At 67.2% G+C, this 113,911-nt stretch carries 104 protein-coding genes, 1 tRNA gene, 1 other RNA gene and 2 pseudogenes (2 of these 108 cut by a window edge); 54 read left to right on the forward strand and 54 right to left on the reverse strand.

What is annotated here, in order from left to right:
- The 5 genes from MTAB308_RS27440 to istA form a co-directional block, all read right to left on the reverse strand.
- On the reverse strand, positions 1-932 hold the 5' end (the start) of the coding sequence (locus tag MTAB308_RS27440; RefSeq protein ID WP_077103929.1) for a UvrD-helicase domain-containing protein. 940 nt of this gene lie to the left of the window's left edge; the window shows 932 of its 1,872 coding nt (coding positions 1-932); it begins with the start codon at positions 930-932; its stop codon lies beyond the left edge, outside the window.
- Positions 929-3,130, reverse strand: a complete 2,202-nt coding sequence (locus MTAB308_RS27445) for an ATP-dependent nuclease (RefSeq protein WP_077103931.1) — start codon at positions 3,128-3,130, stop codon at positions 929-931. The genes MTAB308_RS27440 and MTAB308_RS27445 overlap by 4 nt, the downstream gene beginning before the upstream one ends.
- Positions 3,120-3,470 (reverse strand): hypothetical protein, encoded by a 351-nt coding sequence (locus MTAB308_RS27450; protein WP_077103933.1) that lies wholly within the window; start codon positions 3,468-3,470, stop codon positions 3,120-3,122. The genes MTAB308_RS27445 and MTAB308_RS27450 overlap by 11 nt, the downstream gene beginning before the upstream one ends.
- A 138-nt stretch (positions 3,471-3,608) precedes the next feature.
- On the reverse strand, positions 3,609-4,322 hold the full coding sequence (locus MTAB308_RS27455; RefSeq protein ID WP_083746431.1) for an ATP-binding protein: 714 nt from the start codon (positions 4,320-4,322) through the stop codon (positions 3,609-3,611).
- Positions 4,323-4,420: 98 nt separating this feature from the next.
- A complete protein-coding gene (istA, locus tag MTAB308_RS27460; RefSeq protein ID WP_077103935.1) occupies positions 4,421-5,938 on the reverse strand; it encodes an IS21 family transposase in 1,518 nt (505 codons plus the stop codon).
- Positions 5,939-6,232: 294 nt separating this feature from the next.
- On the opposite strand from istA, the gene MTAB308_RS27465 reads away from it, so the two are divergent.
- From MTAB308_RS27465 to MTAB308_RS27485, 5 genes are all read left to right on the forward strand, one after another.
- Positions 6,233-8,047, forward strand: a complete 1,815-nt coding sequence (locus MTAB308_RS27465) for an N-6 DNA methylase (RefSeq protein WP_077103937.1) — start codon at positions 6,233-6,235, stop codon at positions 8,045-8,047.
- A complete protein-coding gene (locus MTAB308_RS27470; protein WP_077103940.1) occupies positions 8,044-9,327 on the forward strand; it encodes a restriction endonuclease subunit S in 1,284 nt (427 codons plus the stop codon). Before MTAB308_RS27465 ends, MTAB308_RS27470 begins: the two co-directional genes overlap by 4 nt.
- Complete coding sequence (locus MTAB308_RS27475; protein ID WP_077103942.1) at positions 9,324-12,269, forward strand: type I restriction endonuclease subunit R; 2,946 nt, start codon at positions 9,324-9,326, stop codon at positions 12,267-12,269. Before MTAB308_RS27470 ends, MTAB308_RS27475 begins: the two co-directional genes overlap by 4 nt.
- Entirely contained in the window at positions 12,269-12,598 is a 330-nt protein-coding gene (locus MTAB308_RS27480; protein ID WP_077103944.1) for a M48 metallopeptidase family protein, read from the forward strand. Before MTAB308_RS27475 ends, MTAB308_RS27480 begins: the two co-directional genes overlap by 1 nt.
- A gap of 188 nt (positions 12,599-12,786) precedes the next feature.
- Complete coding sequence (locus MTAB308_RS27485) at positions 12,787-13,746, forward strand: SMP-30/gluconolactonase/LRE family protein (protein WP_083746671.1); 960 nt, start codon at positions 12,787-12,789, stop codon at positions 13,744-13,746.
- Here MTAB308_RS27485 and MTAB308_RS27490 read toward each other — a convergent pair.
- From MTAB308_RS27490 to MTAB308_RS27500, 3 genes are read right to left on the reverse strand one after another with little or no spacing between them, the layout of a single operon-like run.
- Complete coding sequence (locus MTAB308_RS27490; RefSeq protein WP_077103948.1) at positions 13,743-14,588, reverse strand: SDR family NAD(P)-dependent oxidoreductase; 846 nt, start codon at positions 14,586-14,588, stop codon at positions 13,743-13,745. The two genes, MTAB308_RS27485 and MTAB308_RS27490, sit on opposite strands and share 4 nt — an antisense overlap.
- Before the next feature lie 49 nt (positions 14,589-14,637).
- Positions 14,638-15,228, reverse strand: a complete 591-nt coding sequence (locus MTAB308_RS27495) for a TetR/AcrR family transcriptional regulator (protein WP_077103950.1) — start codon at positions 15,226-15,228, stop codon at positions 14,638-14,640.
- Positions 15,229-15,234: 6 nt separating this feature from the next.
- The gene (locus MTAB308_RS27500) at positions 15,235-15,933 is read right to left on the reverse strand and encodes a crotonase/enoyl-CoA hydratase family protein (protein ID WP_077103951.1); all 699 of its coding nucleotides are present in this window, start codon (positions 15,931-15,933) and stop codon (positions 15,235-15,237) included.
- 156 nt (positions 15,934-16,089) lie between these two features.
- Between MTAB308_RS27500 and MTAB308_RS27505 the strand changes: the two genes are divergently transcribed.
- Together MTAB308_RS27505 and MTAB308_RS27510 are read left to right on the forward strand one after the other, a co-directional pair.
- Complete coding sequence (locus tag MTAB308_RS27505; protein WP_173842233.1) at positions 16,090-16,902, forward strand: DUF3060 domain-containing protein; 813 nt, start codon at positions 16,090-16,092, stop codon at positions 16,900-16,902.
- 23 nt (positions 16,903-16,925) lie between these two features.
- The gene (locus MTAB308_RS27510) at positions 16,926-17,477 is read left to right on the forward strand and encodes a TetR/AcrR family transcriptional regulator (protein WP_077103955.1); all 552 of its coding nucleotides are present in this window, start codon (positions 16,926-16,928) and stop codon (positions 17,475-17,477) included.
- On the opposite strand, the gene MTAB308_RS27515 is transcribed toward MTAB308_RS27510, so the two are convergent.
- Entirely contained in the window at positions 17,474-18,619 is a 1,146-nt protein-coding gene (locus tag MTAB308_RS27515; RefSeq protein WP_077103957.1) for an acyl-CoA dehydrogenase family protein, read from the reverse strand. The two genes, MTAB308_RS27510 and MTAB308_RS27515, sit on opposite strands and share 4 nt — an antisense overlap.
- A gap of 65 nt (positions 18,620-18,684) precedes the next feature.
- Here MTAB308_RS27515 and MTAB308_RS27520 point away from each other — a divergent pair, with 65 nt between their 5' ends.
- Together MTAB308_RS27520 and MTAB308_RS27525 are read left to right on the forward strand one after the other, a co-directional pair.
- Positions 18,685-19,317, forward strand: coding sequence for a TetR/AcrR family transcriptional regulator (locus tag MTAB308_RS27520; RefSeq protein ID WP_077103959.1), 633 nt, complete (start codon positions 18,685-18,687; stop codon positions 19,315-19,317).
- Positions 19,314-19,970 (forward strand): enoyl-CoA hydratase-related protein, encoded by a 657-nt coding sequence (locus tag MTAB308_RS27525; protein WP_077103961.1) that lies wholly within the window; start codon positions 19,314-19,316, stop codon positions 19,968-19,970. The genes MTAB308_RS27520 and MTAB308_RS27525 overlap by 4 nt, the downstream gene beginning before the upstream one ends.
- Positions 19,971-20,023: 53 nt before the next feature.
- On the opposite strand, the gene MTAB308_RS27530 is transcribed toward MTAB308_RS27525, so the two are convergent.
- On the reverse strand, positions 20,024-20,455 hold the full coding sequence (locus MTAB308_RS27530) for a DUF6636 domain-containing protein (protein ID WP_083746672.1): 432 nt from the start codon (positions 20,453-20,455) through the stop codon (positions 20,024-20,026).
- 167 nt (positions 20,456-20,622) lie between these two features.
- On the opposite strand from MTAB308_RS27530, the gene MTAB308_RS27535 reads away from it, so the two are divergent.
- The 3 genes from MTAB308_RS27535 to MTAB308_RS27545 are packed head-to-tail and all read left to right on the forward strand — an operon-like array spanning position 20,623 to position 22,966.
- Positions 20,623-21,825 carry a condensation domain-containing protein gene (locus MTAB308_RS27535; protein WP_245831511.1) on the forward strand — a complete coding sequence of 401 codons (1,203 nt, stop codon included), beginning with the start codon at positions 20,623-20,625 and terminating at the stop codon, positions 21,823-21,825.
- Positions 21,826-21,854: 29 nt separating this feature from the next.
- Positions 21,855-22,193, forward strand: coding sequence for a hypothetical protein (locus tag MTAB308_RS27540; RefSeq protein ID WP_157901029.1), 339 nt, complete (start codon positions 21,855-21,857; stop codon positions 22,191-22,193).
- Positions 22,172-22,966, forward strand: coding sequence for an Rv3717 family N-acetylmuramoyl-L-alanine amidase (locus MTAB308_RS27545; RefSeq protein ID WP_425436361.1), 795 nt, complete (start codon positions 22,172-22,174; stop codon positions 22,964-22,966). Before MTAB308_RS27540 ends, MTAB308_RS27545 begins: the two co-directional genes overlap by 22 nt.
- A gap of 16 nt (positions 22,967-22,982) precedes the next feature.
- Here MTAB308_RS27545 and MTAB308_RS27550 read toward each other — a convergent pair whose 3' ends face one another.
- The 3 genes from MTAB308_RS27550 to MTAB308_RS27560 all read right to left on the reverse strand — a co-directional run bounded on the left by MTAB308_RS27550 (position 22,983) and on the right by MTAB308_RS27560 (position 25,252).
- Positions 22,983-23,798 (reverse strand): alpha/beta fold hydrolase, encoded by an 816-nt coding sequence (locus MTAB308_RS27550; RefSeq protein WP_077103967.1) that lies wholly within the window; start codon positions 23,796-23,798, stop codon positions 22,983-22,985.
- Between the two features lie 71 nt (positions 23,799-23,869).
- Complete coding sequence (locus MTAB308_RS27555; RefSeq protein WP_157901030.1) at positions 23,870-24,403, reverse strand: nitroreductase family deazaflavin-dependent oxidoreductase; 534 nt, start codon at positions 24,401-24,403, stop codon at positions 23,870-23,872.
- Positions 24,404-24,505: 102 nt separating this feature from the next.
- Complete coding sequence (locus MTAB308_RS27560; protein WP_173842234.1) at positions 24,506-25,252, reverse strand: cutinase family protein; 747 nt, start codon at positions 25,250-25,252, stop codon at positions 24,506-24,508.
- 507 nt (positions 25,253-25,759) lie between these two features.
- On the opposite strand from MTAB308_RS27560, the gene MTAB308_RS27565 reads away from it, so the two are divergent.
- Entirely contained in the window at positions 25,760-27,238 is a 1,479-nt protein-coding gene (locus tag MTAB308_RS27565; protein WP_077103971.1) for a flavin-containing monooxygenase, read from the forward strand.
- On the opposite strand, the gene MTAB308_RS27570 is transcribed toward MTAB308_RS27565, so the two are convergent.
- Positions 27,235-27,534: a DUF202 domain-containing protein gene (locus MTAB308_RS27570; RefSeq protein WP_077103973.1), complete on the reverse strand. Its 300-nt coding sequence runs from the start codon at positions 27,532-27,534 to the stop codon at positions 27,235-27,237. The genes MTAB308_RS27565 and MTAB308_RS27570 overlap by 4 nt on opposite strands.
- On the reverse strand, positions 27,531-27,884 hold the full coding sequence (locus tag MTAB308_RS27575) for a YidH family protein (protein WP_077104886.1): 354 nt from the start codon (positions 27,882-27,884) through the stop codon (positions 27,531-27,533). Before MTAB308_RS27575 ends, MTAB308_RS27570 begins: the two co-directional genes overlap by 4 nt.
- A 59-nt stretch (positions 27,885-27,943) precedes the next feature.
- Here MTAB308_RS27575 and MTAB308_RS27580 point away from each other — a divergent pair, with 59 nt between their 5' ends.
- Complete coding sequence (locus MTAB308_RS27580; RefSeq protein ID WP_083746676.1) at positions 27,944-28,651, forward strand: haloacid dehalogenase type II; 708 nt, start codon at positions 27,944-27,946, stop codon at positions 28,649-28,651.
- Here MTAB308_RS27580 and MTAB308_RS27585 read toward each other — a convergent pair.
- The 5 genes from MTAB308_RS27585 to MTAB308_RS27605 form a co-directional block, all read right to left on the reverse strand.
- The gene (locus tag MTAB308_RS27585; RefSeq protein WP_077103975.1) at positions 28,648-29,097 is read right to left on the reverse strand and encodes a hypothetical protein; all 450 of its coding nucleotides are present in this window, start codon (positions 29,095-29,097) and stop codon (positions 28,648-28,650) included. The two genes, MTAB308_RS27580 and MTAB308_RS27585, sit on opposite strands and share 4 nt — an antisense overlap.
- 9 nt (positions 29,098-29,106) lie before the next feature.
- A complete protein-coding gene (locus MTAB308_RS27590) occupies positions 29,107-29,646 on the reverse strand; it encodes an ester cyclase (RefSeq protein ID WP_077104890.1) in 540 nt (179 codons plus the stop codon).
- A 121-nt stretch (positions 29,647-29,767) separates the two neighbouring features.
- Entirely contained in the window at positions 29,768-30,163 is a 396-nt protein-coding gene (locus tag MTAB308_RS27595) for a hypothetical protein (RefSeq protein ID WP_077103977.1), read from the reverse strand.
- 37 nt (positions 30,164-30,200) lie between these two features.
- Positions 30,201-31,496 carry a cytochrome P450 gene (locus MTAB308_RS27600; protein ID WP_077103979.1) on the reverse strand — a complete coding sequence of 432 codons (1,296 nt, stop codon included), beginning with the start codon at positions 31,494-31,496 and terminating at the stop codon, positions 30,201-30,203.
- A 13-nt stretch (positions 31,497-31,509) separates the two neighbouring features.
- A complete protein-coding gene (locus MTAB308_RS27605) occupies positions 31,510-31,869 on the reverse strand; it encodes an MmpS family transport accessory protein (protein ID WP_077103982.1) in 360 nt (119 codons plus the stop codon).
- A gap of 106 nt (positions 31,870-31,975) precedes the next feature.
- On the opposite strand from MTAB308_RS27605, the gene MTAB308_RS27610 reads away from it, so the two are divergent.
- Together MTAB308_RS27610 and MTAB308_RS27615 are read left to right on the forward strand one after the other, a co-directional pair.
- Positions 31,976-33,061 carry an NAD(P)H-dependent amine dehydrogenase family protein gene (locus tag MTAB308_RS27610; RefSeq protein WP_077103984.1) on the forward strand — a complete coding sequence of 362 codons (1,086 nt, stop codon included), beginning with the start codon at positions 31,976-31,978 and terminating at the stop codon, positions 33,059-33,061.
- A 115-nt stretch (positions 33,062-33,176) separates the two neighbouring features.
- Entirely contained in the window at positions 33,177-34,970 is a 1,794-nt protein-coding gene (locus MTAB308_RS27615; protein WP_077103986.1) for an Hsp70 family protein, read from the forward strand.
- A gap of 13 nt (positions 34,971-34,983) precedes the next feature.
- Here MTAB308_RS27615 and MTAB308_RS30705 read toward each other — a convergent pair whose 3' ends face one another.
- The 3 genes from MTAB308_RS30705 to MTAB308_RS27630 form a co-directional block, all read right to left on the reverse strand.
- Positions 34,984-35,469 (reverse strand): hypothetical protein, encoded by a 486-nt coding sequence (locus tag MTAB308_RS30705; RefSeq protein ID WP_245831512.1) that lies wholly within the window; start codon positions 35,467-35,469, stop codon positions 34,984-34,986.
- Between the two features lie 76 nt (positions 35,470-35,545).
- A complete protein-coding gene (locus tag MTAB308_RS27625; protein WP_077103988.1) occupies positions 35,546-36,652 on the reverse strand; it encodes a class I SAM-dependent methyltransferase in 1,107 nt (368 codons plus the stop codon).
- Positions 36,653-36,665: 13 nt separating this feature from the next.
- Complete coding sequence (locus MTAB308_RS27630; RefSeq protein ID WP_077103990.1) at positions 36,666-37,622, reverse strand: SDR family oxidoreductase; 957 nt, start codon at positions 37,620-37,622, stop codon at positions 36,666-36,668.
- 114 nt (positions 37,623-37,736) lie between these two features.
- On the opposite strand from MTAB308_RS27630, the gene MTAB308_RS27635 reads away from it, so the two are divergent.
- On the forward strand, positions 37,737-38,531 hold the full coding sequence (locus MTAB308_RS27635; RefSeq protein WP_077103992.1) for an SHOCT domain-containing protein: 795 nt from the start codon (positions 37,737-37,739) through the stop codon (positions 38,529-38,531).
- Between the two features lie 309 nt (positions 38,532-38,840).
- Here MTAB308_RS27635 and MTAB308_RS27640 read toward each other — a convergent pair whose 3' ends face one another.
- Positions 38,841-39,464, reverse strand: coding sequence for an MBL fold metallo-hydrolase (locus tag MTAB308_RS27640; RefSeq protein ID WP_077103994.1), 624 nt, complete (start codon positions 39,462-39,464; stop codon positions 38,841-38,843).
- Positions 39,464-40,549 carry an S-(hydroxymethyl)mycothiol dehydrogenase gene (locus tag MTAB308_RS27645; RefSeq protein WP_077103996.1) on the reverse strand — a complete coding sequence of 362 codons (1,086 nt, stop codon included), beginning with the start codon at positions 40,547-40,549 and terminating at the stop codon, positions 39,464-39,466. Before MTAB308_RS27645 ends, MTAB308_RS27640 begins: the two co-directional genes overlap by 1 nt.
- A gap of 84 nt (positions 40,550-40,633) precedes the next feature.
- On the opposite strand from MTAB308_RS27645, the gene MTAB308_RS27650 reads away from it, so the two are divergent.
- The 3 genes from MTAB308_RS27650 (at position 40,634) to MTAB308_RS27660 (ending at position 43,133) form a co-directional block, all read left to right on the forward strand.
- Positions 40,634-41,662 carry a class I SAM-dependent methyltransferase gene (locus MTAB308_RS27650; RefSeq protein WP_077103998.1) on the forward strand — a complete coding sequence of 343 codons (1,029 nt, stop codon included), beginning with the start codon at positions 40,634-40,636 and terminating at the stop codon, positions 41,660-41,662.
- Positions 41,662-42,474 (forward strand): serine hydrolase domain-containing protein, encoded by an 813-nt coding sequence (locus MTAB308_RS27655; protein WP_077104000.1) that lies wholly within the window; start codon positions 41,662-41,664, stop codon positions 42,472-42,474. Before MTAB308_RS27650 ends, MTAB308_RS27655 begins: the two co-directional genes overlap by 1 nt.
- 146 nt (positions 42,475-42,620) lie before the next feature.
- Positions 42,621-43,133: a DUF3145 domain-containing protein gene (locus MTAB308_RS27660; protein ID WP_077104894.1), complete on the forward strand. Its 513-nt coding sequence runs from the start codon at positions 42,621-42,623 to the stop codon at positions 43,131-43,133.
- A gap of 65 nt (positions 43,134-43,198) precedes the next feature.
- Here MTAB308_RS27660 and MTAB308_RS27665 read toward each other — a convergent pair whose 3' ends face one another.
- Both MTAB308_RS27665 and MTAB308_RS27670 read right to left on the reverse strand, forming a co-directional pair.
- Positions 43,199-44,119 carry a diacylglycerol kinase gene (locus MTAB308_RS27665; RefSeq protein ID WP_077104002.1) on the reverse strand — a complete coding sequence of 307 codons (921 nt, stop codon included), beginning with the start codon at positions 44,117-44,119 and terminating at the stop codon, positions 43,199-43,201.
- Entirely contained in the window at positions 44,116-45,696 is a 1,581-nt protein-coding gene (locus MTAB308_RS27670) for an FAD-binding oxidoreductase (RefSeq protein WP_077104896.1), read from the reverse strand. The genes MTAB308_RS27665 and MTAB308_RS27670 overlap by 4 nt, the downstream gene beginning before the upstream one ends.
- Before the next feature lie 47 nt (positions 45,697-45,743).
- Between MTAB308_RS27670 and MTAB308_RS27675 the strand changes: the two genes are divergently transcribed.
- Genes MTAB308_RS27675 through MTAB308_RS27690 form a run of 4 tightly spaced genes read left to right on the forward strand, consistent with a single transcriptional unit; the run spans position 45,744 to position 50,221 of the window.
- Positions 45,744-46,313 (forward strand): TetR/AcrR family transcriptional regulator, encoded by a 570-nt coding sequence (locus tag MTAB308_RS27675; RefSeq protein ID WP_077104004.1) that lies wholly within the window; start codon positions 45,744-45,746, stop codon positions 46,311-46,313.
- Positions 46,310-47,848, forward strand: coding sequence for a glycerol-3-phosphate dehydrogenase/oxidase (locus tag MTAB308_RS27680; protein ID WP_425436340.1), 1,539 nt, complete (start codon positions 46,310-46,312; stop codon positions 47,846-47,848). Before MTAB308_RS27675 ends, MTAB308_RS27680 begins: the two co-directional genes overlap by 4 nt.
- Before the next feature lie 19 nt (positions 47,849-47,867).
- A complete protein-coding gene (locus MTAB308_RS27685; RefSeq protein WP_077104009.1) occupies positions 47,868-49,481 on the forward strand; it encodes an FAD-dependent monooxygenase in 1,614 nt (537 codons plus the stop codon).
- Positions 49,478-50,221: an SGNH/GDSL hydrolase family protein gene (locus MTAB308_RS27690; protein WP_077104011.1), complete on the forward strand. Its 744-nt coding sequence runs from the start codon at positions 49,478-49,480 to the stop codon at positions 50,219-50,221. The genes MTAB308_RS27685 and MTAB308_RS27690 overlap by 4 nt, the downstream gene beginning before the upstream one ends.
- Before the next feature lie 50 nt (positions 50,222-50,271).
- Here the strand turns inward: MTAB308_RS27690 and MTAB308_RS27695 are convergent, their stop codons facing one another.
- The 7 genes from MTAB308_RS27695 to aceE all read right to left on the reverse strand — a co-directional run bounded on the left by MTAB308_RS27695 (position 50,272) and on the right by aceE (position 60,001).
- A complete protein-coding gene (locus tag MTAB308_RS27695) occupies positions 50,272-51,693 on the reverse strand; it encodes an acyl-CoA carboxylase subunit beta (RefSeq protein WP_077104013.1) in 1,422 nt (473 codons plus the stop codon).
- A gap of 43 nt (positions 51,694-51,736) precedes the next feature.
- Positions 51,737-52,990, reverse strand: coding sequence for a 3-oxoacyl-ACP synthase KasB (gene kasB, locus MTAB308_RS27700; protein WP_077104016.1), 1,254 nt, complete (start codon positions 52,988-52,990; stop codon positions 51,737-51,739).
- Positions 52,991-53,025: 35 nt separating this feature from the next.
- A complete protein-coding gene (gene kasA, locus MTAB308_RS27705; RefSeq protein WP_077104018.1) occupies positions 53,026-54,276 on the reverse strand; it encodes a 3-oxoacyl-ACP synthase KasA in 1,251 nt (416 codons plus the stop codon).
- Positions 54,273-54,620, reverse strand: coding sequence for a meromycolate extension acyl carrier protein AcpM (acpM, locus tag MTAB308_RS27710; protein ID WP_003872368.1), 348 nt, complete (start codon positions 54,618-54,620; stop codon positions 54,273-54,275). The genes kasA and acpM overlap by 4 nt, the downstream gene beginning before the upstream one ends.
- Positions 54,621-54,702: 82 nt before the next feature.
- A complete protein-coding gene (locus MTAB308_RS27715) occupies positions 54,703-55,611 on the reverse strand; it encodes an ACP S-malonyltransferase (RefSeq protein ID WP_077104020.1) in 909 nt (302 codons plus the stop codon).
- A gap of 152 nt (positions 55,612-55,763) precedes the next feature.
- Positions 55,764-57,080 (reverse strand): PucR family transcriptional regulator, encoded by a 1,317-nt coding sequence (locus MTAB308_RS27720; RefSeq protein ID WP_077104023.1) that lies wholly within the window; start codon positions 57,078-57,080, stop codon positions 55,764-55,766.
- 131 nt (positions 57,081-57,211) lie between these two features.
- Positions 57,212-60,001, reverse strand: coding sequence for a pyruvate dehydrogenase (acetyl-transferring), homodimeric type (gene aceE, locus MTAB308_RS27725; protein ID WP_077104025.1), 2,790 nt, complete (start codon positions 59,999-60,001; stop codon positions 57,212-57,214).
- 104 nt (positions 60,002-60,105) lie between these two features.
- Here aceE and MTAB308_RS27730 point away from each other — a divergent pair, with 104 nt between their 5' ends.
- The 6 genes from MTAB308_RS27730 to MTAB308_RS27755 all read left to right on the forward strand — a co-directional run bounded on the left by MTAB308_RS27730 (position 60,106) and on the right by MTAB308_RS27755 (position 64,224).
- Positions 60,106-60,696, forward strand: coding sequence for a hypothetical protein (locus MTAB308_RS27730; protein ID WP_077104027.1), 591 nt, complete (start codon positions 60,106-60,108; stop codon positions 60,694-60,696).
- 80 nt (positions 60,697-60,776) lie between these two features.
- Positions 60,777-61,202 carry a DUF3052 domain-containing protein gene (locus MTAB308_RS27735; RefSeq protein ID WP_077104029.1) on the forward strand — a complete coding sequence of 142 codons (426 nt, stop codon included), beginning with the start codon at positions 60,777-60,779 and terminating at the stop codon, positions 61,200-61,202.
- Complete coding sequence (locus tag MTAB308_RS27740; RefSeq protein WP_077104032.1) at positions 61,202-61,663, forward strand: peroxiredoxin; 462 nt, start codon at positions 61,202-61,204, stop codon at positions 61,661-61,663. Before MTAB308_RS27735 ends, MTAB308_RS27740 begins: the two co-directional genes overlap by 1 nt.
- 55 nt (positions 61,664-61,718) lie before the next feature.
- Positions 61,719-61,790: transfer RNA gene (locus MTAB308_RS27745), tRNA-Val, on the forward strand.
- A gap of 275 nt (positions 61,791-62,065) precedes the next feature.
- Positions 62,066-63,409: a triacylglycerol lipase LipY gene (gene lipY, locus MTAB308_RS27750; RefSeq protein ID WP_077104034.1), complete on the forward strand. Its 1,344-nt coding sequence runs from the start codon at positions 62,066-62,068 to the stop codon at positions 63,407-63,409.
- Between the two features lie 29 nt (positions 63,410-63,438).
- Positions 63,439-64,224, forward strand: a complete 786-nt coding sequence (locus tag MTAB308_RS27755; RefSeq protein ID WP_077104037.1) for an alpha/beta hydrolase — start codon at positions 63,439-63,441, stop codon at positions 64,222-64,224.
- A gap of 13 nt (positions 64,225-64,237) precedes the next feature.
- Here the strand turns inward: MTAB308_RS27755 and MTAB308_RS27760 are convergent, their stop codons facing one another.
- On the reverse strand, positions 64,238-67,393 hold the full coding sequence (locus MTAB308_RS27760) for an ATP-binding protein (protein WP_077104039.1): 3,156 nt from the start codon (positions 67,391-67,393) through the stop codon (positions 64,238-64,240).
- Positions 67,394-67,547: 154 nt separating this feature from the next.
- On the opposite strand from MTAB308_RS27760, the gene MTAB308_RS27765 reads away from it, so the two are divergent.
- Positions 67,548-70,166: a LuxR C-terminal-related transcriptional regulator gene (locus tag MTAB308_RS27765; RefSeq protein WP_077104041.1), complete on the forward strand. Its 2,619-nt coding sequence runs from the start codon at positions 67,548-67,550 to the stop codon at positions 70,164-70,166.
- 37 nt (positions 70,167-70,203) lie between these two features.
- On the opposite strand, the pseudogene MTAB308_RS27770 reads toward MTAB308_RS27765, so the two are convergent.
- Positions 70,204-71,339: pseudogene (locus tag MTAB308_RS27770) on the reverse strand (PE family protein); the annotation flags it as partial.
- Between the two features lie 779 nt (positions 71,340-72,118).
- On the opposite strand from MTAB308_RS27770, the gene MTAB308_RS27775 reads away from it, so the two are divergent.
- From MTAB308_RS27775 to MTAB308_RS27790, 4 genes are all read left to right on the forward strand, one after another.
- Complete coding sequence (locus tag MTAB308_RS27775; RefSeq protein ID WP_077104043.1) at positions 72,119-72,664, forward strand: MmpS family transport accessory protein; 546 nt, start codon at positions 72,119-72,121, stop codon at positions 72,662-72,664.
- Positions 72,661-75,591: an MMPL/RND family transporter gene (locus tag MTAB308_RS27780; protein WP_077104045.1), complete on the forward strand. Its 2,931-nt coding sequence runs from the start codon at positions 72,661-72,663 to the stop codon at positions 75,589-75,591. The genes MTAB308_RS27775 and MTAB308_RS27780 overlap by 4 nt, the downstream gene beginning before the upstream one ends.
- Before the next feature lie 219 nt (positions 75,592-75,810).
- Positions 75,811-77,952, forward strand: coding sequence for a PPE family protein (locus MTAB308_RS27785; RefSeq protein ID WP_077104047.1), 2,142 nt, complete (start codon positions 75,811-75,813; stop codon positions 77,950-77,952).
- Between the two features lie 75 nt (positions 77,953-78,027).
- A complete protein-coding gene (locus tag MTAB308_RS27790; protein WP_077104898.1) occupies positions 78,028-79,146 on the forward strand; it encodes an epoxide hydrolase family protein in 1,119 nt (372 codons plus the stop codon).
- Between the two features lie 20 nt (positions 79,147-79,166).
- Here MTAB308_RS27790 and MTAB308_RS27795 read toward each other — a convergent pair whose 3' ends face one another.
- Complete coding sequence (locus MTAB308_RS27795; protein WP_077104049.1) at positions 79,167-79,562, reverse strand: VOC family protein; 396 nt, start codon at positions 79,560-79,562, stop codon at positions 79,167-79,169.
- A 15-nt stretch (positions 79,563-79,577) separates the two neighbouring features.
- Complete coding sequence (locus MTAB308_RS27800; RefSeq protein ID WP_077104051.1) at positions 79,578-80,393, reverse strand: oxygenase MpaB family protein; 816 nt, start codon at positions 80,391-80,393, stop codon at positions 79,578-79,580.
- Between the two features lie 75 nt (positions 80,394-80,468).
- On the opposite strand from MTAB308_RS27800, the gene MTAB308_RS29140 reads away from it, so the two are divergent.
- Together MTAB308_RS29140 and MTAB308_RS30120 are read left to right on the forward strand one after the other, a co-directional pair.
- Positions 80,469-80,612 carry a hypothetical protein gene (locus tag MTAB308_RS29140; protein ID WP_157901031.1) on the forward strand — a complete coding sequence of 48 codons (144 nt, stop codon included), beginning with the start codon at positions 80,469-80,471 and terminating at the stop codon, positions 80,610-80,612.
- Positions 80,613-80,648: 36 nt separating this feature from the next.
- Positions 80,649-81,572, forward strand: a pseudogene (locus MTAB308_RS30120) (cobalamin biosynthesis protein); the annotation flags it as partial.
- A 23-nt stretch (positions 81,573-81,595) separates the two neighbouring features.
- Here the strand turns inward: MTAB308_RS30120 and MTAB308_RS27810 are convergent.
- The 4 genes from MTAB308_RS27810 to MTAB308_RS27825 all read right to left on the reverse strand — a co-directional run bounded on the left by MTAB308_RS27810 (position 81,596) and on the right by MTAB308_RS27825 (position 84,957).
- Complete coding sequence (locus MTAB308_RS27810) at positions 81,596-82,864, reverse strand: IS30 family transposase (protein WP_077099686.1); 1,269 nt, start codon at positions 82,862-82,864, stop codon at positions 81,596-81,598.
- 125 nt (positions 82,865-82,989) lie between these two features.
- Complete coding sequence (locus MTAB308_RS27815; protein WP_077104053.1) at positions 82,990-83,799, reverse strand: SURF1 family cytochrome oxidase biogenesis protein; 810 nt, start codon at positions 83,797-83,799, stop codon at positions 82,990-82,992.
- Entirely contained in the window at positions 83,799-84,290 is a 492-nt protein-coding gene (locus MTAB308_RS27820; protein ID WP_077104055.1) for a low molecular weight protein-tyrosine-phosphatase, read from the reverse strand. The genes MTAB308_RS27815 and MTAB308_RS27820 overlap by 1 nt, the downstream gene beginning before the upstream one ends.
- The gene (locus MTAB308_RS27825) at positions 84,283-84,957 is read right to left on the reverse strand and encodes an HAD-IA family hydrolase (protein ID WP_077104058.1); all 675 of its coding nucleotides are present in this window, start codon (positions 84,955-84,957) and stop codon (positions 84,283-84,285) included. Before MTAB308_RS27825 ends, MTAB308_RS27820 begins: the two co-directional genes overlap by 8 nt.
- 127 nt (positions 84,958-85,084) lie before the next feature.
- Here MTAB308_RS27825 and cobC point away from each other — a divergent pair, with 127 nt between their 5' ends.
- Genes cobC through MTAB308_RS27850 form a run of 5 tightly spaced genes read left to right on the forward strand, consistent with a single transcriptional unit; the run spans position 85,085 to position 89,711 of the window.
- A complete protein-coding gene (cobC, locus tag MTAB308_RS27830; protein ID WP_245831513.1) occupies positions 85,085-86,116 on the forward strand; it encodes an Rv2231c family histidinol phosphate aminotransferase CobC in 1,032 nt (343 codons plus the stop codon).
- Entirely contained in the window at positions 86,113-87,261 is a 1,149-nt protein-coding gene (locus tag MTAB308_RS27835; RefSeq protein ID WP_077104063.1) for a Nif3-like dinuclear metal center hexameric protein, read from the forward strand. The genes cobC and MTAB308_RS27835 overlap by 4 nt, the downstream gene beginning before the upstream one ends.
- On the forward strand, positions 87,258-87,995 hold the full coding sequence (locus MTAB308_RS27840; RefSeq protein WP_077104065.1) for a zinc ribbon domain-containing protein: 738 nt from the start codon (positions 87,258-87,260) through the stop codon (positions 87,993-87,995). The genes MTAB308_RS27835 and MTAB308_RS27840 overlap by 4 nt, the downstream gene beginning before the upstream one ends.
- Complete coding sequence (locus MTAB308_RS27845; RefSeq protein ID WP_077104067.1) at positions 87,992-89,107, forward strand: bifunctional RNase H/acid phosphatase; 1,116 nt, start codon at positions 87,992-87,994, stop codon at positions 89,105-89,107. Before MTAB308_RS27840 ends, MTAB308_RS27845 begins: the two co-directional genes overlap by 4 nt.
- A gap of 22 nt (positions 89,108-89,129) precedes the next feature.
- Complete coding sequence (locus tag MTAB308_RS27850) at positions 89,130-89,711, forward strand: TetR-like C-terminal domain-containing protein (RefSeq protein WP_077104069.1); 582 nt, start codon at positions 89,130-89,132, stop codon at positions 89,709-89,711.
- A 5-nt stretch (positions 89,712-89,716) separates the two neighbouring features.
- Here MTAB308_RS27850 and MTAB308_RS27855 read toward each other — a convergent pair whose 3' ends face one another.
- From MTAB308_RS27855 to MTAB308_RS27865, 3 genes are read right to left on the reverse strand one after another with little or no spacing between them, the layout of a single operon-like run.
- Complete coding sequence (locus MTAB308_RS27855) at positions 89,717-90,925, reverse strand: cytochrome P450 (RefSeq protein ID WP_245831514.1); 1,209 nt, start codon at positions 90,923-90,925, stop codon at positions 89,717-89,719.
- Entirely contained in the window at positions 90,922-92,643 is a 1,722-nt protein-coding gene (locus MTAB308_RS27860) for an N-acyl-D-amino-acid deacylase family protein (protein WP_077104071.1), read from the reverse strand. Before MTAB308_RS27860 ends, MTAB308_RS27855 begins: the two co-directional genes overlap by 4 nt.
- A gap of 20 nt (positions 92,644-92,663) precedes the next feature.
- Complete coding sequence (locus MTAB308_RS27865) at positions 92,664-93,863, reverse strand: amidohydrolase family protein (protein ID WP_077104073.1); 1,200 nt, start codon at positions 93,861-93,863, stop codon at positions 92,664-92,666.
- Between the two features lie 342 nt (positions 93,864-94,205).
- Between MTAB308_RS27865 and MTAB308_RS27870 the strand changes: the two genes are divergently transcribed.
- The 9 genes from MTAB308_RS27870 to MTAB308_RS27915 all read left to right on the forward strand — a co-directional run bounded on the left by MTAB308_RS27870 (position 94,206) and on the right by MTAB308_RS27915 (position 102,462).
- Positions 94,206-94,454: a hypothetical protein gene (locus MTAB308_RS27870; protein WP_077104075.1), complete on the forward strand. Its 249-nt coding sequence runs from the start codon at positions 94,206-94,208 to the stop codon at positions 94,452-94,454.
- Positions 94,455-95,509: 1,055 nt separating this feature from the next.
- Positions 95,510-95,830 (forward strand): hypothetical protein, encoded by a 321-nt coding sequence (locus MTAB308_RS27880; RefSeq protein ID WP_157901032.1) that lies wholly within the window; start codon positions 95,510-95,512, stop codon positions 95,828-95,830.
- Positions 95,831-96,055: a hypothetical protein gene (locus MTAB308_RS27885; RefSeq protein ID WP_077104081.1), complete on the forward strand. Its 225-nt coding sequence runs from the start codon at positions 95,831-95,833 to the stop codon at positions 96,053-96,055.
- A gap of 7 nt (positions 96,056-96,062) precedes the next feature.
- Positions 96,063-96,821: a hypothetical protein gene (locus tag MTAB308_RS27890; protein WP_077104083.1), complete on the forward strand. Its 759-nt coding sequence runs from the start codon at positions 96,063-96,065 to the stop codon at positions 96,819-96,821.
- A gap of 119 nt (positions 96,822-96,940) precedes the next feature.
- Positions 96,941-97,525, forward strand: coding sequence for a hypothetical protein (locus MTAB308_RS27895; protein ID WP_157901033.1), 585 nt, complete (start codon positions 96,941-96,943; stop codon positions 97,523-97,525).
- A gap of 235 nt (positions 97,526-97,760) precedes the next feature.
- Positions 97,761-98,255, forward strand: coding sequence for a P27 family phage terminase small subunit (locus MTAB308_RS27900; protein WP_077104087.1), 495 nt, complete (start codon positions 97,761-97,763; stop codon positions 98,253-98,255).
- Positions 98,256-98,485: 230 nt separating this feature from the next.
- Positions 98,486-99,694 (forward strand): phage major capsid protein, encoded by a 1,209-nt coding sequence (locus MTAB308_RS27905; protein ID WP_083746680.1) that lies wholly within the window; start codon positions 98,486-98,488, stop codon positions 99,692-99,694.
- Positions 99,694-100,056, forward strand: coding sequence for a hypothetical protein (locus MTAB308_RS27910; RefSeq protein ID WP_077104092.1), 363 nt, complete (start codon positions 99,694-99,696; stop codon positions 100,054-100,056). Before MTAB308_RS27905 ends, MTAB308_RS27910 begins: the two co-directional genes overlap by 1 nt.
- 660 nt (positions 100,057-100,716) lie before the next feature.
- Complete coding sequence (locus MTAB308_RS27915; RefSeq protein ID WP_077104094.1) at positions 100,717-102,462, forward strand: hypothetical protein; 1,746 nt, start codon at positions 100,717-100,719, stop codon at positions 102,460-102,462.
- A 35-nt stretch (positions 102,463-102,497) separates the two neighbouring features.
- Here MTAB308_RS27915 and MTAB308_RS27920 read toward each other — a convergent pair whose 3' ends face one another.
- From MTAB308_RS27920 to MTAB308_RS27940, 5 genes are all read right to left on the reverse strand, one after another.
- On the reverse strand, positions 102,498-102,881 hold the full coding sequence (locus MTAB308_RS27920) for a hypothetical protein (protein WP_077104096.1): 384 nt from the start codon (positions 102,879-102,881) through the stop codon (positions 102,498-102,500).
- A gap of 797 nt (positions 102,882-103,678) precedes the next feature.
- Positions 103,679-103,963 (reverse strand): hypothetical protein, encoded by a 285-nt coding sequence (locus MTAB308_RS27925; protein ID WP_077104098.1) that lies wholly within the window; start codon positions 103,961-103,963, stop codon positions 103,679-103,681.
- Complete coding sequence (locus MTAB308_RS29390) at positions 103,960-104,325, reverse strand: hypothetical protein (RefSeq protein ID WP_173842236.1); 366 nt, start codon at positions 104,323-104,325, stop codon at positions 103,960-103,962. The genes MTAB308_RS27925 and MTAB308_RS29390 overlap by 4 nt, the downstream gene beginning before the upstream one ends.
- Before the next feature lie 199 nt (positions 104,326-104,524).
- On the reverse strand, positions 104,525-105,898 hold the full coding sequence (locus MTAB308_RS27935; RefSeq protein ID WP_077104102.1) for a recombinase family protein: 1,374 nt from the start codon (positions 105,896-105,898) through the stop codon (positions 104,525-104,527).
- 158 nt (positions 105,899-106,056) lie between these two features.
- Positions 106,057-107,595 carry a molybdopterin-dependent oxidoreductase gene (locus MTAB308_RS27940; RefSeq protein WP_077104104.1) on the reverse strand — a complete coding sequence of 513 codons (1,539 nt, stop codon included), beginning with the start codon at positions 107,593-107,595 and terminating at the stop codon, positions 106,057-106,059.
- Between the two features lie 121 nt (positions 107,596-107,716).
- Here MTAB308_RS27940 and MTAB308_RS30405 point away from each other — a divergent pair, with 121 nt between their 5' ends.
- Positions 107,717-108,490 carry a PE family protein gene (locus MTAB308_RS30405; RefSeq protein WP_108637483.1) on the forward strand — a complete coding sequence of 258 codons (774 nt, stop codon included), beginning with the start codon at positions 107,717-107,719 and terminating at the stop codon, positions 108,488-108,490.
- Between the two features lie 121 nt (positions 108,491-108,611).
- On the opposite strand, the gene MTAB308_RS27950 is transcribed toward MTAB308_RS30405, so the two are convergent.
- Positions 108,612-110,111, reverse strand: a complete 1,500-nt coding sequence (locus MTAB308_RS27950; protein WP_077104108.1) for an aldehyde dehydrogenase family protein — start codon at positions 110,109-110,111, stop codon at positions 108,612-108,614.
- Positions 110,112-110,185: 74 nt separating this feature from the next.
- Here MTAB308_RS27950 and MTAB308_RS27955 point away from each other — a divergent pair, with 74 nt between their 5' ends.
- Positions 110,186-111,268, forward strand: a complete 1,083-nt coding sequence (locus tag MTAB308_RS27955) for a Zn-dependent alcohol dehydrogenase (RefSeq protein ID WP_077104110.1) — start codon at positions 110,186-110,188, stop codon at positions 111,266-111,268.
- A 3-nt stretch (positions 111,269-111,271) separates the two neighbouring features.
- On the opposite strand, the gene MTAB308_RS27960 is transcribed toward MTAB308_RS27955, so the two are convergent.
- Together MTAB308_RS27960 and MTAB308_RS27965 are read right to left on the reverse strand one after the other, a co-directional pair.
- Positions 111,272-111,466, reverse strand: a complete 195-nt coding sequence (locus MTAB308_RS27960; RefSeq protein WP_077104112.1) for a ferredoxin — start codon at positions 111,464-111,466, stop codon at positions 111,272-111,274.
- Positions 111,463-112,632 carry a cytochrome P450 gene (locus tag MTAB308_RS27965; protein ID WP_077104114.1) on the reverse strand — a complete coding sequence of 390 codons (1,170 nt, stop codon included), beginning with the start codon at positions 112,630-112,632 and terminating at the stop codon, positions 111,463-111,465. Before MTAB308_RS27965 ends, MTAB308_RS27960 begins: the two co-directional genes overlap by 4 nt.
- A gap of 120 nt (positions 112,633-112,752) precedes the next feature.
- Between MTAB308_RS27965 and rnpB the strand changes: the two genes are divergently transcribed.
- Positions 112,753-113,162: RNase P RNA component class A (rnpB, locus tag MTAB308_RS27970), an RNA gene on the forward strand.
- A 62-nt stretch (positions 113,163-113,224) separates the two neighbouring features.
- On the opposite strand, the gene MTAB308_RS27975 is transcribed toward rnpB, so the two are convergent.
- Positions 113,225-113,911, reverse strand: the 3' end of a protein-coding gene (locus tag MTAB308_RS27975) for a CYTH and CHAD domain-containing protein (protein ID WP_077104116.1). The gene runs 813 nt beyond the window's last position; 687 of the gene's 1,500 nt are visible here — the last part of the coding sequence; the start codon falls outside the window, past its right edge; its stop codon occupies positions 113,225-113,227.

The following is a 113,911-nucleotide window of genomic DNA, read 5'->3' on the forward strand; positions in this document are numbered from 1 at the left end:
TGGTCGTCGGCGGGCAGGACGAAGAAGTACGCCTCACCCTCTAGTTGAGCATCGCCGAGCCCACTGACCTGTTGCATGGTGTCGCCCTCCGCGCGAATCGCGTTGATGCAGGCGAGTACGCGCTTAGACGATCGGAAGTTCTCGGGCTTGTCGACGTTTCGCCATCCGGGTTCTGCAGCGATGCTGCCCACACCCTGCATGTAGATCTGCTGCATGGGGTCTCCGAAGAACCCGAGGCACATCTTGCCGTCGGCCACTGACCGCACGTGTTTGAGGGCCTCGACGACCTCGGTGAACGTATCCTGACTTTCATCAACGAATATGAATGGAAATCGCCGCGCGACTAGCCGGGCGAACAGTCCCCGCGTGAGGATCATCTGCGGCACCATTTTTAGGATGTCGGCGTGTCCGAGAACACCTTGGCCGTAATCACTTCCGATGCCGTATTGCCACCGCGTCACGTTGTCGACCGCTAGTTTGCGTCGCTCCCACTTCTCGAGTTCGGCGGCGTCTTTGGCTTTCGTCGCCGCTTTGGTACCCGACAAATAGCCTTGTTGCTTGTTGACCAGCGCCCCGATCCGATCATCAATGCTGGTAGCGACCCACGCGCCGATGTCTTTCTGAAAGGGCTGGACCAGCGACCAGAGGAAACTGTGTATCGTCGATACCGATGCCAGCGGGTCGTTGCCGAGATCGGCGTGAATTTCTTGCGCGGCGACTTCGGTGTAGGTAATGCACGCGACCTGTTGGGTTTTGGCGAGCAGGGCGCTTCCCCGCGTCCTGGTGATGTGCGCCAGGGCCTTCACCAACGAGGTGGTCTTTCCTGACCCGGCTCCGGCGTTGACGGTGAAGCCGGTCAAGCGGTCGAAATCGAGGATCGCGCGGATTTCACGGTCGGCGTCGGTGTCTGGAGCTTCGGTCCGGGAAGTCATTGGTCACCAGCCGGCTGCGCTGCAGTGCGTGCGGCGAGGCCGGGGTCGACCAGTTCGAGCTTGTCCCGCAGCCATTCGAGACCTTCGACGATGTAGCGTGGCGCCGTCCACGTCCGGTCGACGGCCGCGATGACACCCAGCGCGAACCGGGTCTTGTCGAAGGTCTTGATCCGTGCGAACAGCCTGTCGTGCAGGTCTTCGATCGACATGTCCGCCGCCTTCGCGATCTTCAAACCGAGCGGTCTGCCCTCGACGCTCTGTGTCCAGTCGAGGTTCTGTAGCGCGAACGCCTCCTCCAGTGTTCGGCCCGCCCGGACCGCGGTCTCGCCTCGCCACGTCACCGGCTCGCCCGTCTGATATGCGACGCGCACGCGGCCGGGTGATCCGTCGGCTTCGGCGGGCGCCTTGAGATCCTCCCCGCCGGCGAGGAGTTCAGCGATGTCGCTCAGCTTAGGCAGCCATTGTTTCAACGTCTCGTTCGACGTCACCGCACCCGCGGTGGTGACCGTGCACGCCGCAAGCTTCGACGCGTTCTCGTCACCTTCGGCCTCGCCTTCGGCGTCATCTTCGGTGCCTGCCGGCGCGGGGCAGACGCTGTCGAGGTCGGTGATAACGAGTGTCGGCAAGCCCAGGAACGCAACGAGATTCTCGAAGCGGTGAGCGAACGCTCCGCCGAGCTCGAGAATCGTTAGGTGGCACGACCGCAGATCGGGCACGAATCGCTCGATGATCACCGGCAGGAGGAGCCGCTCGACGTTGCCTTCGACGAGGACTGCCGCGTCGGCGAAGAACAAGTCGCAATGGGTGAGTTTGATGTACTGCTGCAAGAACTCTCGCGTGGCGTCCGGTTCGTCTTCGTAGAATACGGAGAGGTTCTTCACATCGGTCAGGTGCAGGCCCTCGGGCGTGGACGAGCGGCAGAAGTAGCGGATCGGTGTGAAGTTGCTTTCGTAGATGATGTGCGGCGAATGTGTCGTGGCGACCAGCTGCGTCTGGAAGTCCGGTTCGGGGTTCGGCAAAATCTCGAGAATCTTTCGGATGAAGACCTGCTGCAGCTGGGCGTGCAGGTGCACTTCGGGTTCTTCGATTACCACCAGATGGATAGGTGGGCGATCGGTCGCGGCGTCCACCCAGGCCTGGTGGAAGTCGAGCACCTCGATGACCATATAGATGAGATTCTTGAAGCCCAGCCCGTTGTACTGATCCGGCAAGGTGCGTTCGAGCGTCCCCTCGCCCGCATCCGCGGGCAGTGCATAGTGGATGTTCGCGCTAGTGCTGAGGATGCCGTAAGCGTTGAACTCCGCTTTGACGATCAGTCCCGGGTTGGCTACTCCCGGATAGCCGACCTCACCCAGACGCGACAGTGTGGGGCTGAAGACCTCGGCGTAGTGAGCGTTGAGCCTTTCCTCGGAATCCGCGATCGCCCCCAGGGCGTCAAGGTCATTTTCCAGCTTGTCGAGGTTCCGCTGATAGAAACGGCTCAACCGTTTGGAGAGGTTCTCACTGCGCCCACGGGACTCCGCGTCGGATAGATGCCGCTGCGCGTCCAAGAAGTCGACCCTGATGATGGAGTCCACCACCTTGGCGGCACCACTGGACTGCGTGCCCAGGAAGAACGGTTCGTAGTCATCATGCGGTTGCAGATCTGCGGTGCACCGGTTGGCGTCGAGGAGGAAGTACTTGATCTCGTACTCCTGCGCGAGTCGTTTAGTCAGATAGTCGAGTAGCGTCTGCGGCCAGGGCCGATACGAGGTGTCCGAATCACCTTTCTCGGCCTCGGCCTTGGCTCGTGCTTCCCGGTAGTTAGCGACCAGTTGACCGCCCTCGCGCGCCGCGTAGGCCATGCGGACGCCGACCGGCTCGCCGGCCCAGTCCAGGCTCGGCAGCAGATCTACAACCCGGTGTAGGTTGTCGTCGTCGACGTCGAACCAGAGATCGAACACGATCTGCGGCAGCGCCGCGTCGGGGTCGCCCGCACTGGGATCGAATGCGTCGAACTGTTCCCAGCAGTCGGCCGTAAAGTCGTATATCTGAAAGGGCACCCGCGACTGCTGACCGAGGAACACCTGGAACAGATGGGTCGCTGAGGTCTTACCGCTGTTGTTGGCTCCGACGAAGATTGTTCGGTCCGACTCAAGATGGACCAATACGTTCTTGAGGCGTCTGAAGTTTTGAACGCGAAAGCATTTAATGTGCATGCATTCTCCCAGTCATGCCATCAGCGGATCCTGCTTCACCGGTGTCGAAGCGACCTCGGCCGGCGAACCCGTCGAAGAGCACCGCTCGCTTCGGCTTGAGCTTGCTCGCTGTCATCGTCGCGAATCTGACGGCGTACTCCTCGAGGATCGCGTGCTTGTAGACCGATTGCGGCCTGGGGCTTTCCAGCAACCCTGCGTCTGTACCGGTGGGCATCGGCTTTGCATCCTGACCGATCAGCGCCGCATCGACCAAGCCATGGATCCCGATGATCGAGTCGATGCCGCCAACATGCGAAGTCTCCCAATCTTCTTCATGCGTCCAATCGAGCAGCTCTCGCACCTCTCATCGGTGTCCATCGCTTTATCCCTCATCTGATCTGTCAACGGTCATGTAGTTCTCCCCACTGACGGTCAGGAGATCTCCTCGCTGGTGGCCACGAGTACTCCCCACGGACGGACGTGGGATCTCCCCGGTTGATCAGTTGGGTAGCGGCGCCACCCCCTTGCCGGTGGTGGCTTGGGCGAGCCTGAACGATTGGCCTTCGGTGACGCAGACGTGGGCGTGGTGTAACAGCCGGTCGACGGTGGCGGTGGCCAGGGTCTTGGGCATGAGTTCGTCGAAGCCGGCCGGGTGCAGATTGGATGACACTGCCAGCGAACGGGTTTCGTAGCAGGCGTCGACAAGCCGATAGAACCCTTCGGCGGCGTCCTCGCCGACGGGCAGCATGCCAATGTCATCAAGAATGATCAGATCGACTCGGGTGATGCGGCGGACCGCTTTGGTGATGGAGTCATCGGCGCGGTGACGGCGTACCAGGGCGCCGAGGTCGTCGATGGAAAACCAGGCCACGGTGCGTCCGGTGTCGATGGCCAGCTGTCCCAGGGCCTCGCAGAAGTGGCTCTTGCCGGTGCCGCTGGGACCACAGACGCAAAGGTTCTCGCGCCGGTCGACCCATTCCATGCCGCGCAGGGCTTGCTGGGTGGGTGCGGGGATGGAGCAGCGGGTTTCATCCCAAACGGCGAAGGTCTTGCCGGCCGGGAAGTTCGCCCGCGCTCGCCGCAGCCGTAGGGTGGCTTCGTCGCGGCCGGTGATCTCCTCACAAAGCAGTACGCGCAGCACCTCGGCGGGGTCCCAGCGTTGAGCTCGGGCGGTGGGCACCACGTCGGCAATGGCTTTGCGCAGGTAGGGCATCCGCAGGCGGCGGGTTAACGCGATCACCTCCTCGAGGGTCTGGGTGGCGGGCCCGGCGACACCGGATCCGACCGTCACTGCCGGTTTTTTGGTTGCGGTCACTTTTCACCGCCGGGATTGGTCGCGCCGAACCCCGACCAGCCGGCGGTGCCGGGTTGCAGGCTGTGGGTTTCGGTGGCCCGGGTCGGCGGGCCGTTGGGCCCGTGCTGCTGGTGGGTCAAGATCGCGGCCAGATCCGCATCGGCGAATCGGCCGGCCAACGCCGCGGTGCCCAACGCTTGATCGACGGCAACCGAGCCGTGCAGTTTGGCGAACGCCACCGCTTCGGCCATCTTCGAGCGCACCCGAGCCGCGCCGGACGCAGCGGCCTCGGTCAGCCACGCGGCCGCGCCGTCACCGATAGCCAGAAACGCGGCCTCGGCCGGGTTGGCCGCGCGTGGGGTGCGGTCCCCGGGCAGCGCGCGGCCTCCGGGATGGTCACTGGGGTAATGCTCGTCGCGGATCTGGGGTCGCCCACGTTGCCCGCGCCCGTGGCGGGCGATCTCGACCGGGCCCGCTTCATCGATGACGGTGACTACCAATTCCTCACCGCACCAGCGCACCCAGACCCGCTCATCGATGTGGTGGTGCGGCACCGAATAGCGCACTCCCTCCACGCTGATCGTGGAGTCCCAGCCCACCCGGCGGGTCAGGCCGAACGCAATGGCCACCGGTTGGGCGGGCAGCACATGCAGCCGTGCACGTTCCTCGACCAACAGCTCAGCGGGGACCTGACCGGTCACCCGATGCGGCCGGGCATTGACCTGCTCACAGAAGTCACGACAGGCCTGGGCCAGCTCAGCGAAGGGGGCGTAGGCATCAAGCAGATTAGCCTCGGTGGGCACCAGATCGGCTTTGGCGATGCGCACGGTGGCCTCCGCACCGCCCTTGGACTGAGGGTCAGCCGGCACACAGGTGCGGATCGTCATCCCGTAATGCCGACCCGCGGCCACCACGTCGGGATGCCGAATCGGTACCCGGGCAACATGTTCGACAGTGACCGTCTTCTCGTTGTCAGTCAACGCATACGTCGGTGCCCCACCGATCACCCGCAGCGTGGCGTCCAAACAGCCCAGCAGGGTCGGCAGGGTGCGATCCCAGGTGGGCAGCACCACCCGAAACCGTGACCAGGCCAGCCAGGCGCAGAACAACAACGTGGGCCGACCGGCGACGGTGGGCCCTTGGCCCCAGTCGAACTGCAGCCATAACCCCGGCTCAGCCACCCACGGCCGAAACACCCTGCGATGACCCGACCGCCACGACTTCTTCGCCGCCGCCACCGCTCGCCGGGTGGTGCGCTCCGAGCCGCCGAAGCCCATCGCAACCAGCTTGTCGTGCGCGACGTCGGCGCGGATCAACCCCTGCGAATGGTCCACCCACTCCTCGATCTTGTCCAGGAACGGATCAATGGCCATCGCCCGCCGCGGCCGCTCCTCCGGGCTGAGCCCGGCATCGCGCAACGCCACGTAGTGAGCCACCGTCTTGTGATCACAGCCAGCCAACGCCGCCGCCGCTCGTAATCCGCCGGTCAAATCAAACGCCTCCAAAATCTCCATGATCTCCTCACTGCTCTTCACTTACTGGCCTTCCGCCCTGGACACATTCGGTCCAGAACAGCCAGCCCGACACCGCCGCCGACAACCGGCAGCGACACGACCGCAATGGGGAAATCCGTGGCCGTCAGTGGGGAGAATTCATGACCGCCAGCGGGGAGATCAGCTGGCCGTCAGTGGGGATTTTTCCGTGTCCGCCGACATGATCCACGTCCACCACGTCCGCCTCGCAGGCTCCAACATCACTGCCATTGTCGGCCCTGGCCGACCACAGACCAATGATTGCATTTGTTACATCACTATGCAAACATAACATACATGACGGATCCACAGACTATTCCGACGCTCCTCCAGGCCAGCCGTGCTGCACTCGACCTCACGCAGGCCGAGCTGGCCGAGCGGCTCGGTGTCTCCTTCGCCACGGTGAACAGGTGGGAAGCCGGCTCCAGCAAGCCGCAGAGGGCCCAGCTCGCGAAGATCAACGCTCTGGCCGAGGATGCTGGCGTCGACGCCAGCGATGCCCCGCTCGCCGGTGGAGCAGTAGTCACCCGTCGCCGTGGCCGCCAAGCTAGGCCAGCGACTCCGAACACAAAGCCAATGGAGCAGATGCTGTGGGACGCCGCTTGCTCAATCCGAGGCGAGAAGGACGCGCCGAAGTTTAAGGACTACCTGCTGCCGCTGCTATTCCTTAAACGCCTTTCCGATGTCTTTGACGACGAGATCGACCGACTCGCCGAGGAGTACGGCGACTCTGACGTCGCCCTGGAGATCGCGGATAACGATCACGACCTCCTCCGCTTCTATCTCCCGGCCGAGGCGCGTTGGGCCGTCATCAGCGGACGCGCGCAGCACGACTGGCCTGACGACGACCGCGGTCGGTCTACACGACCACGCGACATCGGTGAGCACCTCACCAAGGCAGTGCGAGCCGTCGTCCGATTCAACCCGAGCCTCGCCGGAGTCATCGACGTCGTGGACTTCGCGGCTGAGCGCAACGGTGAGCGAGATATCAACCCCGCCAAGCTCAATGGCGTCGTCGAGACCTTTTCCGACCCGCGGTATCGGCTGGGTCTCGCCGACGTGCAGCCCGACTTCCTTGGCCGCGCATACGAGTATCTCCTCCGGAAGTTTGCAGAAGGCTCGGGCCAGAGTGCCGGCGAGTTCTTTACTCCAACCGAGGTTGGATTCCTCATGGCGCGCATCGTGAGGCCGAAGCCAGGACAGACCTGCCATGACTACGCCTGCGGTTCCGCTGGCCTGCTCATCAAGCTCCAGCTCATCGCACGTGAGCTGGACCCGACCGCGAAGGTTCCGCTCAAGCTGTTTGGCCAAGAGCTCCAGGCCGAGAGTTACGCCGTCGCCCGGATGAACGCCATCATCCACGACATGGACGTCGACTTGCGGCGCGGCGACACCATGATCAATCCCAAGTTCCGCACGTCGTCGGGATCGCTCGACCAGTTCGATCTCGTCGTTGCTAATCCGATGTGGAACCAGCCTTTCGACCCAAGCATTTTCGATGACGACCCGTACGACCGGTTCATCAAACACGGTGGCGCAACGTCAGGCAAGGGTGACTGGGCCTGGCTCCAGCAGACGCTCTCGGTACTGAAGGACACCGGCCGCGCGGCGATCGTCCTAGACACCGGTGCCGTAACTCGTGGCTCGGGCTCGAAGAACGAAGACAAGGAACGCAATATCCGCAAGTGGTTCGTCGACCGAGACCTCGTCGAGGGCGTCATCTTGTTGCCCGACAACCTCTTCTACAACACGACGGCCGCCGGCGTCATCGTGGTGCTCAACAAGCGCAAGCCCGAGTCGAAGAAGGGCAAGATCACCCTGCTCAACGCGAGCAAGCGGTTCAACAAGGGCACGCCCAAGAACCACCTGGCCGACGAGGACGACCTCGCGAAGCGCTTCAATGCTGGTGAAGCCGTCGAAGGTGAGGTTGCAGTCATCGACCTCTCCCAGGCCGCTTCGGCGGACTACAACCTCAGTCCGAGCCGGTGGATTCAGCAGGCAAGCACACAGGTCCATCGCTCGATCCAAGAACTGTTGGCGGAACTTGCCGAGTTGGACGGTGTTGCCCGCGAGACCGACGAAGCGCTGGCGAAGATGTTGGTGAAACTGTGAGCGGAACCCGCTGGCCGACGAAGTCGCTGGGCGACCTTTTCGTCGTGGGTGCGGGCAAAGCGATGTCAGCGGCGTCGCGCATCGGGGAGAACAAGGTTCCTTTCTTGCGCACGTCAAACGTTTTTTGGGATGAAATCAACCTCGCTCAGGTCGACGAGATGGCAATCCCCGACCGTGAACTGGCCGACAAGCTAGTCGAACGAGGAGATCTATTGGTATGCGAAGGGGGCGAGATTGGCAGGGCCGCAATCTGGGAAGGCGGCCCTGCACCGATGTCCTTCCAAAACCACCTGCACCGACTTCGGCCGCGGGCGGCTGACGTCGACCCCCGGTTCTACGTCTATTTCCTCCAGTCGGCCTTCACCCAGCTCGGGATCTTCGAAGGAGCTGGCAACAAGACCACTATCCCCAACTTGTCTTCGGGCCGGCTCAAGGCTCTGGAAGTTCCTCACCCTCCGCTGGCAGAGCAGGGCGCCATTGCCGACGTCCTCAGGTACGTACAACGGGCCAGAAGGATCAATAAGCGTGTGCTGTCAACGACGCGGGAGCTGAAGTCCGCCGCGATGGAGCAGTTGTTCACGCGGGGTCTACGGGGGGAGGCACAGAAGGAAACCGATATCGGCCAAATCCCTGAGAGCTGGGAACTTGTTCCCTTGGGCGAACTCGGTCGAATCGGTAATGGTTCGACCCCGAAACGATCGACTCGTGCTTACTGGGACGGGGGGACTTTCCCATGGCTCAACAGCGCGAAGGTCTACGACCGTGACATTCGGGACGCAGACCAGTTCGTGACTGACGTCGCCCTCAAGGAGTGTCATCTGCCAGTGCTTGAGCCGGGAGCGGTTCTGGTGGCTATCACTGGACAAGGCAAGACTCTTGGTAATGCGGCCGTTCTCAGTATCCGCGCAACGATCAACCAACACCTCGCCTACCTTCAGACGGATCTTGAGAAGGCTGAACCAAAGTTCGTCCGCGCATACCTTGAGACTCAGTACGCCCAATTGCGTGCAGTCGCTTCCGGCGGAGGTAGCACGAAAGGGGCGCTGACGTGCGGTTTCCTCCGTGGGATGACGGTGCCGTGGCCGCCGACCATCGTCGAGCAGCAAGAGATTGTCGAGGTGCTGGACGTACTCGACCGCAAGATCGAGCTGCTCGGCCGTAAGCGCGACGTGCTTGACCAGCTCTTTAAGTCATTGCTCCACAAACTCATGACCGGCGGGATTTCGGTCGACGATGTCGACCTGAGTGCGTTGCCGTCAGTCGACGGGACTGCCGCATGAGCCAGATCAAGATCTCCGAGGCCAAGTCGGTGCAGTTCCCGATGGTGAAGCACGCCTCAGCCGTCGGCTGGGAGCAACTCACGCCAGAGGAAGCCGAGGGCATGCGTCGGGGTCGGGCGAACATGCTGTTCCCTGAGGTGCTGGAGAACAAACTCCGACAGTTCAACCCTTGGCTGACCGAGGATCAGGCCCGAGCGATCGTCGAGAGCATTGAAGCGCTGCCCGCCACGATCGAGGGCAACCGCGAGGTGTTGCGTTGGCTCCGGGGCGAACGTCAATGGCACGATGAGAACGAACAGCGCCACCGCCCAGTTCAGGTTGTCGACTTCGATCTACCCCACGAGAACGCCCTGCACGTCACCTGGGAGTGGAAAATCGAGCCGCCGGCCCGGGCAAAGGGCAACCGCGCTGACGTGATGTTCGTCGTCAACGGCATCCCAGTCACAATCGTCGAGCACAAGAACCCGAAGGACCGCGACGCTCTTACCAAAGCCGTGACCCAGCTCCGGCGTTACGAGATGGAGACGCCAGAGCTCTTGGCTCAGGCGCAGCTCCACAACGAGACTCACTTGATCGACTACTGGTACGGCGTCACGTGGAACATCAACCGCCGCATGCTCTTTAGATGGAAGCACACGAACGACGAGTCCTATCGCGATGCCGTGCAGGCGTTCTTCGAGCCGCGCGACTTCCTGCGCACTTTGCGCGAGTGGGTGCTCTTCTACGTCGAAGACGGTGAAACGAAGAAATCCGTCCTTCGCGAGCACCAGCGCGGTGCAGTCGATGCGGTGGTCGAGCGGTGCGCCGACCAGGCGAAGAACCGGGGGCTGATCTGGCACACACAGGGCTCCGGGAAGACCTTCACACTGCTAACGGCGGCGCAGTTGATCCTTAGCCAGAAGGACCGCTTCAAGCACGCAACCGTCATCCTCGTCGTTGACCGCACCGAGCTGGAGGGCCAGCTCAAAGAGTGGGTCGACAGACTGCTCGGCGAGATGCAGGCCAACGACATCCCGGTTCGACGTGCGAACAGCAGGGATGACCTGCAAGACATCTTCGACTCCGACTTCCGCGGCCTGGTCGTCTCGATGATCCACAAGTTCGAGGCAATCCGGAAGGATAGCTCCAATCGCGACAACGTCTTTGTTTTCATCGACGAGGCTCACCGGTCGGTCGCTGCTGATCTCGGCTCATACCTCATGGCGGCCGTCCCAAAATCCACCATCATCGGCTTTACGGGTACCCCAGTCGGCGGGGCACACGGCGGTGGCACAAGTTCGTTCCAGATCTTCGGATCACAGGACGAAATGGGCTACCTGCACAAGTACTCGATCGTTGAGTCGATCGAGGACGAGACCACTCTGCCGATCAAGTACATGCTGGCGCCGTCGTCGATGTCCATGGCGCCAGAGGACTTAGACGAGCAGTTCTACGCCCTTGCGTCCGACGAGGCCGTCACTGACATCGATGAACTCAACAAGGTACTGCAGCGAGCAGTCGGACTGCGCACCTTCCTCGGCTCTGACAGCCGCGTGGCGCAGGTGGCTGAGTTCGTCGCGAACCACTTCAAGGAGAATGTAGATCCGCTGGGGTACAAGGCCTTTCTCGTCGCGGTCGACCGTGAGACGTGTGCGAAGTACAAGCGCGCGCTCGACAAGCTGCTGCCGCCCGAGTGGTCCGAGGTGGTCTACAGCAAGAATGCGAGCGATATCGTCGACCGTCCCGACGTACATGAGCTCCAGCTTTCCGATGACCGCGAGAAGGAGGTGCGGCGGCAGTTCAAGAATGCCCACCAACAGCCCAAGATCCTCATCGTCACGGACAAGTTGCTTACCGGCTACGACGCGCCGATCTTGTACGCGGTGTATCTCGATAAGCCGATGCGTGACCACGTCCTTCTGCAGGCACTCGCGCGCGTGAACCGACCATACATCGACAGCGAGGGTGTGCAGAAGAAGGTAGGTCTCGTCGTAGACTTCGTTGGCATCTTCAAGCAACTTCACAAGGCGCTGCGATTTGATTCCGCTGATGTTGAAGGCGCCCTGCAAGACCTCGATGTGCTGATGGCAGATCTGTTGCTGAAGATCGACGCTGCCTCAACCGAGTACCTGCAGGTGACGAGCGGCCAAGGCGATGACGAGCAGCTAGAAGGCATCGTTTACGGCAAATTCGTTTCAGAGGACGAGCGTAAGAACTTTTTCGACGACTACCGCGATATTGAGGCGTTGTGGGAAATACTGTCGCCATCAGCCGAGTTGCGCGACCACATCGCGACGTACAAGCGCCTATCTGTTCTATACGCGGCCGTGCGAAACGCCTACTCCGAGGCGACCACCTTCACTACCGATCTGGAGCACAAGACCAAGCGCCTGATCGAGGAGAGCACAACTCAGGAAGGTCTCGGCAGGTTCACCAAGGTTGCCACGTTCGACGTCCCCACATTAGAGGCACTGCGCAGGGACGACGGACCGCCCGAGGAGAAGGTCTACAACCTGCTGCGTGGCTTACGCAAAGAGATGGAAGACAACCCGGCAGCCGCGGTGGCGCTCCAGAGCATCAAAGAAAGGGCCGACCGTGTCATCGGAAATCTCGAAGAACGAAGGGTCAATGGCCTTGCCGCACTAGATGAGCTTAAGGCAATTGCGGAGGAGAAGGACAGACTGCGCGAGTTCGCAAGGGAGAGCGGATTGTCGGATCGCGCCTTCGGTATTTACTCGGCATTGAGAACCGAGCATTCGTTGCGTGGGCTGAGGGTCGATATCCGGCGGGTCGCAATGAGCATCGAGATAGCGGTGGATCAGTTCCCGCACTGGCGGCAGAATCCCGACGAGCGGCGCCGCCTGCGCAGTGGACTCTACAAACCACTGCTGGATAGTCAGGTGCCTGCGAAGTCCTGCGCCGAGATTATCGATAGCGTTATGACTGTGCTGGAGAAGGTCTAGTGGCAAGGCCGAAAATTCCGCTGACTGCCGATCAAGCGCTCACCCGCAAGGCGATGGCGTGGGCGACCAAGATTCGAGTGAATCCTTCCCGCATCGTGATCGCCGAGCTCACTACGAAGTGGGGATCGTGCGCGCCAGACGGTGCGATCACGCTCGCATACGACCTTGTCGATATGCCGGCAGCCTTCCAGGACTACGTCGTCGTTCATGAACTGCTCCACCTGCGCTACCGCTCCCATGGCAAAGCCTTTACCGCGATGATGAGTGCGCTCGTCCCCGGCTGGCGCGAGCTGGAGGCATCGAGCCCAATTAGCGAGGTGCACGGATGAATTCGGCGGAATTGTCGTGATTTGACGACCCCCGGGCCGGCTGCGTGCCGGTCTCCTAATTGAGAAACAGGTTGTCCGAGCTGTTTAGACGCCGCAATCGAGCCACCTCGCTTGCTGCCAGAGACGGTCGTCTTCAAGGCGTCTCCGCTAGCCTGTGGGGGGCTGCTAGCAGTCCGCAAGGGGGCACGATGAGCGAAACGGGCGAGACCACCCTCCGGGTGACCGGTTTGCATCCCATCGGGCGCGGCGTGGAACGACCGGAACACGTTCTGGTTGCTGCTGATGGCCGGGTGTTCGCTTCCGATAAGGCCTCAGCTGTCGCCGAACTCATCGACGAGAGCACCGTTCGGCGTATCGGCCAGGCGGGCGGCGAGCCGAACGGGATCGCGCTCGACCGCGACGGCCACTTCCTGGTGGCCAATTGGGGCCTGGCTGTGTTGCAGGATCTCGACCCGCAGACCGGCGCGATCACCGCGATATTAAGCGACCACGTCGACGGACGCCCGCTGCGATGGTTGAACTTCGTGCTGGTGGATTCCGTTGGGGCGCTATGGTGTTCGGTTAGCACAATGGCAGACGACCTCCTCGATACCATCGCGCGCGGCACCCCCGACGGGTTCATCTTTCGGGTCGCACCGGACCGCCAGTCGGCGCAAGTGGTCGCCGACGCGGTCAACTTCCCGAACTGCATGGCGCTGGACCGCAACGAGGACTACCTGTACGTGGTCCGCACGGTCGCCGCCGACGTGGTGCGGTTTCCGATTGAAGGCGAAACGCTCGGGCCGCCACAGCGGTTCGGCCCGCCGCTGGGGGACCGGCGGCCCGACGAGTTCGGCCCGGACCATGGCCGCTTCCTGGCCGACCCAGAAACAAGCCGCCGGTGGGGGATGGCCGACGGATGCGCATTCGACGCCGACGGAAACCTGTGGGTCACCCTCGTCCTCGCCAACAGGATCGTGGCGATCAGCCCGGACGGCCAGGCGCAAACGGTACTCGACGACCTCGACGGGGCGCTACTACGAGCCCCGACCAGCATCGCCTGGGGCGGGCACGATATGCGCGACATCTACATCGGCTCGATCGCCACCCCATACGTGCTCAAGGGCAGAAGCTCGGTGCCGGGGCTGCCGACGGTCCACCAGCGCTAGCCCGACGGCCCGGGTCGCATGAAGTCTGGCAGCGCGGCCTCGGGGTCGGACGGGATCATCGATTCGGGCAGCCCCCACATCTGCCGACTGGTGGCACCGCCGTCGACCACCAGCGTCTGACCGGTGATGCGGGCGGCCAGCTCGGAGGACAGGAACAACGCGGCGTTGGCGATGTCGTGCGCGCGCGGCGGCGCCAGCGGGTTAATTCCGTTGACGGCGTACTCGTTTGGCGGCAGGTCCTCGTTACCGGAGCCCACGTTGCCCGGCGCGACCGCGTTGGCGCGAATGCCGTACCGCCCCAACTCGTCGGCGCAGGTCTTGACGAGCGAGATGACGCCGGCCTTGGCGGCGCCGTAGGCGGCGTGGTAGGTCGCCGCCGCGATCCCGTCGACCGAGGCGATCGCGACCAACGACCCGCCGCTGCGCTGGGCGATCATCTGCTGAGACACGGCTTGAAAGAGATAGAAGACCTGGGTCAGGTTGTAATGGATCGCCGCGTCCCACAACTGCGTGCTGAAGTCCTCGACCTTTGACCAGGTGGCCCCGCCGATGATGTCGACGCACACATCCACACCGCCCAGGGCCGCGACGGCGTCGTCGATCGCCCGACCGACCTGCGCGGGGTCGGTCATGTCGGCGACGATCGGGACGGCTTGACCTCCGCGGCCGACGATCTCGCCGGCAACCTGCTCCGCGCGCGCCTCGTCGATGTCGATGCAGGCCACCGACGCGCCCGCCTCGGCGAGGGCCAACGACGTGAACCAGCCATGCCCCGCGCGCTCCGGGATGTAGCCCGCACCCGACACCACCGCGCGCTTACCGGACAGCCCCAAATCGATCACTTCCGGAGTATCGAGACAGTCGCCACGGCTGTCAATGACGACTCAGGCCTCAGGACGCAAAGCCCCGCAGAATCCCGGAAACCCCAACCTCCCAGCGCCGGTTCACCGACGCCTTCGACTTGCCTAGCCAGCGACCACCCTCCTGAACCGCCAAACCCTGTGCCAACGCCAGCAATACGTGCGCGATGTCGACCGGGTCGCCGGCGAGCAGCCCGGCATCGGTGCACCGCTTGATCCTGCCGACGAAGATCTCTCGCATCGACGGCGCCGCCGCGAGTTCCTCGGGGCCGGGGTCGAAATCGTGGAAGGGTCGCGAGAACATCACCCGCGCCAGCGCGGGGTAGTCGAGACAGAACCGGCGAAACACCGGGATGAGCCGCTGCACGTCGGCGACGGCGTCGTCAGTCTCGGGCGCGGCGAGCAGCCGAAACGACAGCATCCGGAATCCCTCGAAGAACACCGCGCGCAGCAGCCCGCGCTTGTCCTGGAACAACTCGTAGACCGCGGGCACCGAGGTGCCGGCCTGCGCGGCCACCCGCCGGGTGGTGAACCCCGACAGGCCGTCCTCGTTCAACGTCGAGACCGCGACCTTCAGTAGTTGGTCGCGAAGCTCGGGCGTGCGTTGCTTGGGCCTTGGCATCCGGTGCTACTGCCCTCCGTATTCGGCTGGCATGCCGTCGATTCCGGCGCGCAGCTCCTTGAGCGCGGCGGCGCGGGCCCGCAGCTTGGTGGCGGCGTGCGCGGCGGGATCGAGCTTGGTGAATTCGAGGGCGGCCTCCTGGGCGCGGCCGAGCACCCGCTCGGGCAGGTCGATCTCGTCGATGAATCCGGCGGCCAGCGCGGTCTCGCCGAAGAACACCTTGGACAGCCCGGCCGCCTGTTGGTAGGCCGAGGGCGTCAGCCGCAGCTTCATGACCGCCGAGGCCGCGTGCGGCAGGACCATCCCGATGGCGACCTCGTTGGCCTGAATGTTGTATCCGTGCGCGGCGATTCGGTGATCGCCGCTGCACAACAAAAACGATCCCATCGCGATGGCCGGGCCGGTGCAGGCCATGACCACCGGCTTCGGATACGACAGCAGCCGATACGACAGCTCGAATCCGGCCCTGAGCAGGTCGAGCGCCGGCTGCACCTCGCCGCCGGTCAAGACCTTCAGGTCAAACCCGCCGCTGAACACCCGGTGGTTGCCGGCGATCACCACCGCGCCGGCGTCGCCGCGATCGGCGCTGTCGAGCGCCTCGTTGAGCGCCTGCAGCATCGTCGGCCCCAGCGCGTTGACCTTCCCGTCGTCCATCGTGATCAGCGCGACGGACTCGTCGCGACGATAGGTGACCGGTCCGTTCATGGCTGCTCCTTCGCCCGTTTTTGATTTGTATCGACGTTACGAAACAAGGTTACGAAAAGCAAGGGTCGACGTTAGGTTCCGCCCGCCGGGCGCGGTCCCGACCATCCGCAAATTGAGGCCTACCCCGCCAGCTGCCGATATGGAACCATGTGGCAAATGAAGGACGACGATCCCGAAAAGCGGATCCGCGAGTTGGAGCAAGAGCTTACCGACGTCACGCGGACCCCGCCCAGCACGCCCCCGTACACGGGCGGTGCCACATACACGGAGAACTCGCAGCCGTACGCGGGCGGTGGGACCTACACGAGCGGCCCGACCTACACCAGCGGCCCGACCTACACCGGCGGCTCGCCGTACGGCTTCGGTGCCCCGCCGCGGCGCAGCAAGCCCTACCCCTGGTACCTCGTCCTCATCCTGCTGGCGGTGGTGGTGCCGACGGTCATTAGCCTGGTGATGTTCTTCGCCCGGTCGTCCACGAGCAACTCGTTCTCCAGGGGCAGCGGCGGCAGGACGACGTCGGCCGGTCCCACCTCGGTGCCCCAGGGCGGCGAGCTCCGGCTCAGCGGCACCGGCGAGACGCGGCAGGTCGCCTGCAACGACGGCAGGCTCATCCTGGCCGGCTACAACAGCAAGTACGTCGTGACCGGCCACTGCGCCAGCGTCACCGCGGGCGGCTACTACAACAACGTCACCGTCGACAGCGCCGACACCCTCGAGTCCACCGGCTACAGCAACACGGTCATCGACCACGCCTGCAACAACGGCAAGCTGAAGCTGTCCAGCTACGGCATCGAATTCAACGTCACCGGCCACTGCGCCAGCCTGGCGATCTCCAGCTACAACAACAAGGTCACCGTCGACAGCGTCGATGCCATCACCGTCTCCGGGTACGGCAACAACATCACCTACCACTCGGGCGCCCCGAAGGTCACCGACTCGGGATACGACAACAACATTCAGCAGGGCTGAGTCGACGACGATAATCTTGCACGATGGCCCGGAGCCCCCGTCTTTCCGTCGAGGATTGGCTGGAGGCCGGTTACGCCCTGCTCGCCGAGGACGGGGTGCGCGCGCTCAAGGTCGATCGCCTCTGCCAGCAGGCGGGCGTCACCCGCGGTAGCTTCTACTGGCACTTCGAGGACATGGACAGCTACCGGGCCAAGCTGGTCGAATCCTGGAACGCTTTCCTGGATAAGGACCGCCGATCCCTGTCCGAACTCGAGTCGCTGCCGCCACGGGAACGATTGTCGGCCATGATGATTGCGTTGGTCAGCCCCCAGCATTGGATGCTGGAACGCGCGATGCGCGAATGGGCGCGCACCGACCCCGTCGCCGCCGCCAGCATCCGCGCGGCCGACCGGCGCCTGCTGCGCTCCGTGACGAAGGCCTACGCCGACTACGGTTTCGGCCCCGCGGACGCCAAGCTGCGCGCGGAGCTGACGTTCGCGGCCGGGATCGGGCTGCTGCACCTCGCCGGTTCGGCCGCCGCGGCGCAGAAGGCCGCGCAACACGAGCGGCTGCTGGACCTCATGCTGGCCGACTAGACCATCGCGATCGGCGAGATCTTCGCCCCAATCGCCAACGCCCCGGCCAGCTCCCGGCTCATGTCGTAGTCGAAGACGACGTGTCCCGCCGCGATGTCCACGTCGCGCTTGGCCCGCTGCAACGGGTTCGACAGGAACTGCGCGCTGGCGCCGGAGGCCTCGAGCAGGTCGGCGATGATTGCCCGGCTTTGGTGCACGGTGTGCGCGGCCGCCAGCCGCGCGTCGGCGCGCACCGATCGGCTCACCCGTTCGCCGCCGGCGACGATGCGCTCGATACCCTCGGCGGTGTCGGCGACGAGCGCCCGCAACGCGCGCAGCCGCACCCGCGCGTCGCCGAGCCGGATCTGCGCGGCGGGCTGATCCTTTTGCGCCACACCGCTGTACGCGAGGACGCGTGCGCCCAGCCGTTCGGCGAACAGTTCGGTCACCCGTTCGGCGGCGCCGAGCACCGGCATCGACGCAGTCAGCGCCAGGGCCGGCACCAGCGGCCAGCGGTACGTCGGTGCGTCGTGAAACCGCGCCCCCGGCGCCGTCCCGCCGTAGATGTCCGCGACGGCGACGATGCGGTGTTCGGGAACCACGGTGTCGGTGACGACGACGTCGTGGGAACCGGTGCCGCGCATGCCCGCGGTGTGCCAGGTGTCGACGACCTCGACCCGGTCGGCGGGCACCAGCAGCAGCGACGGGTCGATGCGGTCCGGCCGCTCGATGAGGGCCCCGACGATCAGCCAGTCGGCGTCCATCGCGCCGGTCGCCCACGACCACCGGCCCGTCAGGCGCACCCCGCCGTCGGCCGGGCTGCCGCGGCCGGTGGGGGCCAGGGGAGCCGGCGCCAGCACCGGCCCCGACGCGAACACCTCCTCCTGGGCCCGCGGGTCGAACAGCGACAGCAGCCAGTTGTGCAGCGCATAGAAACCCAGCGTCCACGCGCTGGAAGCACACCCATGGGCCATGAGCCGAATCGGCTGCAGCAGTTCGGGAAACGGCGCCTGAAGGCCCCCGAACCGGGCGGGGAGCAACAGCCGAAACAGGTCCGTCTGCCGGAACTCGCCGACCGTGGCCGCGGGCAGCCGACGCAGCCGCTCGGCCTCGTCGGCGCGCTCTGCCAGCCCTGCGACGAATTCGTCGGTGACCCCGTGCACCCGGCGACCCTAACATACTAAATAGTACGGTAGTAAAAGAGCAGATGCTCTGTTACTGTGTTGGGGTGCCCCGCCCCCGCGTCCACGGCCAGGATCAGATCCTCGATGCCGTGGAGCGGTTAGCCGTGCAATCCGGGCCCGCCGCGGTCACTATCCGCGCGCTCAGCGACGCGACCGGCGTGTCCAACGGCGCGGTCTATCACACCTTCGGTTCCCGCGCCGGCCTGGTCGGCCGGGCCTGGTTGCGCGCCGGGCACCGATTCCTCAGCGCGCAGGGCGAATTGATCGACGCCGCGCCGGCGGGCGATGCCGTCGCCGCGGTGGTGGCCGCAGCCGAGGCGCCCGCGGTGTTCGCCGACGAGCATCCGGACTCCTCGCGGCTGCTGTTGATGGTGCGCCGCGAGGAGCTGCTAGGCCCCGAAACCCCGACCGAGATCGCCACGCAACTGCGCGACCTGGACCGGCTGTTGGTGGACACCATGATTCGGCTGGCCCGCGCCCTGTGGGACCGCAGGGACGCCGCGGCCGTCGACGTCGTCACGACATGCGTCGTCGACCTGCCGACCGCTATCCTGCTGCGCCACAACCGAATCAGGGATCACGACGCGCGGGAACGCCTCAGAGCCGCCGTCCGCGCCGTCCTGGCCGCAGGCGCGCCACCGCCACGACGCAGAAACAGAGAAGGGAACGCCACATGACACCGACACTGACCTGGGATGACAAGATCGCCGTCGTCAACTTGGGCGACGACGAAAACCGTTTCTCGCCAGGGTTTCTCGACACCGTCAACGCCCAACTCGACGAGGTCGAAAAGGCCGGCGCGCAGGGCGTGGTCACCACCGGGGGCGCCAAGTTCTATACCAACGGGTTGGACCTGGACTGGCTCGCCGCGCACGCCGAACAGGGGCAGTCCTACGTCGCCCGGGTGCAGGCCCTGTTGGCGCGGGTCCTGACGTTCCCGGCGCCGACCGCCGCCGCGGTCACCGGGCACGCCTTCGGCGCCGGGGCCATGCTGGCCATGGCCCACGACGTGCGGGTCATGCGGGCCGATCGCGGGTACTTCTGCTTTCCCGAGGTCGACATCCGCATCCCGTTCACCGACGGCATGGCCGCGCTGATCCAGGCCAAGCTCACCCCGCGCGCCGCGGTGGCGTCGATGACGACAGGGCGGCGGTTCGGCGGGGCGGAGGCGGCCGAGTTCGGCATCGTCGACACCACCGCGGACGAAGGGGCGGTGACCGCCGCCGCGACCGACCTGCTGCGCCCGCTGGCCGGTAAGGACCCCGGCACGCTCGGCGCGATCAAGCAGACCATGTTCCGCGCCGCGGCACAGGCGTTGACCGGCGGCTGAAAGCTAGTCGGAGAATCGCTCCCACGCCGACTGACGCGTGATGGCCGGGGCCGTCAGCCGAGGTCGAAGGAGTCTCGCGACACGCGGAAATAGTGCCCGCTGCTGTCGGTGCATTTCATGCCGGAGAACTGGCTCTCACAGGTGAGCGTGCCCGCGGAGATGGTTTGCCCGTAGTTGAGCGTCTGCTCGCCGGGCACCTGCAAGGTATCGCCGTGACACTCGATGGCGGCCGGGTTGCCGGGTGTGAGGCTGAACCGGCTGCCCCAGGCGAGGTGCTTGCCGCACTCCGGTGGTGGCGGCGGTTGATAGCTGAAATCGCGGATGTCGCAGGCGACACCGGTCGTGCCGATGACGCAGTAAATGTTTCCCGTCGGGGACTGAAAGTTCTGCCCGTCTGCGCGCGCGGTTGCCGACGATGCAATGAACGCCGCGGCCGCGGCGGGCGCGACCAGCGCGAGCGTCGTGAACCTGTGCCTCGTGATCATTTGCTGAGCATAGGGCGTGATGGGCGAGGAAGAAACAATTGGGTTAAATGCCAAATGTTTTCGCGCATTGCGTGAACCGAGTGTCCGTGCGATCCGTGTGCATCGTGTCGCAGTGCCCAATGACGTTTGGAGACTTGGTGATCAGAAGCGTTCGTCCCGTTGCAGCCATGGAACGGCTTTTCTACCGCTACAGCGAGCGCAATCCCGCTCACTTCCTGCTGGTCGCGGAGTTCGGCGAAATCCTCACCGCGGACCGGTTGCGGCCGGCGCTTGCCGCCGTGCAGCGGCGACATCCCTTGTTGTCAGCACATATCGAGGACCGTCCCGGCATCCGTCTCGGCTTCTATCGCGCGGCGACCGTCGCACCCATCGAATTGACGGTCCGCCGCGCTCAGGAGTCGTCGTGGGCGGCCGCGGCGGCGGAGGAGCTGAGCCGGCCGTTCGACCGTTCACGCGCGCCCCTGATGCGGGCAGCGCTGCTGCAGGGGCCCGGAAGTAGCGCGCTGCTGCTGACCTTCGACCACACCATCGCCGACGGAATCTCCTCCGTGTGGGTCATGAACGACGTGATCGCCGCGCTCAACGGCCGGGGTTTGGCGAATCTGCCTGTGCCGCAATCGCAAGAGCACATCCTCGATCGCGCGCTCGGGGCCGTCGACCCGTTCGACCCTTCCGAGCTGCCCGACGATCCGAGGATGCGAACGCCGACCACCATCCGCCCCTTCGACGGCGCCTTGACCAACGTGCACACCATGACCATGACGGACGTGGACACCGCGAGACTGGTCGAGCGCTGCCGCGCGGAACGCACCACGGTGCACGCGGCGCTGGTGGTGGCGATGTGCCGAGTGCGGTCCACCGAGCGCGGCGAAGACTTCGTGCGGGTGCTCAACCCCATCAACTTCCGCGCGCTGGCCGGCGTCGAGGGGGACTGCGGGCTCTACATCCAGGCGACGTGGACCGGATTGTCCCCGTGGGACGGCGCGCCGTTCTGGGCGCAGGCCCGCGCGACGACTACGCACCTCGAAGCGGCCAGATCGGCGCGCGGGATTCTCACCGCGTCGCTTGCCATCCGGCAGGCGATGGCGCCCGACGCCGAAGTCGGCCACGCCGAGGAGCTTTTCACCCGCGTGTGCCCGTTCGACATGCTCATCAGCAACCTCGGCGTGCAGCACCTCGACGACACGGGCCCGGTGCGCCCGACCGCGGTCTGGGGGCCGGTGGTGCAAAGCCAGACCGAGGGCGAGTACGTCACCGGGATCACCACCTACGAGGGCAGGCTGCGGATGGTGACGTGTGGCTACAGCGTGCCGACGACGTTCCTGAAGAGCGTCGGTGCCGCCCTGGCGGTCGCCGTCGACGAACCATAGCTGTCGGTGGGGCCTTTTACCGTGTGGGCATGAGTGGTTCGAGGGCGAGCTCCGGCGGCGGGTTCGCCGGGCTGTTGGGACTGGCGCTGATTATTTGGGTGATCATCAAGCTCCTGTGGGTGATCGCCGGGGCGGCGGCACTGGTCGGCCTGTTCTTCGTGGCTCGCGCGGTGGTGCGCGAGGGCCGCAGGCGCGCCGATCTTCGGACCGCCGAACGGGCCGCCGTCCGCTTCCGCGCCGATCAGCAGCACCGCTGGGTGCTGCGCGGAGACGACCGGGGCATCTACGGGGCCGAGGGCGCCCAGCTGATGCACTATCTCTATCCGGAGCGGGCTCGGGTGAAGCGATTGTTACCCTTGCGCGAGTGAATGACCCCGGTTGGCCGCGATCCGTCACGCGGCGCGACGTCTTCCGATATGCCGCCGTCGCGCCGGCCCTGCTCGGCGCCAACGCGCTGGTTGACGCCCCACGCGCTGGAGCCGGTGTCGCGGGGATGGGGGTGTTCCTCGACCCGGGCCACAACGCGGTGAACGATGCGTCGACCAGCCGGCAGGTGCCCAACGGCCGCGGCGGCACCAAGCTGTGCAACACCTCGGGCACCGCGTCCGACGACGGCTACCCGGAGCACGCGTTCACGTGGGCGGTGGTCGGGCTGATCAGCGGTCAGCTCAACTCGATGGGCGTTCGCACCCAGCTGTCCCGCGACAACGACGCCTCCGCCGGCCCCTGCGTGAATGAACGCGCGGCGCTGGCCAACGCGATGCAGCCCGACGCGATCGTGAGCATCCACGCCGACGGCGGGCCTCCGTCCGGCTCGGGATTTCACGTCAACTACTCGGCGCCGCCGTTGAACGACTCCCAGTCCGGCCCGTCGGTGCAGTTGGCCCACACGATGCGGGATGCCTTGGTGCAGGCGGGGTTTCACCCGGCCACCTACATCGGGTCGGACGGCCTGTACGGGCGCGACGACCTCGCCGGGCTGAACCTGGCCGAGTACCCGGCCGTCCTGGTCGAGCTGGGCAACATGAAGAACGCCGACGAGGCCGCCCGGATGGAAAGCGCCGACGGCCGGGCGAAGTACGCCGCCGCCGTCACGCAGGGGATCGTCGCATTCCTCAACGCCAAAGCGCCGACCGGTTAGCGCAAAAGCCGAATCGTCAAGCGGTGTCCAGGAATTGATCCACCGCGCGAACGAACTCGGTGGGGCACTCGCGCACGAGCCAGTGGCCACAGGATTCGAGAACCAGCACGCCTCCGTCCGGGACGAGCTGGGAGGCTCGAATCGAATCCGCCACCGGCACCAGCCGGTCATTGCGGCCGGCGATTATCAGCGTCTTGGCTCCGATCTGCGGCAGCCTGGACACGAGCGACAATGCCCCGGGTCCGACGCTGAACGCCCATCGTTGCGTGGCGGCGAACGCTTCGCCCGCGTGTGGGCGCTTGCCGCTGACGATGACCGCGTCGACCAGTTCGTCGGTCAGCGCCGAGGCTTGCTTGATGCCCAGACTGGCGCGCAGTTGCATGCGAACGAGCCTGCGGCCCAGGCTCACCGAGAGCCCATTGATTCGGTGCGCCACCCAAGGATGGTTGGCGACCCACTCGGCGGTGCGCATGAACTTGAACTCTTCGGTGATGCCGCCGGGATTGATCGCCACGATGCGGCGCACCACGGCGGGGTGGCCGATCGCCATTTCGAGCGTGATCCATCCGCCGAGCGACAGCCCTCCGAGGTCCACCCGATCGAAGCCGTAGCTATCTCTGAGATCTTCGACCCAGTCGCCGTACCAAGGGATGGAGAATTCCGACTCGGGGAACTCGGTTTCGCCGTATCCGGGCAGGTCGGGAGCGATGACCCGCCTGCGCTGTCCGAGGGCAACCAGCGCCGAACCGAACGACACGAGCGCCGAGTCGACGCCGCCGCCATGCAGCAGTATCAACGGGGTGGCGTTGTTGTGGGGGTCAACCTCGAACACCCGTGTACGGATGCCCTGAACGCGGACATCACGGTCCTCGACCCCCGAGGGGACAGGCAGCGTTGTTGCCTTCACCGTGTCGCGTGTTGCGTTGCTGGAGTGAGCCGCTCGGTGGCTCCCTCGACGCTTTGGTGCAGCCACACGAATTCGTGCATCCCCGCCAGCCGCAACAGCGTCCGGGACGTGAGCGGCCAGGCTCGCATCGCCTCGGGCCCGGAGATCAGCTCGGGCCGCTCGAGCCGATAGGTGCGTCCTTTCCAGGCAAGCGTGCCCGTCCCCGCCGCCATCAGGTTTCGGTACCAGTCGGTGCGCGGCCCGTAGCCTAACGGCAACAGGAAGCCGTCGCCGTAGTCAACGGTGCCGAGCGACGTCTGATACACCTGCCCGCTGCGCCGGCCGACGTGGGTCAACATCCCCCAGGACGATCGCCGGGTCCCGGATATCTTGCAGGTCATGCCGTTGTAGGTCCTCAGGAACTTCTTGAACCCGCTCCGGTTGAACACCGCGTCCCGGTGACGCCTGGCGATCCGTGGCAGCAACACCAGCCAGCCCAGGACCGCGAACACCACCAGAAGCAGTCCACGGATTCGCTTGTCGATCGCCACGAGCACCCCTTTCGGCATCCAGTTGACGCCGGGCACCCGGTGGTACGCCAGGGACGAAAGTCATTCGCCTGCGCCAACCGGCGACGCGATGTCGCCGGCTGCTCAGCCGCCGAAGCCCCCGCTGGAAGCCCCGGCCATTCTTGCGCCGGACGCCCGTGCGCCGGAGCCGGTAAGGCGGCCGGCCGCAAACTCCGCGCCCTTGTCGATCATCTGCTCGTCGGCCGCATAGGTGTTGTGCGCGGCGAAGTTCATGCCGTCGGAGCAGACCGGGTCCTCGGGGGCGCACACCTTGATGGTCTTGGGCTGATAGAGCGGGCCGATGGCGACCGGAGGCTCGTTGAGGAAGTTCATCGCGCGGACGTTCGGCATGCCGAACAGCACGACCGACGACACGTGGTTGGCCACGGACGGGTCCAGGGGTTTGGGCACCGTGGCGGGATCGACGCCGTCGGGCACGGCGGCCGAGGTGACGAAGCCCATCACGGCCGCGCCCTGGGAGTAGCCGCCCAGCACCATTTTGGTGTTGGGGCAGTCGTGCGCCATGGACACGACGTGCGCGCCGGCGTCGCGGATGCCGTCGAGGCCGGTGTTCCAGTCGTTGCTGGCCGGGTAGTTGACCGGGTAGACGTCGAGCGACTTTCCGCCGACGCGCGAGCGCAGGTCGTCGACGAACGCCTCTCCGGTCGCGCCGAGGCCGGGGGGCTCCCCGGTACCCCGGGCGAACACCACCTGCACGTCCGGGCACTCGGCGGAGGCTAGGGGGAGGGCAGGCGCGAGAACCGAAGCGCTGAGGCCGGCCGCCGCGACTGCCGCGGAACCAAGGTAACGGCTGATGTGACGTGCGGTCATGCCGCAAAAATGCCCCACCAAGCAGGGCCCGAAACCTGAGAGTTTCCTTGAGCTTTCACGGGGAATTTCTTGCCAGCCCGCGGACGTTGACCATCGAGTTGGCTCACGCCGCGGATCACAATAAAATTGCAAATGTGTCAAAAACACCGTTTAGGTGGGTGGCGCGAGGGTAAACGTGCTTCCGAGCATGGGTAAATAGCGACACAGCCACGGGTGGAAGGGGTTTCGACGACGTGACATTTGACCTTATGCCCGCTGGCGGCGGAGCCCGCCCGTCGAGGGCGCCCACCCACACCTAACCGGGCTGCCGGTGATGAGCAAACTTGCCAAACAGCCTGTGCGAGCCGCCGATTGGCGAGTGCGGCTGGCCCGTTCGACCGACGCTCGCGTGATCGTCGGGGCCGAATGGGCCGCTTTGGTCCCGACCCCTTTGCCCGGGCACCTGGGGCGCAGGCCGGCAAGCAAGCCGTGCGGCGGCGCATCAATTCTTGAGGGAGCGTCGTGAAAATGGAAGTTTTCGACGCCGTCGTCGTGGGCGCCGGATTCGGCGGTATCGGCGCCGCCATCCAGCTCAAACGCCTTGGGTACGACAACATCGTCCTCGTCGAGCGCGAGTCCGACCTGGGCGGCACCTGGCACGTCAACCGCTACCCGGGGGTCGCCGTCGACATCCCGGCCACCACCTACTCGTATTGGTTCGAGCCCAACCCGAACTGGTCACGGTTGTTCGCGCCGGGTGCAGAGATCAAGCGCTACGCCGAACACGTGGCCGACAAATACGACATCCGCCGCCACATGCGGTTCAACACCAGCGTCGAGGGCGCCCAGTGGGACGAGGACGCCCAGCTCTGGCGGGTGTCGCTGGCCGGCGGCGAATGCCTGACGGCCCGCTTCCTCATCACCGCGACCGGCTTTCTGTCGCAGAAGCGCGCTCCGGAGATCCCCGGTATCGGCGGTTTCGGCGGCAAGGTCATCCACTCCGCGGCGTGGGAGGACGGCTACCGCTGCGCCGGTCATCGCGTCGCGATCATCGGGACCGGCGCGAGCGCCGTGCAGCTCATCCCCGAGATGGCCGCGGAGGCCGCCGAGGTCACCGTCTACCAACGCACCCCGATCCACGTCGTGCCCAAGGTCGATTTCGCGTTCCCACCGTCGGTGCGGCGCCTGTTCGCGCGCCTGCCCCTCGCACAGCGCGCCGTGCGTTGGCTGACCGACCTCCTCTTCGAAACGATCACGGTGGTCGGCGTGCTGCACTACCGCGGGTCCCGGCGGCTGAACATCGCCGCGGCCGACCTGGCGAAGATCTACCGCTTCGTCTCGATCCGCGACAAGGAGTTGCGGCGGAAACTGACGCCCGACTACGACTTCGGATGCAAGCGGCCGACCTGGTCCAACCACTACTATCGGGCCTTCACCAAACCGCACGTGCACCTGGAGACGAACCCGATCGAGCGCATCGAGCCGGACGGCATCGTCACCGCCGACGGGCGCAAGACGGTCGTCGACACCCTGGTGCTGGCCACCGGCTTCGACCTGTGGGACGCCAACTTCCCGGCCCTCGAGGTGGTCGGCCGTCAGGGCCGCAACCTCGGAAAGTGGTGGCGCGACACGAGGTTTCAGGCATACCAGGGCGTGTCCATGCCGTACTTCCCCAACTTCGTGAGCCTGGCCAGCCCGTACGCGTTTTCCGGGCTGTCGTTCTTCAACACCATCGAGTACCAGATGCGGCACATAGACCGGCTGCTCGGCGAGGTGAAGCGCAGGGGCGCAACCACCTTCGAGGTCACCGAAGAGGCCAACGCGCGGTTCCTCGATCGGATGACCCGACTGCTGGACAAGACGGTGTTCTACGCCGGCGACTGCGCCGGGTCGAGGTCGTACTACTTCAACCACAGCGGCGAAGCGGCGCTGTTGCGGCCGACATCGACGGGAAACGCCGTGCGGGAGGCGTCGAGCTTCCCGCTCAGCGACTACATCATCGCCTAGATCAACTGGCCGACCGTGGTGGCGACGACGAGCATCACCACCGCGGTGCCGATGACGTACACCTGGCGGCGGGGCGTCACTCGCTCCGGGGTCGCGTGTTCCTGCAGCACGCGTTGGCGCCGCAGGGCGATCAAGTAGGTCAGCAACGCAACCGCGCCGGCCAGCAGGGCGGGGAGCAACTCCTTGAGCCCCACGGGGCCACGCAGGTTCCTGATCGTCAGCAGCGCGCCGTTGCCCAGGAAGGCGAACGACGTCCGCGTCCAGGCCAGGCTCGTCCGATCCGCGGGCTCGCTCAACCCATGACCGCCTTGGCGAGCACCAGCCCGATGGCGACGAGTCCGACCACGCTAAGCCCCACCGCCAGGTAGGCCGGGGTGGGGTGCCGGGGCAAGGGGTCGCCGTGCCGCATGGCGCGATCCGCCTGCCGCCAGCGCACCAGCCCCATTCCGCTGGTAAGGGTCGCCAGCACGGCAAGCCCGACGCCGAGCGCGCGCCGCGCGCCGGGGACGGTCAGCTCGGGAACGAGCTGCACCAGCGCGACCGCCGCGGCGAGCAACCCCAGCGCGGTGCGCTGCCAGGCCAGGAAAGTTCGCTCGTTGGCGAGGGTGAAGCGGTAGTCGGGCTCGCGCTCGTCAGGTTCGGCCACGAATTCCCTCGCCTCGGGATGGAAGGTCAAGTGTTTCGACGCCGCAGATTTTAACCTGCATGATGAGGCTTGTGGTGAAGGCGTTGTTGTTCGACGTGCAGGGCACGGCGACGGACTTTCATTCGACCGTGTGCGACGAGGCGGCGCGGATCAGCGCGGGACGGCACCCTGGAGCCGATTGGTCCGAGCTGGTACGGCGTTGGCGCGCAGGCTACTTCGCGGCGCTCGAGGGCGCGCAGGGGAGCGGATGGGTCTCCGTGCACTCGGTGTATCGCCGCTCGCTCGACGCCGTCCTGGACGACTGCGGCATCGCGGGCTTCTCCGGCGCCGACCGCGACGAGCTCACCCTGGCCTGGCAGCGGCTGCGGCCGTGGCCCGACGTGGTGCCCGGGTTGGCGCGGCTGAAAAGCGTCTACACGCTGGCCACGCTGTCCAACGCCGACGTGTCGGCGGTGGTGAACCTCTCCAAGCGCGCGGGCCTGCTCTGGGATGCGATCTTCGCCGCGGAGATGGCCGGGGTGTTCAAGCCCGATCCGGCGATCTATCACCTGGCCGCGACGTACCTGGGCCTGGACCACGGCGAGATCATGATGGTGGCCAGCCACAAGTACGACATCCGCGCCGCGGGCCGACTCGGCTTCGCGACCGCCTTCGTCGCGCGCCCGCTGGAGTTCGGGGCGGACGGCGACGCCGACGTGGCCTACTCGGACGAGTTCGACGTCAACGCGTCCGACTTCGGTGACCTCGCAACACAACTCGGCTGCTAGCGGCGCGCCGACCCGGTCAGCTGCTGACCGTTGGCGGACTGCAGCAGGCAGATGACGGTGCTCGGGGTGGGGTCGGCGCCGGTTCGATCCTGGTTCGAGTCGATGAGAAACGTGATCGTGAACGGACTGCCGTCGACGGAACGGCCGGTGTAGGGCGCGAATCCGGCGTTGCAGTCCTTGTTGGCGACGATGGCGACGGCCTTGTCGACGGCCATCGGGGCGCGCAGATACACCTCGGCCACATGCGCTGTCGCGCAGTCGACGACGGTGACCGTCACCCGGCTCAGGTCGAGCGGCGGCAGGTCGGCCACGCAGTCGCCGACCTGTAGATCGATCCATTTCACGGTGTGCGAGCTGGTGGGGGAGGCGGTCGCGGTGCCCGCTATGACCGGGAAGCAGGTGGCCAGGACCGCGCCCGCGACGCACACCGCCTGAAGGACCCGCATCGCCGCAGTTTACGCGGAAGTCAGTGCGGGGTCGGGCTTTTCCGACGACATCGACAGGAACCCGCGCACGCAGCGCGCGGCCAGCAGCCAGTTCGCCGGCTTCTTCATGTCCAACCCGCCGAGCAGCTGCTTGATCATGGTCAGCGTGTCGAAGTAGATGCGTTCGCAGACAAGGGTTTCGGCGTCGTCAAAAACGAAGTAGGCGGTCATGCGGACCCGGAACCGGCTGCCGGTGGGCGGAACCCTGCCCAGGTAGCCGCGATGGGTGCCCATCAACCAGAACTCGACGATGACGGCGTCGGCGCTGTGCCGCAGCGCGATGATCTCGTGGTCCTGGTCGGGAAACGCGGTCCGGGTGTAGACGTAGTAGCCGCGCACCGCCTCGTCGCCGTCGTGGACCACCATCTGCGGGATCAGCTCGTAGCGCGGATGCGGGAATGTTGCCAGCACGTCGTCCCAGGCCTGGCGGACCTCGTCGTGGAAGTGGTCGAGCACGAGCTTCTCGCGGGCGGCGAGCACCTCGGGAGCGGGGAACGCGGGAATGGTCACGTCGGTCACGGTGGTCACGATAGACCCGCGGGATGCCTTCGGACAGAGGGTAACCCTCGCGCCGAGTTTGGTAGCAGATGCGCCACCGTGTTTGAAGGTGCGGTATGCCTCCCGGGAGCCGCTACCACCGCTGAAGCGAGAAGGGGTACGTGTTCACCCCGCCGGGCGAGCCGCCGCAACCCGTCGCGAACGTCGACTCCACCGAACCGGCCAGCGTCACCGCGTCCCAGGTATAGACGTCGTGCGACGGAAAGAATGCGACCACGCACCGCACGCCATCGGGCACGTCGACGGCCATCGTGTAGCGGCCGTCGGACAGAAACGCCTCACCGTCGTACGGCGCCGCCTGCCCGTTGGGTTGCGGAACCGCCGAAATGTGAACGCATCCCGGACGCTCGGCCTGGCACTGGCGGATCTCCCACAGCCACTCGTGGCCGGGATCGCGGTTGGTGTTCAGCTTGTAGTTGCCCAGCACCATGCCGGCGTGGGCGGACGGCGCCAGGGTCAATGCGGCCACCGCGAAAACAACGCCCAGAACGAACCTTCTCAAGGTCTCAGCTCCTGGGAGTCCACGCGACCGGCAACCTCTTGATGCCGTGGATGAATTGCGACAGCAGCATCGAGGGTTCCTCGACCGCGACGATGTCGGGGATCTCGCGCCGCAACTCGTCGAACACCACCCTGATCTCGCGGCGGGCCAGGTTGGCGCCCAGGCAGAAATGGGCGCCGCCGCCGCCGAAGCCGAGATGCGGATTGGGGTCGCGGGCCACGTCGAACATCCACGGGTTGGCGAACTTTGACTCGTCGCGGTTGGCCGAGTTGTACCACAGCGCGGCCTTGTCGCCGGCCGCCATCTTGACGCCACTCAGCTCGATGTCCCGGGTCAGGGTGCGCCGCATGTATACCACCGGGGAGGCCCACCGCACGATCTCCTCGACCGCGGTGGGGGCCAGCGCCTCGTAGTCGGTCCACCACTTGTCCCGTTCGGCGGGGTAGCGCGATAGCGCCAGCACGCCGTGGCTGATCGCGTTGCGCGTCGTCTCGTTGCCCGCGACCACCAGCAGGATGAAAAACGACGCGATCTCCTGCGACGTCAGCCGCTCGCCGTCGACCTCGGCCTCCACCAGGCTGGTCGTCAGGTCGTCGTGGTGGTTGACGCGGCGATCCTCGGCGAGCGCCGTGGCGTAGGCGCCGATGTCCATCGACACCTGGGTGAACTCCTCGAAATCGGTCGACAGGTCCGGGTCGCCGAACCCGAGAATCACGTTGGTCCAATGGAATACGCGCTGATGGTCCTCCTCGGGGATCCCCATCATGTCGCAGATGATCTGCAACGGCAGCGGCCCGGCGAGCTCGCTGACCAGATCGGCCTCGCCGCCGGGATGGTTGGCGATCAGCGATGCCACCAGCCGGTGCGCCCGCTCGCGCACCGACGCCTCGATGCGGGCCACCACCTTCGGGGTGAACGCCCGGCTGACGATCGAGCGCAGCCGCTGGTGTCGCGGATCGTCCGTCACGATCATCGAACCGAAGTACTCGGCCAGCTCCGGCATCTGGTCACCGATCGTGATGCCGCCGGCGGAGCTGAAGACGTCCGGATGACGGCTCGCATAGTGCACGTCGTCCAGCTTGGTCAGCGACCAATACCCGGGGCCGGCCTCGAACCCCTCGTACTCGACGGCGGGCCAGAACGAAATCGGCGCTTCGCGGCGCAAGGTGGCGAAGGCGCCGTCGCGGTAGTCGTCGTCGCGCCCCCAGAACTCCAGCGACTCGAGATGAATGTCGGCGAGCGGCACCTCGGGCGGTGGCGCCCCGTTCACTCGGGTCGCGATACCGGTCGTGAGTGGCACGGCAGAACCCCTCTCAGTGAGTGCAGACGGTCCTGGCCGGCGCCCCCACCGTTGCCGTCGCATCGCTGACGACGTTGCCGTCCATCAGGATCTTGCAGTTGATCGGTCCCGGGCCTTGGGCGCTGAGCACGAACACCTCGCCACCGAAGCCGGTGAACTGCGTCGACCACGGCAGCTTCGCGTTGACCGCGCGCTGCTGGCCGCCGTCGGTTTGATAGGAGATGTACTCCGCGACGCCCGGGCCGCTGACCTCGTAGCGGACTTGGGGGTTCTCGTTCGCGCCGGCCACGCCGGCGACGGTCCCACCGCAGAAATTGGCGAACCCGACGCCGAGAGCGAACAAGACCGCGGGCCCCCTGAGATGACTGGTCATGGTTCCACATCGTGTCATCACCGCCATTCCTGGTCTAGATGCCACCTTCGGCAATGCTTAGGGTGAACCGGGGGCTGAAATGGGATGAGGTGGTCGGAAAGTGGGTATGTCGGAAAGCGGCTCGAAGCGCGTGGTGGTCTGGGGTACCGGGTTCGTCGGCAGGATGGTGATCGCGGAGATCGTCAAGCATCCGCTGTTCGAGTTGGTCGGCGTCGGCGTCAGCAACCCCGACAAGGTCGGCCGCGACGTCGGCGACATCTGCGGGCTGCCCGAACCGGTGGGCATCACCGCGACCGACGACGTCGACGCCCTGATCGCGCTCAAGCCCGACGCCCTGGTGCACTACGGCCCGACGGCGATGCACGCCAAGGACAACATCGCACTGATCACCCGTTTCCTGCGGGCCGGCATCGACGTGTGCTCGACGGCGATGACGCCCTGGGTGTGGCCGACGATGCACCTGAACCCGCCCAACTGGATCGAGCCCATCACCGAGGCGTGCGAGCTTGGCGAATCGTCCTGCTTCACCACCGGCATCGACCCCGGCTTCGCCAACGACCTGTTTCCCATGACGCTGATGGGCCTGTGCTCGGAGGTGCGCCGGGTGCGGGCGTCGGAGCTGCTGGACTACACCAACTACGAGGGCGACTACGAGGTCGAGATGGGCATCGGTCGCGAACCCGAATACAGCCCGCTGCTCGAAGACTCCAACATGCTGATCTTCGCGTGGGGCGCCACCGTCCCGATGATCGCCCACGCCGCCGGCATCATGCTCGACGAGATCACCACCACCTGGGACAAATGGGTGACCCCGACGGAGCGCACGACGGCGAAGGGCGTCATCAAGGCCGGGCATGTCGCCGCCGTCCGGTTCACCATCAACGGGGTCTACAAGGGGGAGACGCGCATTCAGCTCGAGCACGTCAACCGCATCGGCCTCGACGCCGCCCCCGACTGGCCGTCGGGCCACGACAACGACGTCTACCGGGTGGACATCGAGGGGACCCCGAGCATCTTTCAGGAGACCGCGTTTCGGTTCACCGACGGTTCGGGGCGGGACGCGGCGACCGCGGGATGCCTGGCGACGGGGATGCGGGCCCTCAACGCGGTTCCGGCGGTCAACGACCTGCGGCCGGGCTGGGTCACGCCGCTGGACCTCCCGCTGATCGCCGGGGCGGGCGCCATTCGCTGAGCGGGTCGCACAGCCGCGGCCCCGGAGTCGCACAGCTCACGCATAGCAGACGCTTTGAACGGCTATAGGAATCAGCGGCACAATGAGCAGTGCCGCTGAATACGGGGATGGGTAGATGGCCGACAGAGCTACACCGGCGCTGGGTTTGTCGATTGGTTCCACCAACCTGGCGGCCGTGACCGCAGACCTTGCGATCATCCGCAAGCCGGTTCTCACCCTCTACCGTCAACGCCCGCCCGAGGTCGGCGTGCCCTCGGAAAATCCCAGACTCGACGAGCCGGGCTTGGTGATCACCGACTTCGTGGACCGGGTCGGGGACCCGGTGGGCATCGTGGCCGCCGATGGCTCGGTGCACCGCAGCGACGCTCTGGTCGCCGACGGGCTGCGCGCCCTCGCCTACGCCGCCACCGGCGGGCGCCCGTTGCCCGAAAGCGTCGCGGTGACCCACCCGGCACACTGGTCCGCCAAGTCGGTGGACGCGCTGAGCGCCGCGCTGAGCGGGGTGGCCGAATGGTCGGATCGCGCACGGCCGCCGTTGCTGATTCCCGACGCCACCGCGACGCTGTCCGCGGTGCGGGCCAGCCCCGGCATTCCCGCGCGCGGGACCGTGGCCGTCTGCGATTTCGGCGGCAGCGGCACGAGCATCACGCTGATGGACGCCGCCAACGACGAGCCCGTCGCCCCGACCGTGCGGCATCACGACTTCTGCGGCGACATGATCGACCAGGCGCTGCTGACCGCCGTCATGGCCAACATGCCGAGCACGGGTGCGCTCGATCCATCGGGCACCTCGGCGATCGGCTCGCTGAGCCGCCTGCGCACGGGCTGCCGCAGCGCCAAGGAGCAGCTCTCGTCGAACACGGTGACCACCCTTTCCGACGAGGGGATGCGCGCCGACGTCCGCATCACCCGCAACGAGCTCGACGACGCGATCCGCGGCGCGCTGAACAACTTCGTAGCCGTGCTGGAGGAATCCTTGCGCCGCAACGACATTCGCGATCTCGTGGCGGTGGTCTCGGTGGGCGGCGGCGCGAATGTCCCCGCGGTCACCACGAGGTTGTCCGGGCACCTGCGGGTCCCGGTCGTCACGACGCCGCGCCCGCAACTGACGGCCGCCATTGGCGCCGCGCTACGGGCGGCGCGCGGTCCCGACGACAACCGCCCGACCGCGCTGACCCCGGCCGCGCCGGCGACCGCGACGGCCCTGGCGCCGCTGGGCCGTGCGCCCCAGGCCGACCCGGTTTCGCCCGCGACGAGCGACGCAGCGGCGCCGAGCATGATGCCCGCGCTGGCCTGGTCGGCCTCCGGTGACGGATCGGGCACCCTCGGAACCAGCGCGTGGCCCAAGGCCGGCGGCACCGGCCACACGTCCGCGCGTCCGGCGGTGAAGTTCGAGCAACCCGAACCCCCGCCGCCCGAACCGAAGAAGTCGGCCATTCCGTGGCGCCGCGTGCCGATGGGCCTGATCGTCGGCGCGTTGTTGGCCGTGTTGTTGGTGGGCATTGCCCTGGCGATCGGGTTGGGCGGCTCCGGCGACAAGCCCGTGACGAACCCGGGCGGGAGCACGACGCCGGCTTCCCCGGCGCCGCCTGCGAGTTCCGCGGCGCCGCCGGCGAGTTCACCGCCCGCGCCGGCGAGTGCACCGCCCCCGAGCGTGGACACCAATCCGCCGGCCGCCACCGATGCACCGGCTCCGGTCGCGCCGCCGGCCGCTCAGCAGGGGACGGACGTCCCGGCGGCGCCGCCGGCACCCGCGGCCCCGCCCGCGCCGGCGCCACCGCCGATTCCGCAGATCCCGCGCATTCCCGCGATCCCGCCCATTCCACGGATCCCCGGAATCAACGCGCCGATCCCCGGCCTGCCCGAGGTTCCGACGCTGGTGAGCCAGATCGCCCCGCGCGCCCCCTGAATGAGCTTTCGGCTCAGTCCTTTTCGCCCTTGTTCTCGGCGGCCGCGGCTTTCTTCAGTTCCTCGTTGAGGGCCTTGTCCTTCTCGATCTGCTCCTTGCGGTCCTTGTCGTCGCCGCCGTCGTCGGTCTTCGCTTGCTCTTCGGAGCCCTCCTCGGACCCCTTCCCGGAGCCCGCCCCAGAGCCGTCGTCGGAACCTTCGCGCTCGGGTTCGTTATGTTGCGGGTTGCCGTCCTCGTCGAGCCAGTCGTTGACCGCGGTGCCGGAAACCATGCCGCCCGAACCCGGCAGCACCACGGTGGGCAGGTCCTGGTAGGCCTTCATCATCTCGGCGGCCTTTTCCTTGTGCTCTTCGTTGGGCTCGGGCTTTTCGGTTGCCGGCTGTTCGTCGTCCTGCCGGTCGTCGTCCTGCCGGTTCTCGTCCAGCCGGTCCTCTTCCTGCCGGTCCTCGTCCTGACTGGCCGCTTTCTGGCCGGCCTCTTTGTCGTCCTGCACGCTCATGCACCTACCCCCTTGGAGTCGCAGTTCCGACTATCCCCGGGGGGTTACCCGTTGCGGCGCTGTGTCGAAACTCTCGTCAGTCCGAGCGGCGGTTCTTGACCAGCACCACCGCGGCGAGCGGAATCCGCATCGGCTCTGGCGCGCTTGACAAATGTCCTGCGACGGCCCCCTCCAACCGGTCGGCGAACTCGGCCGCCCGCGGGTCGGCCGCGGCGCCGTCCAGGCCGCAGATCAGGGCGTGGAACAGCGCGGCCCGCGCGAACGCCGCCCACTGCGCACCGAAAGCGTTTGCGTCACCGTCAATTTGGTACCGCGCCCAGAATCGATCCTCGGCGTCGAACATCTCGAGGTGTTCGATGGTGAGGCCCTCGAACCGGCCGCTCGGGGAGAACGGGGCGCGAAAGTCCCGCTCGCTGCGCCCGGATGTGGGAATGACCATGCGCCGGAGCTCCTCCTCGCTGAGCAGGCCGTCGCGCACCAGATCGTCCAGCGCCGCGACGATCGCGTCGAGCAGCGTCTTGAAGCCGGGCTTGTCGTCCTCGTCGACACCCAGCGTCAGCACCACCAGCCGCCCTTCCGGGGCCAGCTCGCGCCCGCGGAACGCGACGAAGTCGTGCCAGTCGGTGGCGGCCTGGTGGGTGTAGGCGGCGCGCGCCGCGTCGTCGCTGCTGTAAGCGACGTGCACGTGATCGTGGAGCTGGTAAGGGATCCGGCTCACCCACTGGGTCGCCCACGACGTCCAGCCGAGGTTGACGGTCTTGGACGGCACGATCTGTCCATAGAAGGACCGGCCGATCGCGGAGGCGAAACTCGTTGTGTCCGTTTGCAGGTAGCTGTCCGGGTCGTCGGCCAGGGTTTGGAACAGCGCGGTGAAATCGTTGCCCGGAACGTCGGTGTGCGCCACCAGGATCGCGTGGTCGGAACGGGTGCGCCGGCGCAGCACCGCGATGGCCGCCGACAGCGGCTTCAGCGAGTTGTGCCCGTTGGCCGCGCCGTAGTCGGCGATGACGATTGGCTGCGGGGCCGCCGGGAGCGGCACCTGTTCGGCGGCCCGCTCGAACAACGCGATGGCCTGCGCCAGGCCGGCGGCCTGCAGCCGCGACGATTGGGTGTAGGTCGCGCTGTCGGTCGGCTCGGGCCGGACCACGATGCTCGATTCGGGCAGACGAGGTTCCGGCCGCATGCACCAACGATAGTCAGTCCGGCTTCGGGTAGCTCACTCCGGTGAGCTGCTCGGACAGCTCCCACAGTCGGCGGCAGTCGTCCTCGTTGCGCGCGCGCTCGGGCACCCGGGCCGGCCGCACGCCGCCACCGGCCAGCTCCTGGAAACCGCGGGGGCCGTAGAACGCGCCGCCCTCGGCGTGCGGCGCGGCGGCCGCGTAGAGCGCGGGCAGGATGCCCTCGTCGATCTCCTGCCACAAAAACGGCGTGAACCGCCACGACGCCTTGTAGAGGCGCTCCATCAGCGCGGGCTTCTCGCGGCCGTGCGAGGGTCCGGCGACCTGCAGGTTGGTCTTGGTCAGCCCGGGGTGCGCGGCGTTGGACGTGATGCCCCAACCGCCCGCGCGGCTGCGCCGGTCCAGTTCGAGGGCGAACATCAACACGGCCAGCTTGGACTGGCCGTAGGCCGACATGGCGGCGTAGGACTTCTCGAACTGCGGGTCGTCGAAGTGGATCTTGCCGCTCTGGCGGGCCGCCAGGCTGCTCAGCGAGACGACCCGGGCGTTGCCGGCGGCGCGCAGCAGCGGCAGCACGTGCCCGGTCAGCGCGAAGTGGCCGAGATGGTTGCTGCCGAACTGCAATTCGAACCCGTCAGCGGTGGTGTCGCGTTCCGGCGGCGTCATGACGCCGGCGTTGTTGATCAGGATGTCGATGGGGCGGCGCTCGGCGTTGAGTTGTTCGCCCAGCGCGGCGACGGACGCCAGCGACGACAGGTCGAGGGCTTTGATGGACAGCTTCGCGTCGGGGACCGTGGCGCGGATTTCCTCGATCGCCTTTTCGCCTTTGGTGCGGTTGCGGATCGCCATGACGACGTCGGCCCCGGCGGCCGACAGGCGCCGGGCGAGCCCGAACCCCAGGCCGCTGTTGGCCCCGGTGACGATCGCCAGCTTGCCCGACAGGTCGGGCACCGTGGCGACGAGATCGTTGGCCATGCGTAGCACTCCTTTCGTACGCGCCCCGTCATAGTGTGCTCTTTGTGCCGGCTCGTCGACAGGGCCGGCGTCCGACCGCTGGCATCGCCCGGCGCGCGGTGACAGACTGCCTGGATGAACAGCAGGCGGCTCGCCAAGGTTTCGCTGGCCGCCGCCGTCGTGCTGATGATCGTGTCGGTGGGCGGCTTCATCGTCGCCCTGGTGCTCAACGCGTTCTTTCTGGACAAGTACAACGCCTACGGCGAGGTGCCGATCCCGGGAACGGGCAGCGTGTACCTGCCCGCCGGCGAGGTCACCGTCAGCCTGCACACCGTCGTCGTCGGCAGCCCCAACGGCGGCCTGCCGGTGCCGCCGCTGGGTCTGACGATCGCGCCGCCCGAGGGCGCGGCGCAACCCGCGTTGAACGAAAGCATCGGCAGCACAACGACGGTCAACAACGACGCGCACGTGCGGGTGTGGGTGGCGCAGATCCCCGTCAGCGGCAACTACAACATCACCACCGACGGCCAGGTCAACGGGTACATCAATCCGCGACTGGCCTTCGGCCACAAGAGTTCCGAGGGCTTTTTGGTGTGGTTGTTCGTCGGGCTGTTCGTGGTGGGGCTAATCGATTCGATTCTGTCCGGGCTGTGGCTGGGCCGCACCCGGCGCCGTGCGGTGGTGGCGGCCAACCCGTACTACCCGCCGCCCGTCGCATCGCCGGTGACGCCCGCCGCGCCAATGGTGACGCCCGCCGCGCCGATGGTGACGCCCGCCGCGCCGATGGTGACGCCCGCCGTGCCGATGGAGCCCAGCGACGAGGGGGTACGCCTCGAGCGGCTCAAAACCCTGGCAGCGCTGCGGGATTCCGGGGCGCTGACCAACGAGGAGTTCGAGGCCGAGAAGCGCCGGATCCTCGAGGGGCATTAGGCTTTTCGGCGGCGAGATCCCAGCGGTCACACGCGTCTCTGAAACTGCAGACACCCGACGCGCCCGCACGCAGAGCGACAACGTTGCGACAGCGCGGCGACCTGGCGAACGCGGCCGGTTTTCGTGTGCCCCTAGGGCTTTCTGTGTGCGTCGAGGGCGGAAATTCTGCGAAATACGCGCCCTGGATGCACGCCGAAAACCGTTAGTTCACACGCGAACGCATGCCCGGCGCGGTTGTCCCCATGAGGTGGACGAAAACGGTGTGCCTCGCCGACGGCGACCCCTGTGGCGGGTGTGATCCGACAGGCCTCAGTGGCCGCGCGCCACCCACTCCTCGTAGTGCACGATCTCGTCGCCGATTGTGGTGCTGTCGCCGTGGCCGGTGTGCACGATGGTGTCGCCGGGCAGCGTGCCCAGCCGCTCGGAGATGGAGTTCAGGATCGTCGGGAAATCCGAGTAAGAACGACCCGTCGCGCCGGGCCCGCCGGCGAACAGGGTGTCGCCGCTGAACACGACGCCCAGGTCATGCGAGTACCAGCACACCGACCCGGGCGAGTGGCCCGGGGTGTGCAACGCCGTCAGCTCGGTGCCGGCGACGCTCAACCTCTCGCCGTCGGAAACACACCGAAAGTCTTTGTTCGGGTGGGTCATTCGCCACAGCACCTCGTCGGCCGGATGCAGCAGCACCGGTGCGTCCAGCGTCTTGCCCAGCTCGGGAGCCACCGTGACGTGGTCGTTGTGCCCGTGCGTGCACACCACCGCCACCACGTGGCGGCCCCCTACCGCCTCGACGATGGGCGCCGCGTCATGGGCGGCGTCGAAAACCACGACGTTCGAATTGTCGCCGATGAGCCAGATGTTGTTGTCGACTTCCCAACTGCCGCCGTCCAGTTCGAAGGTGCCGTGCGTGATTACCCGATCGATGCTCACCATTACAGGATCACCACCGAGCGCAGCACCTTGCCGCCGTGCATCTTGTGGAACGCCTCCTCGACGCCGTCGAGCCCGATGCGTTCGGAGACGAACTTGTCCAACGGCAGCCGGCCCTGCAGGTACAGGTCGATCAGGGTGGGGAAGTCGCGCTCGGGCAGGCAGTCGCCGTACCAGGACGACTTCAGCGACCCACCGTGGCTGAAGAAGTCCAGCAGCGGCATCTCCAGCTGCATGTCGGGGGTCGGAACCCCCACCAGCACAACGGTTCCGGCGAGGTCGCGCGCGTAGAAGGCCTGCTTCCACGTTTCGGGCCGGCCCACCGCGTCGATCGCCACGTTGACGCCGAAGCCCTCGGTCAGGTCCTGGATCGTTTTCACGACGTCGAATTCGCGGGCGTTGACCGTGTGCGTGGCGCCGAACTTGCGGGCCCAGTCCAGTTTGGTGTTGTCGGTGTCCACGGCGATGATCTGGCGGGCCCCGACCAGCGCGGCGCCGGCGATCGCGGCGTCGCCCACGCCGCCGCAGCCGATCACGGCGACGGTGTCGTCGCGGGTGACGGCCCCGGTGTTGATCGCGGCGCCCAGCCCGGCCATCACGCCGCAGCCCAGCAGGCCGGCGACCGCCGGGTCGGCCCGGCGGTCGACCTTCGTGCACTGGCCGGCGGCCACCAGCGTCTTGTCGCAGAAGGCCCCGATGCCCAGCGCCGGGGTGAGCTCGGTGCCGTCGGTGAGCGTCATCTTCTGCTCGGCGTTGAGGCTGCTGAAGCAGTACTGCGGTCGGCCGCGCTTGCACGCGCGGCACTGCCCGCACACCGCGCGCCAGTTCAGGATCACGAAGTCGCCCGGCTCGACGGCCGTCACGCCCGGCCCGACCGCCTCGACGGTGCCGGCCGCCTCGTGGCCGAGCAGGAACGGGTACTCGTCGTTGATGCCGCCCTCGCGGTAGGTCAGGTCGGTGTGGCACACCCCGCAGGCGATGATGTCGACCACCGCCTCACCGGGCCCGGGGTCCGGGACGACGACGTCCACCACCTCGACGGGTTCGCCCTTCTTGCGTGAAATCACTCCGCGCACTGTCTGACTCATGCGCTCCAACCTACGGTGTAGCGTCTGCAGAGCGTGACGGCACCTGAAACCGCCTCGGAAACCACCGAAGATTTCGCCGGGCGAATGGTCGCGGCCATCGACGGCGCCAGCCTCACGATCCTGCTGAGCATCGGGCATCAGACCGGCCTGCTGGACACGATGGCAGGGCTGCCCCCGGCCACCAGCGCGCAGATCGCCGAGGCCGCCGGCCTCAACGAGCGCTACGTCCGGGAATGGCTGGCCGGCATGACCACCGGGCACGTCGTCGACTACGACGCCGGCGCCGGCACCTACTCGTTGCCCGCGCACCGGGCCGGCGTGCTCACCCGCGCGGCCGGGCCCGACAACCTGGCGCTGGTGGCGCTGTTCCTTCCGCAGCTCGGCGAGGTCGAGCAGAAAATCGTCGGTTGCTTCCGGGAGGGCGGCGGGCTGCCGTACAGCGAATTCCCGCGCTTTCACTCGCTGATGGCCGAGCAGAGCGCCGCGGTGTTCGACATCGCGCTCGTCGACGTGGTGCTGCCCTTGGTCGACGGCCTGCCGGAACGGCTGCGCGCCGGCGCCGACGTGGCCGACTTCGGGTGCGGCAGCGGCCACGCGATCAACGTGATGGCCCAGGCGTTCCCGGCGAGCCGGTTCACCGGCATCGACTTCTCCGACGAGGCCGTCGCCGCCGGTGTCGCCGAGGCGGCCCGCCTCGGCCTGACGAACGCCACCTTCGAAAGCCACAACCTGGCCGAGCTCGACGCGGCGTCGAAAAAAGAGGCCTACGACGTCATCACCGTGTTCGACGCCATCCACGATCAGGCGCACCCGGCGCGGGTGCTGGAAAACATCTACCGCGCCCTGCGGCCGGGCGGCGTCTTCCTGATGGCCGACATCAAGGCGTCGAGCCGGCTCGAGGAGAACGTCGGCATCCCGATGAGCACCTACCTCTACACCGTCTCGCTGATGCACTGCATGACGGTGTCGCTCGCGCTGGACGGCGCCGGGCTGGGCACCGCGTGGGGCACGCAGCTGGCCACGTCGATGCTCGGTGACGCCGGGTTCGACGACGTGAGGGTGGCCGAGATCGACTCGGACCCGATCAACAACTACTACATCGCCAGGAAGTGATGGCCGCGCTCGACAGCATCACCGGCTGGCCGGTGACGGCCGCCGCCGCCGCGGTCGTCGGGCCCGGCGGGGTGCTGGCCACCCACGGCGACACCGAACGGGTCTTCGAGCTGGCGTCGGTCACCAAGCCGCTGGTGGCCCGGGCCGCGCACGTCGCGATCGAGGAGGGCGTCGTCGAGCTGGACACCCCGGCCGGCCCGCCCGGCTCGACGATCCGACATCTGCTGGCGCACGCGTCGGGCCTGGCGATGCACAACGATCGCGTGCTGGCCAAGCCCGGCGCCCGGCGGATGTACTCAAACTATGGGTTCGGCGTGCTGGCCCGGGCCGTGGAGGCGGAGTCGGGGATCGAGTTCGGCCGCTACCTGGCCGAGGCGGTGTGCGAGCCGCTCGGCATGGCGGCCACCCGGCTGAACGGTGGGTGCGAGGCCGCGGGGTTCGGCGCCACGTCGACGGTCGCCGACCTGGCGGCCTTCGCCGGGGACCTGCTGCGCCCGTCGACGGTCTCGGCGCAGCTGCACGCCGAGGCCACGACCGTGCAGTTTCCCGGCCTGGACGGGGTGCTGCCCGGCTACGGCGTGCAGCGGCCCAACGATTGGGGCCTGGGATTCGAGATCAGGGACGCCAAGTCGCCGCACTGGACGGGCGCGCGCAACTCGGCGCGCACGTACGGCCATTTCGGTCAGGCGGGCGGGTTCATCTGGGCGGATCCCGAGGCCGACCGGGCGCTGGTGGTCCTCACGGACCGCGATTTCGGCGAATGGGCGCTACAGCCGTGGCCTGCGCTTTCGGACCTGGTGCTGGCCGAGTGACATTTGACCACTCCGCACACTAGCGCAACAGGGGTATCACAGGGCACAATAGACACGCAGGACACAAAAATTTACATGCATGCCGCTTCGAGCGGTCCACCAGGTCGTTGGGGAAGACGTCCCTCGTGGAACCGAAGGAGCAGGATATGCGTGCGTCGAACCAATTTGCCGACGTGACGACGGGTGTGGTGTACGTCCATGCCTCGCCCGCGGCGGTATGCCCGCATGTCGAGTGGGCGTTGTCATCGACCCTGCAGTCCAAGGCCAACCTGGTCTGGACACCGCAGCCGGCGATGCCCGGGCAGCTGCGCGCGGTCACCAACTGGGTGGGGCCGGTGGGTACCGGCGCCCGGCTGGCGAACGCCCTGCGCTCCTGGTCGGTGCTGCGCTTCGAGGTCACCGAGGACCCCAGCCCCGGAGTCGACGGCCAGCGCTTCAGCCACACCCCCCAACTGGGGCTGTGGAGCGGGTCGATGAGCGCCAACGGCGACATCATGGTCGGCGAGATGCGGCTGCGCGCGATGATGGCCCAGGGCGCCGACACGCTGGCCGCCGAGCTGGACTCGGTGCTGGGAACGGCGTGGGACGAGGCGCTCGAGGTCTATCGCGACGGCGGCGACGCCGGCGAGCTGACCTGGCTCAACCGGGGTGTCGGCTAGCGTCTCCGGACCGGTAGGCGACTGTGGATTTCGGTAGCGCATGCGCTACCGAAATCGAAGATCCACTAATGGTCTGAAGAGGCCCGCGGCCGCAGGATCCGCAGCGCGGCGGGCACCGCGGAAATCTCGGCGGGCAGCGCGCACGCGAAGTCGCCGTCGGCGTAGACGTTGATGCCGGGGCACTCGACGTCAATCGACCTGGCCCGCGCCGTGGTCACCTCGTCGAGATTCACGTGCGTGCCTTTCATGACGGTGGGGAACAGGCGGACCAACTTCGTCCGCGACGCCGAGTGGGCCATGGTGATGTCGAGCAGGCCGTCGGTGGGGTCGGCGTTGGGGCAGATCAGCAGCCCGCCGCCGTAGCTGCGGGTGTTGCCGAAGGCCGCGAGGGTGATGTCGGCGTCGATCTCGTTGGTGCCGTCCAGCACCAGCCGAAACGGCAACAGCCGCAGCTGTGACAGCTCGGCCAGCATCGCGAGGTAATAGCGCAACCGCCCGTGCGGCCAGGTCATCCGGTTGGCGCGGTCGGTCACCAGGGAGTCGAAGCCGGTGGCCGCGACGGTGCCGAACCACTTGTGGGTGTCATCCCACCGGATCCTGCCCAGGTCGATGGTTTCCGTCCAGCCGTCGGCGACGACGTCCGCGGCGGCCGCGGGATCCTTGGTGGGGATATCGAATTCACGGGCGTGATCGTTGCCGGTGCCGGCCGGGACGATGCCCAGCGGGACATCGGCGCCCGCCAGCACCTGCAGCGCGTTGGAGACGACGCCGTCGCCGCCGGTGACCATGACCGCGTCCGTTCCCCGTTCGAGTTCGGCCGCGACGAGATGGCGCGCGTCTTCGGCGTCGTCGCCGATGATCTCGGTGACCTGCACGCCCCGCTCGTGCAGGCGGGCGATCGCGACCTGGGCCGCCCGGATCGCGGCGCCGTGCCCCGACGCGGGATTGGTCAGCGCGGTGACCTTGCCGATCTCGCGCTGGGTCACGGAATCAGCTTGCCGGGGTTGAGGATTCCGGCCGGGTCGAGCGTCGCCTTGACCGCGCGCAACACCTGCACGCCCAGCTCGCCGACCTCGGCGCGCATCCAGGGCCGGTGGTCGGCGCCGACGGCGTGGTGGTGGGTGATGGTCCCGCCGTGGGCGATGATCGCGTCCGACGCGGCCTTCTTGGCGGCCCGCCATTGTTCGATCGGATTGCCGCGCTGCCCGGCGACGATGGTGAAGTAGAGCGACGCGCCGGTGGGGTAGACGTGCGAGATGTGGCACATCACCAACGCCGGGGTGCCCGTCTCGGCCAGTGCATCGGTAAGCGCTTGGGTAACAGCGGCTTTCAGCGTGGGAACGCCCGCCCAGTCGGTGGCCGTCTCGAGCGTCTCGCAGAGCGCGCCCGCGGACAACAGCGAGTCGCGCAGATACGGCGCGCCGAACCGGCCGCGCTCCCAGGCCCGCGCCGGCCCCTCGCCCAGCGACGTGCCGCCCCGCCCCGCCAGCAGGGCGCTGGTTTCGGCGTGCCGGCTCTCGACGTGTTCCTTGGTGCCCTCGAACACGGTGAGCCCCAGGCACCCGCCGGTGATCTGGCTTTCGCCGATCGCCTCGGTGGTGGCCAGGTTGACCCCGGTCTCGACCTCGTCGGAAAGCCGGATGACGGTGGGGCCGGTGCCGATCTGGGTGACGGCGCGCAGCGCCGCGGCGCCGGTCTCGAAATCGGGGAACGACCACGCTTCGTAGGCAACGGCTTCCGGGATGCGGTGCACGCGCACCCGCACCTGGGTGATGACGCCGAAGGTTCCCTCCGACCCGAGCAGCAGCTGGCGCAGGTCGGGGCCCGCAGCCGACGCCGGCGCGCGGCCGAGCTCCAGCGTGCCCACCGGGGTGACCATTCGCAGGCCGCGAACCATGTCGTCGAACCGGCCGTAGCCCGCCGAGTCCTGACCCGACGACCGCGTCGCGGCGAAGCCGCCGATGGTGGCGTACTCGAAGCTCTGCGGGAAGTGCCCGAGCGAAAACCCGCGCGCGCCCAGCAGGCGTTCGGCGTCCGGTCCGGTGACACCGGCCCCGAGGGTGGCCTGGCCGGACACCTCGTCGAGCTCGATCAGCTGGTCGAAGCGGTGCAGGTCGAGCGACACCACGGCTTCGAACCCGCCGCGGGTGGGATCGAGGCCGCCGACCACGTTGGTGCCCCCGCCGAACGGGATCACCGCGATGCGGTGCTCGGAGCAGTAGCCCAGGATCGCGGCGACCGCGTCGTCATCCCCGGGCAGCAGCACGGCGTCGGGCGCGTCCTGGACGCCGGCGTCCCGGCGGCGCAGCAGGTCGAGGGTGGATTTGCCGCCGGCGCGCAGCAGCCGGTCGCGGTCGTCGGTGCGACAGTACTCGGGGCCGACGATGCCGGCCAGCGCGTCTTTGTCGGCCGGCGACAGCGCCGACGGGCGCAGCCTCACGTCGTCGGCGGCGATGTCGGTTTCGCCCGAATCCTGCAGGCCCACAGCCTGTTTCAACAGGGAGCGGATGCCCTCCGAGAGGGGCTTGGCCGCGGCGGGATCCCCCCACGCGTTCCATTTCATCGGTGGAAGGAGTTCCTCGGCGTGCGTCATGCGTTACAGTATTACACATGTTGTCAATCAGTAACGCTCCGTCGGAGACGGGAGACCGGATCCTGGCGGCGGCGGCGAGCTGCGTCGTCGATTTCGGGGTGGACCGGGTGACCCTGGCTGAGATCGCGCGCCGGGCCGGCGTCAGCCGGCCGACGGTGTACCGCCGCTGGCCGGATACCAAGTCGATCGTGGCGGCGCTGCTGACCCGGCACATCACCGGCGTGATGCGCACAGCGCCGTTGCTCGGCGAGGATCGGGAGTCGCTGGTGCGACAGATCGTCGCGGTGGCCGACCTACTGCGCCGGGACGACCTGGTGATGTCGGTGCTGCATTCGGAACTGGCGCCGATCTACATCACCGAACGCCTCGGGGCCAGCCAGCAGATGCTGATCGACGCCCTGGCCGAGCGGCTGCGGGTGGCCCAGCGCCACGGCAGCGTCAGGGCCGGAGACCCGCTGCAGATGGCCACCATGGTGTTGCTCATCGCCCAGTCGACCATCCAGTCCGAACGCATCGTCCGGCCGATGCTGGACGCCGACGCGCTGGCCGCCGAGCTCGGCTACTCGCTGAACGGATACCTCTCGTGAACCTTTCCGCGCTGAATGCCGCGCGCCGCACCGCCGACCTGAGCGCCCTGGCCGACGGCGCGCCGCTGGACGCCGTCGTGATCGGTGGGGGCATCACCGGCGTCGGGATCGCCCTGGACGCCGCCTCGCGCGGCCTGCGGGTGGCGCTGGTGGAGAAACACGACCTGGCGTTCGGCACCAGCCGCTGGAGTTCCAAGCTGGTGCACGGCGGCCTGCGCTACCTCGCGAGCGGCAACGTCGGCATCGCCCGGCGCAGCGCCGTCGAGCGCGGAATCCTGATGACGCGCAACGCCCCTCATCTCGTTCACGCGATGCCGCAGTTGGTGCCCCTGCTGCCGTCGATGAGCCGCGGCAAGCGGGCGCTGGTGCGCGCCGGGTTCCTGGCCGGCGATGGGCTGCGGGCGCTGGCGGGTACGCCGTCGTCGGTGCTGCCGCGGTCGCGGCGGGGGTCGGCGCGGCGCGTCGTGGAGCTGGCGCCCACGGTGCGACGCGACGGCCTCGACGGCGGCTTTCTGGCGTACGACGGGCAATTGATCGACGACGCCCGGCTGGTGACCGCGGTCGCGCGCACCGCGGCGCAGCACGGCGCCCGCATCCTGACCCACGTCGCCGCGTCCGACGCGACGGGCACCTCGGTGCGGTTGACCGATCAGCGCAGCGGGCAGTCGTTCGACGTGTCGGCCCGCGCGGTGATCAACGCCGCCGGGGTGTGGGCGGCCGAGATCGACGATTCGTTGCGGCTGCGGCCCAGCCGCGGGACACACCTCGTCTTCGATGCTCGGGCGTTCGGGAATCCGACTGCGGCCCTTACGGTTCCGATTCCCGGCGAGCTCAACCGCTTCGTGTTCGCCATGCCCGAGCAGCTGGGCCGGGTTTACCTGGGTCTGACCGACGAAGACGCGCCCGGCCCGATACCCGACGTGCCCGAACCGTCCCGCGACGAGATCGCGTTCCTGCTGGACACGGTGAACACCGCGGTGGGGACCTCGCTCGGCACGGCGGACGTGATCGGCGCGTACGCCGGTCTGCGGCCGCTGATCGACACCGGTGAGGGCCGCACCGCCGACGTGTCGCGCGAGCACGCCGTCATCGAGGCGCCGTCCGGCGTCATCAGCATCATCGGCGGCAAGCTGACCGAATACCGCTACATGGCGGAGGACGTCCTGGACTTCGCCGTCGGCCGGCGAGGTTTGCGCGCCGGCGACTGCCGCACGCGCGACCTGCCGCTGATCGGGTCGCCGGCGAACCCGGGGCCCGCCGCGGGGTCGGGCGCCGGGTTGCCCGCGTCGTTGGTGGCGCGCTACGGCGCCGAGGCGTTCGGCGTCGTCGCGAACGCGACGTGCGACCGCCCGGCCGAGCCGGTCGCCGAGGGCATCGACGTGACCAGGGCGGAGTTCGAGTACGCAGTGACGCACGAGGGCGCACTGGACGTCGACGACATCCTGGATCGCCGGACGCGGATCGGCCTGGTGGCGCGGGATCGCGAGCGGGTGGCCGCCGTGGCGGGGGAATTCGTCGCTGGCTTCGTAAAGTGACAGTTGCTATCATTTCAGCGTGACTGCCACATTGAGGGTGCCGGTGCTGGTGGTGGGCGCGGGCGCGGGCGGGCTGGCGACGTCGGCGCTGCTCGCCAAGCACGGAATCCGTTCCCTGCTGGTCGAAAAACGCCGCGAGGTGTTCATCTACCCAAAGGCCCGCAACCTGAGCTTCCGGAGTCTGGAGATCCTGCGCGGCCTGGGCCTGGCCGACGAGGTCCACGCGATCGCCCACGGAGTTTCGGACATGCTGAGCAAGCCGACGCTCCGCAGCACCGAAGAGCACCAGGCGCTCGACATCAACGCCATCTTCTCGCCGTTCGAGGATCTGAGCCCCGAGCCCGGCGGGCAATACTGCCCGCAGAGCGCGTTCGAACCCATCCTGGCCGCGTATACCCGTCGGCACGGCAGCCAGGCGCGCTACGCCACGGAATTGAGTTCGTTCGAACAAGACGAAGGCGGCGTCACCGCGGTGGTACGCGACCGGGAGTCGGGCGCGACTGAGGTGGTACGCGCCGACTATCTCGTCGCCGCAGACGGCGTGCACAGTCCGGTCCGCGACGCCTTGGGCGTGACGGCCTCCGGCTATGGGCCGCTGCCGATCTACGTCGTCTTCATTTACTTCCGGGGAGCGTGGCGACAGTTCGTCCCACAGCTGCGCGGCGGCGACGGCGTCCAGGTCAAAAACCCCGACGTGGAGGGCATCTTCCTGCCGGTGCGCGACGACTTCGGCATGTTCATCACCACGTATTTTCCCGACCGCGGCGAGACCGCCGATAAGTTCACCGCACAAAAGTGCCGAGAGCTGTTGACGAAAGCGATCGGTGAGCCGATCGACCTGGACGTCATCGACATTGCGCCGTGGCAGCCCTACGAGCGGGTGGCCGACCAATTCCAAAGCGGCCGAATCTTTCTCGTCGGCGACTCGGCCCACACCATGCCCCCATTCAAGGCCGGCGGGGCCAACACCGCCATCCAGAGCGCGCACAACCTGGCCTGGAAGCTGGCCGCGGTCTTGAACGGGACGGCCGGCCCGGGCCTGCTTAGCACCTACCACGCCGAGAGACACCCGGTCGGGCGCTTCAATGCGCGCCAGTCGCTGACGGGTCCATCGCTGGCCTTCCTCCGGTTGGACGACGACCGACCGCTATTGCCCGCTGAGGAAGAGGTGCCAATGTTCCCTCTGCTCATCGGCTACCAATACCGCTCGGCCGCAGTGGTTTCCGATGATCCCGTTCCGGCGCGTCCGGACGCCGTGTCACTGGTGGGGGAATTGCGCGGGCAACCGGGCACCCGCGTCCCGCACGCGTGGGTCGTCGACGGCGGAAAGCGGGTCTCCACCCTCGATCTGCTCGGTCCCGGCTTCACGTTGTTGACCGGCGACGACGATGCCGAATGGTCTGACGCCGCAGCCTGCGTGTCGCAGGCCGTCGGCGTCCCGATCGGCGTGCAGCGCATCGGAACTGCGCGCGACGGCGACGGGTCCTGGGTTGCCGCCACGGGCCTGGCACCGGACGGGGCATTGTTGGTGCGACCCGACGACTTCGTCGGCTGGCGCGCCGACGGTCTTCCGCGTTCACCACGGACCGACCTCGGCCGGGTGCTGGGTCAGATCCTCGCCCGGACACCATGAGCGGTACGCCGAGTTCGGAAACGGTGGCCTGTCTGGGCTCGAGCACCACCGCGTCGAGGGGAACCTACAAGTGGATCGACGAGCTGGAAAAGCGGCCCCAAAACCGCCGATTTCGGTTCGTCAATCTCGGCGTGGGCGGGGACCTGTCCTTCAATGCCGTCCGGCGCCTCGACCGAGTGATCGCGCTGCGGCCAGACCGCGTCATCGTGCTCATCGGGACGAACGACGTCATGGCGAGTGTCTTTCCCAGCTTCCGCCGATTCGCCCGGGTCTGGAAGCGACTCTCCGAAGAACCGTCGCCGGCGCGGTTCGAACAGAACCTCGCGATCATCGTGCACAGGCTGCACGGGGAGGCCGGTGCCCGGGTCGGGCTGAGTTCCCTTGCGCCGCTGGGAGAGGAGCCCGGTTCGTCCCACCCGGTTCAGGAGCGGCTCAACGACCTGATCGCCACCTACAACGGCATCATCCGCAACGTCGCCTCGACGGGGTCCGCACACTACATCCCGTTCTATGAAGCATTCCTGGAGCGCCTCGCGCGGGCGACGACGACCAAACCGTTCACCCGTTTCTCGTTCGCGTCGCTCTACCGCGACTACCTGTGGCGGGAAATGGTTATGCGCCAAAGCTTTGACGAGATCTCTCGGAGCAACGGTTGGCACTTCCACGTCGACGGCATTCACCTCAACACCGCGGGCGGGCGCATACTCACCGACACCGTTCAGCAGTTCTTGGACGCCTGAAGCCCGCCGGCGAACATCGCCGACCGGCCGCTGCGGTACGAAGGGTGCGCCTACAGCGGGATGTTCTTGTGGCGGCCGCGGCGAACGGGCGCGTGGGCCAGCGCCTCGGTGAGCTTGCTGCGGGTGTGCGCCGGATCGATCTTCTCGTCGACCACGCCGATCTCGATGGCGCTGTCCACGCCGCCGGCGATCCGCTCGTGCTCGGCGGCCAGCTCGTCGTGCAGCGCCTCGCGCTCGTGGTCGGGCGCGGCGGCCAGCTTCTTCTTGTGCAGAATCCCCACCGCGGCCTTGGCGCCCATCACCGCAACCTCGGCGTCCGGCCAGGCGAACACCTTGGTCGCGTTCAGCGAACGCGAGTTCATCGCAATGTAGGCCCCGCCGTACGTCTTTCGGGTGACCAGCGTGACGCGCGGCACGGTGCACTCGCCGAAGGCGTGCAGCAGCTTGGCGCCGCGGCGCACCACGCCGCCCCACTCCTGGTCGACGCCCGGCAGGTAGCCCGGCACGTCGACGACCACGATCAGCGGGATGCCGAAGGCGTCGCACAGCCGCACGAAACGCGCGGCCTTCTCGGCGCTTTCGGAGTTCAGGCAGCCGCCGAGTCGCAGCGGGTTGTTGGCCAGCACGCCGACCGTGCGGCCCGACAGCCGGCCCAGCCCGACCACCATCGACGGCGCCCAGTTGGCCTGGAACTCGTCGAACGGCACATCCTTGTCGAGGATCGCGGTGACGATCGGGTGCACGTCGTAGGCCCGCCGCGCCGACTCGGGCAGCAGCGCGTGGATGTCGGTGTCGCCGGCCTCGGCCTTGCTGCGGTCGAAATGACCCTGCTGGCAGAACAATCCGACCAACCGGCGGCCGCGCTCGTAGGCGTCGAGCTCGTCGTCGGCGACGATGTGGCACACCCCGGACTTCTTGTGGTGGGTCTCGGGTCCGCCGAGCGAGGCCATGTCGACGTCCTCACCGGTGACGCTGCGCACCACGTCGGGTCCGGTGACGAAAACCCGGCTCTCCGGCGCCATCACGATGACGTCCGTCAGCGCGGGCCCGTAGGCGGCGCCGCCGGCGGCGAAACCGACGACGACCGAGACCTGCGGGATGTAGCCGGACGCGCGAATCATGGCCTCGAACACGGTGCCGACCGCGTGCAGCGCCTTGACGCCCTCGGCCAACCGCGCCCCACCCGAGTGCCAGATGCCCACGATCGGGCTCTGCTCCTCGATGGCTGTGTCGTAGGCGTTGACGATGTGCCTGCAGCCCTCGGTGCCCATCGCACCACCCATCACGGTGCCGTCCGTGCAGAACGCGATGGTGCGGATGCCGTTCACGGTCCCGGCGGCGGACAGCACGCCCGAGCGGTCACGCTCGTGCAGGAGTTCCACGGTGCCCTCGTCGAAGAAGTTGCTCAGACGCAGCAACGGGTCCCGGGGGTCGAGCGATTCGCCAACCGACGCGGGGGCCATGATTGTCATCGCAGGTCTCCTGTTCCGAGTGTGCTCGCCAATGAAGGCGGGGTCAGTACCGCCCGAAGGCGAGCGCGACGTTGTGGCCGCCGAATCCGAACGAGTTGTTGATCGCGTACTTGTAGTCGCCCGGTCGCGGCTTGCCCGCCACCACGTCCAAATCGATCTCCGGATCGAGGTTTTCCAGGTTCAGTGTCGGGGGAACCACCTGATCCCGCAACGCGAGCACGGTCAGGATGGACTCCACCGCGCCGACCGCACCGACCGAGTGGCCGAGCGCGGCCTTGGGGGCGTAGACCGCCGGCTTGTTGCTGCCCAGGGCGTTGTTGATCGCCCTGCTCTCGGCCAGGTCGCCCACCGAGGTGCCGGTGGCGTGGGCGTTGACGTGGTCGATGTCGCCCGGGGTCAGGCCCGCGAGCTGAATCGCCCGGGACATCGCGTGCCCGGCGCGCTCGCCGTTGGGGTCCGGGGCCACCATGTGGTAGCCGTCGGAGGTGATTCCGGCCCCCATCAATCGCGCCAGAATGGTGGCACCGCGGGCCTTGGCGTGCTCCTCGGTCTCGATCACCATCAGCGCGCCGGCCTCGCCGAACACGAAGCCGGTCCGGTCCCGGTCGAAGGGTCGGCACGCGCCCACCGGGTCGTCGTTCTTGGTGGACATCACGATGCGCATCTGGGCGAACGCGGCGATCGGCACGGCCTCGATCTTGGTTTCGACACCGCCGCAGATCGCGATGTCGGCCTCGCCGAACACGATGTTGCGCCACGCCTGGGCGATGCCCTCCGAACCCGAGGCGCACGCCGAAACCGGTGTGATCACACCGGCTTTGGCGTGCCATTCCAGACCCACCGCCGCCGCCGCACCGTTGGGCATGTACTTCTGCACACCGAGCGGCGAGACCGCCCTGAGCCCGCGGGCGCGCATGTCGTCGTAGCTGAAGACCATTTCCTCCGACGAGCCCATCCCGGTGCCGATGGAGACCATCAGCCGGTTGGTGTCGACCTCGGGCGAGCCGGCGTTCTCCCACACCCGCCGGCCCAGAATGGTCGACATCCGTTGCAGGTAGCCCGTCCGGCGCAGCTCGATGCGCGTCAGCTGGCTGTCGAATTCTTCCAGCAGGTGTCCGCCGATTCGCACCGGGAGGTCGAATTCCTCGACGAATGGGTCGTCAAGGACGCGGATACCGCTTTGCCTGTCCTGCAACAACTTCCAGGTGGTCTCGGCGTCCGTCGCCAGTGCGGTCGTCATGGCGATGCCAGTGACGACTACATTCGGGAGGCCTTCCCCGGTAACCAGCTCTGTCATGGGTCTTGCAAATGTTCCTTCCATGCTTTCCGGCTTTAGTAACGCCCGAAGGCGAGCGCCACGTTATGGCCGCCGAACCCGAACGAGTTGTTGATCGCGTAACGGAACTCGCCGTAGCGGGGCTCGCCCGCGACCACATCAAGGTCGATCTCGGGGTCCGGTGTTTCGTAGTTGAGGGTGGGCGGTATCACGCCGTCCCGAAGGCTCAATACCGTCAATACAGATTCCAGCGCACCGACCGCGCCGATGGAGTGGCCCAGCGCCGACTTTGGCGCGTAGACCGCGGCGTGCTCGCAGCCGGCGACGCGGATGGCGTTGGCCTCCGCGGAGTCACCGATCGGCGTCGCCGTCCCGTGGGCGTTGATGTGGTCAACGTCCTTGGGGGACAAGCCCGCAAGCTCCAGCGCTCGCGTCATCGCCCGGCCGGCGCGCACGCCGTCCGCTGCGGGGGCCACCATGTGGAAGGCGTCCGAGGTGATGCCGGCGCCCAGCAGGCGGGCCAGCGGCTTGGCGCCGCGGGCCTTCGCGTGCTCCTCGGTCTCGATGATCATCAGCGCCCCGGCCTCGCCGAACACGAAGCCGTCGCGGTCCTTGTCGAACGGACGCGAGGCACGCTCGGGTTCGTCGTTGCGGGTCGACATGGCCCGCATCATCGAGAACGCCGCGATGGGCAGCGCCTCGATGGGGCCCTCGACACCGCCGCACACGGCGACGTCGGCGTCACCCATGACTATTTGACGCCACGCGTGCGCGATTGCTTCCGAGCCCGACGAACAGGCCGACACCGGGGTCATCACGCCGGCGCGCGCCCCGAGCTGCAGGCCGACCACGGCGGCCGCACCGTTGGGCATGATCATCTGAACGGCGAGTGGCGACACCTTGCGGGGACCGCCCTCGTTCATCAGGTCATAGCTCTCGATGACCCGTTCGGCGCCACCCAGACCCGTGCCGACCACGACCGTGAACCGGTCGGGGTCGACGTCCGGGCTGCCCGCGGTCTCCCAGAGCTGACCGGACAGCAACTTGCTCATCCGCTGGACGTAGGACATGCGACGCAGGTCGAGCCTGCCCATGTGGTTGTCGACGGGCTCCTTGAGGTGTCCACCGATCTTGACGGGCAGGTCCCACTTGGTGACGAACTCGTCCTCGAGTACGCGGATGCCGCTCTCGCCGGCTAACAAACCCTTCCACGTGCTCTCGATGTCCGGCGCGATCGATGTCGTCGCCGTGACGGCGGTTACCACAACGCTGGGGTAACCGCCATTGGCAGTGGAAGGCTTGGTCACTTGCTGTCCGCTTCCAGCCTCGCCTTGACGTTGGCGACGGCTTCGGGGTTCTCGGTCTCCAGCTTGGCGCGCAGAGCCTCGGCGGCCTCGGGGTTCTCTTCCTCGAGCTTCTGGATGTAGGCGACCACGTCACCGACGGTGCGCAGACCGGCGAGATCCTCGTCGGGGATCTTGACGCCGTACTTGTCCTCGGTCTGCACCGCGATCTCGACCATCGACAGCGAGTCGATGTCCAGGTCGTCAACGAACGACTTCTCGGGGGTGACCTCGGACGGCTCGATACCGGTCACCTCTTCGATGATCTCGGCGATACCGGCGATGATTTCTTCCTGACTGACGGCCACGGCCTATTCCCTTCGTAATGTGTTGTGTGCAAATCGGATTGACGTTTTGCAGTTTCTATTTGTACTGGCAGAAGCGGGCGTTTTAGAGGTTTGCCAACTCGTCCAGATCCGCGGGTGACTTGACGGCACGCGCCGTAACCCCCCGAAGTTCGCGTTTGGCGATACCGGTGAGCGTCCCCGCCGGGGGGAACTCCACGATCGCCGTGACATCGTGCGCACGCAGGTAATCGGTGCACAGGTCCCAGCGCACCGGCTGAGTCAGCTGGGCGACCAGGGTGTCCATCGCGGCCGCCGCCGAGGCGACGGGCTTGCCGTCGCGGTTGGACAGCAGCGTGACGGTGGGTTCGGCGGTCACGACGGCGGCCGCCGCCGCCGCGTAGCCATCCAGGGCCGGAGCCATGTGCTTGGTGTGGAACGCGCCGGCCACACCGAGCGCGCGCACCCGCGCCTTGGCCGGCGGGTCCTCGGCGAGCTTCTCCAGCGACGCCAGCGGGCCAGCGGCCACGATCTGGCCGGGCGCGTTGCGGTTGGCGGGAAACAGCTCGAGCTCCTCGAGGCGGCTCAGCACCTCGGCCTCGTCGCCGCCGAGCACCGCCGACATGCCGGTCGGCTCGAGGGCGCAGGCCTTGGCCATTTCGGCGCCACGGGTGGCGGCCAGCGCCACGGCGTCATCGGCGGCCAGCACGCCGGCGATCGCGTAGGCCGCGATCTCGCCGACCGAATGGCCCGCGACGATGATGTCCGCGCCGCTGAGCAGGCCTCGCCTGGTCAGCTCCTGGTGGGCGAGCAGGGTGTTGGCGACGACCAGCGGCTGGGTCACCGCGGTGTCGGTGATTTCCTCGGTCGATGCGGTGGTGCCCAGCCGCACCAGGTCCAGGCCGCTGGTCTTCGACCACAGGGCGAGCTGGTCGGCGGCGCCTGGCAGCTCCAGCCATGGCGACAGCATCCCCTCCGTCTGCGCACCCTGTCCGGGCGCAAGCAATGCGATCACGTGTCTAAGAGAACACTGTGGAAACGGTTTTGGCGGGTGTAACAGATTATGAACCTCGTCTTAGCTTTTTGTATACACCATACAAAACGGCTCCGTAAGCAATGTTTTTGATACCGCCCTGCGACCTGTTGCCTAAATCACTGCCCGTCGGACTAGCCTGTGGTGCCGCTCCGGACCTGTAGGGGCACCGGCGCGACGATGTTGGTGGCGACGCTCGTAGACGCCGCCGGGTAGTTGAGCTGGCCGACCGTCGAGGCCACACGCAGCACGTATGCGTCGCGCGGCTGAGTGGGGTCGCGCCCGGTGAAGTCGGTGATCCGCTTGAGCCGGTAGCGGACCGTGTTTGGATGAACGAACAACTTTCTGGCACAAGCTTCAATCGCCCCGCCACAATCTAAGTAAGCGTCAAGGGTTTCGGTCAGCGTCGGCCCGGCGTCGGCCAGCGGCCCCATCACGTCGGTGTGCAGCGCCACGATCGCCGACGCGTCGCCCATCAGGGCCCGTTCGGGCAGCAGTTCCCGGGCCAGCACGGGCCGTGGCGCGCCCCGCCAGCCGGCGACGGCGTTCATCCCGGAGATCGCCTCGCTGGCGCTGTGGTAGGCCGCGGTCAGCATGGGCGCCGTGGGCCCGATGACCACCGGCCCGTCGGAGAAGGCGGTCAACAGATCGCCCAGGAATTTATCGGTCAGCGACAACTGGCCCGACACGATCGCCACCAGCCAGGTGCCGTGGACGTCGGTGAGCGCCGCCCGGCCGTGGCGCGCGGCGATGTCGCGGACGTCCTGGCTGGCCCGCTGGGTGCCGCCCTCGCCGTCCGGCTCCTCCCGGCCGGGCGCCGGGATCCCGACCACGACCGTCGCCGGCGCGGTGGTGTCCCAGTTCAGCGCCGCGGCGCGGGACAGCAGCTCCGGGCCGGTGTCGCCGCGGACCACCGCGTCGACGACGCTGGCCTCCATCCGGCTGTCCCAGGTGCCGCGCGCCTCGGCCGCCTCGGCGTAGGACGACGCGGCGGTGAACGCCAGGTCCCGGCTGTACTTGAGGACGCCGACCGTCAGGGCGGTCAACTGCTCCTCGGAGCGGGCCACCAGCGGCAGCACCTCCTCGAAGAACTCCATGGTCACGCGCACCATGTCCACGCTGTGCCGCAGGGCGATCCGGCGGGCCAGGTCCTGGGGCACCAGCTCGAAGGCCTGGGCGGTGTAGCTGACGTTGCTGTGCGGGTCCTGCATCCACTCGACGAAGTTGTTGACCGCCGTCTGCACCACCAGCGCCACGCTGGCCCGCTGGGAGGCTTCCAGGTCGGCGAAGAACGGCAACCGGTCCTGCATGATCGAGACCGCTTCGGTGGCCAGCCGGCCGGAGTACTGCTTCAACCGCCGCAGCACCGAGTCCGGCACCGTGTCCAGCAGTTCCAGCGGTGACCTGGGTCGGGACGCCGCGAACGGACCGGCGAAGGCGTTGTCGTTCACCCCTAAAACCTACGCCAGATTTCTGGAAGGATCCGCCAAGCGGCGGGGTGTCGCGGCGCCGCAGTATGCGGCCGGCCGCACACTCGGCCGCGACGGTGCGGCTGGCCGCCCACTCGGCAGGGAAGCGTGGGTCAGGCCACGCCGGGGTCGGATGTCTGCTCGGGCGCGGCTTGCACGTCGTCGATGCGGTACTGGCGGGCCGCCGCGCGGGGCACCGACGGGTCGATCTCCCCGTCGCGCGCCAGCGCCTCGAGCACCGCGACCACCTGGGACTCGGCGTCGGTGTTGAAGTAGCGCCGCGCCGCGGGCCGGGTGTCGGAAAAGCCGAACCCGTCGGTGCCCAGCGTGACGAAGGTGCCCGGCACCCACGGCCGGATCTGCTCGGGCACCGCGCGCATCCAGTCCGAGACCGCGACGACGGGGCCGGTGGCGTCGGCGAGGGCCCGGGTGACGTACGGGGTGGCGGCCGGCTGGTCCGGGTGGCGCAGCCTGGCCCGCTCGACGCAGACGCCGTCGCGGTTCAGCTCGCCCCAGCTGGTCACCGACCACACGTCGGCGGCGACGTCCCACTCGGCGGCCAGCATGTCGGCGGCTTGCAGCGCCGACGGCATGGCCACCCCGGAGGCCAGGAGTTGCGCCTTGTTGGTCCGCTGTTCGGTGGCGGGACGGTAGCGGTAGATGCCGCGCAGGACGCCCTCGGGATCGAAGTTCTCCGGCTCCGGCGGCTGCGGGTACGGCTCGTTGTAGATGGTGATGTAGAAGAACACGTTCTCCGGGTTCTCCCCGAACATGCGGGCCAGCCCGCTTTCGACGATGTAGGCGATCTCGAAGGCGAACGCCGGGTCGTAGGACACCACCGCGGGATTGGTGGCGGCCAGCAGGAGCGAGTGGCCGTCGGCGTGCTGCAGGCCCTCGCCGGTCAGCGTGGTGCGCCCGGCGGTCGCCCCGAGCAGGAAGCCGCGCGCCATCTGGTCGGCGGCGGCCCACAGGCCGTCGCCGGTGCGCTGGAACCCGAACATGGAATAGAAGATGTAGATCGGGATCATCGGCTCGTTGTGCGTCGCGTACGACGTGCCGGCCGCGATGAAGGAGCCCACCGACCCCGCCTCGTTGATGCCCTCGTGCAGGATCTGGCCGACTTCGCTTTCCTTGTAGGCCAGCATCAGGTCGGCGTCGACGGCGGTGTACAGCTGGCCCAGCCGGTTGTAGATCTTCAGCGACGGGAACCACGAGTCCATCCCGAACGTGCGCGCCTCGTCGGGAATGATCGGCACGATGCGCGGGCCAACCTCCTTGTGCCGCAACACTTCCTTGAACGTCCGCACGGTCGCCATGGTGGTGGCGACCTCCTGGTGGCCCGAACCCTTGCGCAACGCGGCGTAGGTGTCGCGGCCGGGCAGCGTCAGCGCCTTGGCCTTCGTCCGCCGTTCCGGCAGGAACCCCCCCAGCGTGCGGCGCCGGTCGAGCAGGTACCGGATTTCCGGGGCGTCCGGCCCGGGGTGGTAGTAGGGCGGCAGGTAGGGATTCTCGTCCAGCTGCGCGTCGCTGATCGGAATCCGCATCGAGTCCCGGAACCACTTAAGGTCTTCCAGGGCAAGCTTTTTCATCTGGTGCGTCGCATTGCGGCCCTGGAAGTGCGCGCCCAGCGAGTAGCCCTTGATGGTCTTGGCCAAGATGACCGTCGGCTGGCCCTTGTGGTCGATGGCGGCGCGGTAGGCCGCGTAGACCTTGCGGTAGTCGTGCCCGCCGCGCTTGAGGTTCCAGATCTCGGAGTCGGTCATGTGCTCGACGAGCGCCTTGGTGCGCGGGTCGCGGCCGAAGAAGTGGTCGCGCACGTAGGCCCCGTCGTTGGCCTTGTAGGTCTGGTAGTCGCCGTCGGGCGTGGTGTTCATCAGGTTGACCAGCGCGCCGTCCTTGTCGGCGTGCAGCAGGGCGTCCCACTCGCGGCCCCAGACCACCTTGATGACGTTCCAGCCGGCGCCCCGGAAGAACGACTCCAGCTCCTGGATGATCTTGCCGTTGCCGCGCACCGGGCCGTCGAGGCGCTGCAGGTTGCAGTTGATGACGAAGGTCAGGTTGTCCAGGCCCTCGAGCGCCCCCACGTGCGCCAGCCCGCGACTCTCGGGCTCGTCCATCTCGCCGTCGCCCAAAAAGCACCACACGTGCTGGTCGGAGGTGTCCTTGATGCCCCGGTCGTGCAGGTAGTGGTTGAACCGGGCCTGATAGATCGCGTTGAGCGGGCCCAGGCCCATCGACACGGTGGGGAATTCCCAGAAGTCGGGCATCAGCCGCGGGTGCGGGTAGGAGGGCAGCCCGCCGCCGGCGTGGCTGTGCTCCTGGCGGAAGCCGTCGAGCCGATCCTCGCTGAGCCGGCCCTCGAGGAAGGCGCGCGCGTAAATGCCGGGGGAGGCGTGGCCCTGGATGAACACCTGGTCGCCGCCGCCGGGATGGGACTTGCCGCGGAAGAAGTGGTTGAAGCCGACCTCGTACAGCGCCGCCGACGAGGCGTAGGTCGAAATGTGGCCGCCTACGCCGATTCCCGGGCGCTGGGCGCGGTGCACCATGATCGCGGCGTTCCAGCGGATCCACGCCCGGAAGCGGCGCTCAACGTCCTCGTCGCCGGGAAACCACGGCTCCAGTTCGGTCGGGATGGTGTTGACGTAGTCGGTCGACGTCAGCGACGGGATGGCCACTCGCTGCTCGCCGGCCCGCTCCAGCAGCCGCAGCATCAGGTAGCGCGCCCGCGCGGGCCCGGAGCGGTCCAGCAGTTGGTCGAAGGACTCGAGCCATTCCGACGTCTCGTCGGGGTCGATGTCGGGCAGGTAGGAAGCGACGCCCTCGCGGATCACCCGGACGCGGTCGGGTTCGCTTGCGCTGCTGGGGGATTTGGCCAGATCGTGGCGCGCGAACTCCGTGGTCAACTTCCGCTCCTGTATTCGGTTGCGTGGTGTCCTTCTATCGTGCCGCACCGACGTTTCGGGCGGGTAGCCGCGCCCGCATTACGCACCCGGTAACGTCAGCAACCGTGCTCATCGGATGGCGTGCCGTCCCTCGCGTGCACGTGGGGGATTTCCCGAGGCGGGGCGCGCTGGCGCTTGGCTGCGTCGCGGCGCTGGTCATGGGGATCGTCGGGTGTACCAGCGTCACCAACGGCACGGCCACGCCCGATACCAAGGTCGCCCCGGCCTACCGGCAGTCGGTGTCCGCGTCGGTGTCGGCCTCCTCGGCCACGTCGCGGGTGCACGAGTCGCAGCGGCAGCAGTCGCTGACGACCCGGGCCGTGCGGACCTCCTGCGACACGCTCGCCACCTCGGCCAAGGACGCGATCGACAAGGTCAACGCCTACGTCGCGGCGTTCAACGGGGGCCGCAACACCGGCCCGGCCGAGGGCCCGGCGATCGGCGCGCTGAACGACAGCGCCACCACGGTGTCCAACAGCTTCAACGACGCGCTGTCGCAGGACCTGAAGGACGCGTTCAACGCCTATGTCGACGCGGCGCGCGCGGTGGCCAACGCCATCGGCACGCACGCGTCGATCGCGGAGTTCAACAGGCGGGTCGACCAGCTCAACGACACCAAGACGAAGGCGCTGAAACTGTGCCTGGCATCCTTCTGAGGCACGGGTATGGACCGCGTTCTGGCTGTGCGACGATAATCCCCATCGCACGGTGCGCGGACGGTTGAGGAGGTTCCACGGTGGTCGCGGCGGATGACGCCTCGAGCTTCGCTCGCAAACTGGGCATCCAACGGGACCAAGTCGTCCAGGAGTGGGGCTGGGACGAGGACTCCAACGACGACATCCGCGCCGCTGTCGAGGAAGCGTGCGGCGGTGAGTTGCTGGACGAAGACAGCGACGAGGTCATCGACGTCGTGTTGCTGTGGTGGCGCGACGGCGACGGCGACCTGGTCGACACCCTGATGGACGCGATCACCCCGCTGGCCGAGGACGGCGTGATCTGGGTGCTCACGCCCAAGACCGGCAAGCCCGGCCACGTGCTGCCCGCCGAGATCGCCGAGGCGGCCCCCACCGCCGGCCTGATGCCGACCTCGTCGGTCAACCTCGGCGACTGGAGCGCCAGCCGGCTGGTCCAACCCAAGTCGTCGCGAACCGGGAAGCGTTGATGCTGCCCGTCGGCACCGCCGCCCCCGACTTCACCTTGCGCGACCAGAACCAGCAGCCCGTCACCCTGAGCTCGTTCCGCGGCGCCAAGAACGTCCTGCTGGTGTTCTTCCCGCTCGCGTTCACCGGGATCTGCCAGGGCGAGCTGGACCTGCTGCGCGACCACCTGCCGCAGTTCGAAAACGACGACAGCGTGGCGATGGCCATCTCGGTCGGGCCGCCGCCCACGCACAAGATCTGGTCGCTCGAGAGCGGCTTCATGTTCCCGGTGCTCTCGGATTTCTGGCCGCACGGCCAGGTCAGCCAGGCGTACGGCGTGTTCAACGCCGACGCCGGATATCCCAATCGCGGTACCTTCGTCATCGACCGGTCCGGCATAATTCGTTTCGCCGAGATGAAGCAGCCCGGCGAGTCCCGCGACCAGCGGCTATGGCTCGACGCGCTGGCGGCTCTGCGGGCCTGATTTTTGGGTGTCGAGCCGCCGGGCGGGTAGCCTGCGGCGGACCCCCCGGGTTTCAGGGCGCGTAGCTCAGTGGTAGAGCTCTGGTTTTACACACCAGCGGTCGGCGGTTCGATACCGTCCGCGCCCACTCAGTGGTTTTGGCGTCGCGGGGTGAACCACGCCGTCATGCCATCGCCTCGGCCCGGGCGATATGGCTTCGAAGCCCAGCGCTTTCGCCATGTCGCGGTAGCGATCGGGGTCGGCACTCCGGGCCGGCCCGCTGCCGTTGCACCGCACTATCGTGTCACCACGAACCGGGTCCGGTTAAGTAGCCGACCGCGCGGGCCGGACCGTCATTCAGTAGACGACTACTGCAGACCGCGCCGTCGCTTCGCATGAGGCTGGGCTCATGGGTGGACGGTCATGTCGTATGTGATCGCGGCGCCGGAGTTCGTGGCGGCGGCGGCAACAGATCTGGCGGGCATCGGCTCGTCGCTCGGCGCCGCCCACGCGGCGGCCGCGTCCCGGACCACGGCGGTGCTGGCCGCGGCCGGGGATGAGGTGTCGGGCGCGATTGCGGCGCTGTTCTCGGGCCACGGCCAGCAGTTTCAGGCGCTCGCCGCTCGAGCGGCGGCCTCGTATGAGCAGTTTGTGCAGGCGTTGACCACGAGCGCGGGCTCCTATGCCAGCGCTGAGGCCGCCAATGTGGTAGCGGTGAGAGCTGTCGGCAACGGTATCGCCGCGGGATTCAACAAGGTGGGAAACACGGTCGTCACCGACATCTTCGGGGCACCGGCCAATCCGCCATTCCCGGCAACGCAGCCCGGGACGTTCACCGGAATGCCTTCGCTGGCAACCAGAATCGAAAACGCTGCGTTCTGGCCGGTGAAAGATTTCCTGACCTTCTCCGGCATCTACAACCAGTGGGGGATACCGGCTTCGCCGTTCAACCAACTGCTTGCCAGCGGTCTCCTCTCGCCGATCCTCGGCAACTCCCCGCCCAAGTTCTTGCCGTTGCTGCTGGGAGAGACGGTCCAACACACCACCTATGACGGGATGCCCGTCGTGCAGATCACGCCGGCCCATCCGAACGGCGACTACGTGGTCGCCATTCACGGTGGCGCGTTCATCTTGCCGCCGACGATCCTGCACTGGCTCGATTACACCGTGATGGCCTACCAGACCGGCGCGACCATCGAGGTGCCGATCTACCCGTTGATGCAGCAGGGAGGCACCGCCGGCACGGTGGTACCCGCAATGGCCGGCCTGATCTCCTCGGAAATCGCCGCGCACGGGGCCTCACACGTCAGCGTGATCGGCGACTCCGCCGGTGGCACCCTCGCACTGGCGGCCGTTGAATCCATGGTGGCAAACAACGAAACCGTCCCGGCTTCAATGGTTTTGCTGTCCCCGTGGCTGGATGTCAGCGATACCAATCCCAACATCGGATTCGTCCACGATCCCCTGCTTCCCCCGCTGGGAACCGGCGCGCAACAGATCGGGAAGATATGGGCGGGCGGTCTTCCCGAGAACAACCCTCTGGTGAGTCCGCTGTACGGGTCATTGAAGGGGCTCCCGCCGACGTACGTCTACTCGGGCTCCCTGGATTCGGTCGCACCCGACGCACTCGTCCTCCAACAGGAAGCCGCGGTCGCGGGGGCCCCGATCAGTTTCGTGCTGGCCACCGGCGGAATTCACGACTGGGTTCTGCTCACCGTGGACGGATTCCGATACTGGCCCCAGATCGACCAGGAACTCGGTATCTAAGACGCCCCTCGGCTGTCATCCTTTGTTTCATGTGTTCCGCCAAGCACGTCGTTCTCATCCATGGGGCCTGGAGCCGTGGGGAGCAATTGGCCCCCGCCCGCGCCGCATTCGAAGAACGGGGCTATACGGCGCACACCCCGACGCTGCGCCATCATGAACTTCCGCTGCACCAGGGCGCGCTGAAAGTCGCGTCGCTGAGCCTTCGCGACTACGCCGACGACCTGGTGGCGCTGGTGAATTCGCTGGATTCCCCGCCGCTTCTGGTCGGTCACTCGATGGGCGGGCTGTTGGCGCAGTTGGTCGCCGCCCGCACCCGCCCGGCCGGCTTGGTGGCGGCCTGCCCCGGCCCGGTGGCGGGCGTCCTCGGCGGAACCCGCAGCAGCTTGCTCATGTCCCTGCCGCACGTGTTACGGCCGCGCTCCTGGACCAAGCCGTGGCGCCCACCGACGTTCGAGCAATTTCGACGCTGGATCGCCAACGCGCAGACCGAGGACACCGCCAGGGAGATCTACGACGGTTTGGTCTGCGAATCCGGACGCTATTTGTGGGAACTGCTCCTTGCGGTGCCAAGGCTTTCGAAGGTCACCGTTGTCGATTTCGCGGCGGTTAGTGCGCCCGTGCTGGCGATGGGGGCGGAGCGCGACCGCATCGTCCCGCCCGGAGTCGTGCGCCGAACCGCGGCCCGGTACCGACACGGCGCCTCGGTCGAGATTCCCGGTTCTGACCACATGGTGTTTTCCGGGGCGGCTCTACCGGTCACCATGAGCCATATCGACGAGTGGATGGCGACAAATCATGTCTTGGCCGCCGGCTAGATGTACCGTGCCGTCACGCCATCGCTTGGGCTAGGGCGATATGCCCTTCGAAGCCAACGGTTTTCGCCATGTCGCGGTAGCGGTCCCGGAACCGCGCATAGGTCGCGTCATCACCGTGAGCTCGCGCCAGCAACGCCCGCATCCTCAGCAGCGGGACTTCGAACAGCACGTATCCCGGGTCGGTCGGCTCCGCCGCCAGCCGATCGATCGCGGCCCGCGCCTCCTCGAGGTCGGCGTTGGTGCCGCGCCGCAGCAGCGATTCCACCAAGACCCTGACGGCCTCCCCAAGGGAGAGGGCGTCACCCGCGTCGAACGTGTAGTCGACGACCGCGCGTGCCAACTCGATGGCGCCGTCCACATCGCCGGTTTCGGCTTTCTCCTTCGCGATCTCGGTGTCGACCGTCCGCACAATGGTTTTCGCGTAGCCATGCCGCAAGTTGGCTTCACGAAACTCCGCAAGCAGCGCGAAACCGGCCGCACGATCGCCTTGGCTGATCAAGACTAGGCCGCGACTCACCCGGGCGGCATCCACCTGGAAGTCGTCGCCGGAATGCTCTGCCATCGTCATCGCTTCGGCGGTGTCCCGGTCGGCCGACGCGTCGGGGAGCAAGGCCCCCGCATGGGCGGCGAAGCGGTACCTATACAGCACGGGAATGTGAAGGGACGCCGGGTCGACGCTGCGAACCATCGCGATCGCCTGGTCGAGGTCTTCCCTCCAGCCCGGAACACCGAGGCAATATCGACAGCTGCCGCGCATGAGGATCGCCATCGCCAGTGGCGAGCCAATGGGACCAAGACTGCCCCTGGTGGGATCGCCGTCGGCCACGTCGATGACGCTCTGCGCCAGGCGCAGACCTTCGGCTGTCCGGCCCGCCATCCACATGGCTTGGGCCACAAGCAACATCAACGTCAATGGCGGCTCGGCGATCGACTCGAGCAGTTGGGTGCAGTCCGACGCAAGCTGCGCCGCTTCCCGGTAGCGGTTATGGAATACCAGCGCCGACATCAGGCCGCCCATGCCGATCGCCAGCGACACTGTGTCGCCGGCGGCGCTGCAAAGGTCACGCAGTTCCTCGAAGCCGGTGTCGGCGATGGAACCGGCGACCCGGACGGTGTTGATGCACAGCAGAAGCCGCGGGGCAATGCGCATCGACGCCCGGCCGGGGTCATCGGTGGGCAACCGGTCGGCGTCCGTTCGGGCCCGTTCCCAGCTGTTGCGCGCGGCCCGGATATCGCGGGCTTGCGCCCATGCCCCGGCGCGCATGTGCCAGCCGAAAGCGGCGCGCAGGTCATCTGCGGCCTCGAAATGCTCGGCGATCAGCGCCGCGTTCTCGTCCAGCGCATCCGGGTGGCGTTGTTGGATCGCGTTGGCCAAACGTCGATGCAGATCGACGCGGTCGGACTTCAGCAGCGTTTCGTAGGCCACGGCCCGGATCAGCGGGTGGTGAAAGGCGTACTCGGCGTGCGGGCTGAACCGCACCTGGTCGACGAGTTCGGCAGCGATCAGCTCGCCCACCTCGGCCTCGCCATCGAGCAACGTCAACTGGTCCGTACTGAAACGCAACCCGATCACCGCGGCGGCGTTCAGAGCCTGCTTCGCGGCGAGGCCGAGCCGGTCGATGCGGGCGGCGATGGTGGCCTGCAGGGTCGCCGGCACGGCGGCATCGGCCTGATCGATCCGGCAGACATAATTGCCGCGGGCTCCGCTCAGGACGCCGCGCTCGGCCAGGTCGCGCACCATCTCTTCGGCGAAAAAGGGGTTGCCGGCGGCCCTTTCGGCGATCTTGGTGGCCAACCCGCCGACCGAGGGGTCGGGCCCGAGCAGCTGCAGGACCAGCGCGGCGGTCTCCGGGTCGCTCAGGGGTGCAAGGGCGATGCTGTGCGCAGCGGGGATCTGGCTCAGCGCGCCCCGGTATTCGGGGCGGTAGCTGATCAGCACCAGCGTCTTCGTCTGGGGGATCACCGCCACGAAGTCGGCGAGCAGGGATTCGCTGACCTTGTCGATCCAGTGCAGGTCCTCAACGACGTAGACCGCCGGGGCCTTTCGGGCCAGCGACGCGGCATTGACCAGCGCGGTCAACCGCCGCCGGCGTGCATCCGGATCGATCTTGGCCAGCGCGGCATCGGGGTCGGCGATGCCCAGCAGATCCTCCAACAGCAGCACGTCCTGGGGGTCGGCGTCAGGGAATTGGGCCCGCACCCGGGTACGGGCGGCCGCGTCGTGCAAGCCGCGTACGCCGGTGGCCGCGCGCAGCAGCTGCGCCACGACGCGGAACGGGATGTCGCTGGCGTGTGATTCGCAGAAGGCGCTAAACACCTCGACACCGCGGGCGGCTGCCAGTGCGGTGACCTCGCGCACCAGACGGCTCTTGCCGATGCCCGGCGCTCCGACCACGCCGACGATCGCGCCGCATCCGTCGACGGCGCGGTCCAACAAGGCCTCGACCGCGGCCATCTCCCAGCGCCGGCCGACCAGATCGGACTCGGCGCGCTCGGCGCGTTGCCCGCCGGCCATGCCCAACAGCCGACGCGCCGGCACGGGTTGCTCGGCGCCCTTGATCCGGACCAGCTCCGGGCGGCCAAGGACGGCCGCGCCCTCCACCAGCCGTGCCGTCGAGGCGCTGAGCATCACCCCGCCCGGGGGCGCCACCGACTCCATCCGCTGGGCCATGCCGACCTGCTCGCCCACGGTGGCATAACCGAACCGGCCCGAACCCATCCCACCGGCGATCACCTGACCGGAGTTCAGCCCGACCCGCAACCGCAGCTCGATGCCGTCGCGCGCACGCACGTCGGCGGCAAGCCGGTTGGCCTGGTCCTGAATGCCCACGGCGGCCAGGCAGCCCCGAACGGCGTGGTCTTCCAACGCCACCGGAGCGCCGAACACCGCCATGATCCCGTCGCCGGTCCACTGCGCGACCGTGCTGCCGTAGCGCTGCACCACCGCCGCGCAGCGATCGGAGAGCTCGGCCATGATCTCGCGCAACCGCTCGGCACCCACCGCCGCCGCGATGTCCATCGAGTGCACCACGTCGGCGAACAGCACCGTCACCTGCTTGTACTCCGCAGGGGCATCATGCGCCGCGATCGGTGCACCGCAGCCATCACAGAATCGCGCACCCTCGCGCGGGTCCGTGCCACACGTGCGACACGCGGTCGTTGCGGTCATCAGAACCTCCGCCGCCTCCGGCCCCCAGGTCCCGTTTGACCAGCATAGGGGCACAGCAGGGTTCCTAGAAGGGGTTTGATGGCCGGTGCTCAGGGCTTCGATTCGGAGGCTGATTAACGCCAGTATCTGGGGTGACCGCACGTACGCTTTTCTGGTGCGCTTGCCGTGGCCGTTGGTGGGCCGCTCGGAGGAGATGGCAGCTATCGAAGCCGCCATCTCGGCTTCGGATGCGTCCGGCGTCGTTGTCCACGGGGCGGCGGGCGTGGGCAAGAGCCGCATCGCCCGGGAGGCCTTGACCGCTGCCGAGTCGCGAGGATGCGAGTGCCGATTGGCGGTCGGTACGTCGTCGGCCCGGTTGATTCCGCTCGGTGCGTTCACCGCTTGGGCGCCATCGGATGTCACCGATACCGTTCAACTGCTGCGGGGGGTGATCGAGTCGCTGACGGCCGCGCCTCCGGACGCCACGGTGGTGGTGTGCGTCGACGACGTGCATCTGCTCGACGACCTGTCGATATTCGTCGTGCACCAGATCGTTGCGCGCGGCGTAGCGAAGGCGCTGCTGACCGTTCGCGACGGTGTGCCCATTTCCGCTGCGGTGCAAGAAATCTGGAAGGCCAGCCGGTTCGACCGGCTGGATCTGCAGCCGCTGTCGCTCGATCAAACGACCACGCTGCTGTCGGCGACGTTAGCGGGGCCAGTGGATTCGGATGCGGCGCAGCGGCTCTGGAACCTTACTCGCGGCAACGTCTTGTACCTACAGAACATCGTCGAGCAGGAGGTCGCCGATCGCCGCATCGTGAAAGAGCACGGGCGCTGGAGCTGGATCGGTGATCCGATCATGCCGCCCAATCTGGTCGAGCTGCTCCAATCACGCATCGGCGACCTACCCGCCGCGGTGGGCGATGTGCTCGACGCCGTGGCAGTCGGGGAGCCGATCGAGCTGGCGGCGCTGCGGCGGATCACCGACCCCGCCGCGGTCGAGGAGGCCGACGCCCGCGGCCTGATCACGGTCGAGCCCGGCGCCGCCGGGGTGCAAGTGCGGGTGGCGCATCCGCTCTACGGCGAGGTGCGCCGCAGGGGCGCGCCACCCACGAAGCTGAGGCGGCTGCGGGGGCTGGTCGCCGCCGAACTGGCCAAGTCCGATCAGCACGACGATATGCAGGTCGTCGTGCGGCGGGCCACGTTGAGCCTCGACTCCGACCTGGCGCCCGACGTGGGGCTGCTGGTTCGGGCGGCCCACGGCGCCGTCTGGTTGGCAGATCTGCCCCTGGCCGATCGACTGGCTGAGGCGGCAGTCCGAGCCGGGGCGGGGCCGGAGCCGAACCTTGTTCGCGCGCATGCCCTTTCGTGGCTCGGCCGAGGCGATGAAGCGGAAGCGGTGCTCACCGAGATTGACATCGGCCAACTGAGCGACGGCGACCGTGCGCAGTTCGCGTTCTTTCGCGCGAGCAACCTGCTCTGGGCGCTGGGCGACCCTGCGCGTGCGAAGCAAGTCATCGACGACGCGGCGCGCTCCACACCGCCTCAGGCTCGCAGCTATATCGACGCCTTCCTCACGGTGTACTGGTTTGCGATGGATCAGCCCCACAAGGCGTTGCACGCATCGGCGAAACTCGCGGTCGACGACCTGCCCGCCGTCGTCGGAGCGGAGATCGCGTGGGCGCTGGCCACCATCGCCGCGGACGCCGGACGCGCCGGCGCGGCTGTGAGCACCGCTGAGGCCGGATACGTCGCCGCGACCCGCTCATTCGACGCTCCGCACATGAGGTTCAACATCGCCGATTCGCACGTGAGCGCGCTGCTGCTGTCCGGGCGGATCGGTGCGGCCGCCGACGTGGCCGACCGCGTGCGGCAGCAGGCGGCTTCCCTTCCGGGAGCGGCCCAATTGCTGGGTGCTGCCGTGGCGGGTCGTGCCGCCCTCGGTGCCGGCGACCTTCGTTCCGCCTGTGCGTTGTTGGAAAAGGCGGCGGTCGGGATGTCCGGATCGCACCCTGCGGGTTGGGGGTACCGCTACCACATCCCATACGCGACGGCGCTGGCCGCCCGCGGATCGACGGACGAGGCCGCCGCCGCGCTTGCCGCGCTCGATAACGTGCGACGCCCATTTCGGTCGCTGGACTACGAGTTGAGCCTCGCCCGGGGGTGGGTCGCCGCGGGCCAGGGCGCGGCGAGCGAGGCGATCGCCGTTGTGTCGTCGGCGGCCCAAAATGCCGCCAGCAGAGGTCAATTCGCGGCGGAAGTGATGTGTTTGCAGGTTGCCACCCAGTTCGGGGACTCGTCGGGCGCTCCTCGGTTGCGTGAGCTCGAGGGGATCGTCGAGGGGCCACGGGCGGGCGTGGCCGCGCGGTTCGCCGAGGCATTGCGCGACGGCGACGCCACCCAATTGGGCGAGGTTTCACACCAATTCGAGCGTCTTGGCGATCTTGTTGCCGCCGTCGATGCGGCCGCCCACGCCGCCCTGGCGTATCGCCGCAAAGGCCTTCGGGGATCGGCGTTGGGCTGCTCGACGCGCGCCGGCGCCTTGGCCGAACGTTGCGGCGTAAGTACTTTGGCACTTCGCCAGGCCCGCGAGCCCTTGCCGCTGACCGATCGGGAACGTGAGATCGTGATGCTCGTCGGCGAGGGGTTGTCCAGCCGCGAAATCGCCGAGCGGTTGACCCTGTCCGCACGCACCGTCGAAAGCCACGTCTACCGCGCGATGTCGAAAACCGGGACCGCCAGCCGCGAGGAACTCGCCGCGCTGCTGCCCCGCCCCGGGGCGCGAACACAATAAACGCACGAAGTCCCAAGAGGCGCTACGGCAACCCATCCATTCCGTTCACGCCGAACAGCGTTCCGCCGGTGCCGCCGGCGCCGGAGGTGCCCGGAGTGACGCCGGGTCCGGCGTTGCCGCCGTTGCCTCCGGCGCCGAGCAGGCCCGCATTTCCGCCGTGGCCACCGTTGCCGCCCGCCACGGCGCCTGCGCCGCCCGCACCGCCGGCCCCGCCGGTACCCAGGAGCAGGCCGCTGCCGGGTCCGCCGACGCCGCCGGCGCCGCCGGTGCCCGTTGGGCTGGCGCCGCCGGCCCCGCCGTTCCCGCCGGGCCCCAGAAGTAGGCCGGCGCCGCCACCGTTCCCGCCGGCCCCGCCGGTGCCCGTTGAGCTGCCGCCACCGGCGCCGCCGGCGCCGCCGCCGTTGGCGAGCAGCACCGCATTGCCGCCGCCCCCGCCGTTGCCTCCGGCGGCCGCGCCAAACCCGCCGTCTCCGCCCTCTCCACCGGCGCCCTGCAGCAGGCCGGCGTTGCCGCCGGTCCCGCCCGCTCCGCCGGTGCCGGCCGCGCTGGCCCCGCCGTCCGCGCCGGCGCCGCCGTAGCCGAAGAGCGGGCCGCCATTGCCCCCGGCCCCGCCGGCGCCCCCGGTGAGCCGCCGGCCCCGCCGGCCCCGCCGTAGCCCAGCAGCCCGGAAGCGCCGCCGTTACCGCCGGCCTGGCCGGGCGCGCCGGAGCCGCCGGCTCCGCCGTTGCCCAGCAGCCACCCGCCGGGCGCTCCGTTTTGCCCCGTGCCCGGGGCCCCGTTGGCGCCGTTGCCGATCAGCGGGCGCCCGGTCAGCGCCAGGCTCGGCCCGTTGATCGCGTTGAGCAGGTCCTGCTCGACGGTCTGCGCCGGATTGACCGTGAACGCGGCAACGTTGGCGGCCTCGGCGCCGGCATACGATCCCGCACCCGCGGTCAACGCGTGCACAAAGTGGTCGTGGAATGCCGCCGCCTGCGCACTGAGCGCCTGAAAACCCTGACCGTGGGCCGAGAACAGCGCCGCAATCGCCGCCGACACCTCATCCTCGGCCGCCGCCAGCACGCCGGTGGTCGACGCCGCGGCCGTCGCGTTGGCGTCGCCGAGCGCCGAACCGATGTTCGTGAAATCCTGCGCCGCCGCCGCCATCATGTCCGGTGCCGCGATCAGATACGACATGTCCATCCACCCATTCGCTCGTTGGCCGCGGGCGCACCGGCGGCCATCGTGTGACCAGGTATTGCGCACACCAGCCTCATCCGAAATGACGGGACGGTCAGCAGTAGTCGCCTACTGAAACACGGACGGCCGGGGCGGCTGACTACTTTGCCGGACCATCTTCGAGATGCCCCGACGGTCACGGCCCTTTCGACATGGCCGCGGCGGCCCTCCGTGAAGCGACAGCTACTCAAACAACACGGCGACCGGTCAGGGGGCCGCCTCGGTCGTGATACGGGCGTAGTCACGTGTCGGCTCGGCCCGGCTTAGTGCCCATGCCGATCTGGAGGTTGTACCTGGCTTTCCCGCTGCGGACTGCGCGCCAGGTGATCGGCAGTGCACGACGGCGCGGACATTGTCGCCGACTCGTCACAACTAGTTGCGAAACGGGTACGCCGGAGGGTATGGCTTCTGCACATCAGGCCGATTTGACAGTCATTGCGAGACAATGCAATTCGGACTGATCCCGACGAAAATCCTGTCAGCCCGACGAGGAAAGGCACGCGCTTTGGGCCGCGGGGGTGGCCAAACTCGAGCGCGTCGTATCACCGCTTCGCCGCCGCCGGACATCAGGCGGCACGTTGTCCTCGGCGAAGCAGCGACGGTCGGGGAGTGTCTGAGTTCGCGGATGGCCCAGTTCGGGATCGGAAGCCATAACCATCTCGATGTAGGTTAGAGCGGCTAAGGTTACCCCTAAGCTAATTAGTTGAGTAACCTTCCCCCTTGTTAGGAAAGCGCCCATGACGACCTTTGAAACGAGGGTAGAGTCGCCAGATCCCAAGGTTTCGCCAAGCACCGAGGAAGAGCGCGGCCCGCAGCGCGCCAAGAAGAAGGGGCTGCTGGGCCGCTTCTGGCTAATAATCACGATCGTGGCTGTGGTCGCGCTATCGGGATTCGTCGTGCACCGTCTGCACGGAATCTTCGGCGTCCACAGCGGTTCGTTCGGTGGTGGCGCACCCGGTGACGTCATCGACCAGTTCAACGCCAAGACGATCACGCTCGAGGTCTGGGGCTCACCGGGCAGCACGGCGACGATCAACTACCTCGATGAGAACTCTCATCCGCAGCAGGCCCTCAACGTCCCCTTGCCCTGGAGCACAGTATTGAGTTCAACGAAGCCCGGGATCCCGGCAAACCTGGTAGCGCAAGGAGACGGGAGTTGGATCGCCTGCCAATTCGTGGTGGACAACCACGACGGGCGCGGTGCAGTGATCAAGGGTGCTAATCACTCGCCTCCCAACGAAACGGTCAATGCCTTCGTCTACTGCCTGGACAAGTCCGCATGAGCGAGACCACCGAGGCTGTGCCGCGCGTCGATCAGCCGCTGATCCCGCCGTTCCTGCCGCGGATGATCCATCGGCTTGCGCTGCCGATCGTCCTGGTGTGGTTGGGTATCGTCTTCGTCACCAACACCATTTCCCCGCAGCTCGAGGTCGTCTCTAAGCGCCAATCGGTGTCGCAGAGCCCTAGAGACGCAGTGTCCTTCCAGTCGATGATGCGCGTCGGATCGACGTTCAAGGAGTTCGATTCCGACAGCTCGGCGATGATCCTGTTGGAAGGCGACAAGCCGCTGGGGGCGGAGGCGCACCGCTACTACGACGAGATCGTCAGGCGACTCGAGCAAGACAAGAAACACGTTCAGCACATCCAGGACTTCTGGAGCGATCCCCTGACAGCTGCGGGCTCCCAGAGCCACGATCAAAAGGCCGCGTACGTCCAGGTCTACCTCGCCGGCAACATGGGCAGCGCCCAGTCCGGCGAATCCACGGATGCCGTCCGCAAGATCGTCAACTCGGTGCCCGCGCCGCCGGGGATCAAGGCCTACGTCACCGGGGCGGGTCCGCTGTTTGCCGATCAGTCCCACGCGGGCGAGAAGGGCGTCGCGAAAGTCACCATGGTCACGTTCCTCGTGATCATCGTGATGCTGCTGTTCGTCTACCGGTCGGTGATCACCATGCTGATCATGCTGGTCATGGTCTTCGTCGAATTGGCCGCGGCACGCGGTGTCGTCGCGACGCTCGGAAACTACGGCATCATGGGGCTTTCGACGTTCGCCAATAACATGCTCGTGCTGATGGCGATCGCCGCCGGCACGGACTACGCGATCTTCGTGGTCGGCCGATACCACGAGGCCCGCGGTCTGGGCGAGACGCGTGAAAAAGCGTTCTACACGATGTACCACAGCACGGCCCACGTCGTGCTGGGGTCGGGGCTGACCATCGCCGGCGCGATGTACTGCCTGAGCTTCTGCCGGTTGCCCTATTTTTCCTCCCTCGGCATACCCTGCGCCGTCGGCATGTTGGTCGCGGTCGTCGCGGCCTTGACGCTGGCACCGGCGGTCCTGACCGTGGCATCGTTCTTCAAGCTGCTGGATCCGAAGCGAAAGCTGCAGACCCAGGGCTGGCGACGCATCGGCACCGCCGTCGTCCGCTGGCCCGCACCGGTTTTCGCGGTGACCATCGCCGCCGCATTAGTCGGCCTGCTCGCTCTGCCCGGCTACAAGACGGACTACGACACCCGCCACTTCCTGCCGGCAGACACCCCGGCCAATGTCGGTTATGCGGCTGCCGACCGCCACTTCAACCAGGCCCGGCTGAATCCCGAGCTGTTGATGATCGAGACGGATCACGACCTGCGTAACCCCGCCGACTTCATCATCCTGGACAAGGTGGCCAAGGCGGTCTTCCGCATCCCCGGTATCGGCCGAGTCCAGACCATCACCCGGCCGTTGGGCACGCCGCTCGACCACAGCACCCTCGGTTTTCAGATGGGCGCGCAATCCGCAGGGCGGCTCGAGACCCAGCACTATCAGGAAGAGCAGGCGCAGAACCTGCTGAAGCAGGCGGAAGAGCTGCGCAAGACGATGGCGACGCTGCATGAGCAGATGCAGGTCACCCAGGATCTGAGCAACACCACACACGAAACCACCAAGCTCACCAAAGAAACCGTGAAGATCACCGAGGCGTTGCGCGACGACATCGCCAACTTCGACGACTTCTTCCGGCCGATTCGTAGTTACTTCTACTGGGAGAGGCACTGCTACGACATTCCGGCCTGCTGGTCGATACGGTCCATCTTCAATGCACTCGATGGCATCGACCAGGTGGCTCAGAACATCGAGAATCTCAGCGCGAATCTCGACAAGCTGGATCAGATCCAGCCGAAGCTGGTGGCGCTGATACCGCCGCAGATCGAGAGCCAGCAGCGCAACCTCGACACCATCATGTCGAACTACGCGACCACAAAGGGTCTCAACGACCAGGCGAAAGCGCAGGCCGACAACGCCACCGCGGAGGGCGATGCCTTCGACAAAGCGAAGAACGACGACACGTTCTACCTTCCGCCGGAGGCGTTCAAGAGCCCGGATTTCGCGCGGGGTCTCAAACAGTTCATATCGCCGGACGGGCACGCTGTCCGGTTGATCATCTCGCATGAAGGCGACCCGGCGACTCCTGAAGGCGTCAGCCACATCGCGCCGATCAAGCAGGCCGTGCACGAGGCGATCAAGGGCACGCCCTGGGAGGGCGCCAACGTCTATCTCGGCGGTACCGCCGCGACGTATAAGGACATGCACGACGGCTCCAACATCGACCTGTTGATCGCCGGAATTTCCGCGGCCACACTGATTTTCATCATCATGTTGGTGATCACCCGAAGCGTCGTTGCGGCCTTCGTGATCGTCGGTACGGTGTTGCTGTCGTTGGGCGCCTCGTTCGGACTCTCCGTGCTCCTATGGCAGTACATCCTGGGCATCAAGCTGCACTGGATGGTGCTGGCGATGGCGATCATCCTGCTGCTGGCGGTCGGCTCGGACTACAACCTGCTGCTGATATCGCGGTTCAAGGAGGAAATCCACGCCGGGCTCAAGACGGGGACGATCCGCGCGATGGCCGGTTCGGGCTCGGTGGTTACCGCCGCCGGTCTGGTGTTCGCCGCCACCATGGCCACGTTCATGTTCAGCCCGCTGCGGGTGATGGCCCAGGTGGGTACGACGATCGCGCTGGGTCTGTTGTTCGACACTTTGATCGTGCGGTCGTTCATGACACCGTCGCTGGCCACCTTGCTCGGGCGGTGGTTCTGGTGGCCGCAGCATGTGCGTCCACGGCCGGCCAGCACCATGCTGCGACCATACGGACCGCGTACCGCGGTGCGCGAGCTGATCCTCAACGACGTTGACGAACACCCACCGGGCGGACTGGTCAAAAAGCGTTAAGCGCCTGTACGCAGCCAGATGCATTGAAAGCCAAGGCGTTTGCGGCGTCGCTCAGTGTCGTGTACGACCAGCGTCGCCTCCCGCGAGTCGGGATACCGGCGGTGTTCCGATCCGGCCAACCCCAGGCGTCTCAAATATTAGGGAAGCCTAGCTTTAGTTGCGTCAGTATGTGTAGCCTACCCTTACTTCGGCAGCGCAAGGGTGAAAGGAAGGCTACGTATGAGTTTTTTGGTGTTGCCGCCAGAGATCAATTCGGCGCGGATGTATACCGGCCCGGGGTCGGGGCCGATGCTCGCCGCCGCCGCGGCCTGGGATGGGCTGGCCGCCGAGCTGGACTCGGCGGCGGGCTCGTTCGGGTCGGTGACCTCGGGCCTGGCCGCCGACGCGTGGCAAGGGGCCGCGTCGCAGGCGATGGCCAGCGCGGCAGCACCGTACGCGGCGTGGTTGGCCACTGCCGCGGCTCGCGCGCAGACGGTAGCCGGTCAGGCCAAGTCCGCTGCCGCGGTGTTCGAGGCCGCCAGGGCGGCGGCGGTGCATCCATGGCTGGTTTCGGCCAACCGGTCGGAGTTGGTGACGCTGGTGAACTCGAACCTGTTGGGCCTCAACGCACCGGCGATCGCGGCCGCTGAGGCCGAATACGAGCAGATGTGGGCCCAGGATGTGGTCGCGATGGTGAGCTACCACGGCGGGGCGTCGGCGGCCGTTGCGGCGCTGACACCGTGGGAGCAGGCGTTGCAAAGCCTCCCGAGCATGCACGGCGTGAACGTGGGTCTCGGCAACATCGGCACCTTGAACCTGGGCAGTGGAAACTTCGGGTTATACAACTTCGGCGGCGGCAACAGCGGCCCCGGCACGACCGGCGGCGGCAACCTCAACTTCGGCTTCGGCAACTACGGATCCTTCAACTTCGGTGCGGGCAACGGTAACTCGCTCTTCAGCGAGGCGACCTCCTACTACAACGTGGGGTTCGCCAACATCGGCCAATTCAACTTCGGCGTCGGCAACATCGGCGGCGGGAACATCGGCATCGGCAACGGCAGCGCCTATTCGCACGACAATCCGGCCCCCGGCTATTTCAACGTGGGTATTGGCAACCTCGGCAACGGCAACTGGGGCATCGGGAATCTCGGTAACAACAACATCGGCTTGGGCAACCTCGGCAACAACGACATCGGCATCGGGCTCACCGGCAACAACCAGATCGGATTCGGCGGGTTCAACGCCAACGGTGCCGGTTGGAACATCGGCCTGGGCAACAACGGGAGCTTCAATTTCGGCTTCGGCAACACCGGCGACCACAACATCGGGCTGGCCAACACCGGCAACCACGACATCGGCATCGGGCTTACCGGCGACAACCAGATCGGGTTCGGCGGCTGGAACTCCGGTAGTGGCAACACCGGCCTGTTCAACTCGGGCACCGGCAACACCGGAATCTTCAACTCGGGCAGCGGCAACTGGGGCATCGCCAACACCGGCAGTCAAAACTGGGGGCTGGTCAACTCGGGCACCATCGACACCGGAGTCGGCAACACGGGCAGCACCGAAACCGGTTTCTGGAACGCCGGCAGCCGCAGCACGGGCTTGTTCAACGCGGGCTCCAACAACTTCGGCGTTCTGGATGCCGGCACCAGGAACGTCGGTTTCTTCGACGCCGGAACCGCCAACACGGGCGACTTCAATTCAGGCCTCAGCAACGTCGGCTGGGGTAACTCGGGGTTTGCCAACGTGGGCTTGTTCAACGCGGGGAGCTGCAACACGGGGGCCTTCAACGCGGGAGGCACCATCGACGGCGCCGGCAACACCGGTTTCTTCAACGCCGGCAACGCCAACACCGGCTTCTTCAACTCGGGCAACACCAACACCGGCTTCTGGAACTCGGGCGATGTGAACACGGGCTTTTTCGGTACGGGCAGCTACAGCGGCAACTCGGGCTTCGGGAACACCGGCACCGGCAACTCGGGCTTTTTCAACACCGGCGGCGACAACAATTCCGGCTTCTTCAACTCGGCGGCCGCGGGTTACAGCTCGGGTTTCGGAAACTCGGGCGGCGGCACCGAAATGGGCTTCTTCAACTCCGGTGGCAACGGGTACAACGTCGGTTTCTTCAACTCGGGCAGCGGGGGCGACAACATCGGTATCAGCAACTCGGGTACCGGCGGCGGCAACGTCGGCCTTTTCAACACCGACTCGAATCCCAGCGAGGGCGAGAGCGTCGGCATCCTCAATTCCGGGGCCGGCCACAACGTAGGCGTCTACGACGCCGGCGACCACGACTCCGGTGTCGGGAACTCGGGCAGCAGAAGTTCGGGCGGGTTCAACGCGGGCGACTATCAGTCCGGATTCTTCGGCGGCCCGTAAGCAACGTTGTGCGGGCGGCCGGAGGCGCGGTCCGGACGGCCATGTGGCAACCTCAGGGGCGTGAACGAGCAACCCGTGGAGCCGTTTCGCATCGACGTCCCCGGCGACGTCTTGGAGGACCTTCGCTTGCGCCTGCAGCGCACGCGGTGGCCCGAAGCCGAATGCGTCGACGACTGGAGCCAGGGCATCCCGCTGGGTTACACGCGCGAGCTGGCCGCCTACTGGGCGACCGAGTACGACTGGCGCTCCCGTGAGGCCGCGCTGAATCGCTTCGATCAGTTCGTCACCGACATCGAGGGGCTGGACATTCACTTCATCCACCAGCGCTCGCCGCACGACGGCGCCTTCCCGCTGGTGATCACCCACGGCTGGCCCGGCTCAATCGTGGAGTTTCACAAGGTGATTGAGCCGCTGACCAACCCGGCATCCGGGCGAGCCGAGGACGCCTTTCACGTCGTGTGCCCCTCGCTGCCCGGCTACGGGTTTTCCGGCAAGCCCACCCGCGCCGGGTGGGGCGTCGAAAGGATCGCCGAGGCATGGGAGACGCTCATGCTGCGCCTCGGCTACGACCGCTACGGCGCCCAGGGCGGCGACTGGGGCGCCGCCGTCACCACCCAGATCGGCCGAAATCGGGGCCACTGCGCGGCCATTCACCTCAACATGCCGATCGGGCGGCCCACCCAGGAGTCGCTGGCCAACCCCAGCCCGGAGGAGCAACGCGCGCTGGCCTCGATGGCCGAGCACCGCAAGTGGGGCACCGGCTATTCCAAGCAGCAGTCCACCCGGCCGCAAACGCTGGGCTACGGGCTGGTCGATTCGCCGGTGGGCCAGCTGGCGTGGATCGTCGAGAAGTTCTGGGCGTGGGCCGATTGCGACGGGCACCCCGAGAACGTGTTCAGCCGCGACGAGCTGCTGGACAACGTGATGGTCTACTGGGTCACCGCCACCGGCGCGTCGTCGGCCCGGCTGTACTGGGAAAGCTTCCGGGTGTTCGGCCAGCTGGACCGCGTCGAATTGCCCACCGGCGTCAGCGCTTTCCCGGGCGAGCTGCTGAAGGCGCCGCGAAGCTGGTGCGAGCCGGTGTACAACCTCACGCACTGGACGGACATGCCGCGGGGCGGGCACTTCGCCGCCTTCGAGCAGCCGGAGCTGTTCGTCGACGACGTGCGCGCGTTCTTCGCGACGGTGCGCTGACCCGCACCAAGGGCTTTGCGTCAGCCCGGCGGCGCGAAGAGCTCCAAGGCAATGCCGTCGGGGTCTCGAAAGCTCAACCCCGCGCCGTACGGCGCATCCACGATGCCGCCATGCTCGACGCCCAGTTCGTCCAGCCGCGTGACCCACTTCGCCAGGTCGGCGCGGCTGGAGCAGCCGAAGCCGACATGGTCGAGCCCGACCCGCAACTCGCTGAACGTCTCATCGGGGGCGCGGCGGTCGTGCTGGTGGATGCCGAATACGGTGTGGCCTTCGAGCATCCACACCAGGTGCCGAAAACCGGCGTCTGTGTGCTCGTCGAGGATCGGCTCAGCGTCGAAGAGCCTGCGGTACCACGGGCCGCTGATCTCGAGGTCCCGCACCGTGACCGCGACATGGTTGAGCGGGGGGAAGGGCATGGCCCGACTCTACCGCTAGACGATGCGCCAGCCCCTCCGAGCCCGAAAGCGCATGTCCCACAAGTAAATCTGATAGCCGAAGACCCACACCCGGTGCGGGATCAGTCGGTCTGCCAGCCGCAGGGCCGCCAGCAGCCACGCGAACCGGCGCTGCTGGCCCTGGGTCCACTTCAGCTGCATCATCGCGCGGAACTCGGGGGCCAGAAATCCCGTCGTCGCGAACAGATTGAACGGCCCCGCCAGGACCCGCAGCGGCCACGGCAGGAACGCCATCGCGGCCACCCCGCGCAGGTGCTCGCGCACGGGCGGGTCGATGCGCAGCTCGTCGAGGGAGCGCTTCCAGTAGTCGTCGAACGCGGCGCGGTCCGGCGGCCACATGCGCTCGGGCACCTGCAGCGTGGTCCCCAACCGCTTGGCGTCGCGGTAGACGGCGTCGGCGGTGGCGTCATCCAGTGGCCCGTGCAAAAACTCGTGCTGCTCAACGAAATAGCGGTACAGGCAGGACGCCACCCACAGCTGCAGCTTGGGGTCGAAGGCGTTGTAGGACACCGGACTTGACGACGTCGAGCGAACCTGGCGGTGTGCGCCGTCCACGGCGCCGCGGATCAGGGCCCGGTCGGACTCGGTTCCGATGGCCGCCACCGCCAGGTAGGTCCCGGTGGTGCGGGCGCGCTTGAACGGATGCTTGTACACGTTGCCGCTGTCCACCGGGCTTTCCAGCACGCCGTAACCCACGCCGGGCAGGGACAGCTGCATGATCACGTTCGCGGCGGGCATTAACACCGCCGCCGGGTTCAGCAGGTCGGCGATCCCGGTAGCGGGCCGCTTCATCGCGGTTTACCCCTCATGGAGTCGAGTACACCACGACGGATGTTATTTCCGCCGAAAAGTGGGCAGACGTGGGCGATGAGTACTCAACCTGTTAACCCGGGCCCGCCGCTGGCGCGACCCCCCAACCTGGCACCGGCGGCCGTTTCCGACGTCTTGCTGTGGTGGCTGGTGGGCCTGCTGATCGTCGTGGTGATCGTGGGGGCCGTATTGGCCATCTAGCCCGGCCCGTGCCCGGCGGTGTGAGACGCTGCCCGGGTGGCTGCGAGGCGGACCCGGGGCGTCGGCGTGCTGGCCGGCTACGCGGCCGACCTGGTCCTCAGCGACCCGAAGCGGGGCCACCCGGTCGCGCTGTTCGGCGGGGCCGCCGCGGCGCTGGAGCGCCACACCTACCGCGATGCCAAGGTCGCCGGCGTGCTGCACGTGGGCCTGCTGGTCGGTGCGGCGACGGTGCTGGGCAGCGCCGTCGCCCGCCGGTCCGTCACCGCCACCGCCCTAGCCACGTGGATATGCCTGGGTGGAACGTCGCTGGCACGCACCGGCCTGGAGATGTCGCAGCTGCTGGAGCGCGGCGACGTCGGGGCCGCCCGGCGGCTGTTGCCGTCGCTGTGCGGGCGCGACCCTGCGCGGCTGGACGCCGCCGGCCTGACACGCGCGGCGCTGGAATCGGTCGCGGAGAACACCTCGGACGCCCAGGTGGCGCCGCTGTTGTGGGCGGCGGCCGGCGGGGCGCCCGCGGTGCTGGCCTACCGCGCCATCAACACGCTGGATTCGATGATCGGCCACCGCTCCCCGCGCTACCTCCGATTCGGTTGGGCCGCAGCACGATTGGACGACCTGGCCAACTACGTCGCCGCCCGGGCCACCGCGGCACTGGTGGTGGTGTGCGCACCCGTCGTCGGCGGATCCCCGGCGGGCGCGCTGCGCGCCTGGCGACGCGACGCGGCCCGGCATCCCAGCCCCAATGCCGGCGTGGTCGAGGCGGCCTTCGCCGGGGCGCTGGGCGTCCGGCTCGGCGGGCCGACCCAGTACCGCCACGAGCTGCAGATCCGGCCCACGCTCGGGGATGGCCGACAGCCCGCGGTGGCCGACCTGCGTCGCGCGGTGAGGCTGTCGCGGGCGGTGCAGGCCGCCGCCGCGCTGTCCGTCGGGTGTGCATCGCTGGCGTTGAGTGTGCGCGGAGGGCGGGAAAATCGTCGGCGCTTTCAGGCGATGGATGCAACAGTGGGTGGTTTGGTCGGGTTGGACAGTAGTTCGTCGAGGGCTTCGGCGGGGGTTTTCCAGTCCAGTGTTTGGCGTGGCCGATTGTTGAGTTTGGCCGCGACGTAGTCCAGATAGTCGGCCGGAAACACCGACAGGTCAGTGCCTTTAGCAAACCACTGGCGCAGTAGCCCGTTGGTGTTTTCGTTGCTGCCGCGCTGCCACGGGGAGTGCGGATCACAAAAGTAGATATCCAAGTCGGTGGCTGCGGCGATGGCGATGTGGTTGGCCATTTCCTTGCCTTGGTCCCAGGTCAACGTGCGGCGCAGCATCGCCGGCAGCTGGGCCATCTTGGCCACGATCGCGTCCTGGACGGCCAGCGCGCCGTGGTTGTCGGGCAGGTGCAACAGCATGACGAATCGGGTGCTGCGCTCGACGAGGGTGCCGATCGCCGAGCCCGATTCGGTGCTGCCCAACATGAGGTCGCCTTCCCAGTGGCCAGGCACCGCGCGGTCGGCCACCTCCGGTGGACGCTCGCTGATGTTGACCATGTTGGGGATACGACCCCGGCGCTCACCGGGGATGCTGCGCGGTTTGCGCAACGCCCGCCCGGTGCGCAGGCAGCGGTGGATATCGCGGCGCAAGTGGCCGCGGCCTTGCACGTAAATCGCCTGATAGATGGCTTCGTGTGACACCCACATCTCCGCATCGTCAGGAAAATCCCGCCGCAGCCCCACCGCGATCTGGCCGGGACTATGGAAGTCGTCTAACCGAGTCTGCACCTCCTGACGCAATCGGTCATTTGCCGCCAGCGTGCTCTGCTTGGGACGCCGGGCACGTTCATCGGAGCGTGCTTGGGCCCTGAGGGCCCGATACTGAACGTGCGCGGTTTTGCCGCTCTGGCGCGCCCCGAAGGCTTCCTTGCGCCGATAACCGGATTTGCGCCCGTCGTAGCTGTTGTCCACCCCGTTGGCGTCGATCTCGCGTTTGATCGTCGACGCCGGCCGGCCCAGCCGGTTGCCGATCGAGTGCAACGATTCGTTCGTCCTGACACCAATTTCGATCTCGACCCGGTCTTCGAAGGTCAGCCTCGGCCGCGGGCCAACGCTTTTCGGTTCACATAGCCGTGGTTTCACGCCGCCAGCATCAGCAAACCAGCCATAGCCAGAACGTTCCGACACGCCGACGGCGACACCGGCCTCCGCGGCACTACAGCCATTACCGATGTGAGCCCAGAACTGACGGACAACAAACCTCAACGGCGGACGCGGCACAGCAACACTCCTCAATCAGATGTGTTGCATCCATCCCTTGAAGCTAAGGTCGGTTTCGCGCCCTCAGCGCACACTGAAAGCCCTCAGCGCACACTGAAAGCCCTCAGCGCACACTGGAGGCCGAGTTACCGCCGCCGGCCGTAGCGGTCGGCGAGTTTGTCCTCGACGGTCTTCGGGGTCTCCGGCGCCGCCTGCTTCACCCGGCGCCGGACGCGGATCTCGGAATAGATGAAGTAGCCCAACCCGATTGGCGCGAGGATGCCGAACGAAATCCACTGGATGCCATACGACAGGAACGGCCCGGCGTCCAGGTGCGGGATGCCGATGACGCCCAGGCCGCCGGGCTGGTCCTCGACCAACTGCAGATACGAACCGGCCAGCGGGACCTTGGTCAGCGCCGCGACCTGCTGGGTGTTGATCGAATACACCTGCTGCACACCGTCTATGACGAAGGGGTCCTTCCCCGGCGCGGTGGGCTCGGAGTCGCGCAGCCGGGCCGTGAGGCTCACCGGCCCGGCCGGCGGGTGGGCGATCGGGGGAACGTGAGAGCCCTGCTCGGGCCGCACGTAGCCGCGATCCACCAGCACGGTGGGCCCGTCGTCGACGACGAAGGGTGCCAGCACCTCGAACGCCGGGTCGCCCTCCACGACCCGCAGACGGGCCAGCACCTGGACGTCGGGCAGGTAATGGCCGGTCGCCGTGACCCGGCGCCACTGCGCGCCCGGCGCCGACGAATCCTGCTGTGGTAGCAGCGTTTTCACCGGAACCGGCGGGGTGTTCAGGGAGGACTCGATCTGGTGGTTCTCCCGCGATGTCCGGGTGTTCTTCCCCAGCTGCCAGGGCGCGAGCACCATGAAGCACAGGTAGGTGAAGGCGATCACCACCAGGGCCAGCGCTATCCAGACCGGCCGCAGCAGGAATGCCAAGCGGCGCATCAACCGTGCCCGTTCTCCGCGAGTCGCTCGTCGACCCAGGCGTGCAGGCCGGGCAGGGCGGCCTCGATGACGGCCAGGACGTCCTCGAAGTCCTCGGGGTCGCCGTAGTAGGGATCCTCCACGTCCAGGGCGTGCGCGCCCGAGCGCGGGTCAAACGAGCGCAGCATCCGTATCCGGTCCGCGTCGACGCCGAGCTGGCGCAGCATCCGAACGTGGTTGCGGCCCAGGGCCACCACCAGGTCGGCCGTCAGGTGGTCGTCGTTCAGCTGGGCGGCGCGGTGGGTGGTGGAATAGCCGTGGGCCTGCAGCACCCGGGTGGCCCGGTCGTCGGCGCGGCTGCCGACATGCCAGTTGGTGGTGCCGGCGCTGGTCACCCGCACCGCGTCGCCCAGGCCGCGCCGCTGTAGTTGGTCGGCGAACACCTTCTCGGCCATCGGCGAACGGCAGATGTTGCCGGTGCAGACGAAGGTGACGTGCAGCGGTTCAGACACCGAGGGCCCTCCGCAACTCGCCGATGGTCGCGGCGTGCGTCACCCCGGTGAGGCCGAACCCCTCGTGAAAGTCGTCGCGCCCGTAGCCCCAGCCGACCACCACGGTGTCGATGCCGTGCGCGGCCGCTCCATGCACGTCGTGGCTGCGGTCGCCGACCATCAGCACCCGCTCGGGCAGCGGCTGGAGCTGTTCCAGCGCGTGGGCCAGCACCTCCTCCTTGGTTTTGCGCGAGCCGTCGGGGGCCGCGCCGGCGACGACCTCGAAATGCCGGTCCAGCCCGAAATGGGCGAGGATGCGCCGCGCCGTCGGCTCCAGCTTCGAGGTGGCCACGGCCAGCCGGACGCCGGCGGCGCGCAGGTCGGCCAGCAGCGGCTCGATGCCGTCGAACAGCGTGTTCATCGCCCAGCCGCGGGCGCCGTATTCGGCCCGGAACGCGGTGATCGCCTCGTCGGCGGAGTCGCCGAACATCGCACGGAAGGTGTCGTCCATCGGCGGGCCGACGATATGCGCGGCGAGGTCGCCCTCGGGTACGGGCGCTCCGACGTGGTCGAGCGCGTGCAGGAAGCTGGCCACGATGCCTTCCGCCGAGTCGGTCAGCGTGCCGTCGAGATCGAAGATCACCAGCTGCGGGGTGTCCGCGACACCCGCCGACGATGCACGACGCATTGCGCCGTGAGGAGGAGGCGGGCAATCCGCGGCTGTGCCTGTCACCTCACCATTGTCCTCGATGCCCGCACGCTGCTGCGACGGCGTTCCCGCCACGCGCCGACGGCGGCCCACTAGTGTTGCCCTGATGGCGACTCTGAACCCGAGCCCGCCTGTGGCGGACCGCTATCACGGCGACCAGGCCGCGGCGCCCGGGATGCTCGATTTCGCCGTCAACGTCCGCCACGCGCGACCGCCGGAGTGGCTGACGCGGCGGCTGGCCGAGCGGCTGGCGGATCTGGCGCGCTATCCGAGCCCGCGGGACGTGCACCGGGCCCAGGACGCGGTCGCCGCGCGACACGGCCGCACCCGCGACGAGGTGCTGCCGCTGGCCGGCGCGGCGGAAGGGTTCGCGCTGCTGCCCCACCTGCGCCCGGCGCGGGCGGCGATCGTGTCGCCGTCGTTCACCGAGCCGGCCGTGGCGCTGGGCGCGGCCGGGGTGCCCGTCGAGCACGTCGTGCTGGAGCCGCCATTTCGCCTCGACGAGGCGCGCGTGCCCGACGACGCCGACCTGGTCGTGGTGGGCAACCCGACCAACCCCACCTCGGTGCTGCACACCCGCGCGCAGCTGCTCGCGTTGCGCCGGCCGGGCCGGATTCTGGTGGTCGACGAGGCGTTCGCCGATGCGGTTCCGGGCGAGCCGGAGTCGCTGGCCGGCGACCCGCTGCCCGACGTCCTGGTGCTGCGCAGCCTGACCAAGACGTGGGCGCTGGCCGGGCTGCGGGTGGGCTACGCCTTGGGCGCCCCGGAGCTGCTGGCGCGGCTGACCGCGCGGCGCGCGCACTGGCCGGTGGGCACGCTGCAGCTGACGGCCATCGCGGCCTGTTGCGACCCGCGCGCCGTCGCGGAAGCGGCGGCCGGTGCGCTGCGGTTGAGTCAGTTGCGCGCCGAGATGGTCGCAGGCCTGGAGTCGGTGGGCGCCGCCGTGGTCGACGGCCGGGCCCCATTCGTCCTGTTCCGGCGGCGAGATGCCGCTTCGCTGCGAAACAGCCTGGAGCGCAGGGGGATTGCCGTGCGCCGCTGCGACACGTTCGTCGGCCTGGACGAGCGGTACCTGCGGGCGGCGGTGCGCCCCGAGTGGCCGCGGCTGGTCGACGCGATCGCCGGGGTGCCGCGGTGACCGTGCGGCTTGCCGACGTGATCGAGGCGCTGGACGAGGCGTATCCGCCCAGCCTTGCCCAGTCGTGGGATTCGGTCGGCCTGGTGTGCGGCGACCCCGACGATGCGGTGGACTCGGTGACGGTCGCCGTCGACGCGACCCCGGCCGTCGTCGACGAAGTTCCCGAGGGCGGCCTGCTGCTGGCCCATCACCCGTTGCTGCTGCGCGGCGTCGACACGGTCGCGGCCAGCACACCGAAGGGCGCGCTGGTGCACCGCCTGATCCGAACCGGCCGTTCGCTGTTCACCGCGCACACCAACGCCGACTCCGCGGCGCCGGGGGTGTCCGACGCGCTGGCCGACGCCCTCGGGCTCATCGTCGAGGGGGTGCTCGAACCGCTCACGGCCGCGGGCGATCTCGACAAGTGGGTCGTCTACGTGCCGCGCGAGAACGCGGAAGCGGTGCAGGAGGCCGTGTTCGAGGCGGGCGCCGGGCACATCGGCGACTACTCGCACTGCAGTTGGAGCGTCAGCGGCATCGGGCAGTTCCTCCCGCACGAGGGGGCGTCGCCCGCGATAGGCAGCGTCGGCACCGTCGAACGGGTGGCCGAGGACCGGTTCGAGGTCGTCGCTCCCGCCCGCGCCCGGGGTGCGGTGCTGGCGGCGATGCGGGCCGCCCATCCCTACGAGGAGCCCGCGTTCGACATCTTCGCGCTGGTGCCCCCGCCGAGCGACGCCGGGCTGGGCCGCATCGGCCGGCTGGCGCGGCCGGAACCGCTGCGCGACTTCGTCTCCCGCGTCGGTGCCGCATTGCCGCGGACTTCGTGGGGCGTGCGCGCGGCGGGCGATCCGGACCTGCCGGTATCGCGGGTCGCCGTCTGTGGCGGCGCCGGGGATTCGCTGCTGGCCGCCGCGGCCGGCGCGGACGTGCAGGCCTACGTCACGGCCGATCTGCGGCACCATCCGGCCGACGAGCACCGCCGGGCCTCGGCTGTGGCCCTGGTCGACGTGGCGCACTGGGCAAGCGAGTTCCCCTGGTGTGAGCAGGCCGCGGGAGTGCTGCGGTCGCGATTCGAGGCGGCGCTGCCCGTGCGGGTGTGCACCATCCGCACCGACCCTTGGAATGTCGGGCATCCGGGTTACGACGACGGGGGAGGACGGCCATGAAAGCCGAGGTGGCACAGCAACTTTCGCTACTCGAATTGTCGAAGCTGGATGCGGAGCTGTCGCGCATCGCGCACCGGGCCGGCCACCTGCCGCAACGGGAGGCGCTGGAGCGGATCCAGGCCGAGCACAACGCCGCCGGTGACCGGCTGGGCGCGTTGCGAATCGCCCTCGAGGACTTGGACGCCCAGGTGTCGCGGTTCGAGGCGGAGATCGAGGCGGTGCGGCAACGCGAGGACCGCGACCGCGCGATGCTCAAATCGGGTGCCACGGACGCCAAGCAGCTGTCCGACCTGCAGCACGAGCTGGACACCCTGCTGCGGCGTCAAACCAGCCTGGAGGATTCCCTGCTGGAGGTGATGGAGCGCCGCGAGGAACTGCAGGCCCAGGCGGCGTCCGAGGAGGGGGCCCTCGAGGCGCTGCGGTCGGAGTTGGCCGCCGCCCAACAGGCTCTCGACGCCGCGCTCGCCGAGATCGACGAGGACCGCCAGGCCCGTTCGTCGCGGCGCGACACGCTGACCGCGGCGCTGGATCCCGCCCTGTCCGCCCTGTACGAGCGCCAGCGCGCCGGGGGAGGCCCGGGCGCCGGACCCCTGCTGGGGCATCGGTGCGGGGCCTGCCGGATCGAGATCGGCCGCGGTGAGCTGTCCCGCATTTCCGCCGCCCCCGAGGACGAGCTGGTGCGTTGCCCGGAATGCGGCGCCATTCTGCTGCGGGTCAAGGGATTCGAGAAGTGAAAGTCGTCATCGAGGCCGACGGCGGATCGCGCGGCAACCCCGGGCCGGCCGGGTATGGCGCGGTGGTGCGCAGCGCGGACCGCTCCACGGTGCTGGCCGAGGCCAAGCAGGCCATCGGCGTTGCGACCAACAACGTCGCCGAATACCGCGGGCTGATCGCCGGTTTGGACGACGCGCTCAAAGTCGGCGCCACCGAGGCCGAGGTTTTCCTGGATTCGAAGCTGTTGGTGGAGCAGATGTCCGGCCGGTGGAAGGTCAAACACCCCGACCTGGTCGAACTGAATTCCCAGGCCCGAAAGCTGGCGGCGCGTTTCGACCGGATCGGCTACACGTGGATTCCGCGGGACCGCAACTCGCACGCCGATCGGTTGGCCAACGAGGCGATGGATGCCGCGGCGGTCGCCGACGGCGACGCCGAGAACTCCGACCCGCCGGCCGCCGAGTCCGCGAAAACCGCCGCGGCCGAGGCCAAGACGTCGCCCGGATGGACCGGGGCGCGCGGCACCCCGACGCGGCTGCTGTTGCTGCGGCACGGGCAGACCGAATTGTCGGCGCAGCGCCGCTACTCGGGGCGCGGCAACCCGGCGCTGACCCAGGCCGGGCGTCAGCAGGCCGAGGCGGCGGCGCAATACATGGCGCAGCGGGGCGGGATCGCCGCGGTGATCTCCTCGCCGCTGCAGCGGGCCTACGACACCGCGGCCACCGCCGCCAAGGCGCTCGGGCTGGACGTGGCCGTCGACGACGACTTGATCGAGACCGATTTCGGGGCGTGGGAGGGGCTGACGTTCGCCGAAGCGGCAGAGCGCGATCCGGACTTGCATCGCCGCTGGCTGCGGGACACCAGGACGAAGCCGCCGGGCGGTGAAAGCTTCGACGCGGTGCTCGAGCGCGTGCTCAGGGCGCGCGAACGGATCGTCGCCGCGCATCAGGGCGCCACCGTGCTGGTGGTGTCGCACGTGACCCCGATCAAGATGCTGCTGCGGCTGGCGCTGGACGCCGGGCCGGGCATTCTGTACCGGCTCCATCTTGACCTGGCGTCGCTGAGCATCGCAGAGTTCTATTCGGATGGAGCGTCTTCGGTGAGGCTGGTGAACCAGACAGGCTATCTTTAGGCGGGTATAAAGGGGGCGATCGATGCAGCCGTCTCAGCGACGAGATCAAGCCGTTCCCGCGGACATTCGGGCGCGGGTGATGCCGGCGGCGCTCGACGAGCTCGCCCGCTGGGGTGTGGAGCGATTCAGCATCGAGGCATTGGCGGAGCGCCATCACCTCGATCGCGAGACGATCTACCGCTACTGGGGCGACCGCCAACGGCTCATCGTCGATGCCGCCCTCGCCGACGCCGAGAGCTTCAGTACGACGGCCGACACCGGCTCACTGCGCGGGGACTTGCTGGCCATGGCCCGCAGCGCGGCCGCCCGGATCAACACCGAAGAGGGCCGCACGTTCCTGCGGGCGCTGGTCATGGAGCGCCCGGGGATTCACGACGAAGCAACGCGAATGATGCTGTGGCAGGCGAGGTTCGCCGTCGTGCGCGACGTCATCGACCGGGCCAGGCAACGCGGCGACTTGCGGGAGGGTGTCAACACTCTGGCCGCCGTCCAATTGGTGCTGGCGCCGTTGAACATTCGCGCCCTGTACTCCGACACCCCCATCGACGACCGCTATTGCGAGGCGATCGCCGACATGGCCTGGCACGCGCTCGCCCGGAAATAGCCGGGTCAAGCCGCGGTGAACTCGACCGGCAGCGCCGCCGGCGAACGGAACGCCACGCCGACGACGTGCGGGGTCGGGGCCGTCGGGTCGAGCCTCAGCTCCGGCAACCGGTCGAGCAGCGCGTTGATGGCCACCGTCCCCTCCATCCGCGCCAGGTGCATGCCCAGGCACAGGTGCGGGCCGCCCCCGAACGTCAGGTGCGCGATGTTCTTGCGGGTCGGGTCGAAGCGGTCCGGGTCCGGGTAGCGCGCCGGGTCGCGGTTGGCGGCCGCGACGCTCACGCTGACGGTCGTGCCCGCCGGAATGGCGAGTCCGCCGAGCTCGCAGTCGCGGACCGCCCGTCGCACCACCGTGGTGATCGGCGGTTCCCAGCGCAGCGCCTCCTCGAAGGCCGCCCGCAGCATCGCGCGGTCCGCCCGCAACTCCACCAGCAAGGCCGGCTCGGCGAGCAAAGCGACCAGCAGGTTGCCCGACGCGCGGTAGGTCGTCTCGACGCCGGCGGGCAGGATCAGCAGCAGGAACGCGAAGATCTCGTCGTCGGTAAGGCGGGCGCCGTCGATCTCCGATTCCGCCAGCATGCTGATCAGGTCGTCCTGCGGGTGACGCCGCCGCTCGGCGAGGATCTCCGCGAGGTAGGCCTTGAGCTCGGCCGACGCGGCGAGCCCCCGATCCCAGTCGTAGACCACGTTGAGCAACTCGATCGACAGCCGCTGGAAGCGCACGTAGTCCCGCCGCGGCAGGCCCATGATCCGGGCGATGACCTGGACCGGAAACGCGAAGGTGAACTCGCGGGCCAGCTCGGCGCGCCCGCGCGGGGCGAACTGGTCGATCAGCTCGTGGACCACCAACTCGACGAGCTCGGCGCGCCACCGCTCCAGCAGCGCGGTGCGGAACGACGGCGACACCAGGGCCCGGCTGGCCCGATGCTCGGCCCCCTCGAGCTCGAGCAGGGTGCGGCCCATGACCGGGCCCATGATCTGCTCGTAGATCGACGACGAGAAGGTGTCGGGGTGGGTGAGCACGGTCTGGCACTCCTCGTACCCGAGCACCGTCACGCCGAGCTCGCCGACCTGCGCGGCGCTGACCTCGGCGAAGGGATTTCCCACCATCACCCGGTGCCGGGCCTGCGCCTCGCGCAGCCGCTCGTGCACGTTCTCGACCTGCATGAGCAGCCCGCCCTGCAACTCGGCGGGGTCGAATTCGTGGGTTGTCACGAGGCCCTGACCGTCTCGGTGTCGCGCCCGGACCGCAGCACGGTGCCGGGCAGCGCGCCGGTGGCGGCGCCGTCGCGGCAGACCTCGACGCCACCGACCAGCACCGAGGAGATGCCGTCGGCGTCGGCGACCAACCGGGGAGCGCCCGACGGCAGGTCGTAGCGCGTGCGCTCCGGCCCGTGGCCGACGGTCGCCGGGTCGAACAACACCAGGTCGGCGTGCCAGCCGGGCCGGATGCGGCCGCGTTCGGTCAGCCCGTAGAAACGGGCCGGCACGTCGGTGATCAGCCGGATGGCCTCCTCGATCGTTACCACCTGGTGCTCGCGCACGCCCTTGCTCAGCAGCGACGTCGTGTAGATCGCGCCGCACATCATGTCCAGGTGCGCGCCCGCGTCCGAGCCCCCGATCACGGCGCCCGGATGCCGCCACACCTGCGCGCGCATCTTCCAGTCGGCCGCGTCGTCGCCGGTCAGCGGCGGCGACAGGCCGGTGCGCAGCTCGTCGGCGATCACGACGTCGAGCAGCGTGTCGAAGGGCTCGCCGCCCCGGGCGGCGGCGACCTCACCGACGCTGCGCCCGGTGGCGTCGGCGTTGTCGGGGGCGAACGTCTCGACGATGACCAGCCGGTCCCATTGCGCCAGGCCGCGCAGCATGCCCGCCTCCCTCGAGGCGGCGCCGTCGGCGAGGCGGCGGCGCACCTGCGGATCGGCAAGGGCCACAAGCCGTTCCGGCACCGGCAGGTGCATCGTGTCGCGCCAGCCGGGCAGCCCGTCAAGCACGAAGCCGGAGAGGAACGAGAGCCGGATCTTCATGGCCTGCGGCAGGGTGAGCGCGACCACCCGGCCGCCACGCCCCGCGGCGACCTCCGAGGCGCGCAACTGCTTTTCGTGCCCGGCCGGGTTGGCCGCGGAGACGCCCAGCAGGTTCCAGTTCAGCGGGCGGTCGGCGGCCACCGACATGTCGGTGAGCAGCGCGATGTCCTCGTCGGTGAAGCCGGACAGGCAGCCGGGGATGATCGCCTCGAGCGTGGTGCCCGGATGGTCGCGCAACGCCGCGGCCAGCGCCACCAGTTCGTCCCGCGTCGCGCCGCGCGAGGGCACCGGCTGGCCGGACCCGTCGTTGTGGGTGGGGGACTGGCTCGTCGACAGCCCGAGCGCGCCGGCGCCCAGCGACTCGTGCAGCACCGTGACCATCGTGTCAATGTGTTCCGGGGTGGCCTCGCCCCCGACCGCGTCGCCGCCCATGGCGGCCAGCCGCAGCGCCGAATGCCCCACCAGGAAGCCGGCATTGACGGCGATGCGGCCCTCGAGGCGGCCCAGCCAGTCACCGAACGACGCCCATTCCCAGTCGAGGCCGGCGCGCAGCGCGTCCAGCGGCATCCCTTCCACTCGCGCCAGCATCCGGGTGAGGTAGTCCTGCTGCCCGGCGGCCGCCGGTGCCAGGGTGAAGCCGCAGTTGCCGCCGAAGACCGTGGTGACGCCGTGCTGCACCGACGGGCTCGCGGTCGGGTCCCAGAACAGCTGCGCGTCGTAATGGGTGTGCAGGTCGACGAAGCCGGGCGCCAGCGTCTGCCCTTGTGCGTCAACGGTTTTCGCGGCCACGTCGTCGACTTCACCGACGGCGGCGATCCGGCCGTTGCTGACGCCGACGTCGCCGCGCCGGGCGGGCGCGCCGGTGCCGTCGACGATCTGGGCGTCGCGGATGAGCAGGTCCAACATGGCAGGCGTCCACGCCCTTTCTATCCGGCGGCCGAAACGGCCAGCCACCCCTCGTCTGGCAGCGGGTGACGGAACAGTTGGGCGGCATTGCGGTGGGTGATGCGCGCCGCGTCCTCCGCCGACAGGCCGGCGACGTTGCGCGCCACCACCTGTTGGGTGTCCGGCCAGGTCGAGTCCGCGTGCGGGTAGTCGCTTTCGACGAGGATGCGGTCGGCCCCGATCGCGTCGAGCGCGCCGAACGCGTGCGGGTCGTCGATCGAGCAGAGCCAGAAGTTGCGCCGCAGTACCTCGCTGGGCAGCAGGTCGCCCTTCCACGACCCGCCCTCGTGGCCCGAAGCCGAGTGCGCCAGAACGTAATCGGCGCGGTCGCCGAGCATGGCCGCCCAGCCCAGGCCGCCCTCGGCGAGCGTGACGTTCAGCCTCGGGTACCGCACCGGGATGCCCGACCACAGCATGTCGGCGCAGGCGACGAGGGCGTTCACCGGGAACAGGGTGGTGATGGTCTCAAAGGGCGTGTCCGGGGCGGGGATTGGCGCCCACTGGGCCGATCCGGTGTGCAGGCACACGACCGTGCCGGTCTCCTCGCAGGCGGCGAAGAACGCATCCCACGCGCCGCTGTGCAGGCTCGGCAGGCCGCATTGGGCGGGCAGCTCGGGGAAGCTCACCGCCTTGAAGCCGCGCGCGGCGTTGCGGCGTACCTCCCCGGGTGCGAGCAGCGGGTCGGCGAGCCAGGGCAGCTGCAGCGGGATGATCCGGTCCGGGTAGCTGCCGGCCCACACCTCCAGGTGCCAGTCGTTCCACGCGCGCAGGGTGGCCAGGCCCAGTTCCAGGTCGTCGCTCTTCCAGAACACGGTCCCGGCGAACCCGGCGATCAGGGAAGGAAAGTTGACCGAGGCCCAGATGCCGGCGAGGTCCATGTCGTCGATCCGGGCGTCGATATCCCAACAGCCGGGCCGCATTTCGTCGAATCGGGCGGCCTCCATGCTCCATTCCTCGCGGGGCCGGCCGATCACCGCGTTGAGGCCGATGTTGGGGTACTCGCGGCCCTCATAGCGCCACACCTGCCGCCCGTCGCCGGTCTCGACGACCCTCGGGGCGCGCTCGGCCAGGGCGGCGGGAAGCCGCCCCACGAACATGTCGGGCGGCTCGATGACGTGGTCGTCGACGGAGATCACGATGTGCTGTCGCCGCCGGGGATCGGGGTCTGGCAGCAGCGCCATACCAGACGACTATCGTCGCCGCTTTCCGGCGCTGTCAATGCTATCTATGCAATCAATGCAAAGACGCACGCGGCCCGCCCCACCTCTACCCCGCGTCGCATATGCAACAGTGGCCCCAGTCCGGGGACCTCGCTTTTGTCCACCTATCCGCAACAACTCGTCGAAGGTGGCCGAACGAGGCTCGGCCTCGAGGGAGCGGTCCGCTTCGCAAAGTCATTGCTCGCCAAGCGCATCGAACGAAAACTTGTCGCTGTAGGCGCACAAAGGCTTATTGCCACCCGCGGAGGGCCCATTTTCGGGGATACTGCGCTGCAACCAGACGCATCAGAAAGGAATCCCAGCATGGCCATTACACGCGCCGAAGCGGCGCAGTACGTCAAGGATGCCGGGGGCTTGAAGCTGGTCGTTTTCGGGGCCGACGGCCACGAGGTCGCGGCGATGTTCGTGCAGGGCTCGGTGACTTACGACCAGGAGGAAGCGACCTTCCTTGCGGTCGCGGAGGACGGCCACACGGTCGGGGAGCTGTTCGTGGACGAAACGGTCGGCTACGACGAGAGCACCGATGCCTTCGTCATCCGCACCGCGCGGTAGCGGCCGCGGCCGCTACGGCGCGTAGCCTCCCCATATGAGAAGGACTTTCGTCGTTACGTTGGCGTTGGGGTTGCTCGTCGCGCTGTTCGGCCTGATCTGGGCGCTCCAGGGATTCGGGGTGCTGGGCGGCAGGCGATACAGCAGTGTCCCCACACGCCTGCGGGCTGCGAACATTACACTTCGCCGAAATGCTGGACTTCGCGCCCAAGTTCTGTAACGTCTCTTTTATAGCGGGACAGAAATCCATTACATTTTGTGGCGTTTGTGCTGAAAACATTACAATTTAGGGCTAAAACATTACACTTTGCAATGCCTCTGACCTGCGCATATAGCGAGACCTCCTCTGTCCCAACGTCTTTCAAGGGCCCCTGAGTCGGCATTCTATGCACCAGAATGGCCGATTCTGATTAGGATAGGTAGTGAAAGCGGAGAGCTTGAACGGACGGGTGCGAGGGCGGTCCATATTTACCAGAACGTCGCCACCCAAGACGACCACGACAACCGAAAGCAACGACAACGACAAATGAATGAACCGAATGGCTACGCGGGTTAAGATCCCCGGTTTCGCTGGTGGCCAATGGGAGGTCAACAGCGACGGGAAGGTCTACCGCGGCTGGCGCAAGCAGGACATCACAAACCTGATTGCAGGCTGGCCCACCGTCGACTTGACGCGTGATTACAAAGGCCCCATCCCGCCCCCTGGATGCGCCCCTGACTGCCCGCGGTGCTTGTGGATGAATGACCCCCACAAAAACTGTTACGAGGCCTCAGACGCTGAAGGCGGTCGCTGTGGATGCGGTCCAACGCCCCGGCTACACATTCCCAGCACACTTCGCCTCCTTGATGAGGTTGTAGTGCACGCCTTTCACGGCGACCCTCCGAACGGTGACTGGGCAAGCGCCCGCATCATCTACCACGAGGGCGGTATGTGGAAGCCTGGATGGAAGCCGAATTGTTCGGCCGGAAATCTGAGCTGGGGCACTGATGAGAAATGTGCCGAGCTGTTGGCACGTCAAGACTTCAAACGCCGCTACGGTCTCCGTGGCGTGGCGTAGATGAGCAACTACTATCGAAATGGAGAGCGAATGCGTTACGCAGACCGCATCCTCAACCGCATCGAGCGCCTGAACGCGCGGAAATTCGGCGTCTATGCCTGCAAAGAGTATGACGGCTCTGACCGCATTTGCCTTGTAGCTGACTTCAAAGACCGCGAGTCTTTCATGCTGCCCATGACGCTTGAGGCCGCTCATGAGATGGCCATAGACATGCTGTCCGCGGTCATGGCTATCAAGCCTGAAATGCTGTTTGGCAGTGAGATTGCTGCACAGTACAAATCAGGCCAGCTGTCCCTGCACGAGCTGAAGCAAGTCGTCTAAATGGACTCGTGCATTATCAGCGACCCCTCGCGCTGTCCGGTAACGGCCCAGCGTCGGGAAGACGGGCGCATTATCGTCCGCACACCCGGCCGGCCCTTGCAGTTTTTCAGCCCTGCCGAAATCGACCGCCTTGCCCGCTTCGCGCGCGGCGAGGGCGTGCTGCAGCGCTACATCGCTTCGCCCCTCAGCGCCACGGAGGGCGACGAACTAAACCATCAGGGCTAACGGGGAGATGACCGACGCCATTCGCGCGTTCCTGGCCGAGTGGGATGGCTTCATCGCGCACTATAGGGACTGCGCGCCCAGCGACATCGACGAGTGTTACCGGACGTGGCTGGTCAACATCGAGTGGCTCCTGGGCTTTCCGGACACCTGCTCTCATGCCGACGAGCTGTTGCCGATGTGGCGTGACGCAATCAGGCTTTTCGGCGCCCGATGCGTAATGGACGGATACGAGCGATCCGGCCGCAGCGGCGATAAGGTCTTCGCGGCCGACACCGCCTACTGGGTGCGCCTGTTCAAGATGGCCCGCGACCCCTCCACGCTTCCGACCAAGCCCGTTACTCTTTACCGCGGCTGTTACTGGGCGGGACGGCTCAGGCCGTCATGGACGCCGAATCTCGTAACCGCCTATTGGTACGCGATTTCCGCCAGCTGCGCTGCGACACAGGACGGTCGTTATGTCACAGACTTCTCCAATCGCTACCGTGCGCCCCGCATCTACCGGCACGTCACACGACCACCCGAGATACTTGCAGTGCGCCGCGACAATGACGAGTACGTCCTTGACCCAACCTTCCTCGATGATTCCAACGTGGAGGAAATCTGGGTCGGCGACCCAGACTACGCGCGCGTTCGCACCATTCTTGCTGAGGCGTCGGGCGTGTTCGTCAGACCGGATGAAAAGCGCCGTTGCTCGCCACTCGTGGAGCCGGAGGCGCGCCTGCGAGCAATCCTCGCGGCGGCGGCTTCCCCCACTTTCGACGGATGACTTCGAGGCCAGCCCCGCCCCCGTGGATGCGTGGACTTCCCAGCATCTACAAGCCGTACGACGACCTCCCCATCCCCGCCACGTCTACGACCGCGTTCGGGACCACCTCCAATGACCCGGTGCGCGAACTGGCCCTAGGCCTGCGACGTGCGTGCAGTATGTGCGGCTACCCAATGCCTCGCGGCAAGCCGGTGTATCACGTGTTCACAACGTCGCCGCAGCAGCACCTTCACAGCGCTCACGGCGGCGGCGTGGTCACCCATCCCTCGCCAGGACCGATGCACCGAAGCTGCGCGGCGTACTCAACCGCGTCGTGCCCGTTCTTGAAATACCGGCAGTCGCGGCGTCGCAGCGCTCGCCACGTCACCCGCGGTGACGCGGAAATCGTCGGATTCGAGAACTTCGGGATGGTCTTTTTCGCCGAACCGACCAGGCGCGGTGACCTGCGGGAGTGGGGTTACCTCGGCCAATGTGAAGGTGTTCCATATGCCAGCTGGAAAGACATGGCGCGTATGTATGACGCCATGATTGCCGCGGACGCGAAGGTTATCGACACTTCCAAGCCTCGGCTGTACTGGACCGACAGTGACCTCGACCGCGGCCGGCTCATGGAGTGCGCCCGCATTGATCGCGTGAGATTGCTACAGCTGCGCGGGTCCATCCCGGCCGTCGTGGGTAATGGTTACAGGATGGCTTTGCTTTAGCTCTTGCGACCCTGTAATGATTCTCTCAGTACCTACCCATACCATCTAGGGGTACTACGCGAAATATGTTGTGGGAGTTGGGGGGTCACCCTCCATCCCTGGACGCAATTAACCGGGGCGACCGTTCCGGATTCGTCACGCGGTTGTCGAAACTTCCGGCTTTTTTGAATCGGCTCTTTGCTAAAGACGTTGCAGCACAGGGGATTTCAGACCATCCGCGAACCATGCTGCGATCATGAAACCTAGTGTGGCACAACAGAATAGGAAATGCAAGAACTTGGGACGACCACGCAGACCTAATCACCTGAAACTCTTAGCTGGTGAGCGAGAGGACCGCATCAATCGCGGCGAACCGCTACCCTCCGAGACCGACGTAGTTCCCCCGGTCCAGCTGACGCCCGGCGCCCAAGACGTATGGGACCGCCTCGCGGCGGATCTCATCAACCAGGGCTGTCTTTCGCATTGGGACGTGGACCTGTTCACGGCCTTTTGTGAATCCGCGGCCACCTACCACGAGTGCCGCGAGCGCATGGGTTCCGACTACGTCACCCAGGGCAGCGTTAAGAACGCGGTGCCGTCACCGTACTGGAAGGTCATGCGGGATTGCGTCGAGACGATGACCCGCATTGGCGGTCGCTTCGGATTGACGCCGGCCGACAGGGCTGGCATTGACCTCTCGGACACCACGCCGACGCCTACTCACGGGCCGGAACGGCTCCTGTCCTCATAAACACCGTTCAGCTCGGTCGCCCGAGACTCTCCGGTGTAGTCACACTCCCGGAATGCCAATCGTGGCTCAGCGTTGATCTGAGCCCCAAAACTTCGGCTTGAATGCCGCCGGCCGCTCTACGGACCCGCCTCCCGCAAATACAAGCCAGCGCGCGAAAGCGTGCAACCACCCGCCTGCGAATGCAAAACGCGGGCCGCTGGTAGTCCGATAACGACAACCAGAAAGTAGTAATGAACAAACAACAGCTTGAAGCAAAACGTATCGAGCTAGATCAGCGTTTGGCCAATTTTACTGACTTTGAAAACGACGCCGCGTATAACGCGCTGGTCGCCGAATTCAAAGCTTGGGAAGCCGAATGCGCGAGACACAATCTTGGAAAGGCATTCGCCACACGTATGGGTACTAATCCCGCAGGCATCGGAACCGCGCCGAACACCGACAGCCTTTACCAACTCGGCGCAAAGGGACTGGGCCGCGAGGTTTACCCGTTCGGCCTGCCCAAGGATGAGGTTCGGAAAGCCTACGAGGTAACCGCCAAGGGCGGCAATTACATCATTAAAGGCCATGACTTCGCCGAGACTAAGACATTCACCACGGTGGATTCTCTGTTGGTGCCGCAGCAGGCGCCTGGCGTCGTGCCGGAATATTTTGAGGCTCGCCTGATCGACCACCTTCCGGTGGTCCCGATTGGCGCTCCGAGTTACCAATTCCTTCAGCATCAATTTGCCGACGACACTGGTGGACCCGACTTTGTGGCCGAGGGTACTGCGAAACCGCAGTGGAACCCTACTGCCGAAAAGGTCGTCGTCACCGCACAGAAGATTGCCGCCTACTTTGACGAGTCGTCAGAGTCGCGCATGGACGCCCCGCAGTGGAATAGCTACCTGATTAACACCCTGTTCCGGCTCATTCAACAGAAAGAGAATCACGCGATCCTTTACGGGACCGTGTCGAGTTCTCTCGGTATTCAGGGCTGGTCTACTCTGGCGGGCATTCTCACGCATGACGCGAGCGGCGACCCCGCGGGCAGCACCAACCTTGACAGTTTGGAGCTGGCGATTAACCAGCTGCGAATTCAGTCAGGTGTTTTCGCCAACGCGAATCTGATCATCATGTCCCCGACAACCTGGTCTGCTACGCGCCGACTTAAGGCGACGACGGGCCAGTACATTGCTGGCGATCCTCTGCATGAGGCCGTTACTAGTGCCTGGGGCGTGCCGGTCGTCACGACGACCGCGGCCAATGACGGCGATGCTTTCGTGGTCGACACCCACAAGATGGGAGCTATTCTCGTCCGACAGGGTATTGAGACCCACATGGGTTACCACGGCGACGGCCTGATTGAGAACATTCTGACCACTGTCGCTGAAGAACGGTTGACCCTAGCGACGGTTATTCCGTCCTCGGTCAACTACGTCACGAACCTAGCGACTTCCTGATGGCGTTCAATAATGGCGTCGGCAACACCATTGAGGCTTACACCGCGGGCCTGCCCCCGGTTAAGAGCCTTTCCGCCGCGTCTGCGACTAACGCAGCCTCCGCCGTCCTTGACGGCGTGGTCATGCGCACGAATTCCACTCTGGTCGTTGTGACTGGCACCGGCGTTTCGGCCGGCGATGTGGAAATTGAGGGCAGCCTGGACGGCACTCATTGGTTCGTCATTGGCTCCCCGCTGGCTGTCAGTGCCGCGTCTACGGTTTATCACCAGACCGGTACCGTCCCGGCTAGGTACTTCCGCGCTGTCGTCTCTACGGCGATTACAGGCGGCACTGTCGATGCGTGGATTGGCGTCACTGACTAATGCGGTTCGCACCTTTCGGTGAACGGCTCGCCCGCGAACAAAGTAGTGGGATGCTGCCTTTCATCGATCTTGTGGAACCGGTGAGTCGGGAGTCTAGTTCTCTCGTCCACATTCAAGAGGCTGAGGATGCCGCGCCGCGGAAGCGCGGGCGGCGCCCAGCGCCTCAATAAAACAGAACTTCCCCGAGAGTATTCGGGGAGATCCATAAATCTCGGTTTCGTCTTAGCCGAGAAACCATGGATCAGCTGGAAAAAGGATGAAAGTGTCGTGCTAGGCATTTCCTTTGTCCTGGGGTTTTCTCTTGTTTGCCCCGCATCGGCGCGGAAGGGGGGATTGGGTTTTTTGTTGTCTTGCCTATTCCCCCTTCCGCCCTTCAAACTTCATCCTTTTCGCCCATGCTGCGCCGCACCCTGCTGGCCGCGCTGGGCGAATATGACGCGGATTGTTCATCTCCTTTGATCCGCGTCATAGCCGGGGCGTGCGCCCGTGGCTAGAGACCACGCCCCCGGCCTTGAACTTTCCCACAACCTTCGTGTCAGCAAGTAACTAGTGGGAATTACCAGGCTAACTACCTGGATTATGCCAGGGGCCGAGGTTGCCCAACTCAATCTTCAACGAAGGACCTCGGCCCCTGGCGCCTTAAATACTAATCGAAAGACATTGACAATTACTTATCCGATAACCCCGCTTCCCAGCATTCACCAGGATGTCACTGACATCGAGAACACGGCCAAGGAGCTGCGGGTAGAGCTTGGCATTTTAGAGCAGGTTCTTGGGCAACTCGCTAACCAAATCCTCCTGGGACTGGTCAATGCCGTATTAAACGCGCTGGGGTTGGGCGCTTTTGCGGGACCGTTGGATACCATGCTCGCGAACTTTGAAACCGCCGTAGAGAACCACCTGGTCACTCCGCTACAGGGCGCTGCTAACGAAATCCAGTCAATCATCGATGCTATCGCCAACGCATTGGGACTTACCGGGACGGGGCATTCCATCCCAACCGTTCAGACGCAACTTGCTGACTATGTTCAACATTTAGCCGCGACGGGCCTATATGACGCGTCTGCCGGTTTCGCGAATCTGGGATCGTCTCTGCTGAAAGGTCTTGACGCCGCGACGGGCGATTTCGTCGGCACTGTGGATTCTGCCGCGACAATCGCGGGGCAGGCAGCCTCTACCGTTCAGGCGAATGCTCAAGGGGCGCTTGACTCCATCGTGCAGGCCGCGCAGAACGATGCATCGCTGGTCAATCAGACCGTGGCGACCGCCAAGGCCGAGCTGGTCTCATTCTTTAGTGGCCTGACAGCCGCGTTTTCCGGCGGTAACACGTCGTCCCCACCCGCGGCGAGCGCAGCGGATGCGGTTTTGGCGGCGGGAGCTATTCAGGAACATCTCGCGCTCATCGGAAACGGCGCCGAAGAACAAGTGGAACTTGACTTTTCAACTTTCAGCAACGGTGCAATGCCAGCTGTGTTCACCGCCTTTACCAATACCGGCTCCCCGATGACGGTCACCGGCGGCCTGCTGACCTTGAATGCCGCCAATTCAGCGCAAGAGCTGTACTACAACGCCGCATCGTGCCTGTCGGACTATCACCAGGTATCCGGAAAATGGCACACGTTCACCCCCGGCACGACAGCTATCGCCTGTGAACTGAGTGCGCGTTATTCGCCTAGCGGATTCGGAAGCGTTATCGCCCAATACAATTCGGGAACCGGATACTGGCAGATCAACGGTTCGGACACGGCGGGCGCCAGCCTTTGGGGGGTGCGATGCAATGACACCTTCACGCCCGATGCCGAATACACGCTGGTTTGTGGCGACGCCAGTACCAGAAACCCATACATATTTCAGTTACTGAAAAACGGGTCGCCCCTGACAATTACGGCGGTCCCCACGGGCGACGCCTCCCAGATCGGAAACTCGTCTTACGTCGATACCACCCACAACAGCGCGGTAGGGGCGACGGCCCGCGACTGCGGGGTAGGTGCCATCACCCTTAGCGGCGGCGGCACTATCGGACTCTCGGACTTCAAGTTCCAAGACAACGCGCCGTCGACCCCGATGGCCTTCGTCTCCCCGGCCGAAGCAACGGCATCCTCAACCTTCACCAAGCTCGCCACGATTGGCGACAAGGTAGCGGTCAACATCGGCGAAACCGGCAAGGCCATGGTCTCTATCGACGCGTACTCATCGAGCGCTAACGGGTATGTCGGCGTGAGCATTTCGGGAGCAAACACCATCGCCCCGTCAATCGCTAATGCCGCGCATGGACTCAACGCGATTCACGCGAGCCTGATATTCGATGACCTTGATTCTGGCCTGACGGTGTTCGACCTGGAATATTGCAGCAGCAGCGGCTCAGTCACTTTCTCCGATCGCCGCGTGACGGTAGTCGCGCTCTAATTGCGCCTGCGGTCTCATCTGAGGGACTTTCTTCGCTATTCGGGGTCGGGAATGTCCCCCACAATCTTGTCTAGCTCGGCCTGTTGCTCTGCCAAGCGGGCTGCGTCACCCTCCTGCTGCGCTTTCCGGGCTTCAGCGCGCTCAAGATCGGCGCGGTATCGCGCATTCGCAGCCCTGATCGCCCCATCGATAAAGCTGATCACATGTGGAACAGCCTTCGGATGCTCGGCCCTTGCGATAATCCGGTCACCGACAACGCTGTCGTATCTAATGTCGCGAGACACGGACCTCATATGACTTATCCAGCGGTCTGGCATTCGCGCCGTCATTTCTATCTCGATGACGCACTCGCCCATGTCTGGGTGGAGCTGCGTTGCCCTTTGGGTCTTGCGTTTAATGTCTTGCCATTCCTCGGTCACTCGACTACTCTCCGCCTTTCCGTTTACCCGTGCAGCCCCCCGTCGATCAGCTTGTATTCCCGACACTGGCCTTTACTGGCCCTTGCGGGGGGCTTTCTTCGCCGGGGCTTTCTTCGCCGTCTCGCGTAGAGCGGCGCCGGCTACGCTTTTTTCGGCTTTCGTCGAACCCTTGGCCGCTAGTTGCCTGGCCGCCTCGCTTGCGACCCTTGGGCTTGTTCCCGCCTTTTTGGGGGTTGCCCCACCTTGCTTCTTCGCCATTGATTTTCCTTCGCGAGAGTGTTGTTTTCCCGACTTCTGCGCCGGGGAGCCCACGATGGACCCAACTCGAACGTACTGGCGAACGCCGACAGCGGCCGGTAGGACGCGAGGGTCAACTCAAGTGATTTTCACCACACAGCTTGTAAAAACTCCTACGCCCTGTCGTACTTCGGGCGGTAGTAGTCAGTCGGATTTCTGCCGACGCCTGCGCGCCGTGGGGGTCGGCAACGTGGGCACCCGCCCCGACTGCACCGCGCAAGTCTCAATGATCTGAGCAATGTCGTCATCGCTGAATCTCAACTGACGCACGATCCTGCGGGCGGGGAAGGTGCCGTTACGCACCCGATCAATCAGCCAATCCTCACTTTCGCAGCCAATCAACGCGCATGTTTCGGCAACGCTGTGCGTGTGCGGCCCATTGGGACAGGCCGGCATCTGATTAGGGCTCATCCGGCCTGTCGGTGCGATCCTCGAACATCCACCTAACCGCCAACCACTGCTCGTCGGTCAGGGGCGCGTCCCATTCGGGGTCGAACACATCATCCGGCGGGATCATCGCGCCTCCCCTCTCCATTCAGTGTGTCCAGTTCGTCGGCAGCGGCGCTTGCGTGCTCTGCCAATTGGCGTAGCAAGGCAGCGTCGAATGCCTCTGGCTCCTCCCGCTCGGCCAAAATGGCCTCCCACCGAATTGGGATAGCGCCGCTAACGTCTTCGTACGCGTAGAGACGGAATGGTCCGTGCAAGGTGCCAATGAGGTCGCGAAACCCGTATTCCTGCCATTCCCCGGCTTCGATGGCGCCTTGGGGCAGACTCTCGTCGTTCATGGTTTCCCCAATCTCTCGTACTGCCAGATTTCAGCTGCCGCGCATAGTTCCCCGGCAAGCCACGTGGCATCGCTCGCTGGAAGGGTGCCGGCCTCGACGCGACGTATGAGCTCACCGGTGAGCTCATGTGACGACGGGTCTTCTTGCCGGTCGCCCATAATCTCCGCGGCCTGGCGGGCCGCATCTGCCAGGACGGCGGCGAAGTGCTGGGCCTCTGGGGGGTCCAGGCACTCATCGCCAACCATCACCTGCACGTCGTGGGGTTGCCCGTCTTCCCCTAGGCTGCCGACGACCTGCAGGTAGTACGGCCAGTTATCCGAGACTGGGTGCTCGATTGAGAACCAGGCGGGTTGTGCGATCACGGGCGGCCAGACCTTAGCCGTGCTAGGCAGGGGAGTAACGTTTGGCATGTCCAACTCCTTCATAGTTGGGCCACACCCCGGGGCGGTGCCAGCCGCCGCCGGGGCCTTTCCGCATTGTTGCGGGAAGTCGCTCTCAGCGTAGCGCAACCAAAGCCGTTGCACCACAATCGATTTCCGTACCAGTACCGTACTGGTACGGTTACGGGCGTGCGGGGATCACAACGGTCCTGGCCCCGTCTGGCCCGCCCGTCACATGAAACTCAATGCCCGCGTTGCGCAGCATGTTGCGCCGTTCGTCCTTGTCCGCGCGTTGCCAGGCGTGGCCCCAAGTTTCGCCCGTGCCGACCTGTTCCCAATGCCCGTCGACCTGCGGCATGGCTTCGAGGGTTTCAATCTCTTGGGTCACGGCGTCAAGCTGGCGCCCGAGGACGCGTTGCATTGTGGGTGAGGTGACGACCCCGAGCCGTTCCGCTAACGCGGTAGCCCGCCGTACGGCATCAGCAAGAGCCGTCGCGTTGTCCTCACCAGCCACCCATTGCCGCTGCGTCAACTCGGTATCGCCATACTCGGCCAGCAGCACCGCCTCTGCCAGCTGCTCTAGAAACTCGGCCTGCATGCTGACAGAGTGCTCACACTTTTTGTTCGGCCGGTAGTAGTAATAAACCTTCCCCTGTCCGTTGCGCTTCGTGTCGAACCACAGACTTTCTCCGCAGTCCCCGCACTTCACTAGGCCTGACAGCGCCGAGGCGTCTCGTCTAACGCCAACACCCCTATTGCCATCCAAAACGGCTTGTACGCGTTGAAATGTGGGCAGGTCGATCAACTCGGCACCGACCTTGATTGCCTTGCCATCCGGCCCCAGATTTCCACGCCGGAACTCGCCCAGCAGGGTCCGCGAGCGCAGGATGCTCCGTAGCGCGGACTGGCTCCACCGCTGGCCGCCGCGGGGGGCGGGTATCTGCTCAGCCTCGAATTGGCGACAGATGTGGGCGAGGGGAGTGCCGTCGAGCACCTCGGCCACAGCGCGCCGTACAACATCCGCTGTTGCAGTGTCGGCGTCCAGCGTGCACCCATTGCCGTTTTTGGCCACACGGAAGCCGTAAGGCACCGTGCCGCCTGCAAAGCGTCCCGCGCTCCGTAGGTGCCGGTGCGAGTCAGTGACGCGGGCGCGGATGTTCTCCAATTCCATCTCGGCCAAGGCGGCAAGGAACCCGGCGATGGCGCGGCCGATTGGTGTCGACAGGTCAATGGATTCCGTGATGGAGACAACCGTCTTGTCGTGCTCGTGTGCCCAGCGAAACAGGTCGTTAAGGCCAAATGTGTTGCGCGCCAGGCGATCAAGCTTCCACGCAACGATTCCGTCGAATTCTGGCCAGCGGTTTTGCAACCAGTCCCCAAAGTTGGGGGCGTCGAACGGGGAGACCTTTCCGGACACGTCGACATCCTCGGCCCACCCGATGATGGTGTGACCGTGAAGCTTGGCCCACGCCTTGATGTGCTCCCGCTGACGCTCGACGCTGGTTGACTCGTCGCTGCTGACACTGAGGCGGACCCGACCCAGGTAATTTCCCATGCCGACCAGCGTAAACCGCGTGTGTGTTCACGGTCAAATGGTAGCCCGATGAGCAACACCACGACCTGGTCCATCATCGGTCCGATCACGGCGCTGGTCGGCCTGGTGATCGCGATATTCAGCTGGCGGAAACTCTCGTCGAAGTAGCGCTTCGCGGCCTACGCGACGGTGAAGTCCACCGTGTGCCAGCCGGTGGCGCCGTCCGGGACGGTACCGACCTGATCCGCGGTTTGGACGGCTCCGGTGTCGTCGGTGGCCCGCACGGTGATGGTGTGTCTCCCGGGGCTTTTCGCCTGCCAGGGAAAGCTCCACAAGCGCCACGTGTCATGGGAATAGCTCGCGCCCGGTAGGGCCGGCTGCCAGCCGCCGTCGTCGATGAGGACCTCGACCGCGCGCACGCCGCGATTCTGTGCCCATGCGACACCGCCGAACACGACGGGCCCCATCGGTACCCGCTGACCGCTCTTCGGCACGTCGATCCGTGATTCCGTCTTGACGGGTGCGCGCGGCGCCCAGCCCTGCCGGGTCCAGTACGCCTTCGCTCGGTCGAAGCGGGTCAGCTCCAGCTCGACGACCCACTTGGTGGCCGACACGTACCCGTACAGGCCGGGCACCACCAGCCGGGCCGGGTAGCCGTGCTCGATCGGCAGGGGCTGATCGTTGAGGCCGACGGCAAGGAGCGCGTCGCGGCCGTCGGTGAGCGCCCGCACCGGCGTACCGGCGGTGAACCCGTCGATCGACGTCGACAGCACCATGTCGGCATCCGCATGCACCCCGGCCGCCGCCAGGAGATCGGCCAGCCGGTAGCCCGTCCAGACGCCGGTCGAAATCAGGTTGCCCCCAACGGGATTCGATACGCAGGTCAAGGTGGTCACCGTTTCGACGAGGTCGAAGCGGGCGAGATCGCCGAAACTGTAGGTGGCTTCGTGGTCCACCATGCCGTGAATGCGCAGCCGCCAATCGCCGCGGCTGAGTTGGGGAACGACCAGTGCCGTGTCCACCCGGTAGAAGTTGGCGCTGGGGGTGACGAATTTGGGTAGCGCGACACCGCTCGGTTGCACGTCGGCGGGTATCGGTGGTGCCGGTATCCGCGGCCGGGGCAGCGCAAAGGTGGTGCGGTCGGCGGCCACCGAGTGGACCAATCGCGTGATGACCGCACCCGCCACGCCGCTGATCACCCCGAATCCGAGCAGTCCGTAGCCGAGCAACCTGCGCCTGCCGGCGTCCGGCCCGGCGCCGTCGGCCGCGCCTCCGTCTTCCGCGGCGGGCCGCAGGCGGCGGGTCAGCACGCGCAGGGCCGCCACACCGCAGGCCGCACCCGCGAGCGTGGGGATCGTGTCGAGCGCGGTCGCACCGGGCCGCGACAGCACGGCGAGGCATCCGAGAACCCCCGCCGCGGCGATGACGGCGCTGCCCAGCGGGCGGCGCCGGGTTTCGAGGGTGCCCGCGACGGCGGCGATCGTGGCGATGACCACGACCACGACGACCGCAAGGAACGGTTTGTCCAGGGAGCCCAGCGTCTGGATTGCCCACTCTTTGATGGGCCCCGGCGTCAGGTCGACGACCACGGCGGACACGGCGGTGCGCGCATTGGCGCGCGCGTCGAACGGGATGCCGACCAGCTCGGCCACCCCGAGCGAGACGGACGCCGCCGCGACGCCGGCGATCATCCGCTCATTCGACGGGGCGGCGGCCATCGGAATACTGTACTCGCGTTGCGCGCGTTCCCTTGTGCGGAAGCCGGGACCGAAAGGCCGCCCAGCGGTACGCTTTTCCTCTAGCTCACCGGGGGATCGCTGTCGGGCGAGGGAGATGGCCATGTCCGTGATGACGGTGGTGCCGGAGTTTGTTGGCCAGGCGGCCGGGCAGCTGGAGAACATCGGCTCGGCCTTGAGCGCGGCCCACGCGGCGGCGGCGGGCCCGACCACCGGCGTCGTGGCCGCCGCGGGCGACGAGGTGTCGACGGCGATCGCCGCGCTGTTTTCCAGTCATGCCCAGCAGTACCAGGCGCTCAATGCGCAGGCGGCGGCCTTTCATGCCCAGTTCACGAGCGCGCTCAACGCGGGCGCCGCTTCCTATCTGAACACCGAGATCGCCAGCGCGCAGGCCGCCGCCGCGCCCCCCGGCTTCCAGGCCATCGGCACCGAAATCCTCTCCGTGCTGCAGGGCAGCAGTGCCCAGCAAATCGAACTGCCCCTTGACCTGGTAGGCCCGCTGGTTGCCGCAAGGGGCCCCCTCGCGCAGGGTGCGACCGCGTTTGTGAGCGCCGTGCAGGCCGGGAACTCGGCGGCGGCCATGGCGGCACTGGCCAACGCCGGCCCCAGCGTCGAGACCGCCTTGCTCTATGGCCAAGACACCGTGTCCATTCCGCTGCCCGGGTCGGTACCGGGTGTGCAGAGCGTGGCGCTCAACATTCCCTTCGGGGGTCTCCTGGCACCTCTGCAGCCGGTCACGGTGAACGTGACGACTACCGGGAACCCGCCGATTATCGCCCCGACGGGTTTCGAGGTTGGCGGCTTCGTCACCAACCTTCAGGCCAATGGGCCCGAAGTGCTCCTGGCCCTGCTCCTGTTAGGCGTCTCCTTCGTGTGAGTGTGCGGCCCGGGCTTTCGGTGTGACCCCAGGGCGCAGAATCGATGGCTTTCGCGCCCGCACCGCACACGCGACGCCGTCACCGCACACGCGACGCCGTCACCGCACACGCCGGCACCGGCTAGCCCGGGACGGGATGCCGCACGAACGTCCGCGGCTGCGTGAACGCGCGGATGCCGTCCACGCCGAGCTCGCGGCCGAGCCCGGACTGGCCGCAGCCGCCGAACGGCAGCCGCGGGTCCTGAGCGGCGAGGCCGTGGCAGTTGACGCTGACCGTGCCCGCGACGAGCTGGCCGGTGACCCGATCGGCCAGCTCGTCGTCGCCGGTCCAGACCGAGGCGGTGAGGCCGAATTCCGTTGCGTTGGCGGCGGTTACGGCGTCGTCGATGGCGTCGTAGCCGAAGAGGGGCAGGACCGGGCCGAACTGCTCCTCGGTGGCCAGCCGCGAGTCCGGCGGCAGGCCGGTGACCACGGTCGGCAGCGCGAAATACCCACCCGAGTCCGCGTCCTCCTCGCGGATGCGCCCGCCGGTGCGCACCGTCGCGCCCCGCGCCTCGGCCTCACCGACGAGCGCCGCCACCCGGTCGCGGCCGGCGGCGGTGTGCAGCGGGCCGAGGGTTGTCTCGTCGGAGAGGCCATCGCCGATCACCTCGCGTTCGCAGCGGGCGAGCACCGCCTCGGCCAGCTCGCCGACCCGTTCGGCGGGCGCATACAGCCGCTTGATCGCCATGCAGACCTGGCCGCCGGTGGTGTAGGTCGCCGTCACCAGCCGCTCGACCAGCTCGTCGGTCACCTCGATGTCGGGGGCGATGATCGCGGCGTCGTTGCCGCCGAGTTCGAGCAGCACCGGGGTGAGGCGGGCGGCGGCCGCCGCCATGACGGCGCGCCCGGTGGCGACGCCGCCGGTCAGCGAGATGAGGTCGATGCCCGGGTGGGTGACCAGCGCCTGGGCGAGCTCGTTGCCGGGGCCGGCGAGCACGTTGACCACACCCGGCGGCAGCGCCGCGGCCAGCGCCCCGGCCAGCCGCAGCGCCGCCAGCGGGCAACTGGGCGGCACCTTGACGACCGCGGTGTTGCCCGCGCTGAGCGCCGACGCCAGCTTCGTAATGGTCAGCGCGAGCGGCCAGTTGAACGGCAGCACCAGCGCGGCCACACCGAAGGGCTCCCGGTGCAGGCGCGGATAGGGGGCGGTCGGGTCGACCTGCTCGGGCGCCACCGCGGCCTCGGCCATCGACCCGATCAGCGCGGCCAGCCCGGGGCCGGTGCTGATCTCGAAGTTGGCCTCGCTCAGCACCTTTCCGTGCTCGCGGGTGTACAGCGTCGCGCCGTCGCCGGCGGCCAGCTGTTCGGCGGCGGTCGCGGCCGCGGCGGTCAGCGCCGCGACCCGCCCGGCGACGCCCAGCGCCCGCCACCCGGGCGCCGCCCGCCGTGCCGCCGCCACCGCGGCGTCGAGCTGGGCGCGGTCGGCGGCGGGGGCGTGGCCGACGACCTCGTGCGGCCGCGCGGGGTTACGCACCGCATAGCTGCCGGCGGCACCGTCCTGGCCCTGCCCGCCGATCGTCAAAACCGGCTCCTCACCTGCCGTTTGGCTGTCGCGCGCGATCGTCGTTGATCCCGTCATGCCCGTCTCCCTTGACCCGGTGCGGTTGTCCAGCCATCGTAGGTCGCTATGACCTGCATCACAGGGTGGACCCCATGAAAGCCGTCGTGCTGCGCGAGGTCGGGCGGCCCACCGCGGTGGAGGAGCTTGAGCTGCGGCCCCTCGGCGACACCGAGGTGCGGGTGCAACTGCGCGCCAGCGGCGTGTGCCACAGCGACCTGTCGCTGCGCGACGGAGCCATCCCGACGCTGCTGCCGTCGACGCTCGGGCACGAGGGCGCCGGGATCGTCGCCGAGGTGGGTGCCGGTGTCACCACGGTCAGCCCGGGTGACCACGTGGTGCTGACGTGGAACGTGCCGTGCCGCTCCTGCCCGCATTGCCTGCGCGGTGAGGCCCAGCTGTGCGTGCACGGCTACGACCACGCCTACGGCGGTCCGTACGCCGAGAGCGCCGAGGGGCCGGTGTGGCCCGGCATGGGCGTCGGGTCGCTGGCCGAGGAGACGCTGCTGCCGGCCGCGGCGGTGGTGCCGGTCGACGAGTCGCTGCCGCTCGACCACGCCGCCCTGCTGGGTTGCGGCGTCACCACCGGCGTCGGCGCGGTGATGCGCACGGCGGCCGTGCGGCCGGGGGACAGCGTGCTCGTGATCGGTTGCGGCGGCGTCGGTTTGGCCGCCATCCAGGGTGCGCGGCTGGCCGGCGCGGCGCGCATCATCGCCGCCGACCGGGTGGCCGGCCAGTTGCCGGCCGCTTCGGCCAACGGGGCGACCGACACCGTCGACGCGGGCGAGGTCGACCTCGTCGCCGCGGTCCGCGATCTCACCGGTGGCGCCGGCGTCGATCACGGGATCGAGGTGGTGGGCAAGCCCGCCACGATGCGCCTGGCGTTCGAGGCCACCCGTCGTGGCGGCAAGGTCACCCTGGTGGGCGCCGCCGGAATCGCCGAGGAGGTGACGTTTCCCGCGCTGTCGTTGATGGCCGACGGCAAGACGGTGCAGGGCAGCGTCTACGGTGCCAGCGATCCGGCGCGCGACATCCCGGTGCTCGCCGAGCTCGCCCAACGCGGCAGGCTCGACCTCGAAGCGTTGGTGAGCCGGCGGATCGGCATCGACGACGTGGAGACCGCGTTCACCGACATGACCGCGGGCCGGGGGGCGCGCAGCGTGGTCTGCTTCGCCTAACCCCTACCGGGACAGCGTGATCGCCTGCTCCGGGCAGTTCTGCTCGCCGGCGACGGCCTGCGGCTCGAGGTCACCCGAGACGTCCTGCACGAGCACGACGCAGTGCCCGACTTCGTCGGCGTCGAACACCTCGGGCGCCAGCGTGTAACAGCGCCCGTGCCCGGTGCAGCGGTCGGGGTCGACGCTAACGCCCGTCATGCCACTCCGAAGACCAGCGGCAGCGATTCCACCGAGCGCAGCGCGGCGGTGTACATCAACTGCGTGCCGGGCTTGATCTCGTAATCCGGTATGCGGCGGTGGAATTCGCGCAACGCAACCCGCAGCTCCATGCGCGCGAGGTGGGATCCGAGGCAGCGGTGCGGGCCGCCGCCGAACGCGCGGTGCCGGTTGGGGTTGCGGGTGAAATCGACACGGTCCGGGTCCGCGAACTCGGCGGGATCGGTGTTGGCCGCACCGAGCAACGGGCTGACCCGCTCGCCCTTGCTGATGGGGCAGCCACCCACCTCGGTGTCCTGCATGGCCACCCGCGCCACGCCGGGAACCGGTGTCTCCCAGCGCAACAGCTCCTCGATGGCGCTCGGCAGGATTTCGGGCTGCTCGACGAGCTGGCGGCGGTGCTCGGGATGGCGGGCCAGATACACGAAGAAGCAGTCGAGCGAGTCGGTGACGGTGTCCAGCCCGGCGATGAGGAACAGGAAGCAGATGTCGAGCAGCTCCTCGCGCGACAATGGCTGGCCCTCGATGGTGGCCGCGATCATCGCCGACAGCACGTCGTCGCGCGGGCTGGTGATGTGGTCGTCGATGGCGCGGTCGAAGTAGTCGTAGATCTGTTGCGCCGTGGGAGCGCCGGTCTCGTGGCGGCGGTCGAAGCCCGAGTCGCCCTCCGGCCGGATGATGTGGTCCTTCCACTCCAGGAATTGTTCGAGGTCCTCCAGCGGCAGGCCGAGCAATTGCAGGAAGACGGTGCAGGGCAGGGGAACCGCGAATTCTTCGTGGAAGTCGCACTCGCCGCGATCGGCGAAGCGGTCGATCATCTGGTTCACCAGCTCGGTGACGCCCGGTTCGCGCCGGGCCATCTCGCGCGGGGTGAACAGCGGATCCAGGATGCGGCGGTACTTGGCGTGTTCGGGCGGGTCGATCTGCAGCGGGATCATCGGCCGAATGTTGCCGAGGTCGACGGCGTCCATGTTCGACGAGAACAGTTCGGTGCGCTTGAGTGCCATCTCGATGTCGGCGAGGCGGCTGAGGACCACCGCCTGGGGGGAGCGGAACACCGGGGTCGATTCGCGCAGCGCCTTATACATCGGTTGCGGCTCCGCGAGACCCGTCACCGACTGATCGACGAATCCTTCGGTATCTGTCATGCGGTCAGCGTGGCACCAACACACTTATTTAGCAATGATTGATAAATTGCTCAATCGTCAAAGCCGCTAGTGAGGTGCTGGTCAGCAGGTTGCGCAGCGGGTAGCGTGGAGCGTCGCGGACGAGTTGGCCGGGCGGCCGCGGCTCGCGTCGGTAAGCCGGCGTCGAGTCGAGGAAAGTCCGGACTTCACAGAGCGGGGTGATTGCTAACGGCAATCCGAGGTGACTCGCGGGAAAGTGCCACAGAAAACAAACCGCCACCCTCGCGGTGGTAAGGGTGAAACGGTGCGGTAAGAGCGCACCAGCATTCCGGGTGACCGGAGTGGCTCGGCAAACCCCACCCGAAGCAAGGCCAAGAAGGCCGCACCTGGTGCGGCCGCGCAGGCGTTCGAGGGTTGCTCGCCCGAGCCTGCGGGTAGGCCGCTCGAGGCACCCGGCGACGGTGTGTCCAGATGGATGGTCGCCGCCGCGCCGCCGTTGCTTATGCCGCGGCGGCGGGGAACAGAATCCGGCTTACAGGCCAACTCGTCCGCCCCGCCAGCACAGCTGATTGCCCAGCTCCTTCTCGCGGCGCTACGCGCATCGTCGCCAGATTCAGCGCACCGCCTTGGCGAGCTTGCGCAACGCCTCGTCGAGCTGTTGGCGGCACCGCTCGGCCAGGTCGGCCTCCTGCTGATACAGCAGACCGTAGGTGAAGGTGTCCTCGCCGGCGGTGTGCGCGGCCTCGGCCTGGTGCGCCAGGTGTTCGCGGCTGACCACGCTGTCCTGGTGGTCACCCAGCAGCGTCTGGATGACCTTCGCCTGCTCGGACACCCGCACGGCGCCGGTGGCCGCCGCGGTGTAGCGAAGCCGCTTGGCGCGCTTGCGAATTCGGTGCAGCGCGAGGTCCAGTTCGGCTTCTGCCCCCGGTTCCACCGCGGCCGCCGCCTTCGCGGCCTTGCGCACCTTTTGGTAGGCCGCCTCCAGGGTCACCGGCGCCCCCTCGTCGCCCGCGGTGGCGGCGGGGATTTCGGCGACCCACGCGTCGAGGGCGTCGAGCAGGCGAAAGTATCGCTGCGAGCGCATCGCGATCAGCGACCGCCGCAGCCCGGTCTGGTAGCGGCGACGGGCCCCCTCCACGAGGCGTTCGCGGATGCGGCCCCGCACCAGCTCCGGCGGCAGCTTGTCCAGCGCCTGCTGGTAGCGCTCGGCGAGCACCTCGGCGTCGCGGGCCACGCCGAGCACGTTGGCGAGTTCGCGCAATTCGTCCTGAATCCAGGCGATGTCGGAGGATTCGGACGC

Source organism: Mycobacterium terramassiliense (assembly GCF_900157385.1).
Taxonomy (GTDB): Bacteria; Actinomycetota; Actinomycetes; order Mycobacteriales; family Mycobacteriaceae; genus Mycobacterium; species Mycobacterium terramassiliense.

Bases quoted from the DNA above. Each gene is read 5' to 3' on its own strand.
- MTAB308_RS27925 (WP_077104098.1), bottom strand. From the start codon at position 103,963: ATGAACGACGAGAGTCTGCCCCAAGGCGCCATCGAAGCCGGGGAATGG.
- MTAB308_RS27785 (WP_077104047.1), top strand. From the start codon at position 75,811: ATGAGTTTTTTGGTGTTGCCGCCAGAGATCAATTCGGCGCGGATGTAT.
- MTAB308_RS27890 (WP_077104083.1), top strand. From the start codon at position 96,063: ATGACCGACGCCATTCGCGCGTTCCTGGCCGAGTGGGATGGCTTCATC.
- MTAB308_RS27885 (WP_077104081.1), top strand. From the start codon at position 95,831: ATGGACTCGTGCATTATCAGCGACCCCTCGCGCTGTCCGGTAACGGCC.
- MTAB308_RS27580 (WP_083746676.1), top strand. From the start codon at position 27,944: ATGATGAGGCTTGTGGTGAAGGCGTTGTTGTTCGACGTGCAGGGCACG.
- MTAB308_RS27815 (WP_077104053.1), bottom strand. From the start codon at position 83,799: ATGCGCCGCTTGGCATTCCTGCTGCGGCCGGTCTGGATAGCGCTGGCC.
- MTAB308_RS27850 (WP_077104069.1), top strand. From the start codon at position 89,130: ATGCAGCCGTCTCAGCGACGAGATCAAGCCGTTCCCGCGGACATTCGG.
- kasB (WP_077104016.1), bottom strand. From the start codon at position 52,990: ATGACAGAGCTGGTTACCGGGGAAGGCCTCCCGAATGTAGTCGTCACT.
- MTAB308_RS27615 (WP_077103986.1), top strand. From the start codon at position 33,177: ATGGCCGACAGAGCTACACCGGCGCTGGGTTTGTCGATTGGTTCCACC.
- MTAB308_RS27675 (WP_077104004.1), top strand. From the start codon at position 45,744: ATGTTGTCAATCAGTAACGCTCCGTCGGAGACGGGAGACCGGATCCTG.
- MTAB308_RS27650 (WP_077103998.1), top strand. From the start codon at position 40,634: ATGGTCGCGGCCATCGACGGCGCCAGCCTCACGATCCTGCTGAGCATC.
- MTAB308_RS27910 (WP_077104092.1), top strand. From the start codon at position 99,694: ATGGCGTTCAATAATGGCGTCGGCAACACCATTGAGGCTTACACCGCG.
- MTAB308_RS27825 (WP_077104058.1), bottom strand. From the start codon at position 84,957: ATGCGTCGTGCATCGTCGGCGGGTGTCGCGGACACCCCGCAGCTGGTG.
- MTAB308_RS27905 (WP_083746680.1), top strand. From the start codon at position 98,486: ATGAACAAACAACAGCTTGAAGCAAAACGTATCGAGCTAGATCAGCGT.
- MTAB308_RS27755 (WP_077104037.1), top strand. From the start codon at position 63,439: ATGTGTTCCGCCAAGCACGTCGTTCTCATCCATGGGGCCTGGAGCCGT.
- cobC (WP_245831513.1), top strand. From the start codon at position 85,085: ATGGCGACTCTGAACCCGAGCCCGCCTGTGGCGGACCGCTATCACGGC.
- MTAB308_RS27465 (WP_077103937.1), top strand. From the start codon at position 6,233: ATGACGGATCCACAGACTATTCCGACGCTCCTCCAGGCCAGCCGTGCT.
- MTAB308_RS27950 (WP_077104108.1), bottom strand. From the start codon at position 110,111: ATGACGGGATCAACGACGATCGCGCGCGACAGCCAAACGGCAGGTGAG.
- MTAB308_RS27695 (WP_077104013.1), bottom strand. From the start codon at position 51,693: ATGACAATCATGGCCCCCGCGTCGGTTGGCGAATCGCTCGACCCCCGG.
- lipY (WP_077104034.1), top strand. From the start codon at position 62,066: ATGTCGTATGTGATCGCGGCGCCGGAGTTCGTGGCGGCGGCGGCAACA.
- MTAB308_RS27960 (WP_077104112.1), bottom strand. From the start codon at position 111,466: ATGACGGGCGTTAGCGTCGACCCCGACCGCTGCACCGGGCACGGGCGC.
- MTAB308_RS27530 (WP_083746672.1), bottom strand. From the start codon at position 20,455: ATGATCACGAGGCACAGGTTCACGACGCTCGCGCTGGTCGCGCCCGCC.
- MTAB308_RS27900 (WP_077104087.1), top strand. From the start codon at position 97,761: ATGAAACCTAGTGTGGCACAACAGAATAGGAAATGCAAGAACTTGGGA.
- MTAB308_RS27795 (WP_077104049.1), bottom strand. From the start codon at position 79,562: ATGCCCTTCCCCCCGCTCAACCATGTCGCGGTCACGGTGCGGGACCTC.
- MTAB308_RS27860 (WP_077104071.1), bottom strand. From the start codon at position 92,643: ATGTTGGACCTGCTCATCCGCGACGCCCAGATCGTCGACGGCACCGGC.
- MTAB308_RS27540 (WP_157901029.1), top strand. From the start codon at position 21,855: ATGAGTGGTTCGAGGGCGAGCTCCGGCGGCGGGTTCGCCGGGCTGTTG.
- MTAB308_RS27525 (WP_077103961.1), top strand. From the start codon at position 19,314: ATGACACCGACACTGACCTGGGATGACAAGATCGCCGTCGTCAACTTG.
- MTAB308_RS27630 (WP_077103990.1), bottom strand. From the start codon at position 37,622: ATGGCCAACGATCTCGTCGCCACGGTGCCCGACCTGTCGGGCAAGCTG.
- MTAB308_RS27865 (WP_077104073.1), bottom strand. From the start codon at position 93,863: ATGGCGCTGCTGCCAGACCCCGATCCCCGGCGGCGACAGCACATCGTG.
- MTAB308_RS27635 (WP_077103992.1), top strand. From the start codon at position 37,737: ATGAACAGCAGGCGGCTCGCCAAGGTTTCGCTGGCCGCCGCCGTCGTG.
- MTAB308_RS27500 (WP_077103951.1), bottom strand. From the start codon at position 15,933: ATGAACGGACCGGTCACCTATCGTCGCGACGAGTCCGTCGCGCTGATC.
- MTAB308_RS27585 (WP_077103975.1), bottom strand. From the start codon at position 29,097: ATGCGGGTCCTTCAGGCGGTGTGCGTCGCGGGCGCGGTCCTGGCCACC.
- MTAB308_RS27780 (WP_077104045.1), top strand. From the start codon at position 72,661: ATGAGCGAGACCACCGAGGCTGTGCCGCGCGTCGATCAGCCGCTGATC.
- MTAB308_RS27645 (WP_077103996.1), bottom strand. From the start codon at position 40,549: ATGAGTCAGACAGTGCGCGGAGTGATTTCACGCAAGAAGGGCGAACCC.
- MTAB308_RS27775 (WP_077104043.1), top strand. From the start codon at position 72,119: ATGACGACCTTTGAAACGAGGGTAGAGTCGCCAGATCCCAAGGTTTCG.
- MTAB308_RS27800 (WP_077104051.1), bottom strand. From the start codon at position 80,393: ATGAAGCGGCCCGCTACCGGGATCGCCGACCTGCTGAACCCGGCGGCG.
- MTAB308_RS27605 (WP_077103982.1), bottom strand. From the start codon at position 31,869: ATGACCAGTCATCTCAGGGGGCCCGCGGTCTTGTTCGCTCTCGGCGTC.
- MTAB308_RS27955 (WP_077104110.1), top strand. From the start codon at position 110,186: ATGAAAGCCGTCGTGCTGCGCGAGGTCGGGCGGCCCACCGCGGTGGAG.
- MTAB308_RS27475 (WP_077103942.1), top strand. From the start codon at position 9,324: ATGAGCCAGATCAAGATCTCCGAGGCCAAGTCGGTGCAGTTCCCGATG.
- MTAB308_RS27455 (WP_083746431.1), bottom strand. From the start codon at position 4,322: ATGCCCTACCTGCGCAAAGCCATTGCCGACGTGGTGCCCACCGCCCGA.
- MTAB308_RS27565 (WP_077103971.1), top strand. From the start codon at position 25,760: ATGGAAGTTTTCGACGCCGTCGTCGTGGGCGCCGGATTCGGCGGTATC.
- MTAB308_RS27760 (WP_077104039.1), bottom strand. From the start codon at position 67,393: ATGACCGCAACGACCGCGTGTCGCACGTGTGGCACGGACCCGCGCGAG.
- MTAB308_RS27935 (WP_077104102.1), bottom strand. From the start codon at position 105,898: ATGGGAAATTACCTGGGTCGGGTCCGCCTCAGTGTCAGCAGCGACGAG.
- MTAB308_RS27655 (WP_077104000.1), top strand. From the start codon at position 41,662: ATGGCCGCGCTCGACAGCATCACCGGCTGGCCGGTGACGGCCGCCGCC.
- MTAB308_RS27445 (WP_077103931.1), bottom strand. From the start codon at position 3,130: ATGCACATTAAATGCTTTCGCGTTCAAAACTTCAGACGCCTCAAGAAC.
- MTAB308_RS27485 (WP_083746671.1), top strand. From the start codon at position 12,787: ATGAGCGAAACGGGCGAGACCACCCTCCGGGTGACCGGTTTGCATCCC.
- MTAB308_RS27880 (WP_157901032.1), top strand. From the start codon at position 95,510: ATGAGCAACTACTATCGAAATGGAGAGCGAATGCGTTACGCAGACCGC.
- MTAB308_RS27740 (WP_077104032.1), top strand. From the start codon at position 61,202: ATGCTGCCCGTCGGCACCGCCGCCCCCGACTTCACCTTGCGCGACCAG.
- MTAB308_RS27610 (WP_077103984.1), top strand. From the start codon at position 31,976: ATGTCGGAAAGCGGCTCGAAGCGCGTGGTGGTCTGGGGTACCGGGTTC.
- MTAB308_RS27965 (WP_077104114.1), bottom strand. From the start codon at position 112,632: ATGACAGATACCGAAGGATTCGTCGATCAGTCGGTGACGGGTCTCGCG.
- MTAB308_RS27670 (WP_077104896.1), bottom strand. From the start codon at position 45,696: ATGAAATGGAACGCGTGGGGGGATCCCGCCGCGGCCAAGCCCCTCTCG.
- MTAB308_RS30405 (WP_108637483.1), top strand. From the start codon at position 107,717: ATGTCCGTGATGACGGTGGTGCCGGAGTTTGTTGGCCAGGCGGCCGGG.
- MTAB308_RS27940 (WP_077104104.1), bottom strand. From the start codon at position 107,595: ATGGCCGCCGCCCCGTCGAATGAGCGGATGATCGCCGGCGTCGCGGCG.
- MTAB308_RS27510 (WP_077103955.1), top strand. From the start codon at position 16,926: ATGGCCCGGAGCCCCCGTCTTTCCGTCGAGGATTGGCTGGAGGCCGGT.
- MTAB308_RS27690 (WP_077104011.1), top strand. From the start codon at position 49,478: ATGAGCGGTACGCCGAGTTCGGAAACGGTGGCCTGTCTGGGCTCGAGC.
- MTAB308_RS27535 (WP_245831511.1), top strand. From the start codon at position 20,623: ATGGAACGGCTTTTCTACCGCTACAGCGAGCGCAATCCCGCTCACTTC.
- MTAB308_RS27840 (WP_077104065.1), top strand. From the start codon at position 87,258: ATGAAAGCCGAGGTGGCACAGCAACTTTCGCTACTCGAATTGTCGAAG.
- MTAB308_RS27505 (WP_173842233.1), top strand. From the start codon at position 16,090: ATGAAGGACGACGATCCCGAAAAGCGGATCCGCGAGTTGGAGCAAGAG.
- MTAB308_RS27625 (WP_077103988.1), bottom strand. From the start codon at position 36,652: ATGCGGCCGGAACCTCGTCTGCCCGAATCGAGCATCGTGGTCCGGCCC.
- MTAB308_RS27495 (WP_077103950.1), bottom strand. From the start codon at position 15,228: ATGCCAAGGCCCAAGCAACGCACGCCCGAGCTTCGCGACCAACTACTG.
- MTAB308_RS27660 (WP_077104894.1), top strand. From the start codon at position 42,621: ATGCGTGCGTCGAACCAATTTGCCGACGTGACGACGGGTGTGGTGTAC.
- MTAB308_RS27870 (WP_077104075.1), top strand. From the start codon at position 94,206: ATGGCCATTACACGCGCCGAAGCGGCGCAGTACGTCAAGGATGCCGGG.
- MTAB308_RS27560 (WP_173842234.1), bottom strand. From the start codon at position 25,252: ATGACCGCACGTCACATCAGCCGTTACCTTGGTTCCGCGGCAGTCGCG.
- MTAB308_RS27640 (WP_077103994.1), bottom strand. From the start codon at position 39,464: ATGGTGAGCATCGATCGGGTAATCACGCACGGCACCTTCGAACTGGAC.
- MTAB308_RS30705 (WP_245831512.1), bottom strand. From the start codon at position 35,469: ATGAGCGTGCAGGACGACAAAGAGGCCGGCCAGAAAGCGGCCAGTCAG.
- MTAB308_RS29140 (WP_157901031.1), top strand. From the start codon at position 80,469: ATGAGTACTCAACCTGTTAACCCGGGCCCGCCGCTGGCGCGACCCCCC.